The sequence below is a fragment of the Cobetia sp. ICG0124 genome, from assembly GCF_004006355.1.
Taxonomy (GTDB): Bacteria; Pseudomonadota; Gammaproteobacteria; order Pseudomonadales; family Halomonadaceae; genus Cobetia; species Cobetia marina.
Map to the genome: position 1 here is coordinate 1,089,700 of NZ_CP024893.1, position 114,318 is coordinate 1,204,017.

At 63.8% G+C, this 114,318-nt stretch carries 103 protein-coding genes, 4 tRNA genes and 11 pseudogenes (2 of these 118 cut by a window edge); 68 read left to right on the plus strand and 50 right to left on the minus strand.

Annotated features, from left to right (window positions below):
• Both pheT and ihfA read left to right on the plus strand, forming a co-directional pair.
• On the plus strand, positions 1–519 hold the end of the coding sequence (gene pheT, locus CU110_RS04995) for a phenylalanine--tRNA ligase subunit beta (protein ID WP_084208129.1). The gene continues 1,866 nt to the left of window position 1, outside the view; only the last 519 of its 2,385 coding nucleotides appear in the window; its start codon lies off the left edge, out of view; it ends in the stop codon at positions 517–519.
• 26 nt (positions 520–545) lie between these two features.
• Positions 546–830 (plus strand): annotated as a pseudogene (ihfA, locus tag CU110_RS05000) (integration host factor subunit alpha); the annotation flags it as partial.
• A gap of 150 nt (positions 831–980) precedes the next feature.
• On the opposite strand, the pseudogene CU110_RS05005 reads toward ihfA, so the two are convergent.
• Together CU110_RS05005 and CU110_RS05010 are read right to left on the minus strand one after the other, a co-directional pair.
• Positions 981–2,177 (minus strand): annotated as a pseudogene (locus CU110_RS05005) (TrkH family potassium uptake protein); the annotation flags it as partial.
• Between the two features lie 107 nt (positions 2,178–2,284).
• Positions 2,285–2,938 (minus strand): TrkA family potassium uptake protein, encoded by a 654-nt coding sequence (locus tag CU110_RS05010; protein WP_084208131.1) that lies wholly within the window; start codon positions 2,936–2,938, stop codon positions 2,285–2,287.
• 261 nt (positions 2,939–3,199) lie between these two features.
• Between CU110_RS05010 and CU110_RS05015 the strand changes: the two genes are divergently transcribed.
• A complete protein-coding gene (locus CU110_RS05015) occupies positions 3,200–4,675 on the plus strand; it encodes a sodium-dependent transporter (protein WP_127734737.1) in 1,476 nt (491 codons plus the stop codon).
• Here CU110_RS05015 and lapB read toward each other — a convergent pair.
• The 3 genes from lapB to CU110_RS05030 all read right to left on the minus strand — a co-directional run bounded on the left by lapB (position 4,653) and on the right by CU110_RS05030 (position 6,518).
• On the minus strand, positions 4,653–5,831 hold the full coding sequence (gene lapB, locus CU110_RS05020) for a lipopolysaccharide assembly protein LapB (RefSeq protein ID WP_084208132.1): 1,179 nt from the start codon (positions 5,829–5,831) through the stop codon (positions 4,653–4,655). The two genes, CU110_RS05015 and lapB, sit on opposite strands and share 23 nt — an antisense overlap.
• Positions 5,832–6,137, minus strand: a complete 306-nt coding sequence (locus CU110_RS05025; protein ID WP_077374623.1) for a LapA family protein — start codon at positions 6,135–6,137, stop codon at positions 5,832–5,834.
• Positions 6,138–6,221: 84 nt separating this feature from the next.
• Positions 6,222–6,518 (minus strand): integration host factor subunit beta, encoded by a 297-nt coding sequence (locus CU110_RS05030; protein ID WP_077374621.1) that lies wholly within the window; start codon positions 6,516–6,518, stop codon positions 6,222–6,224.
• 268 nt (positions 6,519–6,786) lie between these two features.
• Here CU110_RS05030 and CU110_RS05035 point away from each other — a divergent pair, with 268 nt between their 5' ends.
• A complete protein-coding gene (locus CU110_RS05035) occupies positions 6,787–7,062 on the plus strand; it encodes a succinate dehydrogenase assembly factor 2 (RefSeq protein ID WP_077374619.1) in 276 nt (91 codons plus the stop codon).
• On the opposite strand, the gene nadB is transcribed toward CU110_RS05035, so the two are convergent.
• Positions 7,044–8,408 carry an L-aspartate oxidase gene (nadB, locus tag CU110_RS05040; protein WP_127734740.1) on the minus strand — a complete coding sequence of 455 codons (1,365 nt, stop codon included), beginning with the start codon at positions 8,406–8,408 and terminating at the stop codon, positions 7,044–7,046. The two genes, CU110_RS05035 and nadB, sit on opposite strands and share 19 nt — an antisense overlap.
• Positions 8,392–9,579: an FUSC family protein gene (locus tag CU110_RS05045; protein ID WP_127734743.1), complete on the minus strand. Its 1,188-nt coding sequence runs from the start codon at positions 9,577–9,579 to the stop codon at positions 8,392–8,394. The genes nadB and CU110_RS05045 overlap by 17 nt, the downstream gene beginning before the upstream one ends.
• 3 nt (positions 9,580–9,582) lie before the next feature.
• Between CU110_RS05045 and CU110_RS05050 the strand changes: the two genes are divergently transcribed.
• Positions 9,583–10,980 (plus strand): class II fumarate hydratase, encoded by a 1,398-nt coding sequence (locus tag CU110_RS05050; RefSeq protein WP_077374611.1) that lies wholly within the window; start codon positions 9,583–9,585, stop codon positions 10,978–10,980.
• Positions 10,981–10,983: 3 nt separating this feature from the next.
• Here CU110_RS05050 and glpD read toward each other — a convergent pair whose 3' ends face one another.
• Positions 10,984–12,486, minus strand: coding sequence for a glycerol-3-phosphate dehydrogenase (glpD, locus tag CU110_RS05055; RefSeq protein ID WP_084208136.1), 1,503 nt, complete (start codon positions 12,484–12,486; stop codon positions 10,984–10,986).
• Positions 12,487–12,563: 77 nt separating this feature from the next.
• Positions 12,564–13,361 carry a DeoR/GlpR family transcriptional regulator gene (locus tag CU110_RS05060; protein WP_127734746.1) on the minus strand — a complete coding sequence of 266 codons (798 nt, stop codon included), beginning with the start codon at positions 13,359–13,361 and terminating at the stop codon, positions 12,564–12,566.
• Here CU110_RS05060 and glpK point away from each other — a divergent pair.
• From glpK to CU110_RS05090, 6 genes are all read left to right on the plus strand, one after another.
• Positions 13,348–14,865 (plus strand): glycerol kinase GlpK, encoded by a 1,518-nt coding sequence (glpK, locus tag CU110_RS05065; protein ID WP_240665478.1) that lies wholly within the window; start codon positions 13,348–13,350, stop codon positions 14,863–14,865. The two genes, CU110_RS05060 and glpK, sit on opposite strands and share 14 nt — an antisense overlap.
• A 1-nt stretch (position 14,866) precedes the next feature.
• Positions 14,867–15,589: an MIP/aquaporin family protein gene (locus CU110_RS05070; RefSeq protein WP_077374599.1), complete on the plus strand. Its 723-nt coding sequence runs from the start codon at positions 14,867–14,869 to the stop codon at positions 15,587–15,589.
• Between the two features lie 15 nt (positions 15,590–15,604).
• Positions 15,605–16,312, plus strand: a complete 708-nt coding sequence (locus CU110_RS05075) for an MIP/aquaporin family protein (protein ID WP_205694066.1) — start codon at positions 15,605–15,607, stop codon at positions 16,310–16,312.
• A 121-nt stretch (positions 16,313–16,433) separates the two neighbouring features.
• Positions 16,434–16,510 (plus strand) — tRNA-Val (locus CU110_RS05080).
• Between the two features lie 41 nt (positions 16,511–16,551).
• Positions 16,552–16,628, plus strand: a tRNA-Val gene (locus tag CU110_RS05085).
• 6 nt (positions 16,629–16,634) lie between these two features.
• A tRNA-Val gene (locus CU110_RS05090) sits at positions 16,635–16,711 on the plus strand.
• A 90-nt stretch (positions 16,712–16,801) separates the two neighbouring features.
• Here CU110_RS05090 and CU110_RS05095 read toward each other — a convergent pair.
• From CU110_RS05095 to CU110_RS05115, 5 genes are all read right to left on the minus strand, one after another.
• The gene (locus tag CU110_RS05095; protein WP_127734752.1) at positions 16,802–17,581 is read right to left on the minus strand and encodes an alpha/beta hydrolase; all 780 of its coding nucleotides are present in this window, start codon (positions 17,579–17,581) and stop codon (positions 16,802–16,804) included.
• A 224-nt stretch (positions 17,582–17,805) separates the two neighbouring features.
• The gene (locus CU110_RS05100; protein ID WP_077374593.1) at positions 17,806–18,294 is read right to left on the minus strand and encodes a GAF domain-containing protein; all 489 of its coding nucleotides are present in this window, start codon (positions 18,292–18,294) and stop codon (positions 17,806–17,808) included.
• A 101-nt stretch (positions 18,295–18,395) separates the two neighbouring features.
• The gene (locus CU110_RS05105; protein ID WP_077375588.1) at positions 18,396–19,214 is read right to left on the minus strand and encodes a MetQ/NlpA family ABC transporter substrate-binding protein; all 819 of its coding nucleotides are present in this window, start codon (positions 19,212–19,214) and stop codon (positions 18,396–18,398) included.
• A gap of 160 nt (positions 19,215–19,374) precedes the next feature.
• Entirely contained in the window at positions 19,375–20,028 is a 654-nt protein-coding gene (locus CU110_RS05110) for a methionine ABC transporter permease (RefSeq protein WP_077374591.1), read from the minus strand.
• Positions 20,009–21,052 (minus strand): methionine ABC transporter ATP-binding protein, encoded by a 1,044-nt coding sequence (locus CU110_RS05115; RefSeq protein ID WP_077374589.1) that lies wholly within the window; start codon positions 21,050–21,052, stop codon positions 20,009–20,011. The genes CU110_RS05110 and CU110_RS05115 overlap by 20 nt, the downstream gene beginning before the upstream one ends.
• Positions 21,053–21,384: 332 nt before the next feature.
• Here CU110_RS05115 and CU110_RS05120 point away from each other — a divergent pair, with 332 nt between their 5' ends.
• From CU110_RS05120 to CU110_RS16585, 8 genes are all read left to right on the plus strand, one after another.
• Positions 21,385–21,996, plus strand: a complete 612-nt coding sequence (locus CU110_RS05120; protein ID WP_084208141.1) for a riboflavin synthase subunit alpha — start codon at positions 21,385–21,387, stop codon at positions 21,994–21,996.
• Between the two features lie 300 nt (positions 21,997–22,296).
• The gene (locus CU110_RS05125) at positions 22,297–23,598 is read left to right on the plus strand and encodes an NCS2 family permease (RefSeq protein WP_084208142.1); all 1,302 of its coding nucleotides are present in this window, start codon (positions 22,297–22,299) and stop codon (positions 23,596–23,598) included.
• Positions 23,598–24,143, plus strand: coding sequence for an adenine phosphoribosyltransferase (locus CU110_RS05130; RefSeq protein WP_077374582.1), 546 nt, complete (start codon positions 23,598–23,600; stop codon positions 24,141–24,143). The genes CU110_RS05125 and CU110_RS05130 overlap by 1 nt, the downstream gene beginning before the upstream one ends.
• A gap of 121 nt (positions 24,144–24,264) precedes the next feature.
• Entirely contained in the window at positions 24,265–24,762 is a 498-nt protein-coding gene (gpt, locus tag CU110_RS05135; RefSeq protein ID WP_077374580.1) for a xanthine phosphoribosyltransferase, read from the plus strand.
• A gap of 1 nt (position 24,763) precedes the next feature.
• Entirely contained in the window at positions 24,764–25,489 is a 726-nt protein-coding gene (gene ung, locus CU110_RS05140; RefSeq protein ID WP_127734755.1) for a uracil-DNA glycosylase, read from the plus strand.
• Positions 25,486–26,115 (plus strand): uracil phosphoribosyltransferase, encoded by a 630-nt coding sequence (gene upp, locus CU110_RS05145; RefSeq protein WP_077374565.1) that lies wholly within the window; start codon positions 25,486–25,488, stop codon positions 26,113–26,115. Before ung ends, upp begins: the two co-directional genes overlap by 4 nt.
• Before the next feature lie 26 nt (positions 26,116–26,141).
• Positions 26,142–27,341 (plus strand): uracil-xanthine permease family protein, encoded by a 1,200-nt coding sequence (locus CU110_RS16580; RefSeq protein WP_276317908.1) that lies wholly within the window; start codon positions 26,142–26,144, stop codon positions 27,339–27,341.
• 158 nt (positions 27,342–27,499) lie between these two features.
• Positions 27,500–28,165: a hypothetical protein gene (locus tag CU110_RS16585; RefSeq protein WP_240665479.1), complete on the plus strand. Its 666-nt coding sequence runs from the start codon at positions 27,500–27,502 to the stop codon at positions 28,163–28,165.
• A 762-nt stretch (positions 28,166–28,927) separates the two neighbouring features.
• Here CU110_RS16585 and CU110_RS05160 read toward each other — a convergent pair.
• Positions 28,928–30,316, minus strand: a complete 1,389-nt coding sequence (locus CU110_RS05160) for a sigma-54 dependent transcriptional regulator (RefSeq protein ID WP_240665480.1) — start codon at positions 30,314–30,316, stop codon at positions 28,928–28,930.
• Between the two features lie 16 nt (positions 30,317–30,332).
• Here CU110_RS05160 and CU110_RS05165 point away from each other — a divergent pair, with 16 nt between their 5' ends.
• The 9 genes and pseudogenes from CU110_RS05165 to moaA all read left to right on the plus strand — a co-directional run bounded on the left by CU110_RS05165 (position 30,333) and on the right by moaA (position 36,115).
• The gene (locus CU110_RS05165; RefSeq protein WP_127734764.1) at positions 30,333–31,220 is read left to right on the plus strand and encodes a substrate-binding domain-containing protein; all 888 of its coding nucleotides are present in this window, start codon (positions 30,333–30,335) and stop codon (positions 31,218–31,220) included.
• Positions 31,221–31,246: 26 nt separating this feature from the next.
• Positions 31,247–31,921 (plus strand): ABC transporter permease, encoded by a 675-nt coding sequence (locus tag CU110_RS05170; protein WP_205632739.1) that lies wholly within the window; start codon positions 31,247–31,249, stop codon positions 31,919–31,921.
• Positions 31,922–32,506, plus strand: a complete 585-nt coding sequence (locus CU110_RS05175; RefSeq protein ID WP_127734767.1) for an ATP-binding cassette domain-containing protein — start codon at positions 31,922–31,924, stop codon at positions 32,504–32,506.
• Positions 32,507–32,519: 13 nt separating this feature from the next.
• Entirely contained in the window at positions 32,520–33,206 is a 687-nt protein-coding gene (gene mobA, locus CU110_RS05180; protein ID WP_240665481.1) for a molybdenum cofactor guanylyltransferase MobA, read from the plus strand.
• 7 nt (positions 33,207–33,213) lie between these two features.
• Positions 33,214–33,657: pseudogene (gene mobB, locus CU110_RS05185) on the plus strand (molybdopterin-guanine dinucleotide biosynthesis protein B); the annotation flags it as partial.
• A 92-nt stretch (positions 33,658–33,749) separates the two neighbouring features.
• Positions 33,750–33,851: a hypothetical protein gene (locus CU110_RS17510; RefSeq protein WP_276317909.1), complete on the plus strand. Its 102-nt coding sequence runs from the start codon at positions 33,750–33,752 to the stop codon at positions 33,849–33,851.
• 35 nt (positions 33,852–33,886) lie between these two features.
• Positions 33,887–34,288: pseudogene (locus CU110_RS16590) on the plus strand (molybdopterin-binding protein); the annotation flags it as partial.
• A gap of 90 nt (positions 34,289–34,378) precedes the next feature.
• Positions 34,379–35,093: pseudogene (gene moaC, locus CU110_RS16595) on the plus strand (cyclic pyranopterin monophosphate synthase MoaC).
• Between the two features lie 32 nt (positions 35,094–35,125).
• Positions 35,126–36,115, plus strand: coding sequence for a GTP 3',8-cyclase MoaA (gene moaA / locus CU110_RS05200; RefSeq protein WP_084208155.1), 990 nt, complete (start codon positions 35,126–35,128; stop codon positions 36,113–36,115).
• A gap of 83 nt (positions 36,116–36,198) precedes the next feature.
• Here the strand turns inward: moaA and CU110_RS05210 are convergent, their stop codons facing one another.
• On the minus strand, positions 36,199–38,223 hold the full coding sequence (locus CU110_RS05210) for a ribonuclease J (RefSeq protein WP_346427162.1): 2,025 nt from the start codon (positions 38,221–38,223) through the stop codon (positions 36,199–36,201).
• A gap of 96 nt (positions 38,224–38,319) precedes the next feature.
• On the opposite strand from CU110_RS05210, the gene purU reads away from it, so the two are divergent.
• Positions 38,320–39,174: a formyltetrahydrofolate deformylase gene (gene purU, locus CU110_RS05215; protein ID WP_077374535.1), complete on the plus strand. Its 855-nt coding sequence runs from the start codon at positions 38,320–38,322 to the stop codon at positions 39,172–39,174.
• 82 nt (positions 39,175–39,256) lie between these two features.
• On the opposite strand, the pseudogene CU110_RS05220 reads toward purU, so the two are convergent.
• Positions 39,257–40,141 (minus strand): annotated as a pseudogene (locus tag CU110_RS05220) (LysR family transcriptional regulator); the annotation flags it as partial.
• Between CU110_RS05220 and trpB the strand changes: the two are divergent.
• The 4 genes from trpB to CU110_RS05240 all read left to right on the plus strand — a co-directional run bounded on the left by trpB (position 40,025) and on the right by CU110_RS05240 (position 43,400).
• A complete protein-coding gene (gene trpB / locus CU110_RS05225; RefSeq protein WP_127736724.1) occupies positions 40,025–41,269 on the plus strand; it encodes a tryptophan synthase subunit beta in 1,245 nt (414 codons plus the stop codon). The pseudogene CU110_RS05220 and the gene trpB sit on opposite strands and share 117 nt — an antisense overlap.
• A gap of 125 nt (positions 41,270–41,394) precedes the next feature.
• The gene (gene trpA, locus CU110_RS05230; RefSeq protein ID WP_084208158.1) at positions 41,395–42,234 is read left to right on the plus strand and encodes a tryptophan synthase subunit alpha; all 840 of its coding nucleotides are present in this window, start codon (positions 41,395–41,397) and stop codon (positions 42,232–42,234) included.
• Between the two features lie 52 nt (positions 42,235–42,286).
• Complete coding sequence (locus tag CU110_RS05235; RefSeq protein ID WP_127734776.1) at positions 42,287–43,129, plus strand: GAF domain-containing protein; 843 nt, start codon at positions 42,287–42,289, stop codon at positions 43,127–43,129.
• A gap of 194 nt (positions 43,130–43,323) precedes the next feature.
• Positions 43,324–43,400, plus strand: a tRNA-Arg gene (locus CU110_RS05240).
• On the opposite strand, the gene CU110_RS05245 is transcribed toward CU110_RS05240, so the two are convergent.
• On the minus strand, positions 43,401–44,570 hold the full coding sequence (locus CU110_RS05245; RefSeq protein ID WP_164850279.1) for a glycosyltransferase: 1,170 nt from the start codon (positions 44,568–44,570) through the stop codon (positions 43,401–43,403).
• Between CU110_RS05245 and CU110_RS05250 the strand changes: the two genes are divergently transcribed.
• Positions 44,569–45,087 carry a methyltransferase domain-containing protein gene (locus CU110_RS05250; RefSeq protein ID WP_164850280.1) on the plus strand — a complete coding sequence of 173 codons (519 nt, stop codon included), beginning with the start codon at positions 44,569–44,571 and terminating at the stop codon, positions 45,085–45,087. The genes CU110_RS05245 and CU110_RS05250 overlap by 2 nt on opposite strands.
• 72 nt (positions 45,088–45,159) lie before the next feature.
• The gene (locus tag CU110_RS05255; protein WP_084208196.1) at positions 45,160–46,215 is read left to right on the plus strand and encodes a methyltransferase; all 1,056 of its coding nucleotides are present in this window, start codon (positions 45,160–45,162) and stop codon (positions 46,213–46,215) included.
• Positions 46,216–46,268: 53 nt separating this feature from the next.
• Here the strand turns inward: CU110_RS05255 and CU110_RS05260 are convergent, their stop codons facing one another.
• On the minus strand, positions 46,269–46,808 hold the full coding sequence (locus CU110_RS05260; protein WP_084208197.1) for a GreA/GreB family elongation factor: 540 nt from the start codon (positions 46,806–46,808) through the stop codon (positions 46,269–46,271).
• A 147-nt stretch (positions 46,809–46,955) separates the two neighbouring features.
• Between CU110_RS05260 and CU110_RS05265 the strand changes: the two genes are divergently transcribed.
• From CU110_RS05265 to cysN, 6 genes and pseudogenes are all read left to right on the plus strand, one after another.
• Entirely contained in the window at positions 46,956–47,744 is a 789-nt protein-coding gene (locus tag CU110_RS05265) for a hypothetical protein (RefSeq protein ID WP_127734782.1), read from the plus strand.
• Positions 47,695–48,333, plus strand: a complete 639-nt coding sequence (locus CU110_RS05270) for an NUDIX domain-containing protein (RefSeq protein WP_077374282.1) — start codon at positions 47,695–47,697, stop codon at positions 48,331–48,333. Before CU110_RS05265 ends, CU110_RS05270 begins: the two co-directional genes overlap by 50 nt.
• A 224-nt stretch (positions 48,334–48,557) precedes the next feature.
• Positions 48,558–49,004: a DUF1249 domain-containing protein gene (locus CU110_RS05275; RefSeq protein ID WP_077374279.1), complete on the plus strand. Its 447-nt coding sequence runs from the start codon at positions 48,558–48,560 to the stop codon at positions 49,002–49,004.
• A gap of 69 nt (positions 49,005–49,073) precedes the next feature.
• Entirely contained in the window at positions 49,074–49,637 is a 564-nt protein-coding gene (locus CU110_RS05280) for a metallophosphoesterase (protein WP_346427163.1), read from the plus strand.
• A 134-nt stretch (positions 49,638–49,771) separates the two neighbouring features.
• A complete protein-coding gene (cysD, locus tag CU110_RS05285) occupies positions 49,772–50,722 on the plus strand; it encodes a sulfate adenylyltransferase subunit CysD (RefSeq protein WP_127734785.1) in 951 nt (316 codons plus the stop codon).
• Positions 50,723–50,809: 87 nt separating this feature from the next.
• Positions 50,810–52,279: pseudogene (gene cysN / locus CU110_RS05290) on the plus strand (sulfate adenylyltransferase subunit CysN).
• Positions 52,280–52,404: 125 nt separating this feature from the next.
• On the opposite strand, the gene CU110_RS05295 reads toward cysN, so the two are convergent.
• Positions 52,405–53,622 (minus strand): globin domain-containing protein, encoded by a 1,218-nt coding sequence (locus CU110_RS05295; RefSeq protein ID WP_084208201.1) that lies wholly within the window; start codon positions 53,620–53,622, stop codon positions 52,405–52,407.
• 26 nt (positions 53,623–53,648) lie between these two features.
• On the opposite strand from CU110_RS05295, the gene CU110_RS05300 reads away from it, so the two are divergent.
• Positions 53,649–55,232, plus strand: a complete 1,584-nt coding sequence (locus tag CU110_RS05300) for a sigma 54-interacting transcriptional regulator (RefSeq protein ID WP_240665483.1) — start codon at positions 53,649–53,651, stop codon at positions 55,230–55,232.
• A 10-nt stretch (positions 55,233–55,242) separates the two neighbouring features.
• Here the strand turns inward: CU110_RS05300 and cmoB are convergent, their stop codons facing one another.
• Positions 55,243–56,271 (minus strand): tRNA 5-methoxyuridine(34)/uridine 5-oxyacetic acid(34) synthase CmoB, encoded by a 1,029-nt coding sequence (gene cmoB / locus CU110_RS05305; protein WP_084208203.1) that lies wholly within the window; start codon positions 56,269–56,271, stop codon positions 55,243–55,245.
• Between the two features lie 31 nt (positions 56,272–56,302).
• The gene (gene cmoA / locus CU110_RS05310) at positions 56,303–57,049 is read right to left on the minus strand and encodes a carboxy-S-adenosyl-L-methionine synthase CmoA (protein WP_084208204.1); all 747 of its coding nucleotides are present in this window, start codon (positions 57,047–57,049) and stop codon (positions 56,303–56,305) included.
• A gap of 204 nt (positions 57,050–57,253) precedes the next feature.
• Between cmoA and pgi the strand changes: the two genes are divergently transcribed.
• From pgi to CU110_RS05335, 6 genes and pseudogenes are all read left to right on the plus strand, one after another.
• Entirely contained in the window at positions 57,254–58,957 is a 1,704-nt protein-coding gene (gene pgi, locus CU110_RS05315) for a glucose-6-phosphate isomerase (protein WP_084208205.1), read from the plus strand.
• Between the two features lie 12 nt (positions 58,958–58,969).
• Positions 58,970–59,587: pseudogene (locus tag CU110_RS16600) on the plus strand (YqiA/YcfP family alpha/beta fold hydrolase); the annotation flags it as partial.
• Between the two features lie 66 nt (positions 59,588–59,653).
• The gene (parE, locus tag CU110_RS05320) at positions 59,654–61,534 is read left to right on the plus strand and encodes a DNA topoisomerase IV subunit B (protein ID WP_084208207.1); all 1,881 of its coding nucleotides are present in this window, start codon (positions 59,654–59,656) and stop codon (positions 61,532–61,534) included.
• A 126-nt stretch (positions 61,535–61,660) separates the two neighbouring features.
• Positions 61,661–63,937: a DNA topoisomerase IV subunit A gene (gene parC, locus CU110_RS05325; RefSeq protein ID WP_084208208.1), complete on the plus strand. Its 2,277-nt coding sequence runs from the start codon at positions 61,661–61,663 to the stop codon at positions 63,935–63,937.
• Positions 63,938–64,004: 67 nt separating this feature from the next.
• Positions 64,005–65,216, plus strand: coding sequence for a phosphoserine phosphatase SerB (gene serB / locus CU110_RS05330; RefSeq protein WP_084208209.1), 1,212 nt, complete (start codon positions 64,005–64,007; stop codon positions 65,214–65,216).
• A gap of 76 nt (positions 65,217–65,292) precedes the next feature.
• Positions 65,293–65,541, plus strand: a complete 249-nt coding sequence (locus tag CU110_RS05335) for a TIGR02647 family protein (protein WP_077374239.1) — start codon at positions 65,293–65,295, stop codon at positions 65,539–65,541.
• A gap of 9 nt (positions 65,542–65,550) precedes the next feature.
• On the opposite strand, the gene CU110_RS05340 is transcribed toward CU110_RS05335, so the two are convergent.
• Positions 65,551–65,910, minus strand: a complete 360-nt coding sequence (locus CU110_RS05340) for a 5-carboxymethyl-2-hydroxymuconate Delta-isomerase (RefSeq protein WP_077374236.1) — start codon at positions 65,908–65,910, stop codon at positions 65,551–65,553.
• A complete protein-coding gene (epmB, locus tag CU110_RS05345; RefSeq protein WP_127734791.1) occupies positions 65,891–66,973 on the minus strand; it encodes an EF-P beta-lysylation protein EpmB in 1,083 nt (360 codons plus the stop codon). Before epmB ends, CU110_RS05340 begins: the two co-directional genes overlap by 20 nt.
• A gap of 38 nt (positions 66,974–67,011) precedes the next feature.
• On the opposite strand from epmB, the gene efp reads away from it, so the two are divergent.
• Positions 67,012–67,578, plus strand: a complete 567-nt coding sequence (efp, locus tag CU110_RS05350; protein ID WP_077374233.1) for an elongation factor P — start codon at positions 67,012–67,014, stop codon at positions 67,576–67,578.
• Positions 67,502–68,059: pseudogene (locus CU110_RS17515) on the plus strand (amino acid--tRNA ligase-related protein); the annotation flags it as partial. The gene efp and the pseudogene CU110_RS17515, both read left to right, overlap by 77 nt.
• Before the next feature lie 139 nt (positions 68,060–68,198).
• On the opposite strand, the gene asd reads toward CU110_RS17515, so the two are convergent.
• The gene (gene asd, locus CU110_RS05360) at positions 68,199–69,155 is read right to left on the minus strand and encodes an archaetidylserine decarboxylase (protein ID WP_240665484.1); all 957 of its coding nucleotides are present in this window, start codon (positions 69,153–69,155) and stop codon (positions 68,199–68,201) included.
• Positions 69,156–69,171: 16 nt separating this feature from the next.
• Positions 69,172–70,044 (minus strand): annotated as a pseudogene (locus CU110_RS05365) (rhodanese-like domain-containing protein); the annotation flags it as partial.
• Between CU110_RS05365 and CU110_RS05370 the strand changes: the two are divergent.
• Positions 69,977–71,311: an NCS2 family permease gene (locus tag CU110_RS05370; RefSeq protein ID WP_084208211.1), complete on the plus strand. Its 1,335-nt coding sequence runs from the start codon at positions 69,977–69,979 to the stop codon at positions 71,309–71,311. The pseudogene CU110_RS05365 and the gene CU110_RS05370 sit on opposite strands and share 68 nt — an antisense overlap.
• A 1-nt stretch (position 71,312) precedes the next feature.
• On the opposite strand, the gene CU110_RS05375 is transcribed toward CU110_RS05370, so the two are convergent.
• From CU110_RS05375 to rsxA, 11 genes are all read right to left on the minus strand, one after another.
• The gene (locus CU110_RS05375; protein ID WP_077374218.1) at positions 71,313–71,600 is read right to left on the minus strand and encodes a hypothetical protein; all 288 of its coding nucleotides are present in this window, start codon (positions 71,598–71,600) and stop codon (positions 71,313–71,315) included.
• A 72-nt stretch (positions 71,601–71,672) separates the two neighbouring features.
• Positions 71,673–73,880: an EAL domain-containing protein gene (locus CU110_RS05380; RefSeq protein WP_084208212.1), complete on the minus strand. Its 2,208-nt coding sequence runs from the start codon at positions 73,878–73,880 to the stop codon at positions 71,673–71,675.
• Positions 73,881–73,943: 63 nt separating this feature from the next.
• On the minus strand, positions 73,944–74,579 hold the full coding sequence (gene nth, locus CU110_RS05385; protein ID WP_077374212.1) for an endonuclease III: 636 nt from the start codon (positions 74,577–74,579) through the stop codon (positions 73,944–73,946).
• Positions 74,580–74,589: 10 nt separating this feature from the next.
• A complete protein-coding gene (locus CU110_RS05390) occupies positions 74,590–75,300 on the minus strand; it encodes an electron transport complex subunit E (RefSeq protein ID WP_084208213.1) in 711 nt (236 codons plus the stop codon).
• Complete coding sequence (gene rsxG / locus CU110_RS05395) at positions 75,293–76,072, minus strand: electron transport complex subunit RsxG (protein WP_084208214.1); 780 nt, start codon at positions 76,070–76,072, stop codon at positions 75,293–75,295. Before rsxG ends, CU110_RS05390 begins: the two co-directional genes overlap by 8 nt.
• Positions 76,069–77,109: an electron transport complex subunit RsxD gene (gene rsxD / locus CU110_RS05400; protein ID WP_077374202.1), complete on the minus strand. Its 1,041-nt coding sequence runs from the start codon at positions 77,107–77,109 to the stop codon at positions 76,069–76,071. The genes rsxG and rsxD overlap by 4 nt, the downstream gene beginning before the upstream one ends.
• A gap of 91 nt (positions 77,110–77,200) precedes the next feature.
• Entirely contained in the window at positions 77,201–77,455 is a 255-nt protein-coding gene (locus CU110_RS05405; protein ID WP_127734796.1) for a hypothetical protein, read from the minus strand.
• Positions 77,456–77,562: 107 nt separating this feature from the next.
• The gene (locus CU110_RS05410) at positions 77,563–78,348 is read right to left on the minus strand and encodes a hypothetical protein (RefSeq protein WP_127734799.1); all 786 of its coding nucleotides are present in this window, start codon (positions 78,346–78,348) and stop codon (positions 77,563–77,565) included.
• On the minus strand, positions 78,345–80,150 hold the full coding sequence (gene rsxC / locus CU110_RS05415) for an electron transport complex subunit RsxC (protein WP_127734803.1): 1,806 nt from the start codon (positions 80,148–80,150) through the stop codon (positions 78,345–78,347). The genes CU110_RS05410 and rsxC overlap by 4 nt, the downstream gene beginning before the upstream one ends.
• Positions 80,140–80,787 carry an electron transport complex subunit RsxB gene (gene rsxB, locus CU110_RS05420; RefSeq protein ID WP_084208215.1) on the minus strand — a complete coding sequence of 216 codons (648 nt, stop codon included), beginning with the start codon at positions 80,785–80,787 and terminating at the stop codon, positions 80,140–80,142. The genes rsxC and rsxB overlap by 11 nt, the downstream gene beginning before the upstream one ends.
• A 1-nt stretch (position 80,788) precedes the next feature.
• Positions 80,789–81,370 carry an electron transport complex subunit RsxA gene (gene rsxA, locus CU110_RS05425; protein WP_077374196.1) on the minus strand — a complete coding sequence of 194 codons (582 nt, stop codon included), beginning with the start codon at positions 81,368–81,370 and terminating at the stop codon, positions 80,789–80,791.
• Between the two features lie 349 nt (positions 81,371–81,719).
• On the opposite strand from rsxA, the gene CU110_RS05430 reads away from it, so the two are divergent.
• Positions 81,720–82,133: a DUF3465 domain-containing protein gene (locus tag CU110_RS05430; protein WP_127734806.1), complete on the plus strand. Its 414-nt coding sequence runs from the start codon at positions 81,720–81,722 to the stop codon at positions 82,131–82,133.
• 103 nt (positions 82,134–82,236) lie between these two features.
• Here CU110_RS05430 and metG read toward each other — a convergent pair whose 3' ends face one another.
• From metG to CU110_RS05445, 3 genes are all read right to left on the minus strand, one after another.
• Positions 82,237–84,288, minus strand: coding sequence for a methionine--tRNA ligase (metG, locus tag CU110_RS05435; RefSeq protein WP_084208217.1), 2,052 nt, complete (start codon positions 84,286–84,288; stop codon positions 82,237–82,239).
• Positions 84,289–84,547: 259 nt separating this feature from the next.
• The gene (locus CU110_RS16610) at positions 84,548–84,964 is read right to left on the minus strand and encodes a hypothetical protein (RefSeq protein WP_240665485.1); all 417 of its coding nucleotides are present in this window, start codon (positions 84,962–84,964) and stop codon (positions 84,548–84,550) included.
• 40 nt (positions 84,965–85,004) lie between these two features.
• On the minus strand, positions 85,005–85,541 hold the full coding sequence (locus tag CU110_RS05445) for a cell wall hydrolase (RefSeq protein WP_127734813.1): 537 nt from the start codon (positions 85,539–85,541) through the stop codon (positions 85,005–85,007).
• Between CU110_RS05445 and CU110_RS05450 the strand changes: the two genes are divergently transcribed.
• From CU110_RS05450 to CU110_RS05465, 4 genes are all read left to right on the plus strand, one after another.
• Positions 85,540–86,253 carry an RNA pseudouridine synthase gene (locus CU110_RS05450; RefSeq protein ID WP_077374181.1) on the plus strand — a complete coding sequence of 238 codons (714 nt, stop codon included), beginning with the start codon at positions 85,540–85,542 and terminating at the stop codon, positions 86,251–86,253. The genes CU110_RS05445 and CU110_RS05450 overlap by 2 nt on opposite strands.
• 130 nt (positions 86,254–86,383) lie before the next feature.
• Complete coding sequence (gene apbC / locus CU110_RS05455) at positions 86,384–87,223, plus strand: iron-sulfur cluster carrier protein ApbC (RefSeq protein WP_255303307.1); 840 nt, start codon at positions 86,384–86,386, stop codon at positions 87,221–87,223.
• A 127-nt stretch (positions 87,224–87,350) separates the two neighbouring features.
• A complete protein-coding gene (dcd, locus tag CU110_RS05460) occupies positions 87,351–87,917 on the plus strand; it encodes a dCTP deaminase (protein ID WP_043334107.1) in 567 nt (188 codons plus the stop codon).
• Positions 87,918–88,046: 129 nt separating this feature from the next.
• Positions 88,047–90,038: an autotransporter domain-containing protein gene (locus CU110_RS05465; RefSeq protein WP_084208221.1), complete on the plus strand. Its 1,992-nt coding sequence runs from the start codon at positions 88,047–88,049 to the stop codon at positions 90,036–90,038.
• 151 nt (positions 90,039–90,189) lie between these two features.
• Here CU110_RS05465 and purN read toward each other — a convergent pair whose 3' ends face one another.
• Both purN and purM read right to left on the minus strand, forming a co-directional pair.
• Positions 90,190–90,966 carry a phosphoribosylglycinamide formyltransferase gene (purN, locus tag CU110_RS05470; protein ID WP_084208222.1) on the minus strand — a complete coding sequence of 259 codons (777 nt, stop codon included), beginning with the start codon at positions 90,964–90,966 and terminating at the stop codon, positions 90,190–90,192.
• Positions 90,963–92,045 (minus strand): phosphoribosylformylglycinamidine cyclo-ligase, encoded by a 1,083-nt coding sequence (gene purM / locus CU110_RS05475; RefSeq protein WP_077374169.1) that lies wholly within the window; start codon positions 92,043–92,045, stop codon positions 90,963–90,965. The genes purN and purM overlap by 4 nt, the downstream gene beginning before the upstream one ends.
• An 88-nt stretch (positions 92,046–92,133) precedes the next feature.
• Here purM and CU110_RS05480 point away from each other — a divergent pair, with 88 nt between their 5' ends.
• Genes CU110_RS05480 through CU110_RS05490 form a run of 3 tightly spaced genes read left to right on the plus strand, consistent with a single transcriptional unit; the run spans position 92,134 to position 94,507 of the window.
• Positions 92,134–93,243, plus strand: coding sequence for an AI-2E family transporter (locus tag CU110_RS05480; protein WP_127734819.1), 1,110 nt, complete (start codon positions 92,134–92,136; stop codon positions 93,241–93,243).
• Positions 93,244–93,280: 37 nt separating this feature from the next.
• Positions 93,281–93,979 (plus strand): DnaA regulatory inactivator Hda, encoded by a 699-nt coding sequence (hda, locus tag CU110_RS05485; RefSeq protein ID WP_084208224.1) that lies wholly within the window; start codon positions 93,281–93,283, stop codon positions 93,977–93,979.
• Positions 93,980–94,033: 54 nt separating this feature from the next.
• Positions 94,034–94,507, plus strand: a complete 474-nt coding sequence (locus CU110_RS05490; RefSeq protein ID WP_084208225.1) for a phosphate-starvation-inducible PsiE family protein — start codon at positions 94,034–94,036, stop codon at positions 94,505–94,507.
• A 58-nt stretch (positions 94,508–94,565) separates the two neighbouring features.
• On the opposite strand, the gene CU110_RS05495 is transcribed toward CU110_RS05490, so the two are convergent.
• Positions 94,566–94,997 (minus strand): secondary thiamine-phosphate synthase enzyme YjbQ, encoded by a 432-nt coding sequence (locus CU110_RS05495; protein WP_084208226.1) that lies wholly within the window; start codon positions 94,995–94,997, stop codon positions 94,566–94,568.
• A 252-nt stretch (positions 94,998–95,249) separates the two neighbouring features.
• Entirely contained in the window at positions 95,250–96,158 is a 909-nt protein-coding gene (locus tag CU110_RS05500) for a LysR family transcriptional regulator (RefSeq protein ID WP_077374153.1), read from the minus strand.
• A gap of 469 nt (positions 96,159–96,627) precedes the next feature.
• Here CU110_RS05500 and CU110_RS05505 point away from each other — a divergent pair, with 469 nt between their 5' ends.
• The 3 genes from CU110_RS05505 to CU110_RS05515 all read left to right on the plus strand — a co-directional run bounded on the left by CU110_RS05505 (position 96,628) and on the right by CU110_RS05515 (position 99,761).
• Positions 96,628–98,649, plus strand: a complete 2,022-nt coding sequence (locus tag CU110_RS05505) for a TonB-dependent receptor (RefSeq protein WP_127734822.1) — start codon at positions 96,628–96,630, stop codon at positions 98,647–98,649.
• 149 nt (positions 98,650–98,798) lie between these two features.
• On the plus strand, positions 98,799–99,260 hold the full coding sequence (locus CU110_RS05510; RefSeq protein ID WP_077374146.1) for a flavodoxin domain-containing protein: 462 nt from the start codon (positions 98,799–98,801) through the stop codon (positions 99,258–99,260).
• An 87-nt stretch (positions 99,261–99,347) separates the two neighbouring features.
• Positions 99,348–99,761 carry a hypothetical protein gene (locus tag CU110_RS05515; protein ID WP_127734825.1) on the plus strand — a complete coding sequence of 138 codons (414 nt, stop codon included), beginning with the start codon at positions 99,348–99,350 and terminating at the stop codon, positions 99,759–99,761.
• On the opposite strand, the gene ppnN is transcribed toward CU110_RS05515, so the two are convergent.
• On the minus strand, positions 99,743–101,155 hold the full coding sequence (gene ppnN / locus CU110_RS05520; RefSeq protein ID WP_077374140.1) for a nucleotide 5'-monophosphate nucleosidase PpnN: 1,413 nt from the start codon (positions 101,153–101,155) through the stop codon (positions 99,743–99,745). The two genes, CU110_RS05515 and ppnN, sit on opposite strands and share 19 nt — an antisense overlap.
• Positions 101,156–101,171: 16 nt before the next feature.
• Entirely contained in the window at positions 101,172–101,471 is a 300-nt protein-coding gene (locus tag CU110_RS05525) for a hypothetical protein (protein WP_077374137.1), read from the minus strand.
• 293 nt (positions 101,472–101,764) lie between these two features.
• Here CU110_RS05525 and CU110_RS05530 point away from each other — a divergent pair, with 293 nt between their 5' ends.
• A complete protein-coding gene (locus CU110_RS05530; protein ID WP_077374134.1) occupies positions 101,765–102,706 on the plus strand; it encodes a LysR family transcriptional regulator in 942 nt (313 codons plus the stop codon).
• 92 nt (positions 102,707–102,798) lie between these two features.
• Complete coding sequence (locus tag CU110_RS05535; protein ID WP_240665486.1) at positions 102,799–104,529, plus strand: acetyl-CoA hydrolase/transferase family protein; 1,731 nt, start codon at positions 102,799–102,801, stop codon at positions 104,527–104,529.
• Here CU110_RS05535 and CU110_RS05540 read toward each other — a convergent pair.
• From CU110_RS05540 to CU110_RS05550, 4 genes and pseudogenes are all read right to left on the minus strand, one after another.
• Positions 104,486–104,704: pseudogene (locus CU110_RS05540) on the minus strand (hypothetical protein); the annotation flags it as partial. The gene CU110_RS05535 and the pseudogene CU110_RS05540 overlap by 44 nt on opposite strands.
• 79 nt (positions 104,705–104,783) lie before the next feature.
• Complete coding sequence (locus CU110_RS17520) at positions 104,784–106,007, minus strand: YjbH domain-containing protein (RefSeq protein WP_205694094.1); 1,224 nt, start codon at positions 106,005–106,007, stop codon at positions 104,784–104,786.
• Positions 105,929–107,737 (minus strand): YjbH domain-containing protein, encoded by a 1,809-nt coding sequence (locus CU110_RS17525; RefSeq protein WP_205694067.1) that lies wholly within the window; start codon positions 107,735–107,737, stop codon positions 105,929–105,931. The genes CU110_RS17520 and CU110_RS17525 overlap by 79 nt, the downstream gene beginning before the upstream one ends.
• Before the next feature lie 124 nt (positions 107,738–107,861).
• Positions 107,862–108,680 (minus strand): YjbF family lipoprotein, encoded by an 819-nt coding sequence (locus tag CU110_RS05550; RefSeq protein WP_127734828.1) that lies wholly within the window; start codon positions 108,678–108,680, stop codon positions 107,862–107,864.
• 343 nt (positions 108,681–109,023) lie between these two features.
• On the opposite strand from CU110_RS05550, the gene CU110_RS05555 reads away from it, so the two are divergent.
• The 4 genes from CU110_RS05555 to CU110_RS05570 form a co-directional block, all read left to right on the plus strand.
• The gene (locus CU110_RS05555) at positions 109,024–110,223 is read left to right on the plus strand and encodes a polysaccharide export protein (RefSeq protein ID WP_127734830.1); all 1,200 of its coding nucleotides are present in this window, start codon (positions 109,024–109,026) and stop codon (positions 110,221–110,223) included.
• A gap of 72 nt (positions 110,224–110,295) precedes the next feature.
• Complete coding sequence (locus CU110_RS05560; protein WP_127734833.1) at positions 110,296–112,662, plus strand: polysaccharide biosynthesis tyrosine autokinase; 2,367 nt, start codon at positions 110,296–110,298, stop codon at positions 112,660–112,662.
• Positions 112,659–113,954, plus strand: a complete 1,296-nt coding sequence (locus tag CU110_RS16620) for a sugar transferase (protein WP_240499683.1) — start codon at positions 112,659–112,661, stop codon at positions 113,952–113,954. Before CU110_RS05560 ends, CU110_RS16620 begins: the two co-directional genes overlap by 4 nt.
• A 2-nt stretch (positions 113,955–113,956) precedes the next feature.
• Positions 113,957–114,318, plus strand: the 5' portion of a protein-coding gene (locus CU110_RS05570; protein WP_077374117.1) for an EpsG family protein. The gene runs 706 nt beyond the window's last position; 362 of the gene's 1,068 nt are visible here — the first part of the coding sequence; its start codon is at positions 113,957–113,959; its stop codon lies beyond the right edge, outside the window.

Below are 114,318 nucleotides of genomic sequence, written 5' to 3' on the forward strand. Positions count from 1 at the left end.
CTGCTGGCACTGGGCGGCAACCTGGATGCCTGGCGTTTCGAGGCTGCCGAGCATCCGGCGCTTCATCCGGGTCAGTCCGCTCAGCTGTTCTTCAACGGCGAGCCGGCAGGCTGGATGGGGGCTTTGCACCCGGCAGCGCGTGCCGAACTCGGCCTGAAGGTCGAGGTGTTCGTGTTCGAGATCACGCTGGCCGCTGCCTGTGCGGGCCGTCTGCCGCACTTTGCACCGCTCTCCAAGTATCCGGAAGTGCGTCGTGACCTGGCCTTCGTGGTCGAAGAGGGCGTGCACGTGCAGTCGCTGCTCGACGCCATCCGCTCGCAAGCCGGGGAATGGCTGACGGATCTGCGCCTGTTTGACGTCTATCAGGGCCAGGGGGTAGCCGATGGTCACAAGTCGCTCGCTCTGGGCTTGACCTGGCAGCATCCTTCGCGCACGCTGAATGATGAGGAAATCAATCAGTTAGTCGATGCGATCGTCGCCGATGGCCACACACGTTTCGGGGCGGCGCTGAGAGCATGAGTCGCCACTTGAACGAGGGAGCGGACATGGGAGCGTTGACCAAGGCGGAACTCGCCGAGCATCTCCATGCAGAGCTTGGCATGTCCAAGCGCGAAGCCAAGTCGATGGTCGAAGTCTTCTTCGATGAGATTCGTGGCTGCCTGCGTGAGAACGAACAGGTGAAGCTGTCCGGTTTCGGCAACTTCGATCTGCGTGACAAACGCGAGCGTCCGGGGCGCAATCCCAAGACAGGCGAGGAGATTCCGATCTCCGCGCGTCGCGTGGTGACCTTCCGTCCTGGCCAGAAACTCAAGGCTCGGGTGGATGAGTACGATGGCGAAGGCCATACCCATCAGCGCCTTGAGGAGCATGACGACCACGATGATCATCATGATGAAGCCGATGGAGAGTTCGGTGCGTGCATAGCTGACGCCGGGACGGCTGCGGGTCGCCAGCAGGTAACCCAGTGCCAGCGGGCCGGTGCGTCCCAGCAACATGGTGATGATGATCAACCACTGTCCGGGAGCGGAAAGCTCCGGCGTCACCCCCAGGCTCAGTCCCACGGTGCCGAACGCCGAGACCGTCTCGAAGGCCAACGACCGGAAGTCGTGGTCGGGGTCGGTGATGGTCAGCCCGAACAGCATGCTGAAGATCAACAGCATGCCGGCCAAGGCCACGGCGATGGCCTTGAAGACAGTCTCGTCTCCGATACGGCGGCCATGCAGGGTCGGTGAGTGTCTCTGGCGCAGGAAGGCGCGAGTGGTCAGCAGCAGCACCACGAAGGTGGTGATCTTGATGCCACTGGCCGTCGAGCCACTCCCGCCACCGATGAACATCATCGCCATGGTCCAGAGGGTCGAGGCCTGTGTCATCGCGGAGGTATCGAACATGCTGAAGCCGGCGGTACGGGGCGTCACTGCCATGAAGGCTGCTGAGATGAAGCGTTCGCCATGATCACGCATGCCTGCCAGGGTATCGGGGTTGCCCCATTCAAGCGCCAGTATCACCACCAGGCTCAACAGGTTGAGTGCGATGGTGGCTTCCAGCACCAGGCGTGTCTGTACGGAGAAGCGTGAGGGGTGCAGCAGCACGCGCCACCCATGCTCACGCCTGCGCTCGCGCAGTTCGCCGATCACGGCAAAGCCGATGCCACCCGTCATGAAGAGCAGGCTGATGACGCTTGCGACCAGCGGGTTGCGGGATTCGCGCAACAGGCTGTCCGGCCACAGGGTGAAGCCGGCATTGTTGAAGGCCGAGACCGAGTGGAAGAGGCTCAGCCACATGCCGCGTCCCCAACCATGGCGTGGCATCCATTCGAGCGCCAGCAGCAGAGCGCCGCCCAGTTCAAGTGTCACCGCAAAGGCGGTGATGACCCTGAGCAGTCGGCCGATCTCGCGTGAGCTGCTGCGGTTGAGCGCTTCACGCAGCAGGCTGGTCTGATGCATCGGCAGTCGTTGCCCCAGCATCACCAGTGACAGGGCGGCGATGGTCATGAAACCGAGGCCGCCCAGCTGGATCAATACTAGCACGACGGCCTGCCCGGCGAAGGTGAACTCGCTGAGCGGGGTGACGGAAAGCCCGGTGACGGTCACCGCCGAGGTGGCGGTAAACAGTGCCGACAGCCAGCTGAGGCCCTCCTGATGCATGCCTGGCAGTTTCAGCAGGCAGGCCCCCAGCATGCTGAGTCCCAGAAAGCCGCCCAGCAGGATCTCCGGAGGCGACAGGTGGATGATGGGGCCACGTGGGCCACGGGTCAGGGGGCGAAGATAGCGTCGGTAGCGCTGCCTCACAGATGGGCCCCCAGCTTGCGCAGTGCGCTCAGTTCGCCGATCAGTACCAGATGATCGCCAGCGGACAGCCGCGTACTGCCGGAAGGCTTGCGATCGAGTGTCGCGCCCTTGCGCAAGGCGATCACGCTGATGTCCTCATCGATGGGGAGCTGATCGAGCTGTTGGCAGTCATCGCACAGACGCTCGCTGACCTCCAGCTCGACCACGAACTGGTGATCGCCCAGGTGGATGAAGTCGACCATGGCGTGATAGGCGAGGCTTTCCGCCACCCGCACGCCCAGGTCGTACTCCGGGTGCACGATGTGGTCCACGCCCAGACGGCTGAGCAGCTTGTGATGCGCATCCGAGGTCGCCTTGACCCACAGTTCCCTGGCACCGAGTTCCTTGGCCAGCAGCGCGCAGATCAGGCTCTGCTCCATCGAGTCGGCCAGATCGATCAACACGGCGTCGAACTGTTCGAGGCCAAGCTCACGCAGGGCATGCTCATCGGTCGGGTCGGCAATGACGGCCTGATTGAGCAGGTCCGCCATGGCATTGAGACGTTTCTCATCGAGATCCACGCCGAGCACTTCATGGTCGTGGCGCCTGAGCTCCCGCGCGACGGTACTGCCGAAATACCCCAGTCCGATCACCGCGAATTGACGATGCATGACGACTCCTTGTCTGCGCTGCTTGAGAGGGCGAGATACTCGTTTCAAATGTTACCAATTAGCAGTGGCTGATGTAGAGTGAATGGCGTCGCTTGGTAATGGCGCTATCGCAGACGTTTTGCGAGGTGCGTGTGGGGATTTTCCACAGGAATCGCGGACGAACATCCTTCTTATCAGTAAAATGGTCTGCGTGAGCACCCGAGACGGCAAGGCGTTGCGTCGATCACCACTGGCTCACAACAATAACTCGTAAGGTATTCCATGACGGCAAGACAGCAACCCAAGAATCTCTGGATCAGTCGCTGGGGGTTCATCCTTGCAGCTACCGGTTCCGCGGTAGGGCTGGGCAATATCTGGAAGTTTCCCTATATCACCGGTGAATATGGCGGAGGCGCCTTCGTGCTGGTGTATCTGGCCTGCATTCTCGCCGTGGGCGTGCCCGTGATGATGGCGGAGATCGCCTTCGGGCGTCGTGGTCGCGGCAGCCCCATCGAGGCGATCGCCAACCTGGCCCGGGAAGCGGGGGCCAGCCCGCTGTGGAAGGTCTTCGGTTGGATGGCGATGCTGGCCGGCTTCATGATCCTGTCGTTCTATGTCGTGGTCGCGGGGTGGTCCTTCAGCTACCTGTGGAAGATGGCCAGCGGGTCGCTGTCCGGACATGGCGTCGCTGAGCTGGGCGGTATCTTCGAGGCTGGCAACGCCAATCCCTGGGCACTGGGTGGCTGGGCGACGCTGGTGACGGTAGTGACCATGCTGATCGTCGGGCGTGGCGTGCAGGAGGGGGTCGAGAAGAGCGTGCGCTGGATGATGCCGGGCATGGTGATCATGCTGTTGATCATGATCGGCTACGCCCTGACCTCCGGCAACTTCTCGGCAGGCTTCCACTTCCTGTTCGACTTCGATGTCTCCCGATTGAGCAGTGAGGGCGTGCTGGCCGCGCTGGGGCATGCCTTCTTCACCCTGTCGCTGGCCTCCGGCGCCATCCTGACCTACGGCTCCTATCTGCCGTCAGGCACCTCCATCGCTCGCACCACCTTCACGGTCGCGATCGCCGATACGCTGGTGGCGCTGATGGCGGGACTCGCGATCTTCCCGATCATCTTCGCCAATGGCATGGACCCGTCCTCCGGTCCGGGGCTGATCTTCATGAGCCTGCCGGTGGCCTTCAACCAGATGCCCTTCGGTCAGCTGTTCGGGGTACTGTTCTTCGCGATGCTCTCCATTGCCGCCTTGACGTCCGCGATCTCGATGATCGAGGCCACCGTCGCCTGGCTGAGCGAGAACCGCAACATGAGTCGCACCAAGGCATCGTGGCTTGCCGGAAGCGTGTTGTGGCTGGTCGCGATGTTCGCGATGCTGTCCTTCAATCTGGGCGCGGACTGGACCCTGGCCGGCAAGCACTTCTTCGACTGGCTGGATTACCTGACCTCGCGCTGGATGATGCCGATCGGTGGCATCGCCATGGCGCTGCTGGCCGGTTTCGTCTTCAAGAGCAGCATGTTGCGCGATGAGCTGGATCTGAGTGAGGGAGGCTACCGTATCTGGCTGTTCATGATTCGCTATGTCAGCCCGATCTGCATCGTGGCGATCTTCATTGATGCGCTTGGCGTGGCGGCCCTGAGTCTAGAGGACTGGCCGTATTTCCTGGGGGCCATCGTGCTGGCCTGCGGGGCAGGAGAGACGCTGTCACCGCGTCTGCGTGGGCCTCGCGTCGTCATTCGCCTTCCAGTCCGGTGATCGGCTTGACGGTACCCCAGTGGCGACATTTCGGGCATTGCCACAGCAGCATCGAGGCCTCGAATCCGCAGCGGTGGCAGCGATGGCGAGGGCGTGCCTCGATCAGCTGCTGGGTATGGCGCTTGAGCAGGCTGAAGCGCTGGGTCTCGCGCTCATCGGCATCCAGCAGGTACAGGTCGAGCAGATAGTCGACGCCCCGCAGGCTGGGGTGGCGATGCAATTGCTCGCTGGCGAAGCTGACAGCGGCCTCGACTCCTTCCCGGCGCTCGATCAACTGGGCGAGACTGACCACCGTGGTGGTATAGGGGCCGCGCTCGACTTCCTGCTGCAGATAGCGCACCAGTCCGCTTTCGTCGTCCAGCATGTGGAATGCCTTGCCGAGCGGTTCGAGAATGATGGGAGTGAAACCGGTGTCCTGACGCGGAATGCGCTGCAGCAGGCGAATGCTCTGCTTGTAGTTGGCATGCTCGTATTCGATCTCGGCCAGCATCCAGTTGGCGCGCACACATTTCTCATCCGTGGAGAGTGCCTGCTTGAGGCGCTTGCGCGCCACCGCCTGACTGCCTTCGAGGATATCGAGGGCCGCCAGTTCGCAGTGCCAGTGGGCGGCGGCGCGTCGGATGCCACCTTCCTGACGCAGGATGGGGTGCGCGACCTCGAGGGCAGCCTCCCATTCTCGCTCACGCTCGAGCAGGTCGATCAGGAGGCGTCGGCCAGCGCGACGATGGTCATCGTGCTGGGCCTGCTTGAGGAGGGTTTCCAGCAGCTTCTCGGCGCGGTCGTAGACACCGCTGCGCATGAAGTCGCGGGCCAGTTCCAGCTGTACGCGTTCGCCCTGCTCGCTGTCGAGGGCCGGGCGTGCCAGCAGATTCTGGTGGATCTTGACGGCGCGGTCGACCTCCCCGCGACTGCGGTACAGGTTACCCAGCGCGATGTGGGTATCGACCGTGTCGCTGTTGACTTCCAAGGCCTGTACGAAGGTTTCGATGGCGCGATCAGGCTGCTCGTTGAGCAGATGATTGAGGCCAACGAAATAGTCGCGGGACAAGGTGGCAGGGGCGGGAGTTTGCGTAGTGGGGCGACGATCACGTCGCCCCAGCCAGAACCCGATGGCAATGGCGGCCATCAGCAGTCCCAGCAGTATCAGGTCAGGCATTTATGCCACTTCCTTGATCTCCTGGATGCGCAGCTGGTCCAGTTCCTTGCGTTGCTGCTGGTTGCGGCGCTGCGCGCGGGTCAACAGCGTGCGCAGGCGCAGATACATGCCGGTCATGGCGATCATGCCGAGCACGACGCCGATGGCCAGTGAAAACAGCAGCCACATGGAAAGTGAGGCAGCCGGCAGCTCGAGCCAGATGAGGTCGAGAGGCACGGTTTGCTGGTTGTGAACGGCAAACAGGATGCCGACCAGCAGAACGATCAGCAGGATCACGGCCAGAACGAGACCTTTTAGCCAGCGCATAACGGTTTCCTTGTCATGAAATGCAGTCGTGAATCATCGCCTGGCGAGTGTATCACCGGGCAAGCCGTGAGTCTCGACGTCAGCTCAGTAGCCGAGCGCGCGGCTGGCATCGACCTGTTCGCGCAGTTCCTTGCCCGGTTTGAAGTGCGGGACGAACTTGCCGTCCAGCTGGACGGGCTCTCCGGTCTTCGGGTTGCGTCCCAGACGCGGCTCACGGTAGTGCAGCGAGAAGCTGCCGAACCCGCGAATCTCCACGCGCCCCCCGTGGGCCAGCGCATCAGTGACATCATCGAGGATGATGCGAACGGCGGCTTCTACATCCTTGAGCGACAACTCAGGCTGTCGCATGGCTATCTGTTCGATCAGCTCGGACTTGGTCATCGGATCTCTCCATGCCTGCACCCTAGCGGGAAGGGTGATCGTGATGCGGCTGTCAGATGACCTCTTGTCGTCTGACGGACCCCCGCATCCTTGTGATTGTTATCTCCTCAGCATAATGGGCAAATCCTGAGAAAACAACGCACTACGAACATCATTGCCCATCACGACATGGATTGCCAATTCCTGTCGTGGCAAAGGGTCAACGGATGCTGCCAGACTCCCCCTCGGGTATACTGCGGGCATTGATGTGACGACTGAGGTTCGGGCAATGGATGAGATGATTCGCAAGCGCCTTCACTGGCACTCCCGCCGCGGCATGTGGGAACTCGATCTGCTGCTGTTGCCTTTTCTCGAGCAGCGCTTCGATGCGTTGAGTGAGCAGGACAAGGCCCTCTACGTGGAACTGCTCGCGGAAGAGGATCAGGATCTCTTCGTGTGGCTGATGAAGCGGGATCCGTGTGGCAATGAGGACTATCAGCGCCTGATCGACATGGTGATCGCCAATGCAGAACATGGCGAACGCGATCAGTTCAAGGGCCTCTGAGCAGGCCCTGCATGCTCAGGCGATTCTGCGCCTGATACTGCTGGCGTGCAGCCTCGTGCTGATGACGTGGCTGTTCGCTCGCCTGGCAGGACCTTCCGGCCTGGATGCCTGGTGGGCCTGCCGAGCGCCTCGCCGCAGGCGCGCGCCTGCACCAGGCATTCCAGCAATGAGTTGCTGGCCATGCGGTTGGCCCCGTGAAGCCCTGTACAGGCCACTTCGCCGATGGCCCACAGTCCTGCCAGATCACTCGCGCCATTCAATTCGGTGGCGATTCCGCCGCAGCTGTAATGTGCTGCCGGTACCACGGGAATCGGGGCTCGGGTGATGTCGATGCCACGCTCCCGGCAATGCGCCAGGATGGTCGGGAAGTGATGATGGATGGCCGCGGAACCCAGCGCACTGATATCGAGATGGACGTGATCCAGCCCGTGAGCGCGCATCTCGGCGAGGATGGCGCGCGCCACCACGTCGCGTGGTGCCAGCTCCAGGCGAGGGTCGTGATCCAGCATGAAGCGATGGCCATCGGGGCGCTTCAACAGGCCACCTTCGCCGCGCACGGCTTCCGAGATCAGGAACGGCGTTCCGGCCGGGTCGTACAGACAGGTGGGGTGAAACTGCTGGAACTCCAGATTCATCAGGCTGGCACCGGCACGCACGGCCATCGCCATGCCATCCCCGACGCTGGCGCTGGGGCTGGTGGCATGCGCAAACAGGCCGCTGGCACCGCCCGTGGCCAATACCAGGTCGCGTACCGTCAGCAAGCGTTGCTGGCCGGTGCCATCGATGACCCGCAGTCCCGCGACCTGGGCCCCCTTCACCTCGATGTCCACGGCGAGCAGGTCATCGAGCACCTCGATGGCAGGATGTGACTCGACATGCTGACTGAGCGTATCCAGCAGCGCCCGCCCCGTGGCGTCGGCCGCATGGATGATGCGTCGCCGGCCGTGGCCGCCTTCCCGGGTGAGGTGATAGGGATAGCTGGCATCGGCTTCGGCTGGCGTGAAGGGGACGCCAAGCCCGATCAACCACTCGATGGCCTCGCGGGAATGTCCGACGGTAAAGCGCACCGCTCGCTCGTTGCACAGGCCGTCCCCCGCGATCAGCGTATCGGCGACATGCGATTCCACGTCATCCTCCGGGGCCAGTACCGCCGCGATGCCGCCCTGAGCCCAGCGGCTGGCGCCCTGGGCCTCCCGCGCCGGACGCAGCAGCGTCACGCGGCGCGAGCGCGACGCGGATGACGGCTGATTGGCCAGGCTGAGCGCAAGGGTCAGGCCGGCCGCACCGCCGCCCACGATCAGGACATCGTGGTCACTGGTGGCAGTGATGTCATGCGCTGTGCTCATGCGTCTTTCCTTGGCGTGTCACCGTGGGGACGGCTGTCTCGCCCGGGGTCGGGTCCTCCGGCAGGAATATCCGGCGGGCATCACTGATCAGGCCATGGCCCGGCAGGCGCCGTTGCAGGCGCTCGCTGGGCAGACGTTCCAGCAGGGACAGCCGCTCCCCGAGGGCTTCCGTCAGGCGCGCGAGTTCACGATTCAGCCACAGATAACCTGCCGGACTGAACAGGGCACGTCCTTTGCGGCTCTCGACATTGCGTACCTCGGCATAGCGCTGCAGGTCGAACGGGGTGACCGTCAGCTCGATGTGCTGGCCGGTACGCACCTGGAAGGCCAGCGTGCCGAGGGCACGAGCCAGTCGGTGCTGGGCATCGCGCAGGCCCTCGAGTCCTTCGATGAACTCATGACCTTCTCGCGTGTTCCAGTGGGTTTCCTGCAGCAGCTCGATGGTCGAGATCATGCGCCGCTCGAACGACAGGATCTCCTCGATATCACCGCGCTGGATCCGGCCCTCACGCACCACGGCATCCACCAGTCCACGCTGCTTGACCAGCTGGGCGGAGGTGGCGCGCACCAGATTGAGCGTTTCCTCGATGCTGGAACGCTCTGCATTGGTGTGGTTGTGGTAGAGCCGCGCCAGCTTGTCGAGGTTGTCGGCCAGCAGGAAGCGGAAGACATCCGTCGCCTTCTGGGGCAGCAGGACCAGGCTGACCACGATACTGATCAAGGTGCCCAGTACCACGTTGAAGACGCGCCACAGGGCGATCCCGAGATCATGATTGCCATCGCCCACCACCATCAGCAGGGTGACGCAGAACAGCAGCGAGCTGTAGCCATAGCGGTTGCTGAAGGTGGCATTGAGCGCCAGCGCGATGCCGACCATGCTCCAGATGGGCACCACGCCGGGCAGCGGGTCCGCGACCAGTATCAGGATCAGGCCCCAGAGTCCCCCCAGCAGCGTGCCGAGCAGGCGCTGCGAGCCCTTGTCGAGCACGCCGCCGACGTGGGGCAGATTGCCCATCACCATCACGGTGCTGACCAGTGCCCAGGAGCTGTGCGGCAGATCGAACAGCTCGATGATGCTGAAACAGAGCGTCAGGGCGACGGTGACCCGCAGGATATGCAGGCGTTGGCGGTGCAGGTAGGTGAAGTAGGGATTGTGCGATAGCCAGTTCATTGCATGAGCAGCCAGACCCGTCGCGAACAGGACAGCATGGGCGAACTCGAGGTGCCGGTCAGTGCACTCTACGGGGCGCAGACCCAGCGTGCGGTGGACAACTTCCCGGTCAGCGGCCAGCCCTTGCCGGCACCGTTCATCCAGGCGGTGGCGCGCATCAAGCTTGCCGCGGCAGAGGTCAATCTCGACCTCGAGTTGCTGGATGAGGCGCGTGCCGGCGCCATCGTCAAGGCGGCGCGCCAGATCATCGATGGCGAGCATGCGGATCAGTTCCCGGTCGATGTCTTCCAGACCGGTTCCGGTACCTCGACCAACATGAACGTCAATGAAGTACTGACGCATCTGGCCAATGCCCAGCTGGAAAGCGAGAACAGCGACCTCAAGGTCGGCGCCAATGACCACGTCAACATGGGGCAGTCCAGCAACGATGTCATCCCGACGGCGATTCACCTGTCGGCGGTCATTGCCGTCACCGATACCTTGCTGCCTGCGCTGCGTCATCTGCACGACGTGATCGCGAGCAAGGCGGCGGAGGTCGATGATGTCGTCAAGACCGGCCGCACCCACCTGATGGACGCGATGCCGATTCGTCTGAGCCAGGAGCTGGGGGCATGGCAATCCCAGGTGGCACAGGCCATCGAGCGCATCGAGGAGTCGCTGCCGCGTCTCGAGCGTCTCGCCCAGGGCGGCACGGCCGTCGGCAGTGGCATCAACGCGCATCCCGAGTTTGCCGAACGCATGGCCAAGCGCCTATCGCTTCAGACCGGGCACGCCTTCCGTCCGGCCGACAGCTTCTTCGCGGCGCTGTCTTGTCAGGATTCCGCGGTCGAGCTTTCCGGCCACCTGCGGACCTACGCCGTGGCGATGATGAAGATCAGCAATGACCTGCGCTGGATGAACTCCGGGCCGTTGGCCGGGCTGGGCGAGATCGAGCTTGAGGCCTTGCAGCCGGGCAGCTCCATCATGCCGGGCAAGGTCAATCCGGTGATTCCGGAAGCTGCCGCCCAGGTGGCTGCCCAGGTGATGGGCAACGATGCCACCATCGGCATCGCCGGTCAGAGCGGCAACTTCCAGCTCAATGTCATGCTGCCGTTGATCGCCAACAATCTGCTGTCCTCGATCACGCTGAGTGCCAATGTCAGCCGCCTGCTGGCGGACAAGGCCATTGCCACCTTCACGGTGCGGCGGGACAACATCGAAGCGCCGCTGGCCAGGAACCCGATTCTGGTCACGGCACTCAATCCGGTGATCGGTTACAACGAGGCCGCACGTATCGCCAAGGTGGCCTATCAGGCCGGCCGGCCGATCCTCGAGGTGGCCGAGGAGGAGACGGATCTCGACCGTGAGACGCTGGAGCGCCTGCTGGACCCGGCCAAGCTGACCGAGGGCGGCATCCAGTAAGCGTCAGGCGGCGTGCGCCATCAGGCGTTCCTTGAGGTACTCACCGATGCGGGCCTTCTGCTCATCGCTCAGGCGCAGGGTCAGCTTGGTACGCCGCCACACCACATCCTGTACCTCATGTGCCCACTCACGCTCGACCAGGTAATCGATCTCGGCGGCGCTCAGGCCGGCACCGAAGTCTTCGCCAAGCTCGGCTTCGCTCTTCTTGCCGTCGAGGAAGTGCAGGCACAGGCTGCCGTAGCTGGAAGCCAGGCGTCTGGCGCGAGCCTCTCCCAGGAACGGGAAGTCGCGGACCAGCTGGCGAGTGAAGGCCGCGCGGCTCTCGATGTCTCCCCCCGGCAAGGCCTTCTCGTGGGTCCACGGCTCACCCATGTTGGGCAGCAGCGGCTTCAGATCTTCCAGCGCGGATTCGGCCAGCTTGCGATAGGTAGTGATCTTGCCACCGAAGATGGACAGCATCGGCGCGCCGCTGTCATCCAGGTGCAAGGTGTAGTCGCGGGTCATCGCTGACGGGTCGGCTGACTCGTCATCACACAGCGGGCGTACGCCGGAGAAGGAGGAGATGACGTCATCGCGGCTCAGCTTGCGCTTGAAGTGATGGTTGACCACCTCGAGCATGTAGTCGGTTTCATCGCTGGAGCAGGCTACCTCGGAGGGGTCGCCCTTGTAGCGCACGTCCGTGGTGCCGACCAGGCTGAAGTCCTCCTGATAGGGCAGCACGAAGACGATGCGCTTGTCCTTGTTCTGCAGGATGAAGGCGCGATCATCGGTATTGAGGCGCGGCACGATCAGGTGGCTGCCCTGGATCATGCGGATGCCGTAGCGCGGCGTGCGCTCGGTGGCACCCTTGATGAAGGACTCCACCCACGGCCCGGCGGCATTCACCAATGTGCGGGCGTGACGGGTGAAGGTCTCACCGCTGTCGATGTTCTCCAGCGTCAGCTCCCAATGCCCGTTCACGTCGCGTGCCCCGACGCAGCGAGTGCGCGTCATGATCTCCGCGCCTTGCTCCTGAGCCTGAAGCGCGTTGGTGATGACCAGACGCGCATCATCCACCCAGCAGTCGGAATATTCGAAGCCCTGGGTGATCTCGCTGACCAAGGGGCTCTGCTCACCGAACTTGAGCCCCTTGGAGGCTGGCAGGGTCTCGCGCTTGCCGATGTGGTCATACAGGAACAGGCCGGCGCGGATCATCCAGGCCGGACGAAGATGTGGCTGGTGCGGCAGGATGAAGCGCAGGGGCCAGATGATGTGCGGTGCCTTCTTGAGCAGCACTTCACGCTCCTGCAGGGCTTCACGTACCAGCCGGAACTCGTAGTGTTCCAGGTAGCGCAGGCCGCCATGGATCAGCTTGCTGCTGGCGGAAGAGGTGGCGCTGGCCAGATCATTCTGCTCGCACAGTGCCACGCTCAGGCCGCGCCCGCTGGCGTCATTGGCGATACCGGCACCATTGATGCCACCGCCGATGATGAAGAGGTCGATAAGTGCGTCGTTGTCGCGGGACATGGGCTGCTCCTGCACGTGCCCGGCGCTACCGGGGAGATCGATTTCGAAAGTGAACATAGCTTAGTGAAAGTCGAACATCAAGGTGATTCTTGTGGCACCTCGATTTTCGAAAGTGCGCATGCAACATGCAAGGCCACTTCATGCTGGTGCATCAGTCTCAGAATGTTTTCCGGAGGCTGGATATCCGTGAACAGCGCATCCAGCTGGCTCAGGTTGCCCTGACGCACCACGGCATTGCGCTGGAACTTGGAGTGATCCGCGATCAGGAATACCTGGCGCGAGTTGTGGATGATCGCCTGGGCGACACGCACTTCCTGATAGTCGAACTCCAGCAGCGAGCCATCTTCATCGATGCCGCTGATGCCGATGATGCCGTAATCCACCTTGAACTGATTGATGAAGTCGATGGTGGCCTCGCCGATGATGCCGCCATCGCGGGAGCGCACCATGCCACCGGCGACGATGACATTGAAATCCTCCTTGTGCTGGAGAATGGCTGCCACGTTGAGGTTGTTGGTGATGACTTCCAGTCCGTGATGATCACACAGCGCCTCGGCGACCATCTCATTGCTGGTGCCGATGTTGATGAACAGCGAGGCGTGATCCGGTATCTCGTTGGCGAGGGTGCGAGCGATGCGCCGCTTGGCTTCCAGGTTCAGGGTCTTGCGCGTGCTGTAGGCAGTGTTCACCGTGCTGGATTCAAGTCCCGCCCCCCCATGGACACGCTTTAGGGCACCGGCTTCCGAGAGCTGGTTGAGATCACGGCGAATGGTCTGCGGCGTGACCTTGAAGTGACTCGCCAGCTGCTCGATGGAGGCATAGCCCTGACGCGTGATCAGTTCGACGATGGCGCGGTGGCGCTTGGACTGCATCATCCTGTCCTCTTGCTCCAACCACATTCTGTCCATTGACCAGGGAACCACCAGCTCGCGCGCCATCCTCTTCGATCGTGAAGGCGCGGTGACCGGACTGGCACAAGAAGAATTTGCGCAACACTTTCCGAACAGCGGCTGGGTCGAGCATCACGTCGATGATATCTGGGGATCGGTGAAGCGCACCGTGCATCAGGCGCTGATCAATACCAATATCGGCGCTGAGCAGGTCGCGGCCATCGGGATCACCAACCAGCGTGAGACCACGATCGTCTGGGACCGCAAGACCGGCGTGCCGGTCTACAACGCCATCGTCTGGCAGGACCGCCGGACCCACGAGTACTGCCGTGAGCTTTCCGATGCCGGCCATGGCGAGATGATTCAGCGCAAGACCGGCCTGCTGATTGACCCGTACTTCTCCGCGACCAAGCTGCGCTGGATTCTCGAGAACGTAGAAGGCGTGCGTGCGCGCGCCGAGAAGGGCGAACTGGCCTTCGGAACCGTCGACAGCTATCTGATCTGGAAGCTGACCGGTGGGGCCCGTCACGTGACCGATGCCACCAATGCCTCGCGCACCTGCCTGTTCAACATCGTTGATCAGTGCTGGGACAGCGAGCTGCTGGCGCTGTTCGGCATCCCGGAATGCCTGCTGCCGGAAGTGCTGGATTCCAGTGATGATTTCGGCACCACCGATCCGCAGCTGTTCGGGGCGGCAATGCCGATCCGTGGCGTGGCGGGCGATCAGCAGGCGGCGCTGGTCGGGCAGGCCTGTTTCACGCCGGGCATGAGCAAGAGCACCTATGGCACGGGCTGCTTCATGATCATGAACACCGGCGAGAAGATGGAGCTGTCCAGGAACCGTCTGCTCACCACCGTCGGTTATCGCCTCAACGGCAAGCCGACCTTCGCCATGGAAGGCAGCATCTTCGTGGCCGGCGCCACCGTGCAGTGGCTGCGTGATGGCCTGAAGCTGTTCTCCGACGCCTCCGAGACCGAGCCGCTGGCACGTGCGGCCAGCGCAGATCACGGCGTCTACATGGTGCCGGCCTTCACCGGCCTGGGAGCGCCACACTGGGACCCGCAGGCTCGCGGCGCGATCCTGGGGCTGACCCGAGGTACCGGCATCACCGACATCGTCGCGGCCGGCCTGCAATCGGTGTGCTATCAGACCCGAGATCTGCAGGAGTGCATGCTGGATGACGTCACCATCAATTGCGCGAATCTGCGCGTGGATGGCGGCATGGTCAGCAACAACTGGGTGATGCAGTTCCTCTCCGACATGCTGGGCGTGAAGGTGGATCGCCCACGCGTGCTGGAAACTACGGCGCTGGGTGTGGCGTATCTGGCCGGCCTGCATATCGGTTGGTATGAAAGCCTGGAGGAGATCAGCGAGCTGTGGCACTGCGAGCGCACCTTCGCGCCGGAGATGGCGGAAGAGCAGCGTGAGCGCCTCTATGCCGGTTGGCTGGAAGCCGTCGAACGGGTGAAGAGCGACGGAGGTCACTGACATGTGGACTGACGTCATGACGGGCGAGTTTCTCGGTTGCCTGTTCCTGATCCTCTTCGGCGGCGGTGTGGTCGCCAACGTGGTACTCGCGGATACCAAGGGCAACGGCTCCGGGTGGATCGTGATCACCACCGGCTGGGGATTTGCGGTGATGATCGGCGTGTTCGTGGCCGTTTCCACCGGCTCGCCCCAGGCGGACCTCAATCCGGCGGTGACCCTCGCCAAGTACCTGCTCGGGGTGCATGCCACCCTCATCGATGTGGCGCGTCATGTCATCGCCCAGATGCTGGGCTGCTTCGCCGGTGCGGTGATGGTGTGGCTGGCCTATCTGCCGCATTGGAAGCGTACCGGCGACGCTGGCCTCAAGCGTGCGGTGTTCTGTACTGACCCCGCGGTCGAGTGCCGGTTGGGCAACATGCTCAGTGAGGTGATCGGCACCGTGGTGCTGATCTTCGGCATCGGCGCCATCGTCGGCTCCGGCAAGATCAGTGCCGGCCTGCTGCCGTATCTGGTCGGCATGCTGGTGTGGGCCATCGGGCTGTCGCTGGGTGGCGCCACGGGCTATGCCATCAATCCGGCGCGTGATCTTGGTCCTCGCATCGCGCACTCGCTGCTGCCGATCCATGGCAAGGGTGCCTCCGGGTGGGGATATGCCTGGGTGCCCATCGCCGGGCCGCTGGCGGGGGCATTGATCGCGGCCAGCATGTGGAATCTGCTGCTGTAAATGTGGACTGACGTCATGACGGGCGAATTTCTGGGTACCACGCTCATGATCCTGCTGGGCGGCGGAGTCGTCGCCAATGCGATGCTGCGCAAGACCAAGGGAGCCGGTTCCAGCTGGTTGATGATCAATGCCGGCTGGGGCTTTGCGGTGATGGTCGGGGTGCTGGTGTCGACCTCGACAGGCTCTCCCTACGGAGATCTCAATCCAGCGGTCACCCTCGCCAAGTATCTGCTGGGCGTGCATGCAAGCGTGCTCGAGGTGGCCAGGATGATGCTGGCGGAGATGCTGGGATGCTTCACCGGGGCCGTGCTGGTGTGGGCGGCGTATTACCCCCATTGGAAGGTGACCCGTGACCCGCTGCGCAAGCGTGCGGTCTTCTGTACCGATCCGGCAGTCGATTCCCGATTGGCAAATGTTGTCAGTGAGGCGATCGCGACGGTGGTTCTCGTCTTCGCGATCGGCAGCATGGTCAACAGCGAGCTGATCACTGACCGGGTATTGCCGTATCTCATCGGGGCGCTGGTGTGGGCCATCGGTCTGTCACTGGGTGGCCCGACCGGCAATGCGATGAACCCGGCGCGCGATCTTGCGCCACGTGTCGCGCATTGGCTTCTGCCGATTCCGGGCAAGGGCAGTTCTGACTGGGGGTATGCCTGGGTGCCGATCGCCGGCCCCTTGCTGGGGGCGGCTGTGGCCGCGGGACTGCGATGGGTATTGTTTTGACGGCGAGAAATTTTTTTATCATCAGGGGGTTGCATCAAAACGGAAGATAAGTAGAATACGTCCTCGCTGACAGGGCAAAGCGCTTCGCACCACAAACGCTTCCTCATTCAGCTGCTGACACAGGACCATAGCTCAGTTGGTTAGAGCGCCACGTTGACATCGTGGAGGTCGGCGGTTCAAATCCGCCTGGTCCTACCAAGCATCGGCATCGAGTGGCAACGATCGCGCCAGCTTGATACAGGACCATAGCTCAGTTGGTTAGAGCGCCACGTTGACATCGTGGAGGTCGGCGGTTCAAATCCGCCTGGTCCTACCAAGCTCCAGGACCATAGCTCAGTTGGTTAGAGCGCCACGTTGACATCGTGGAGGTCGGCGGTTCAAATCCGCCTGGTCCTACCAGATTCCAGAAAACGCCCGACTCATCGAGTCGGGCGTTTTCGTGTGCGCGTCAGACACGCCTGTCGAGAAGCGCTGGCGCTGGCCGTGCTGTCAGGCAAGCGTGGTGTCGAGGAAGTCACCGGCTTCCTTGAGGGCGGCGTTGGCAGCGCTGAGCAGTGGTGCGAAGCCGACGAACACATGCGGCATGTCCGGCCACAGGCTGAGCGTGACAGGTGAGCCGCAATCCTGTGCCTGCGCGGCGTAGCGACGACTGTCATCGAGCAGGATTTCCGCCTCGCCGCATTGGATCAGCGTCGGTGGCAGGTCAAACAGATTCCCCTCCAGCGGCGAGATACGTGGATCGCTCATGTCGGTACCGTCCTGCACATAGGCCATGCTCACGAAGGGCAGCAGATTGGGATCGAGGATCGGGTCCACCTCGGCCTTGCGCGACAGCGAGGCGCTGCCCCAGCTGAGGTCAGTGGCGGGCGAGAAGGCGATCACCGCGTCCGGCAGCCGCTCGCCTGCGCTCTTGAGCGCGTTGAGGGCCGAGAGCGTGAGGTTGCCGCCCGCGCTGTCTCCGGCCAGCAGCAGGTGGTCATCCGGAAACTCGCGGCACAGCCAGTGCCATGCGGCCAGTACGTCTTCCAGGCCTGCCGGGAAGGGCGCCTCAGGGGCGAGGCGATAATCCAGCGTGTAGGTCTCGGCGCGCGCCGTGCGGCCCAGACGGCTGGCCAGCGGGCGATGGCCGGCGGGGGAGCCGGCGATCCAGCTACCCCCATGCACGTACAGCAGGCGACGTGCAGGTGTCGGTGCGCCGTCTGGTGCGGGCAATACCTCACAGAGGCGCTCGCCGTTTCCTCCCGGCAGCATCTCGAGGCGTGGCGTCACGCCGGTGTCGAGAATGCTGGCATCGGCGGCGAAGTAGCCTTCCAGCAGGGTGCGCTTGGCGCCCAGGTCATTGCCGGTACGTGCCGTGAAGGTCTTGAGGCGCTCGAGATGCGCGATGACCTGCTCGAGCCCTGCGTGGGCGTCATCGTGATTCTGGAGAGAGCCTTGCGCATGCGGGGCAGGATGAGCGGTCGATGAAGATGAGGAAGGCGCTGAGGAAGATATCAGGCGGGCACGCTGTCGAAATCGCTGGAGGCGATGAAGATCTCGACCAGGCGTTCGATGCCGGCTTGATCCTCTTCATCGAAGCGCTCGGGGCTGGGGCTATCCAGGTCCAGCACGCCCCACAGCACTTGCTGGCCGTTCTGCTCGATGAGAACGGGGATGACCAGCTCGCTGCGCGACGCGGCGTCACAGGCGATATGGCCCGGGAAGGCATGCACATCCGCGATACGCTGAGTGGTGCGCTGGGTCGCGGCAGCGCCACACACGCCCTTGGTGAAGGGGATCGGGTGGCAGGCCGGCTGACCCTGGAACGGTCCCAGGTGCAGGATCTGCGGCTGACGTTGCACATAGAAGCCTGCCCAGTTGAGGTCCGCCACCGTCATGTTGATGAAGGCAGCCGTCTGGGAGGCGTTGGTCAGCCAGTCGCGAGTGTCGAGCGTGGCGTCCAGCTGGCGGGCCAGCAGTGAGTAGTCGGGACGAGTGGCCATGTTGGCTCCTGAGTGGATGGCGGGTTGATGCCGGTGACGCAGGGATGCGGTCGCGGGTCGCCTGTTTCAAGCACGCCCTACGCGCGCGCTCTTGCGCAGGCTTATTTCCAGCCCGGTACCGCAGCGCCCTTGAACAGCTCTTCGGCCTTGGCTTCGACTTCCGGTGTCTGGTAGGCCTTGACCAGCTTCTGCACCTTCTCGCTGTCTTCATCGCCCTGGCGCACGACGATCAGGTTGACGTACGGGGACTCGGCGCCTTCACGGATCAGCGCGTCTTCCGGTTTCAGGCCAGCCGGCTGAGCGAAGGTGTTGTTGATGAAGGCCAGGTCGACGTCCGGCAGGATGCGCGGCAGCTGGGCAGCCTCGATTTCCTTGAACTGGTAGTCATGCGGGTTCTTGGCGACGTCGATCGGGGTCGCTTCGAGGTTGTCCTTGTCGGTCAGCTCGATCATGCCCAGGTCGTGCATCAGGATCAGGGAGCGGCCTTCGTTGGACGGGTCGTTCGGCAGTGCGATGGTCGCGCCGTCCGGCAGTTCGCTGATGTCTTCGTACTTCTCGGAATAGGCACCGATCGGGTACACGAAGGTCTTGCCGGCGCTGGCGAACTTGTAGCCGCGCTCACGCACCATGGATTCCATGTACGGCTGGTGCTGGTAGGCGTTGGCATCCAGCGAGCCATCGGCCAGAGCGGCGTTGGGAGATACGTAGTCGGTGAACTCGGTGATCTCGACGTTCAGGTCGTACTTTTCCTTGGCGATCTCGGCCGCGACCTTCATCACCTCGGTTTCCGGACCTGCGACGGTACCCATCTTGAGGGTGTTCTCGTCGGACGCGTCGTTGCCGCAGCCTGCCAGCAGGGTGGCGCCGAGCAGGGTGGCAGCACCGGCAAGGCGCAGCGGGGAAGAAAGCGTGGTCAGCATGTTGCGCATCGATGTTCTCCTTGTGATCCGACGTGACCGGCGGGGTCCGCGGGATGTTATGAGTGACGGCTCATTGTGATGAGCCGTCACGATACCGAAAGCCATGTGATTTGTAGATCGATCGCCACTGGTGGATCACTCACCGCTCATGGAGCGAGGCTTACTTGTGGTTCGACTTGCGCACCAGATGGTCGCCCAGGCTCTGGAAGCCTTGCACCATGACGACGAGGATGACCACGGTCACCAGCATCACCATCGGGTCGAAGCGGTTGTAGCCGTAGCGGATGCCGAGATCCCCCAGGCCGCCGCCACCGACGGTACCGGCCATGGCGGAATAGCTGATCAAGGTGACCACGGTGATGGTCAGACCATTGATGATGCCGCCGCGTGCTTCCGGCAGCAGGACCTTGGTGATGATCTGCATCGGCGTGGCACCCATGGCCTGAGCGGCCTCGACCAGCCCCGGGCCGACTTCATTCAAGGCGCCTTCGATCAGACGGGCGACGAAGGGAATCGAGGCGATGGTCAGCGGCACGATGGCGGCATTGGTGCCGATCGAGCTGCCGGCGATCAGGCGTGTCAGCGGGATGATCGCCACCATCAGGATGATGAAGGGCACCGAGCGGCCGATGTTGGTGATGATGCTCAGCACGCTGTTGAGCACCGGGCGCGCGAGAATCTGGCCCGGGCGCGAGGTGTAGAGTGCCACGCCCAGCGGAATGCCGAGTGCCGCGGAGATCAGGCCTGCCACCGCGACCATGTAGAGGGTCTCGAGGGTGGAGGACAGGACGAGTTCAAGCAGTGCGGGTGACATGGCCGAGCACCTCCACTTTCAGGTCGTGGGATTCGAGATAGTCCAGCGCCTGCTGGGTCTGGGCGCTGTCGCCCATCAGTTCGGCGATCATCAGGCCCAGGGTGCGGTCCTGAATGGATTCCACCTTGGCCTGCAGGATGCTGACGTCCACCTGACACTCACGCGCAAGGCGCGAGATCAGCGGCGTGGAGACGGCGTCGCCACTGAAGGCCAGACGGACCACCGGATGGGTGTGCGGGCCGGGAGTCGCCTCCAGGCGCTCGACCAGTGCGCGCGGTGGTTCGAGTTCCAGGAATTCATTGAGGAATTCGCGGCCCAGGCGGGTCTGCGGGGCGGTGAAGAAATCGCCGACCGCCGCCACTTCCACCAGCTCGCCGCCGCTGATCAATGCGACCTGATCACAGATGCTCTTGACCACTTCCATTTCATGGGTGATCAGCAGGATGGTCAGGCCCAGCTTGGCATTGATGTCCTTGAGCAGCTCGAGAATGGAGGCAGTGGTCTGGGGGTCGAGCGCCGAGGTGGCTTCATCGCACAGCAGCACCTTGGGGCGGCTGGCGAGTGCGCGAGCGATGGCGACGCGCTGCTTCTGTCCGCCGGACAGCTGGGCAGGATACTGGCTTGCCTTGTCGCTCAGGCCGGTCAGTTCCAGCAGTGGCTCGACGCGCTGGCTGATCTCGGCCTTGGAGATTCCGGCCAGTTCCAGCGGCAAGGCCACGTTGGCGAAGACGGTGCGCGAGGACAGCAGGTTGAAGTGCTGGAAGATCATGCCGATCTGGTGGCGAGCACGACGCAGGGCGCTGTCGTCGAGTGCGGTCAGCTCCTGACCATCGACCACGACACTGCCCTCGGTGGGGCGTTCGAGCAGATTGACGCAGCGAATCAGGGTCGATTTTCCGGCACCGGACAGGCCGATGACACCGGTAATGGCGCCCTGGGGAACCGTGAGACTGGCATCCTTGAGCGCGACCACGGCCTTGTCACCACTGCCGTAAGTCTTGGAGACGTTCTTGAGTGTGATCATGGGGGTCCGAATGGTTAAGGCACCAACCGGAATGCGGGCGAAGGTCTGCGGCAAGCCGCCTGTTCTGCGTGTGTCGAGGAAAAAAAGACCACCCAAGATGGGTGGCCATCAACGCTGGACACACCCTTTTAGCAGAACTTGCACCCCGGGAGACAGACTCTCGAAGTGGGCGCCCGCAATCCGGGTACAAATCGGCGCCAAACAGATTTGAGGCGCATTCTATCAGTCACCCTCGGGGTGTCAACGACTTTGGTCTGGCGTTGACGGTTTATTCGAACTGTCGTTCGATATGGCAATTTGCCGATACTCGCTGTCAGAGATGTCTTACACGCATGTTCACCGGTATCGTGCAAGGCATGGCGGAAGTGGTCGCCATTGAAGAGCGTCCGGAGTTTCGTATCCATCAGGTCCGGTTGCCGCAGGGGTTGGAGCAGGGGCTGGAAACCGGGGCGTCAGTGGCGCACAACGGTTGCTGCCTGACCGTGACGGCACTCGAGGGTCAGCTGGCCAGTTTCGATCTGATGCGTGAGACACTGCGACTGACCAACCTCGGCGAGCTCAAGGTGGGCAGTCGGGTCAACATCGAGCGGGCAGCGCGCTTCGGGGATGAAATCGGTGGCCACTCCATGTCCGGTCACGTCATGGCGATGGTCACCCTCGATGCCATTGAAGCCACGGCCGACAATCGCCGGATCTGGTTCCAGGCTCCCGCTGAGCTGATGCGTTTCCTGTTCGACAAGGGCTATGTGGGACTTGACGGTGTCAGTCTGACCATCGGGGAGGTCCAGGGCACGCGTTTCTGCGTCAATCTGATACCGGAAACTCTGGAGCGCACCCTGATGGGTGAGCGCGCGGTGGGGGATCGGGTCAATCTCGAGGTGGACCCCCAGACCCAGGCCATCGTCGAGACGGTGGAGCGAGTCATGGCCTCACGGCTGGCATGAGGCTTGCAGGCTTCCTGCGGGGTCAATTCGCTGGCAGGACGCCAGAACCCGTCTGACCGGTCAGGAAATATGCCTGCAATGCTCGATTCGCTGCAGACCTTTGGGTACCATGTTGCGCCTTTCGATGCCCTGCCACCGGCAGGGCATCGTGGTTCAGGCAGGCTGAACGAGGGGGAAGCCATGGTTGCCCCCTGTGCAGCATACCTGTCCGAGTGAGTTCGTGTTGATCCGCTGTTCCCGAACGTCATCGACCACTGCGGCTTGCCGGACAGGCACTGCTCAAGGATAAGGGTTTCCCTCATGCTGGAACGTCTCTTCAAGCTCTCGGAGCACGGTACCAATGTGCGTACCGAAGTCATCGCCGGATTCACTTCCTTCCTGGCGATGGCCTATATCATCTTCGTTGCCCCCTCGATGCTGGCCTCCACCGGCATGGATCACGGCGCCGTCTTCGTGGCGACCTGTCTGGCAGCTGCCCTTGGCTGCCTGATCATGGGGCTCTACGCCAACTACCCGATCGCGCTGGCACCCGGCATGGGCCTGACGGCCTTCTTCACCTATACGGTGGCGGGGCAGATGGGCGTTCCCTGGCAGATCGCGCTGGGCGCGGTCTTCCTGTCCGGGGTGAGTTTCTTCCTGCTCTCCGCCTTCAAGATCCGGGAGTGGATCATCAACGCCATTCCGGCCTCACTGAAGACGGGCATCGCCGCGGGCATCGGCCTGTTCATGGCGATCATCGCGCTGCAGGGCAGCGGCATCGTCGTTGATGCACCGGGCACCCTGGTCACGTTGGGTGATCTGTCCTCGCCGGCAGCCCTGTATGCGCTGCTGTCATTCTTCCTGATCGTCGCGCTGTCCTACCGCAAGGTGATCGGCGCCGTGATGATCGGCATCCTGGTGGTGACGCTGCTGGCGACCCTGACCGGCAACAATGACTTCCATGGTCTTGCCTCGATGCCGCCGAGCATGCTGCCGACATTCGCACAGCTCGACATCGCCGGCGCCTTCAACCTGGGCATGGTGTCGATCATCTTCGCGTTCCTGTTCGTCGATCTGTTCGATACCTCGGGCACGTTGATCGCCGTCTCCCAGCAGGCGGGACTCACCAACGAGCGTGGCCACCTGCCGCGTCTCGGCCGTGCCCTGATGGCAGACTCCAGCGCGACCATGGCCGGTTCGGTGATGGGGACCTCGAATGTCACCAGCTATATCGAATCTGCCACCGGTGTGGCGGCAGGCGGACGCACAGGACTGACCGCGGTGGTCGTGGCGGGACTGTTTCTCGTCAGCCTGTTCCTGTCACCGCTGGCCACCTCCATCCCCGCCTTTGCCACCGCGGGTGCGCTGCTCTATGTTGCCTGCCTGATGACAGGTGGCCTGGCACGCATCGACTGGAATGACATTACCGAAGCCGCGCCAGTGGTGATCGCCACCCTGGTGATGCCACTGACCTACTCGATTGCCAACGGGATCGCACTGGGCTTCATCAGCTACGCCGTGATCAAGCTGTTCTCTGGCCGCTATCGTGATCTGAGCCCGGGGCTGGTGATTCTCGCCGTCCTGTTTGCCTGCAAATACCTGTTCCTCGACGGAGCCCTTTAATGAGCATCTACAGCGACTACATCAAGTCTGTCATCCGCACCGTGCCGGATTGGCCCCAGCCGGGTGTCAACTTCCGCGACATCACGCCGGTGCTGCAGAATTCCGCCGCGTTCCGCAAGCTGATCGACTCCTTCGTGCACCGCTATCAGGAGATGGAGATCGACGCCATCGCCGCCATCGATGCACGCGGCTTCATCATCGGTGCACCGCTGGCCTATGAGCTGGGCTGCAGCTTCGTGCCGGTGCGCAAGAAGGGCAAGCTGCCGTTCAAGACCATCAGCGAGACCTACACGCTGGAATACGGTGAGTCCACCGTCGAACTGCATTCCGATGCCTTCCGTGAAGGCGATCGCATCCTGGTGATGGATGACCTGATCGCCACCGGTGGCACCATGCTGGCGGCCTGCAAGTTGATCGAGCGCACCGGCGGTATCGTGGTGGAGACCGCCGCGATCATCGACCTGCCGGAGCTGGGCGGTTCCGCCAAGATCCGCGAAGAAGGCCACAGCGTCTTCGCCGCCTGCAGCTTTACCGAAGCCGAGTAAGCCTGCGCAACGACGATGGCCCTGTCTTCTGGCAGGGCCATCGTCGTTGCGATCTGTCCCTTGTAGGGTGGCACGCCAGCCACCATGCTTTGTTCCTGTTCCGTCATTGCGAGTGACCCACATGTCTTCCGAACGCTATCACGACCATTTCATCGTCTCCTGGGACCAGCTGCACCGCGACGTGCGCGCGCTCTGTCATGACCTGATCGGTCGTGACTACAAGGGCATCATCGCCATCACCCGTGGTGGGTTGATCCCGGCTGGCCTGATCGCCCGTGAGCTGGGCATCCGCCATATCGACACCGTGTGCATCAAGAGCTACCACGACCACATGGAGCAGGGTGGTCTGGAAGTGGTCAAGGGCGTCGATCATGACGGTGACGGCTGGCTGCTGGTCGATGACCTCGTCGACACCGGCAACACCGCACGTGCCGTGCGCGACATGTTGCCCAAGGCCCATTTCGTGACCGTCTACGCCAAGCCGGAAGGCCGTCCGCTGGTCGATGATTTCATCACCGAAGTGCCGCAGAACTGCTGGATCCAGTTCCCGTGGGACATGGGAATCGCCTACGTCGAACCGATCTCCGAGCAGCTCAAGAAGCAAGAGAGCGACAGCTGACATGCCGTTGGAGACTGCCACCTCCGGTAGCTCCCAGGTGCTGCCTGCCGACTGGCAGGCGCATCTCGGGCAGGAATTCCATGCCGAGTACATGCAGCGGCTCAAGGCCTTCCTGCGCGTCGAGAAAGATGCCGGCAAGGTGATCTACCCGCACTCGCAGGACTGGTTTCGCGCCTTCTGGCTGACCCCGCTGAGCAACGTCAAGGTCGTGATCCTGGGGCAGGACCCCTATCACGGGCCGGACCAGGCACATGGTCTGTGCTTCTCGGTACGCCCCGGCGTGCGCCCGCCGCCCTCACTGAAGAACATCTACAAGGAACTGGCTGTCGATGTCGGGGTCGAACCCGTGGATCACGGCTTCCTCGAAAGCTGGGCGGAGCAAGGGGTGTTGCTGCTCAATAGCGTGCTGACGGTCGAGCAGGGCAAGGCCGCCTCGCATCAGAAGCAAGGTTGGGAGCAGTTCACCGACCGCGCCATCGACGTGATCAACCAGCACTGCGAGGGTGTCGTCTTCCTGCTCTGGGGCAGTCATGCCCAGAAGAAGGCGGGGGCCGTGGATCGCCAGAAGCATCTGGTACTCCACGCTCCGCATCCGTCGCCTCTCGCAGCGCACCGCGGATTCTTCGGTTCTCGTCACTTCTCACAGGCCAATGCCTGGCTGGAGGCACGTGGCGATGTGCCGATAGATTGGCAGCTGCCTCTTCTGTCCCAAGAGGTATTTCCATGAGCGTCCATGCCATCAATCATCCACTGGTCCAGCACAAGCTCGGCCTGATGCGTGCAGCAGGCATCAGCACCAAGAGCTTCCGTGAGCTGGCCAGTGAGGTCGCCAAGCTGTTGACCTATGAGGCAACCCAGGACCTTGAGCTGGAAACTACCACCATTGACGCCTGGAGCGGCAACGAGCTGGACGTCCAGAGCATCAAGGGCAAGAAAGTGACCATCGTGCCGATCCTGCGTGCCGGTCTCGGCATGCTGGAAGGGGTGACGGACCTGATTCCCAGCGCGCGCATCAGCGTGGTGGGGCTGTACCGTGATGAGGAAACCCTCGAGCCGGTACCGTACTTCGAGAAGTTCGTCTCGGATCTCGATGAGCGTCTGGCGATCGTCATCGACCCGATGCTGGCGACAGGCGGTTCCATGATCGCCACGCTGGACATGCTGAAGGCCAAGGGCTGCCAGCAGATCAAGGTGATCGTGCTGGTTGCGGCACCAGAAGGCATCGCCAAGGTGCAGGAGTCCTATCCTGACATCGAGATCTTCACGGCTTCCGTCGATGATCGTCTTGATGAGAATGGCTACATCGTCCCGGGTCTTGGTGACGCCGGTGACAAGATCTTCGGCACGCGCTAAGCGCCCCTGAGAAGGAGCCTTTCACGCTGGCGACGCTGATCACGGGAGCACAGATGCTCTTCGTGGCCTTCGGTGCGCTGGTGCTGGTGCCGTTGCTGACTGGCCTTGATCCCAACGTCGCGCTGTTCACGGCAGGGGTCGGGACGCTGGTCTTCCAGAGCGTCACCAAGGCGAGCGTGCCGGTCTTTCTCGCCTCGTCATTCGCCTTCATCGCCCCCATCCAGAGCTCGGTCGCCAACTTCGGCATTCCCGCCACCATGGGGGGATTGTTCGTTGCCGGACTGGTCTATGTGTTGCTGGCGCAGTGCATTCGTCTCAAGGGCGTCGGTATCGTGCATCGCCTGTTGCCTGCCGTGGTGGTGGGGCCTGTCATCATGGTGATCGGACTGGCGCTGGCACCGACCGCCGTCCAGATGGCCACGGGGGAATTCAGTGACACCATTTCTCATGGACAGGCACTGACCCTCTCGCTGGTGAGTCTTGCCGTCACCTTGGTACTGTCGATCTTCGGTCGCGGACTGTGGCGCCTCATCCCGATTCTCGGCGGGATCATCACCGGCTATCTGCTGGGACTGGCCATGGGGGTGATCGACCTGTCGCCTGTGGCGGAGGCGGCGTGGCTGGCCTTGCCAAGCTTCACCGCTCCTACCTTCGAGTTCTCCGCCATCCTGTTCATGATTCCGGTCGCCATCGCGCCGGCCGTGGAGCATATCGGTGACATGGTGGCCATCGGCTCCGTGACGCGTCAGAACTATCTGAAGAAGCCGGGACTGCATCGGACACTGCTGGGAGATGGCCTGGCCACCAGCGCGGCCTCATTGTTCGGTGGACCGCCCAACACGACATACTCGGAAGTGACGGGCGCCGTCATGCTGACGCGCAATTTCAATCCGCGTGTCATGACCGTCGCGGCCTGCGTGGCCATCTCGCTTGCCTTCATCGGCAAGGTGGGGGCGGTACTGCAGACGATTCCCACCCCTGTCATGGGTGGCATCATGTGCTTGCTGTTCGGGTCGATCGCCGTGGTGGGGATGAACACCCTGGTGCGTGCCGGTGATTCGCTTACCGCGCCGCGCAATCTCGTGATCGCATCCTTGATTCTGGTCTTCGGGATTGGCGGCATGCAGGTTGGTGGTGGCCAGTTCACGCTGCAGGGCGTCAGCCTGGCGGCCATTCTGGGGATCGTGCTCAATCTGGTGCTGCCCCCGGCGAAAGAGGGGGAGTAATCCTCCTCCACACCGGCGAGCGTCGCGTCCCGATCGGCGCTGGTGATGCATAGCGTGTCCGGTCCGGGTGCCATCTCGATGGCATTGATGAGCAGATTGACCAGCACCTGTGTCAGCTGGGCGCGGTCGGCCTCGATCTGACGTGTCGCCGAGAGCTCATGCGTCAATCTGTGTCCGTGATGATCCAGCGCATGGCGTACCAGTACTTCGACGCTATGGATGGCCTCATCTGGATGAATCTGGCTGAGGTGTGGGTCACGTGCATATTGGCGCAGGTTGTCGACCAGCGCGCGAATCCGTTCCACCTGATGGATGATGGTCGCGATTTCCTCGCGTACGGGGTCTGCCTGGTCGCCGAGAATGACTTCGATCAACTCGACATGCCCGAGGATGACGGCGGCGGGATTGTTGATCTCATGCCCGATGCCTGCCGTGAGTTCCCCGAGTGCTGCCAGCTTCTCGCGGGTCAACAGCTTCGCGCGTGCTTCGCGCAACAGGCGGACATGCTCCTCCAGTGCCTGGCTGCGCTCGCGCAGCGTGTTCGTCTGTGCGCTCAAGTCACGCGTGCGGTCCTCGACCTGGGCTTCCAGGGTATTGGCGGCCGCCTGAATCTCGCTGCGGTGCGCCTCCAGCCGCGCCAGCATGGTATCGAATTCCTGCGCCAGCTCATCCAGCTCATCACCACGACGCTGTTCTGGCCCAAGCGAGGCAAGCGGCCCGATGCGCAGCCCATCACTGGAGGGTGCATCGCGAACGGCATGCACCACATGGCGTATCTGGCGAATGGGGCGCATCAGGCGCTCGACCCCGCCCCAGACCAGTAGAACTCCCAACAGGCTGACCGCCAGCAGTACCAGGCTGATGTGGACCAATGTCTCCCGGTAGAGTCGCACGTAGGGTGCCTGGGGGTAGCCCGCGTAGATCATGCCGATCCGCTGGCCGTCCAGAGAATCCAGAGGCGCATAGGCGGCAACGAACCAGTCGCGTACCACGAAGGCGCGATTGACGTAGCGCTGCCCCTCACCGATGACCTGACGGGTCACTTCGAGCGAGGCCTGCGTGCCGAGTGCGCGTTCACCGGTGCTGTCAGTCACGTTGGTGGCAATTCGGACATCGTCCAGAAACAGGGTGATGGTGCCTGTGCCATCCAGCGGCAGCGTCCCCGGGCCGTAGAGGAGATCGCGGATCTCATCCACCAGGTTCGGGTCACGATTGAGCAGCCGCCCGGCATCAAGCACGCCCACGAGCGTCCCGCGTGAATCCATGATCGGCACCAGCGCACGCAGCAGCATGCCGCGCGTTTCCTCACGCCGCGCGCTGGGTTGTGCATGGGGGGTCCGGCGCAGGGCCAGGCGGGCCCGCTCTGCCAGCAAGGGGTCGAGGGATGCCAGCGAATCGCCGCTGAGCATGTCGAGGCCATCCAGACTCTCGCCCTGGCGCAGACGCGGAACCAGGGCGGCGACACCGGGCGTCTGTCCGAGCTGCTCCGCTGGCAGCCAGCGGAGCCAATCGGCGTTGAGGGTCTCACGCAACGCCTTCAGACGAGGCGCCAGTGGCGCAGGTTGCGGCGCAGGGTTTCCAGGCCGTCACGAAGCCGCTGGTGCTGACGTTGCAGCGTGCGGCTTGCCACATCGAGGTCGCTGCGCACGTTCATGTACAGCTGGCGGTCGGTGTAGGCGGTGGTCCAATAGGCGGTCAGGCCGACCAGCGCCAGCAGCAGCAGCAGCAGCGGGGCCAGCGTCAGCACCAGCAAGCGACGGCGCAGCGAGCCGGCAAGGTAATGGCGCAGGCGCTGGATCATGCAGGGTCATCAGCCGAGCGGTGAGGGCCGGGAGGGCATCGCCGGGCAGGCGGCCCAGCAGCAGCGCGCGCTCGATGACATTCTTCAATTCACGCACGTTGCCGGGCCAGGCATAGCGACACAGGCGTGCAAGGTCGGTGTGATCCCAGGGGACCTCGGGCAGTCCCAGTTCGCGCGACAGCTGTCGAGAGAAATGCAGGGCCAGGGCAGGAATGTCCGCGGGGCGATCCCGCAGTGCCGGCAGCCGCAAGCTGAGCACGTTCAAGCGGTAGTAGAGGTCTTCTCGAAAGCGACCCGCCGCGACCTCCGTCTCGAGCGTGCGATGGGTGGCGGCCACGATGCGCACATCGACGGCCTGCTCTTGCTCACCGCCCACTGGGCGCACGCGTCGGGTTTCCAGTACCCGCAACAGCCTGGACTGCATGGTCAGCGGCATCTCGCCGATTTCATCCAGAAACAGGGTGCCGCCATCGGCGAAGCTGAACAGCCCATCACGTCCGCGGTGGGCGCCGGTGAAGGCCCCCTTGAGGTGACCGAAAAGCTCGCTCTCGAGAAGTTCCGGACTGATGGCGCCACAGTTGACCGGTACGAAGGCACCGCGCCGTCCGGAGAGACGGTGCAGGTCGCGTGCCGCCAGTTCCTTGCCGGTGCCGGATTCCCCGAGTATCAGCACGGGAGAGGGGGCCGGCGCGACGCGCGCGATGATCTGCGCGAGTTCCTGCATGCCGGGGGTCTCGCCCTGCAGGCTGGCCTCCTCACCCTGGTGGCGTGCATTGTCGCGACGCAGCAGGAAGTTCTCGCGTGCCAGTTGGCGGCGTTCGAGGCAGCGGTCTATCGCGGCGTGCAGCTGTTCGAGGCGGAACGGCTTGATGATGAAATCACTGGCACCTGCGCGCAGGGCACGTACGGCGGTATCGAGATCGGCATAGGCCGTCATGAAGATGACGTCGCTGACCGATGACGGTGACAGGGCCTCCTCCCACTCAAGGCCATCACGTCCCGGCAGGCGGATGTCGAGCAGGATGAGATCAAAATGCAGGCGCGAGCGCAGCGATTCGGCCTGCTCGACGCTTTCGACGGCTTCGATCATCGCGAAGCGGGATGCCAGCGCCTTTTCCAGGTAACGCCGCATGCCCGGCTCGTCATCGACGATCAGGACCGATGCGGTCGGCAAAGCAGGGAGCTACCTCATGCCGCATCGTCACATCCTCTCCGCCCGCCATCTGCTGGGTGCCATCGCCGGTCTGTCTCTCGGCGCGCTGAGCCTGCAGCCCGCTCAGGCCGCGGATGACATCATCCGCCTCGCGACCACCACCAGTACCTACAATTCCGGCCTGCTGGACAATCTGTTGCCGGCATACGAACAGGCCAACGATGTCACTATCCAGGTGATCGCCGTGGGGACCGGCAAGGCATTGCGCATGGGGCAGGATGGCGATGTGGATCTGGTGATGACGCATGCGCCGGGCGCGGAGCGCAAGTTCGTCGATGCCGGGTATGGCATCGAGCCACATGGCGTGATGTACAACGACTTCGTGCTGCTGGGGCCCAAGGCGGATCCGGCCAATGTCGAGGGCATGTCCGACGTGGACGCGGCCCTGGCCAGAATTGCCGAGAGCAATGCCGGCTTCGTGTCACGCGGTGATGACTCCGGGACTCACAAGAAGGAGCTGTCGCTGTGGGCGAGCGCCGATGTCGTCCCCGATTTCTCGGCATACAAGGCCGTGGGGCAGGGGATGGGCAAGGTGCTGAGCATGGCCAGCGAGCTGCAGGATTACACCCTGAGTGACCGCGGCACCTGGCTTGCCATGCAGGACAAGCTCGACCTTTCCGTGCTGGTGGAGGGAGATGCGCGCCTGTTCAATCCCTACCAGGTGATTCTGGTCAACCCGGCCAATCATGAAGGTCTGAACACCGAAGGCGCCCGTGCGCTGGCTCAGTGGCTGATTTCCCGTGAGGGTCAGCAGGCGATCGATGACTTCCGTCTCAAGGGGCAGGCGCTGTTCCATGCCAGCCACGGTGAAACCGGTTTCGATGCCCAGAAGACTGCGGATGGCCAGGCGGCGCCGCGTTCGTGACGCTCTGGCATACCACGCAGGAGGCCATGGGCCTCCTGCTGAGCATGGACGCCGCACTCTGGGAAATCATCGGCGTCTCTTTCCGGGTCTCGCTGATGGCCATGCTGGTGGCTGTACCGCCGGCTCTGCTGATCGCCTTCGTGCTGGTGCGTTGCGCCTTCCCGGGGCGCTGGCTGTTGATCTCGCTGGTGAATACCCTGATGGCCGTGCCCACCGTGGTGGTGGGGCTGCTGCTGTTCATTCTGCTGTCACGGGCAGGCCCTCTGGGGGATTGGCATCTGCTGTTCACCCAGCCAGCGATGATTCTGGGCCAGATTCTGCTGGCGCTGCCGATATTGGTGGTGATGCTGCATGCAGCACTGGCTGGCGTGGACAGGCGTGCCTGGGAAACCGCATTGCAACTGGGGGCATCCCGGCCTGCGGCGTTGTGGCGGTTGGTGATGGAGGCGCGCTTCGGGGTGATGGCCGCGTTGGTGGCGGCGTTTGGTAGAATCATCGCGGAAGTGGGTTGCGCTATGATGGTGGGTGGTAACATTGCCGGCTTTACCCGCAACATCACGACCGCGATCGCCCTGGAGACCCTCAAGGGAGAATACGCTCAGGGGGTCGCCCTGGGCATGGTGCTGCTGGTATTGGCCCTGGTGCTCAATCTGCTGCTGGGGCTGCTGCGTGGCCGTGGTCAGCTGGCCGTACAGGTCTGAGTGGCGCTGCAGTGGACGCCAGACCCGAGGCGCGGCTGGGTGCACCTGAGCGGAGACAATGGCAGTGGCAAGACCACCTTGCTCAGGGTGCTGGCCGGCATGCAGCCTGCCAGTGGTGGAGAGCTTCGCTGGCAGAAGGGGGCCGCCGGCCAGATACGCTATCTGCACCAGCAGCCCTATCTCTTTGATACCAGCGTGGCCGGCAACCTGGTGCTGGCGGCGCGCTGGCAGCCGCAACGGCGCTCTGCCGGCGAGCAGCGCGATCAGGTCGAGGCCATGCTGGAGTGGAGCGGTCTGAGCGAGCATGCCCGTCAGCCGGCACGCTCGCTGTCCGGTGGCGAGCGTGCACGTCTGGCACTGGCGCGCGCTTGGCTGTCGCGTCCTCCCGTCCTGCTGCTGGATGAGCCAGCGGCCAATCTCGACCAGGCCGCCGTGGAGCAGCTGGCCATCCGTCTCGAGCAGATGTCCCAGGCGGGTTGCGCGGTGATTCTGTCCTCGCATCAGGACAACGCGCTGAGTCATGGCTGTACGGCACGCTGGACGTTGGCGGAAGCTAGCCTGCACACTGAGCGCATGCCTGGTTGAGCCCAATCCCGGCGTGACACCTCTGCCGGCCAGTGGTGAACAGCTGGCGGCCTCGCTGACGCCGGCCAACATCACCGGTGTTATCCTGGCGGGCGGCCAGGCCCGGCGCATGGGCGGTGTCGACAAGGGACTGGTCATGCTCAATGAGGTGCCCTTGATCGCGCATGTGCTGGCACGCCTCACGCCCCAGGTCGGTGAGCTGCTGATCAATGCCAATCGCTCGCATCAGGAATATGCCGCCTATGGTCATCCGCTGGTGGAAGACCGTGAGGCGGGCTATTACGGCCCTCTGATGGGCATGGCCAGTGCGCTGGCCGCCGCGCATACCGAGTGGGTGATGGTGGTGGCCTGCGACGTGCCGCACCTGCCCAATGACCTCGTGGATACCCTGAGCGTGGCGCTGATAGATCACGCCAACGGTGACAGGCTTGCCGGCTACCGTGTGCAGGGAGATGACGCCTCGGCTGAGCCGGCGCTGCTGGCGGTGGCCGCCGATGACGAGCGCTATCACCCCGTCATCTGCCTCCTGCACCGTGGCCTTTTGCCATCACTGGAAGCCGCTCTGGCGGCAGGTGAGCGCAAGATCGACCGCTGGTTCGCGCAACATGTCTGGCTGACGGTGCAAGCGGGCAAGGCCGAAGACTTCGCCAATCTCAATACGCTGGATGAGTGCAGAGCGATGGAATCCGGCCCCCGCTGAGACTGCGATGTCACCCGGTTGGGCGGCGAGACTTGCCGCCTCGGCCTGTCCGCTGCTGGGCATCGCCGCCTGGAGCGGCACGGGCAAGACCACCTTGCTGGAACAGTTGCTGCCGGCCTTGCGTGAGCGTGGTCTGCGAGTCGCCGTCATCAAGCACGCTCATCATGCCTTTGATGTGGATACGCCGGGCAAGGACAGTCATCGCCTGCGCTCGGCGGGGGCAACTCCCATGTTGGTTGCCTCTGCCCAGCGCTTTGCGCTGATGATGGAGACGCCCGATCAACAGGAGGCGGATCTGGAGCAGCTTGTCGCGCAGCTCGATGGGCTGGCGGTGGATCTGATTCTCGTCGAGGGGTTCAAGCAGTGGCCATTGCCCAAGCTTGAGCTGCATCGCGCGGCCGTCGGCAAGCCGCTGCGGGCCTTGCATGATCCCTGGATACGGGCACTTGCCGTGCCAGGAGGGATCGATGCCAGCTCCGAGTCATCGGCAGCTCGCTGGCAGGGCACCCCTGGACGGGGCGCGCCCTGGCTCCGGGGGAGGCATTGCGCATCACGACCGGTGCGGCCTTGCCGGCGGGGGCTGACAGTGTGGTCATGCAGGAGCAGCTCGACTATTGCACGCCGAGACTGCCGAGCAGGTCGTGATTGACGGCGTCAGCAGCGTTCGCGCAGGGCAGAATGTGCGTCAGGCAGGTGAGGATATCGCCCGTGGCAGTGACGTGATCTCGGCGGGGCAATGGCTATCGCCGGCGGCCATCGGGGTACTTGCATCGCTGGGACTGGCCGAACTCACCGTTCATCGTCCGCTGCGTGTGGCGATCTTCTCGACCGGTGATGAAGTGACGGCTCCGGGAGAGCCCTTGCCGGCCGGCGGCATCTATGATGCCAACCGTTTCAGCCTCACGGCTGCCTTGCATGCCGAGGGAGTCGAGGTGCTGGATCTCGGCATTCTGCGTGACCAGCGCGAGGCGTTGAGCATTGCCCTGCGAGATGCCGCGGCGCGGGCGGATCTGGTGATCACTTCCGGCGGCGTGTCGGTCGGCGAGGCAGATCATGTGCGCAGCGCGCTGGAGGCCTGTGGCCAGCTGGCGCTGTGGCGGATTGCCATGCGTCCCGGGCGCCCTCTGGCCTTTGGCGCATTGGGCGGACCTGATACGGATACGAGACAGCTAATGAGCCTTACCCATCTCAACGCCCGCGGCGAAGCCCATATGGTCGATGTCGCGGACAAGCAGGAAACCCGGCGCGAGGCCCGTGCCAGTGCGCGGGTCAGCATGCTGCCTGCCACGCTGGCCTTGTTGGCGGAGGGCGGCCTGCCCAAGGGAGATGTGCTGGCCACGGCGCGTATCGCCGGCATCCAGGCAGCCAAGCGCACCCATGAGCTGATCCCGCTCTGCCATGCCTTGATGCTCTCCAAGGTCACGGTCGATTTCACGCTGGATGAAGTGAACAGCTGTGTCGAGATACAGGTGTTCTGTCGCCTCAACGGCCGCACAGGTGTCGAGATGGAAGCGCTGACGGCTGCCTCCGTGGCAGCACTGACCCTGTATGACATGTGCAAGGCGGTGGATAAGGGCATCGTGATCGGCGACATCCAGCTGGAAACCAAGACAGGTGGCAAGAGCGGTGACTGGCAGCGTGCGCATCCTGTTTCTGGCCGAGCTGCGTGAGCGTCTCGACCTTGAGTCACTCTCGCTCAACCCTGCCACCCTGGCCGATGCCACGGTCGGTGGGCTCAAGCGCACCCTGGCACTGCGTGATCCGCAGCTGGAAGCGCTCAATGACTCGCGCGTGCTGTGCGCCGTGAACCAGGACATGGTGCGTGATGATCATCCTCTGAAGGCCGGTGATGAAGTCGCTTTCTTCCCGCCCGTCACGGGAGGCTGAGATGACGTGACACCTCAGACCCTGGGAGATGGTTGATGGAAACCCTGGTCGATGATTTCGGGCGTCGCATTCGCTATGTGCGTCTCTCCGTGACGGATCGCTGTGACTTTCGCTGTGTCTATTGCATGAGCGAGGAGATGACATTTCTACCGCGGGACGAGGTATTGAGTCTCGAGGAAATCGCCCTGCTGGCACGCGCCTTCGTGGAGCTTGGGGTCGAAAAGATTCGCCTGACCGGTGGTGAGCCATTGGTCAGACGCGATATCGGTACTCTGGTGGAAGATATCGGCGCGCTTGACGGGCTGAAGGATTTCTCCATGACCACCAATGGGGCGGGCCTGGTCAAGCATGCCGCTCGTCTCAAGGCCGCCGGCATGCAGCGCCTCAACATCAGTCTTGATTCTCTGGATTCTGAGCGCTTCAAGGCCCTGACGCGTACGGGGGATCTCGACAAGGTGATCGCCGGTATCCGGGCCGCGCGGGCAGAAGGCTTTCGCATCAAGCTCAATGCTGTCGTGCTCAAGGGGCGCAATGATCATGAGGTCGTTTCTCTGGTCGACTTCGCGCGCCAGGAAGGGTTGGATATCAGCTTCATCGAGGAAATGCCGCTTGGGCAGGTGTCCGATCACGGGCGTGAGGAGACGTTCTGTTCCAGCGATGAAGTGCAGGCGCGGATAGAGGAGCATCACGCGCTCATACCGACGCTGGAAGACAGTCTGGGACCGGCCCGGTATTTCCGCATGGCAGACAGTGAAACGCGCGTAGGCTTCATCTCGCCGCACAGTCACAACTTCTGCTCGACCTGCAATCGTGTTCGAGTGACGGTAGAAGGGCGTCTACTGCTATGTCTGGGCAATGAGCACTCGCTGGATCTGCGTGCCATCATGCGCCGTGACCCCGGCAATATCGAACCTCTCAAGGCGGCCATCATCGAGGCGATGCATCTCAAGCCGGAGCGTCACCACTTCACGACCGATGGTGATGTCCAGATCGTCCGCTTCATGAACATGACCGGTGGCTGAACAAGAACCCTGCCTTCGAGCAGGGTTCTTGTTGGGCGGTGCTGTGGCAACACTGCCTTGCTTTTGACAAGGCTTGTCAGCTTTCAATTAAGGCTTATACTTTGCTGCAACATCCAATCAACTATCGTGTCCCTCATTGGATTCCAGTTTCGCCCGCATGGTGGAGGTAGCAAGATGACCGCAGAATCCCTGGAAAAGATCGCTCGCAACAAGAATGTCGCACGTGCAGCGGCACGCCAGTTGTCCATGGAACAACTGCACAAGCTTTCTGAAGTCATCAATGAAGTCATTGAGCAGAAAGCCGAGGAAGATGAACAGCGTCGCGAAGAAGAAATCGCCAAGGAGCGCAAGCTTGCCGAGATTCGTGATGCGATGATCGAAGCGGGTCTTTCCGTCGATGACCTGGTCAGTGACCAGCCGAAGCGTCGCGGTCGTCCGCCGAAGAACAAGTCACCCATGGTCATCACATGCAGAAAGAGCACCGGCTCGTGACGCAGATGATTGCGTAGCCAGCGATTGATTCTGCTGTTCAATTGCTGTTTCACGGTGTCGATGTCGGTGGTCTCGAGTCCGGCCAGGGTGTCATCGAGCCACTCGGCGAAGCTGTCTTCATCCAGTCTGGCTGTACCACTGACGTCCAGCATCAGGCGGCCGATACGCACCCAACCGGCTTCCTGCAGCGTCAGGGGCAAGGCGAGCGATACGCTGCCATGGCGTCCGAGACGCGCTCGTGCACGACGGTCCATCGAGTCAAGTGGCCGCACCTTGTCGTGCTCGATGATCCGCTCCTGCAACGTCAGACGCTTTTCCACGGACAGCCCCTGAGCATCGAGACGAATCACGTCACCATTGACGGGAATCAGCGGTGCCTCGATGCCCAGGGACTGTGCTACCTGGGTGTGCGCCAGCTGGTGACGGTATTCGCCGTGCACCGGCAGCAACCGCGTGGGTTTCAGCCAGCCGTAGAAGGTGCGCAGCTCCTCTTGGGCGGGATGGCCTGAAGCATGCAGATCCGGGAACTGCTTCTCTTCCATGATGCCGACGCCCAGGCGAGTCAGGGCATTGTGCAGCTTGCCGATCGCCAGTTCATTGCCGGGAATGGCCTTGGAGGAGAAGATGACCGTGTCGCCCGCCGCCAGCTCGAAATCAGGGTGGCGCGAGTTGGCCAGGCGTGAGAGTGCCGCGCGTGGCTCGCCCTGGCTGCCGGTCGCGATCACCATCACCTCTTCCGGCGGCAGATAGCCCAAGTCCTTTACCGGCACCAGCGGCGGGAAATCTTCCAGATAGCCCAGTCCGCGTGCCACCCGCACCATGCGTTCCATCGAGCGGCCCAGCAGCGTGACCCGACGGCCATTGCGAGCCGCCGCACGACCCAGTGCCAGGATGCGCGCCAGGTTGCTCGCGAAGCAGGTCACCACGACCCGCCCACGGCAGCCGGCCAGCGTCTTCTCCAGTGCACGCGCCACCTCGCCTTCACTGCGTGAGTGGCCGGGCAGAGGGGCATTGGTGGAGTCGCCGACCACGAGATCGACCGGCGCCAGCGCCTGATAGCGCTCCGGGTCAGTGGGCTCACCGATCAGCGGCTCCGGGTCCAGCTTCCAGTCACCGGTGTGCATCACGCGATATTCCGGTGTGACGATCAGCAGCGAGCAGCTCTCGGGAATTGAGTGGGTCAACGGCAGCAGGCGCAAGGCGAAGGGCCCGGACTCGAAGCCTTCATCGACCTCGATGATCTGCAGGCTGGACGTCTCGAGTTCGCGTTCCGCGAACTTGGCCCGCAGCAGGCCCGCGGCCAGTGGTGTGGCGATGATCGGACAGCGCCATTTCGGCCACAGCCAGGCAACGGCACCGATATGGTCTTCGTGACCATGGGTAATCACCAGCATCTCCGGGCAGATGCCCAGGCTTGCCAGCGATTCGGTGTCGGGTACCTGCAAGGGGCCTTCAGGAAGATCCTGGCGAATCATCATGCCGCAATCCACGGCGATCCAGTGATCCTGGTAACCATATAGCGTCAGATTCATGCCGATCTCGCCACAGCCGCCCAGCGGCAGAAGATGCAGCGGTGGACGTTGTCTCTGACGGACTTGAACGCGGGGTTTCAACATGGATGTCATGCCATCAGTAAAATGTCACTCAACTATACGGGAATCCCGCAAAGCGCCACAAATGACGTCCCCGCTTTCACAATGGTTGAACATACGATGTCACACGCCTATCGCCTGGTGGTGTCCTGCCCTGATCAGGTGGGAATTGTTGCCCGAGTCTCTACCTTCATCGCCGAGCAAGGCGGTTGGATCACCGAAGCCAATCAGCATTCCGATCTGGGTGCGGGTCGATTCTTCATGCGCTATGAGATCAACCCCGAGTCCATCGGCCTCAGCGCCGCTGAACTCAGCAAGCGCTTCGCGCCGATCGGGGAAGAGTTCGGAATGGAGTGGCGGGTGCATGACACGGCCGCTCGCAAGCGTGTCGTGCTGATGGTGTCCAAGGATTCCCATTGCCTGGTGGACCTGTTGCACCGCTGGCAGTCGGGGGATCTGGAATGCGATATCCCTTGTGTCATCTCCAATCACGAAGACATGCGCTCACTGGTCGAATGGCACGGCATTCCGTTCCACCATGTGCCGGTGGACAAGAATGACAAGGCGCCGGCATTTGCCGAGGTCGAACGACTGGTGGAAGAGGCCGAGGCCGACAGCATCGTGCTGGCGCGTTACATGCAGATCATCCCGCCGAGCCTCTGCGAGCGCTATGCCGGCCGCCTGATCAACATCCACCACAGCTTCCTGCCGTCCTTCATCGGTGCCAAGCCGTACCATCAGGCCTTCGGCCGCGGCGTGAAGCTGATCGGCGCTACCTGTCACTACGTGACCGAGGAGCTGGATGCCGGCCCGATCATCGAGCAGGACATCCATCGAGTCACCCATTGCCACACCGCGGAAGACCTGGTGCGCATCGGGCGTGACGTGGAGCAGAAGGTACTGTCGCGTGGCCTGCGCTGGCACCTGGAAGACCGCGTGCTGATCCACGGCAACAAGACCATCGTCTTTGCCTGATCCGCGCTGCTTTTGCATGAGGGTGTCGTGCCCGTGTGCGACCGCTCTCGGGCAGCGTCAGCGTCAGGCAGGCGCGTGTCTCGACAAAGCCCCACGGCGCGATCAGGCGTCTGCTGCGCAGGTCCTCCTCGACCAGATAATCCGGCGTGATGCCCACGCCCAATCCCACCAGCGTCGCTTCCAGCAGATAGTTGAGGTGCTCGAAGCCTTGCGCGTAGTGCAGTTGTTCGCTGGACAGGCCCTGGCGTGAGCACCAGTCCGGCCAGGCCTGCGGGCGCGAGCGGGTGTGCAGCAGCGGCAAGGTCAGCAGAGTCTGTGGTGCGGGAGTCGCGGTGGTCTCGCCCAGCCAGTCAGTGTCCGGACGCAGCACCGGGCCGATGCGCTCCGTGCCGAGAATTCGCGTTTCCTGATGCTCAGCCTGGGTGAAGGGGGGAGTCTGAAAGCGCAGCACGCCATCCACGCCAGAGCGCAGGCCTTCGTTGTCGTCACTGGCAGTCAGATGCAGTTCAAGCTCCGGAAGGGCTGCCTTGAGGGCACCCAGCCGCGGAATGAACCAGCGGGCGAGGAAGGAGCCCGGGCAGCTGAGCACGAAGGGCGCGCGGGCATCACTGCGGGAAAGGTCCGCACAGACCCGTGCCAGGCCGCTCAAGTGATGGCGTGTGGCAGCCGCCAGCTCATGACCCGCCGGCGTCAGCTTCAGCCCGCGGCCAGCACGGTCGAACAGCTGTGTCCCCAGCGTTTCCTCAAGCTGGCGAATCTGACGACTGACGGCGCCGTGGGTCACGTGCAGCGCCTCGGCGGCACGCGACGCGCTCTCGAAGCGAGCCGCCACATCGAAGGCGCGCAAGGCATTCAGCGAGGGCAATGCCTCACTGCTACCCTGCGTCAAGGCCCGGATGCCAAGGGCTTCTTTGGTGACTTCGGCGGCCGATTCGTCGCCGAGACGCTGATGCCGCTGATTCTGCACCTGCAGCGCGAGTATGAAGCCGCCAAGCAGGATCCGGCCTTCGCCGAGGAACTGGCCGGTCTCTCCGCGGATTATGTCGGGCGTCAGAGCCCGCTGTATTACGCCGAGCGCCTGACCGAGCATCTCGGAGGTGCCAAGGTCTATCTCAAGCGGGAAGATCTGATGCACACCGGCGCTCACAAGATCAACAATGCGCTGGGCCAGGTGCTGCTGGCACGCCGCATGGGCAAGCAGCGCATCATCGCCGAGACCGGTGCCGGCATGCACGGCGTGGCGACGGCCACCGTGGCGGCGCGTTTCGGTCTGGACTGCGTGATCTACATGGGCTCCACCGACATTCACCGTCAGCAGCCTAACGTTCAGCGCATGCAGTTGCTGGGCGCCAAGGTGATCCCGGTCACCGCCGGTGATGGCACGTTGAAGGATGCCATGAACGAGGCGCTGCGTGACTGGGTCACCAACGTCGACGATACCTTCTACATCATCGGCACTGTCGCGGGCCCACATCCGTATCCGCAGCTGGTGCGTGACTTCCAGTCCATCATCGGTCAGGAAACCCGCGTCCAGCTGCAGGAGAAGGAAGGCCGTCTGCCGGACTCGCTGGTCGCCTGCATCGGCGGGGGGTCCAACGCCATGGGGTTGTTCCATCCGTTCCTGGACGAGCAAAGCGTCGAGATCATCGGGGTCGAGGCTGCCGGTGAAGGTCTGGACACGTCGCGCCACGCTGCCAGTCTCAAGGGTGGCCTGCCGGGCGTGCTGCACGGTAACCGCACCTTCCTGCTGCAGGATGACGAGGGGCAGATCGGTGATGCGCACTCCATCTCCGCAGGGCTCGACTATCCGGGTATCGGCCCGGAACACGCCTGGTTGCACGACATCAAGCGTGCCGAGTATGTCGCCGCGACCGACCAGGAAGCACTGGACGCCTTCAAGATGCTGTGTCGCCTGGAAGGCATCATCCCGGCGCTGGAGTCTTCCCACGCGCTGGCGGAAGTCATCAAGCGTGCACCGGGCCTGCCGAAGGACCATCTGATGGTGGTCAATCTGAGCGGCCGCGGTGACAAGGACATGGCCACCGTCACCCATCATCTGGCGGACGAGCTGGGCCTGAATCCTGACGGCGAGTAACGCCGCGCCTGTCGCGCAATGCCCGGCGATGGAGGGGTCAGACGCTGACCGGGTCCATCCGCCCCATGTCTTCTTCGCCTGCAGGTGAATCGCTGCCTGCAGGTCAGCAAATTCGGAGTCTATTGATGAGCACTTCCGCTACCGACACCACTTCCAGCAGCCGTCTTGACCGCCGTTTCGCTGCCGTACGCAGCGAGAATCGCGCAGCGCTGGTGACCTACATCACCGCGGGTGACCCCGGCTATGATGCCAGCCTCGCGACCTTCCTCGGCATGGCCGAGGCCGGTGCCGATGTCATCGAGCTGGGCATGCCGTTCACCGACCCGATGGCCGATGGTCTGGCGATCCAGCATGCCACCCAGCGTGCCCTGAAGGCCGGCCAGACGATGGACCGTACCCTGGCGATGGTCACGGAATTCCGCAAGCAGGATCAGGACACGCCCATCGTGCTGATGGGTTACTACAACCCGATCTATCGTCGCGGTGTGGCCACCTTCCTCGAGCAGGCAAGCCAGGCCGGTGTCGATGGCCTGATCGTGGTCGACCTGCCGCCGGAGCACGACGATGAGCTGTGTGAGCCGGCCAATGCCGCCGGTATCAGCTTCATTCGCCTCGCGACACCGACGACTGACAGCGCGCGCCTGCCGGGCGTGTTGGCCAATACCTCAGGCTTCCTCTACTACGTCTCCAGCAATGGCGTGACCGGTGGCGCGGCACCGACTGCCGAGAAGGTCGAGGCCGAAGTGGGCCGTATCCGTGAGCACACCGAGATTCCCGTCGCGGTCGGTTTCGGTATCCGTACCGCAGAGCAGGCGGCGCGTATCGGTCGTTTCGCCGACGGAGTCGTGGTCGGCTCGGCCCTGATCGATCTGCAGGCCAATGCCGAGACACCGGAGCAGGGCACCCAAGCGGTACATGCCTTGACCCGTGAACTGGCGGATGCGCTGAAGACGGCGCGCCACTGAGGGTTCGCTCAGGGGTAGCCAGCTCGCCTCTTGCGAGGATTCCGACAGGACGGTGATCGCCAGAATGCATCAGCAGTGCGAGCTGGGTGAGCCCAGTGACGAGGAGCTGCTCCATCATGATGCGAATGGACGACCGCTGCGCCTTCGTCTGCGCTGCATACCGCTCATGGCCGCCGACGGCACCCTGACCGGTTATCTCGGCGTGCATACCGATGTGACCCAGGCGCATCTGGCGCTGGAGCTCAGCCATTCCCAGCTCAGATTGCTTGAGTCCGTCACGGCTGGCCAGCCGCTGGACAAGACCCTGCTGGACCTGTGTCAGGCCATCGAGGCCGTCGCGACTCGCGTGCGTTCCTCGCTGCTGCTTCTGGATGAGGCAGGTACACGAATCATCGGGGGGAAGGCGCCGAGCCTGCCTCCCAGCTTCATGCAGTTCACCTCCGGCCTGCGTATCGGGGAGGGGGTGGGCACCTGTGGTACGGCGATGTGGCGGCGTGAGCAGGTGCTGACCCCCGCCATCGGCGAGGACCCCGCCTGGGAGGGCTTCCGTCATCATCCCCACGCGCTGGGACTGGATGCCTGTCTCTCCATGCCCATCCTCGATGATGCAGGCAATCCGCTGGGAAGTTTCGCCTTCTATGCCACGTCCGGCGATGTCTTCAACGATAGCCACCTCGGCTTGCTGAAGGTCGCCGTCAACGTGGCTCGATTGGCGATCGAACGCCATCGGCGTGATGAGCAGCTCACCTATCAGGCGCTGCATGATGCATTGACGGGCCTGCCCAATCGTCGGCTGTTGCGTCGCAAGCTCGGAGCCTTCGCGGACCGGGACGGCAGAAGACGAGGGAGACGATTGGGGTCATCTGCTGCACGAGGCGGACATCGCGCTCTATGAGAGCAAGGGGGCCGGGCGTGCACGCATGTGCTTCTTCTCACCTGACATGCGCAATCGCATCATCGCCGCCACCCAGATGGAGCAATCCCTGCGCAGTGCGCTTTCCCGTCAGCATCTGGAAGTCCATCTCCAACCGCAATTCTCCCTGCCGGGTTTATCTTGCCACTTCAATGGCTTATACTGCGCAGCGCTACGCCCCCTTAGCTCAGCTGGATAGAGCGGCCCCCTCCTAAGGGGCAGGTCGCAGGTTCGACTCCTGCAGGGGGCGCCATCAGTCGCGATGTGCTGCCTCGGCATCCGTTGGCAGGGCCAGAAATTCCTGCATGATACGGGTGTCGCGGAAACGTTCGATCAACTCCGGATCCTCGGCGAGTGACGGCGGGTTCTCGAGCCCTTCGCGGATCTTGGCTGCCAGGCCTTCAATGCTGTTCTCGGAGATCAGCCGCGCCTGATCATGGATCAGCACATTGCGGACCCCACCGGGGACATCCGGCGCGACACATGGCGTGCCGCAGCACATGCTTTCCACCAGCACGATTCCGAAGGCTTCACTGCGCGAGCTGAGAATGAACAGACGGGCATGCTTCATCCACGGGTAGGGATTGACCCGGCTGCCGATGAGATGGACCCGGTCGCCCACCCCGAGCTCGCGAATCAGGTTCTCCACACTCTCGCGCTTTGGCCCATCGCCGACGATGACCAGGTCTTCCTCGATATCCGCGGCGAGATAGGCCTTGATCAGGACATCCTGACGCTTCACGTCCGACAGGCGACATACCTGCACGACATAGGGACGTGATGGCAGCTCCACGGGCTCATCCGCCATCTGCGCGATGGCATCGAGATCGCAGACGTTGCCGATGGTGGCGAGGCGTCGAGGCGTGACAGCGTGTTGCGAGAGCAGTCGCTCGAGTTGCTCGCGGACATTGTCGGTATTGCAGATGATCTGCTTGTCGGCGTATAGGCGCTTGAGCAGGAATTTCTGACGCCAGCCCTGGCGGATGTCACCGGGCCAGGACACGGTGACCTGCCACAGGCGCGGGTCCTTGAGTGACCAGACCGTCTCGAAGGCGCCCTGGCCGCGCATGATCACCCGATCGACGGGGCCATGGCGTGTTTCCAGGGTACGGATGAATCGCCGCAGGTAGGCGCCACCGTAATAGCCGCGCCAGACGAATCCAGAGCCCTTGATCAGAGGGTTGAGCACTGCGCGGGTGAAGAGGTCATACACCAGGCCAATGCCGGTCTTGCGGAATGCCTTGTCGAAGTCGATCTGGTGGACATGTACGCCCGGGTCCGGGATGAGTTCGAGTTCACCCTTGAGCACGAGCACATGCACCTCGTGACCTTCGCGGCACAGGACATTGGCCAGATTGACGGTGTTTCGCTGGATCCCGCCGATGTTGAGCTTGCGTACCACAAGCAGGACGCGTTGTTTCATGGTGGCCATCTGTGAGCGCCTGACCTGGGATGGACGTGATCTTCAGGGGTTCGCCGCCGCCACCCACCGACAATGGCCGGTGGTGGTCTGCCATGCCGTTCTTGAGTGGCTGGTCTCTCCGCGTGAAGGGTTTCTGCTGCTGGCACAGCTGCTGGCACCGGGTGGCGTGATGTCATTGAGCGTCTTCAATCGCGACGCGCTGGCATTCTCCAACGTCACCAAGGGCAACTTCGACAAGGTGCTGGACGGGCGGTTGGCCGGTTGGGGGACGGGCAAGCGTCTGACGCCCATCTCGCCGCTACGTGATGTCGAGATTCGCCAGTGGGCCGAGGAGGCCGGGCTTGAGGTGCGCGAGCTGACAGGGCTGCGAGTCTTCCATGATTATCTGCGCTCGCGCGACCCGCTGAGTGAGGGGGACATGCAGAAACTGCTGGTCCTCGAGTGCCAGCACTGGCGCACGCCCCCCTTCGTCCATCTCGGACGCTACCTGCACTATGAGCTGGTGCGCCCTGCCTGAGGTGTCACGGCGCAGGCTTCTGCGCCGTCTTGCTGTTCATCATCTGCCGTTTCCTATCTTTTCGGAGTCTTCATGTCTGCTCAAACCCCCGCCTGCCAGTTGCTTGAACGCCAGGACAGTGATTTCCGTGATTGGCTGTGGGTCGCTGCACCGCGTGATGACTGGTGGCTGTCATCAGACCGCCAGCGGCGTGTCTGGGGGCATGACACCGGCATCGTGAATGCCGCGCGGGAGGCCGGGCACCAGGTCAGCCATGCGGTGGCCTTTGCCGAAGCCCGCGCGGATACCACGATTGGCGAGGCGGTGGGTGCCTTGCTGTTCTGGCCCAAGGCGCATGCGCTGGGCGAGTGGTGGCTGGTGGCGCTGTGCCATGTATTGCCGGCAGGTACGCCGATCAAGGTGGTGGGCGAGGTCAACGGTGGCATCAAGCGCGCTGAGCGCATCCTCAAGGCACTGGGAATGACGGCCCGCAAGGACGATACCGCGCGTCGTTGCCAGCTGTGGTCATCCGCCACGCGTGAGTTGACGGCCGAACAGGCCGCCAGCAGTGAATCGCCACTGGCAGTGGCTGGAGAATGGACAGAAGGCTGGGGCGAATTCGAGGCGCTGGAGCTGCGCCTGACCAGCCATCCGGGCCTTTACGGCAATGCCAAGCTGGACCCGGGTACCGCGCTGCTGCTGGAGAACCTGCCGACCCGTGGCTACAAGCGGGCGCTGGATATCGGGGCGGGTGACGGCATCATCAGCTGCTGGCTGGCGCGTCACGGTGCGCGCGTGATGGCAGGCGATGTCAGTGCCTTCGCGGTGGAGGCGACCCGTCGCAGTCTGGCGCTCAACGGGCTTGAGGCGGACGTACGCCTGAGCGATGTCTTCGCGGCGTTCGAGGGCGAGCGGTTCGAGGCCATCGTGGCCAATCCGCCGTTCCATCATGAGCGCGATATCGATTACGGACCGGCGGCGCGTCTGATCAGCCAGGCGCCGGATCACCTGGTGCCGGGCGGTACCCTGACGCTGGTGGCCAATGCCTTCCTGCCCTATCCGGATCTGTTGCAGGCGGCCTTCGGCGAATTCGAGGTGCTGGCCGAAACGCGCCAGTTCAAGGTCTATCGCGCACGCAAGGCGCGCTGATCCTCTGGCTGATCCTGGCCTGATTCCCTGCGACCTGATGCCAAGCCCGCCGCTTACGCCTCCGGCGACTGATAGCGGATGGCCGTGATGATGTAGGTGGTCTCGCCGCCCGGCGCTGCCACGCTCACGTCATCATCCAGCCCCTTGCCCAGCAGTGCCCGGGCGAGGGGGGCATCGACGCTGATCCAGCGGCGCGCGTTGTCGGTCTCATCAGGGCCGACGATGCGTATCTCCATCTCCTCTCCCTGTTCATCCTCCAGCGTCACGAAGGCCGCGAAATACACGCGCTCCAGATCCGCGGGCAGGCGGTCGACGATGGTCAGTTCATCCAGACGCTTTTCCAGATAGGCGATCTTGGCGATGGTCTGATTCAGTGCCTTCTTGTTGTAGGTGTAATCCGCATTCTCGCTGCGATCCCCCATGGCGGCGGCCTCGCCCGTCTTGCGCGATAGCTCCGGTCGCCTGACGCGCCTCAGGTGGTCGGCCAGCGCCTTCATCTTCGAGTGGCCCTGCGGGGTGATCACGTTGCTCTTCTTTTCCTGACGCGGATCGGTCTTGGGATCGCGCCAGCGCGTCATGTTACGACCTTGCATGTCTTTCTCCACAGCCTGCGAAAATGAAGGGCAAGCGCCCGCAAAGGGCGCTGTCTTGCGTTGAGGCCTGCGACCAAGGGGGGTTGGCGGCAGATTCAAACGTTCGTTACAGTCCCGCCAACAATAATGAATTTCAGGGAGCTGTCCATGCCAATCCCGTCATCGCTACGCCGTACTCGTCGCGCCACGCATCGTGTCTACCAGCTGATGCTCTCAGGAGGCATGGCGCTGGGCATCACGCTGGCCGGCATGACCGGCGTCCAGGCCGCCGAAGGAGATGATGCCGTCTTCGGACTCATGAAACGCTGGGCCCAGGTCAACTATCAATCCTCCGGGGACGCTCAGGAAACCGGCATGGAGGCCTTGGGCAAGGAAGTGCGCGCGCTGGCGGACCAATACCCGGACAACGCCCATGTGCTGACCTGGGAGGGTATCATCCTGGCGTCGTGGGCCAAGGCGCGAGGGGGACTGGGGGCGCTGGATCTGGCCAAGGAAGCCAAGGCCACCCTTGAGCAGGCCATCAAGCTTGACCCCCGGGGCGACAATGCCTCTGCCTACGTGACGCTCGGGGCGCTGTATGACAAGGCGCCGGGGTGGCCGGTCGGCTTTGGCGATGATGACAAGGCGGGGGAGGTGCTGCGTCAGGGGCTGGCCGTCAATCCTCAGGGCATGGATACCAATTTCTACTATGCCGACTATCTGGCCTCCGAGGGCAGGAAGGCCGAGGCACTCAAGCATGCACGGCTCGCGCTCAAGGGCCCGGCTCGGCCCAATCGTGAGCTGGCCGATCAGGAGCTGAAGCGCGAGATCAAGGCACTGATCCAGTGGGCGGGCTGGCCAGCGCAGGGCGAGGTCGGGATAATACGACTTCAGCCAAGGAGGATGCATGAGCGATACACCAGAGCACGTGGCAGGGCAGCAGGTCTTTGCGCATGACGATGTCGAACGGGTCGAGACCAGGGTGCTGCAGGACGGTTTCTTTCGCCTGGAGCAGCGCGAGCTTCGCCATCGGCGTTTCAACGGTGGCTGGAGTGATGTGATCCAGCGCGAGGTGCATGTTCGCCATGATGCCGTCGGTGTGCTGCCCTATGACCCGGTGACGGATCGTGTGGTCTTCGTCGAGCAGATCCGGGCCGGCATGCTCGAGGACGAGCGCACCCCCTGGAGTCTGGAGCCCATCGCCGGCCTGGTGGACAAGCAGGAAAGCGCGGCGGAGGTCGCGCGGCGTGAGGCGGTCGAGGAGGCCGGTTGCGAGTTGAAGGAGCTGATCGAGCTCTACCGCTATTACCCCAGCCCCGGCGCCTGCACCGAAGAGGTCACCCTGTTCATCGGGCTATGCGACAGCAGCGGACTGGGCGGGGTGCATGGGCTGGCGGAAGAGAACGAGGATATTCGCGTGCATGTGCTCGATTTCCAGGCGGCTCTGTCGCTTCTGGAGCAGGGCAGGCTTGGCAATGCCATGGCGATCATGGCCATGCAGTGGCTGTTGCGGGAGCGTGCTGCACTGCGGGTGATGCACGCCTGAGACAGCGAAGGCGTTGCTTGGCAATCCCCCGTGGCTCACGCAGGGTTCCTCAACCTGCCCACCAGAACTGCTATTCTAGAGGCTTGCTGCCACCGGCAGGCCGGCACCGGGCGCTCTCACGGCGCTTGATCTGTCGCGCTTTGCCCGCATCATGCCATGCACGATACAGGGTGTGCCCTGCTAGACAGCACGCCAATGTTCTGAGATTCGCAAGGAGTTTGCCCATGCAGGTCAAGAAAGCCTATGTGGCCGACCTAAAAGCACTCCATGCCGAGTGCGGGTCCAATTATCTGCGCCTCACGCGCATCCTCGGCAAGGCCGAGGCGGGGGACAGCTTCGCCTTTCCCCTGGCGGGCAATCAGGGCCACTTCGGTACCCTGTTGCTCGAGGTGGTCGAGTGCGCGCCCTATACCACCATGGTCACGGTTGCCCAGACTGGCGTGCTGGATCACATCATCGATTCCCCGCGGATGAGCGTGCATCTCTATCACGATGTACGCATGGCCGAAGTCACCGACTTCCAGCGTCAACGGCATTTCTCGGGGCGCAACCGCTATCCGAACCCTCGCATGCACCAGCCGGATGAAAAGCTTCAGCTCAATCGTTTCCTCGGCGAGTGGTTGAGCCATGCTCAGGCTTTCGGGCAAGCCGATGTGCCCGAGTTGCCATGACGTGCCTGAAAGAACCGCGATGGCCCGGCCATCGCGGTTCTGTTCTTTTTTCCGCTGTTCGAGAGACCCATGCGACTGATCCAGATAAGTGACTGTCATCTGCGTGCCGACCCTGACGCGCGCTCACGACTGGGCTTCCCCTTGCGCCAGCTGGAGGCCGTGATGGCGCATGCCTCAAGCCTGCGTCCCGATATCCTGCTGGTGACCGGGGATGTCAGCCAGGATGAGAGCCCTGCTTCCTACCGTCTGGCGGGGGAGCTGTTCGATGCCCTGGGGTGTCCGTGGTTCTGGTTGGCCGGCAATCATGACCACCCGGATTTCATGCAGGAGCTGCGTCCTTTCCATCAAGAGCTTGATCTTGGTGACTGGCGTCTGCTGTGTCTGGACTCGCGCATCTCTGGACAGGCGGGGGGCGAGCTTGGCCGCGAGCAGCTGGCGGCGCTGTCGCTGTCGCTCCGAGCGGGCAGGGCAGTGTCGCCGTCTATGGCGTGCCCTCCACGTCAGACCAGTTCGCGCCGCTCAGCCATGATTTCGCCGTCGATGAGGCGGCGCGGCCAGGCTTCAGGGTCGTGGATCTCGACGGAGAGTGCCTCGAGACCTGGGTGGAGCGTGTCATCATGTATTCATTTTTGATCTTAAAAGATATTTTCTGATTCTTTGACGTTATCAAGGCGGCGCGGGTACCGTATCGGTATCCAGCATGCTCCGTGGGGGTCACGGGCCGCCTTCCAGGGCGACTCCCAGCGCTCACGAGGTTGCCGCACGCGATGCTTACCCCCGAACGTCAGACCCACCTCAAGCAGCTCGAGGCCGAGTCCATCCACATCATTCGTGAAGTGGCGGCCGAGTTCTCCAATCCTGTCATGCTCTACTCCATCGGCAAGGACTCCGCCGTGATGCTGCATCTGGCGCGAAAGGCCTTCGCGCCGGGCGTGCCGCCGTTCCCCCTGATGCACGTCAACACCACCTGGAAATTCCAGGAGATGATCAAGTTCCGCGATGAGATGGCCGCGGAAGTCGGCATGGAACTGATCGAGCACATCAATCAGGAAGGCGTCGAGGCGAACATCAACCCGTTCGAGCACGGCAGCGCCAAGTACACTGACATCATGAAGACCCAGTCGCTGAAGCAGGCGCTGGACAAGCATGGTTTCGATGCGGCCTTCGGCGGTGCGCGTCGTGACGAGGAAGCTTCACGCGCGAAAGAGCGTGTCTACTCCTTCCGTGACCAGTACCACCGCTGGGACCCCAAGAATCAGCGTCCGGAGCTGTGGAACATCTACAACTCCAAGATCAACAAGGGCGAGTCCATCCGCGTCTTCCCGCTCTCCAACTGGACCGAGCTGGACATCTGGCAGTACATCTACCTCGAGTCCATCAAGATCGTGCCGCTCTACTACTCCGCCGTGCGTCCGGTGGTGAAGCGTGATGGCCTCGACATCATGGTCGATGACGACCGTCTGCCGCTCAAGGACGGCGAAGTGCCGGAGATGAAGTCCGTGCGCTTCCGCACCCTGGGCTGCTATCCGCTGACCGGCGCCGTGGAATCCACCGCCGCGACCCTGCCGGAAATCATCCAGGAAATGCTGCTGACCCGTACCAGCGAGCGCTCCGGTCGTGCCATCGATCACGATCAGGCAGGCTCCATGGAGAAGAAGAAGCGCGAAGGGTATTTCTACCGCCTCGTGCTTGATGACCTGAACGAACAATTCGCCTGATGAATCGGCTCGCAGCCTCACGAGACACTGGCTCGTGATACTGGCTCGCCAGCTCATCAGGCCCATGACAGCGGCAAGGAGAAGAGTGTGTCCCACGCGTCAGACAAGATTTCCGCGGATATCGAAGCCTACCTGCAAGGAACACGAGCGCAAGGACCTGCTGCGCTTCATCACCTGCGGTAGCGTCGATGACGGCAAGTCGACCCTGATCGGTCGTCTGCTGTTCGATTCCAAGCTGATCTATGAAGATCAGCTGGCCTCCATCACCCAGGCCTCCAAGACCAGCGGCACCACCGGTGATGAAGTCGATCTGGCCCTGCTGGTCGATGGCCTGCAGTCCGAGCGTGAGCAGGGCATCACCATCGATGTCGCCTATCGCTTCTTCTCGACCGACAAGCGCAAGTTCATCATCGCCGACACCCCGGGACATGAGCAGTACACCCGCAACATGGCCACCGGTGCCTCGTCCGCGAGCCTGGCGATCATCCTGATCGATGCGCGCTACGGCGTGCAGACCCAGACCCGTCGTCACAGCTTCATCTGCTCGACCTGCTGGGTATCCAGCACCTGGTGATCGCGGTCAACAAGATGGATCTGGTCGACTACTCCGAGGCGCGCTTCAACGAGATCGTCGCCGAGTATCAGGAATTCGCCGACAAGTTGGAATGCACCGGATATCCGCTTCGTGCCGATGTCTGCGCTCAAGGGCGACAACGTCGTCAATCGCAGCGCCGTCACTCGACTGGTACACCGTCGATGGTCAGGCTACGGAGCGCGTCCGCTGCTGGAGGTGCTGGAAACCGTCGAACTGACTCGCGATCAGCAACCTCAGCGATCTGCGCTTCCCGGTGCAGTACGTCAATCGTCCCAACCTCGATTTCCGTGGCTATTGCGGCACGCTGGCGGCCGGCACTGTCGTGCGTCCGGGTGACAGCAGATCAAGGTGCTGCCGTCCGGCAAGATCTCGACCATCGAGCGCATCGTCACCTTCGATGGCGACCTCGAGATCGCCTATCCGGGCCAGGCCATCACGCTGACGCTTGACCGACGAGATCGACATCTCGCGCGGTGACTGGCTGGTGGCGGCAGACGCCGAACTGCCGCTCTCCAATGCGCTGGAACGCGGATGTCGTCTGGATGCACGAGAAGCCGCTGCAACCGGGCCGTCAGTACGATATCAAGCTGGCGACCCGTGATCTGACCGGGCAGGTCAGTGCCATCGATTACCTCTACGACGTCAACACGCTGGAACATCACGAGGGCGACAGCCTGGCACTGAACGCCATCGGCCGCGTCCAGCTCGAGCTGACCCAGTCGGTGCCGGTGGACGACTACCGTTCAAGCCCGGGCACCGGCAGCTTCATCGTCATCGATCGTCTGAGCAACGTGACCGTCGGCGCGGGCATGATTCGTGGCGTGGGCCGCTCCGGCACTCAGGCAACCACGCAGCAGACCGATTGGGCCGCGTTTGAAGCCGATCTCAACGCGCTGGTACGCAAGCACTTCCCGCACTGGGAAGCCCGCGACGTGCGTGAGCTGCTGGGCCGTGGCAACTGAGTCAACAACAACGCTGGACACGCGATAACAACACGGCCTGCTGGATATGAAGCCGGAGAACGCAGAAGCCCCCATGGCCGCAAGGCGATGGGGGCTTTTTGCATGGTGCGGGCCACGTCAGCGCATCAGGCGGCAGCGGCGTCGATGGCAAGCGGTGCGGAGGGGCCGAAGTGCTCGTGATGGCACTGGGTGAGCGGTACGCCGATGCGATTGAGGTGCTGGATCATGCTCTGCATGAAGCCATGCGGACCGATCACGAAGGCCTGCAGGGACTCGGCACTGGCACCTGTCGCGGCAATCTGACGTGCCAGCCAGTCGCGCTCGATGATGCCCAGGTGCGCATGCGTCGGCAGAGTGTCAGCCTTCTCGTAGCAGACCTGATAATGCAGCTGCTCGGGATACTGCGCGACCAGTGATTGCAGCGTGGTGTCGAAGGCATGTACCTCGGGATTGCGGGCCGCATGCAGATAGATCACCTGACGGCCCGCCGCGAGCGCTGCCTCCAGCAGCGAGAGCATCGGTGTCTGGCCGACGCCGGCAGACAGCAGCAGTACCGGGGCCTCGGGGCTCTGGGGCGCGGCATGCTCGAAGGTCAGCTCGCCGGCCGGCGGCAGCAGATCGATCTCGTCACCCACGTTCAGCGCATGCAGATACTGGCTGGACTGGCCGTGGTCTTCACGCTTGACCGAGATACGGCAGAAGCGCTCGTCCGGCGCGTGTGACAGGCTGTAATGACGGTGGATCACGCCCTGCGGCGTCGTCAGGCGCATGCCGATGTACTGGCCCGGCAGGAAGGAGAACATCGGACCTTCCACTGGCGCCAGGTACAGCGAGCGAATCTCGCGGCTCTCGTCCTCCGTGCGCACGATGCGAAAGCGGCGCAGCCCCTGCCAGCCGCCGCGGGTGGCAGCGAAGCTGTCGTAGCGGCCCTGCTCGGCGGCGATCAGCACGGCGGCCAGCTCTCCGTAGAGGGCGCCCCAGGCGTCGGCGATCTCCGGCGTGACGGCGTCTCCCAGCACCTCACCGATGGCGGCCATCAGGCACTCGCCGACGATGGGGTAGTGCTCGGGCAGGATATTGAGCGAGACGTGCTTGCTGACCACGGGCGCGAGCAGGCGGTCCACCGCCTCACGCGAGTGGCGTGCGCCGACATAGGCGAGCACGGCGCCGGCCAGCGCACGGGCCTGACCACCACTGGCCTGGTGCGTCTGATTGAACAGCGGCTTCACTTCGGGATAGCGCTCGAACATCAGCGGATAGAAGCGCGCGGTAATGGCGTTGAGGTGCTCGGCGACGACGGGAGCGGTGGCGGCGATCAGGTCTTCCTGGGCGTTGGTCAGCATGACGGTACCTCCGTCAGGAATCCCGCATGCCCGAGACTCCCTTGCCACGCAATGATACGCCCCTTGCCGCCCTGAACGCCTGGCTTGCTGCCTGGTTGATGGAAGAGGAGGGCGGCAAGCGGCGTGCCTTGCCATGGACCCGTCTGCTGGCCGCGATCATGCAGCGTCTGCCCGGTGAGGCCGCGACGCTGATGCGCTATCTGCCGGAGCGTGACGAGTTGCTGCCGCTGGCCACGCATGGGCTACCTGCCGAGGTGCGCGGTCGGCGCTTTGCGTTGTCAGAGCATCCGCGGCTCAAGGCGATTGCCGAGCACACCGGTGTCTATCGCTTCGCGGTGGACAGTGACCTGCCGGACCCCTTCGATGGCCTGCTGGGGGAAGTGCATGGGCCGGATCTGCTGGTGCACGACTGTGCGGGTATCGCGCTGCGCGAAGGGGACAGGTTGCTGGGCGTGATGACCTTCGATGCGCTGACACCTGGTGTGCTGGCCCCGCTGGAAGCGCTTGCGCCGGGCATGACACCGCAGGCCCAGAGGACCTGTCCGCAGCGCGGGCCAGCGATGGCGAGACTGGAGGCACAGTTGGAAGCGGTAGCCGATACCGACATGACGGTGCTGGTGACGGGCGAGACCGGGGTGGGCAAGGAGGGCGTGGTCCAGCGGTTGCACGATGCGTCGCGTCGCGCCAGTCGGCCTCTGGTGCGCATCAACTGTGCCGCGCTGGCACCGGAACTGGTCGAGAGTGCGCTGTTCGGGCATCGGCGAGGGGCCTTCTCCGGCGCGTCCCATGATCATCGTGGCCATTTCGTGATGGCCGATGGCGGCACCCTGCTGCTGGATGAGATCGGTGAGCTGCCGCTGGCGTTGCAGCCCAAGCTGCTGCGGGTGCTGCAGGAAGGTGAATTGCAGCCGCTGGGCAGCGATCGCGTGGTCAGGGTCGATGTGCGCGTCATCGCGGCGACCAATCGTGACCTCGAGGCCGAAGTCGCCGCCGGGCATTTCCGCGAAGATCTCTACCACCGGCTGAGCGTCTATCCGCTCAGGGTGCCGCCGCTGCGTGAGCGCGGACGAGCGGATCTGCTGGCGCTGGCGGGAACCTTTCTCGAGCACAACCGCACGCGCCTCGGGCTTGGCAATCTGCGCCTGACGCCGGCGGCGGAGCGTCTGCTGTGTGACTACCCGTGGCCCGGCAACGTGCGTGAGCTGGAGCACTGTCTGAGTCGCGCCGCCCTGCATGCGCGGCTGGCGCAGGGGGCTCATCCGACGCGCCTGCGCGCCGATGGGCGTCAGCTGGTGGTGATCACGCCGGAGCTGCTGGGGCTGGAGACGAGTGCCGAGGTGGCGCACGAGCAGGCCGGTGGCATTGCCCTCCACGCCGCACAGGAGGGGCATGGCACGATTCAGGCGGGGAGAGCGAACCCGGCGCAGCGTCATGTCCTGCAGGACATCGATGAAGCGCTGGGGCTGCGTGATGCCACCGAGGCGTTTCAGCGCGAGCACATCTCGCGGGTCTGGCTGGCGAGTGATCGCAACTGGGCAGAGGCCGCGCGCAGGCTCAAGGTCGATCGCGGCAATCTGTATCGACAGGCCCGGCGGTTGGGCATCGTATGACACGAGCAGATCAGGCGCGCGTGGCGATCAGCACCGCACGCTGTGGTGCCGGATGGCCTTCACGGGTCAGGCGTGGGTCGTCAGGGTCGAGGAAGTCACTCAGCGAGTGATAGGTCATCCAGTCGGTCGAGCGTTGCTCATCCAGCGTGGTCACCGCTTCATCGACGATGCGCACGTCCTTGAAACCGGCGCGCTCACACCAGTGGGCCAGCGCCCGGGAGGACGGCAGGAAGTAGACGTTGGGCATCGCGGCGTAGCGCTCGCCGGGCATCAGTACCGTCGTCACGTCACCTTCCACCACCAGGGTTTCCAGCACCAGTTCGCCGCCGGGGCGCAGGGCATCGCGCAGCTGGAAGAGGTGGTCCATCGGCGAGGGGCGATGATAGAGCACCCCCATCGAGAACACGGTGTCGAAGGCGGCCATCTTCGCGGGGACGTCCTCGATGCCCACCGGCAGGAAGTGCAGGTTGCGCCCCTGGGGGTGATCCGCGCCGATGAAGTGACGCACGGCATGGAACTGGCAGTAGAAGCGCGGGGAAGGGTCGATCACCAGCGTGAAGGCGGCACCAGCGCCGACCATGCGCCAGCCGTGGTAACCATTGCCGCCCCCGACATCCAGCACGCGACGGTGAGTGAGATCCGACAGATGCGGCGCGAGGCGCTGCCACTTCCAGTCGGAGCGCCATTCGGTATCGATATAGATCTCGTCGAGCTGATAGGGGCCCTTGCGCCACGGCATCATGGCGCGCAGCAGATTCTCGCTCTGGCGTTGCTGCCCAGTGCTCAGGCCAGTCGGAAAGCATGCACCGACACGGTCGGCATCCAGCTGCACCTCGCGCTCGTCAGGTAGCGTCGGCAGCTTCTCCAGTGCCCCATGCCAGGCCTTGAGGTCAGCATGGCGCTTGCGGTCCAGACCCTTGGCCAGTTGCTCGGGCAGGGCGCCCAGCCAGCGGGCGAAGCCGTCACCGACGGCGCCTGGCTCACAGGCAAGCTCGGTGAAGGCGCGGTAAAGATCACGATCGTAGGGGGAGATGCTCATGCGCTGGGTCGGGTCCGTGCAGGCGTAGCGGTCATTCGGCGGCTTTGAAAGCGACCATCGAGGCAAAGTTCAGGTATTGCAGCCAGGTGTGGCTGCGCGCGAAGCCGGCGCGTGCCAGGCGCGTATGGTGAGTGGCGAGACTGTCGGGCTTCATCACGTCCTCCAGCGCTTCGCGTTTCTGCGAGATCTCGAGGTCGGAGTAGCCGTTGGCGCGCTTGAAGTCATGATAGCGCTCGATCAACCAGGCGTTCTCGACCGGGTCGTCGCTGATGATCTTCTCGGACAGGATCAACACGCCGCCGGGCTCCAGCGCCGCAAACAGCTTGTCGATCACGGCGTCGCGGTCCTGCGGCGGCAGAAACTGCAGGGTGAAGTTGACCACGATCATGCCGGCAGGCTGGTACTCCAGGGTGCGGATATCGGCTTCACTGACGTTGATGCGATGGTCCGGGAAGGCGTCGGCGAGCTCGCGGCTGGCGCGCTCGACCATCGGCCGGGACAGATCGACGGCTTCGATCTCGATGTCCTGGGCCGCCATCTCACGTGCCAGTGCCATGCTGGCAGCCCCCAGCGAGCAGCCCAGATCATAGACGCGTGCGCCAGGGCGCAGGTGAGCGCGGGCCATCAGCCCCAGCATGGCGATGATCTGACCGTACCCCGGCACCGAACGGCGCAGCATGTCCGGGAAGCAGCTGACGACCTGTTCGTCGAAGGAGAAGCTGGCAACACGGTCAAGGGGTGTCGTAAATATCGCGTCACGGTAAGATGCATCACTCATGGATCAAGGCTTCATCGGGCAGAGGGCCTGGGCGACATGCCATTGGCCGGGGAGCGGCTGGGCTGAGTGCCCTGCTGGGCCCGCCATTCTACGCATTCGAGGTGCCTGACGCACCCGCCGCGGCTTGCCGATGATGCTTCCATCAACCGATTTCTGACCGGGCCACGCAGGGCCGGTCGCGACACTTCAAGGAGAGAGGTGGCCATGTCCACTCCATCGTCTGCACGTTCTGCCCGCCGTAACAGTCAGGCCTGGCAGGCCCTCGCGCGTCATCATCAGGAGCAGATGGCCGATGTGCACCTGAAGGACCTGTTCGCCGAGGATGCGGCGCAAGGGCGCGATCGAGTGACGACCTTCACCCGTTCTGCCGCGGGCCTGCGCCTGGATCTCTCCAAGCAGCGTCTCAAGCAGGAGACCCTGGAGCTGCTGCTGGAGCTGGCGCGGGAAACCGGTGTCGAGCAGGGCATCAAGCGTCTGCTGGCCGGTGAGCACGTCAATCGCTCGGAAGATCGCCCGGCCCTGCACGCGGCCCTGCGTCTGCCACGCTCGGCAAGTCTCGAGGTGGATGGCGAGGATGTGGTACCTGCCATCCACGAGAGCCTCGAGCGGCTCGCCGAGATGGTCGAGACCTTCCATAGCGGGCAGTGGCGTGGTGCCACCGGCAAGCCGATCACCGATGTGGTCAATCTGGGGGTCGGTGGCTCGGACCTGGGGCCGCTGATGGTCTCGAGCGCGCTGAGCGATTGCCGTCCCAAGGGCGTCCATGAGGTCGGCGTGCACTTCGCCTCGACCATGGATGGCTCACAGCTGGCGGACTACCTGCAGTCCTTCAGTCCGGAAACCACCTTGTTCATCCTGTCGTCCAAGTCATTCTCCACCATCGACACGCTCTCCAATGCGCGCACCGCGCGTGACTGGCTGAAGTCGCGCCTTGACCCGCAAGGCCGTCTGGAAGGACTGATCAATCGTCAGCACTTCATCGGCGCATCCGCCAAGCCGGAGAAGATGAGCGAGTGGGGTATCGCACCGGAACATCAGCTGCTGTTCTGGGACTGGGTCGGCGGGCGCTACTCGCTGTGGGGCACCATCGGACTGCCCATCGCGCTCAATGTCGGCATGGACAACTTCCGTCGCCTGCTGGCGGGGGCGCATGAGCTGGATGAGCATTTCCGCACCGCACCGCTGGAAGACAATCTGCCGGTATTGCTGGCGCTGGCGGGTATCTGGAACAACAACTTCCTCGATATTCGCGCCCACTCCATCCTGCCCTACGACGGCCGCCTGGAATACTTCGCCAGCTACCTCGAGCAGCTGGAAATGGAATCCAACGGCAAGTCGGTCACCAACGATGGCGAGATGGTCGATTACTCCACCTGCCCGGTGCTGTGGGGCCAGCTGGGCCCGAACGCCCAGCATGCCTTCTATCAGCTGCTGCATCAGGGTACCCAGGCAGTGGAATGTGACTTCATCGCGCCGATGCGTCGCTATGACCATGTCGAGGACGCCGAGACCCGTGCCCACCTCAAGGCGCAGCACCGTCTGACACTGGCCAACTGCTTTGCCCAGTCGCGCGTGCTGATGCTGGGCGATGACGCGATACCGGGTGACGAGGCCCAGCCGAATCACAAGCGTTATCGTGGCAATCAGCCCTCGACCACCCTGCTGCTGGAAGCGCTGACGCCGGAAACCCTGGGGGCCCTGATCGCGCTTTACGAGCAGAAGGTCTTCGTCCAGGCCACCATCTGGGACATCAATCCGTTCGATCAGTGGGGCGTGGAGCTGGGCAAGCAGATCGCCACCGCGACGGAAGCGACCATGACCACGGGAGAAGGCTTCGAGCAGCTGGACGCTTCCAGTCGTGCCTTGATCGAGTCCGTGTGGGCCGCCCAGGGGCAGGACCCGCGCTGACCGGTCAGGGGCGTGTTGTACCTGCATGGTTTCAACTCGGCCAGTTGCTCGCCCAAGGCGCAGTTGATGAAGCGTGCGGCCGCCGAATTCGGTCTGCCCTGCGTCGCGCCTGACATCCCACCGCAGCCCGCTGCCGGGCAGGCGGTGGTGGAGGAGGCCTACCAGGCGCTCTGCGCGCAGTTGGATCTCGACCCGGCTGACCCTGCCTGTGACGACGCCATCGTGGTGATCGGCAGCTCCATGGGTGGCTTTCTGAGCACCTGGCTTGCCGCGCGTGAGGCTGCGCGACTCGATGGACCCCAGGGCTGCGAGCAGAGCGTATGGCGTCAGGGGCCGCGCACGGTATTGATCAACCCAGCCGTGCGCCCGGTCAGGCTCGTCACGGCATGGCTGGGGTCGACCCACGCCAACCCCTATACCGGCGAGTCCTTCACCGTCACCGAAGCATTCGGTCCGGCGCTGGCCGCACTGGAAGCGATCCCCGTCACGCCGCAGCGCACCCTCGTGCTGCTTGCCACGGCGGACGAGACATTGGACGTCAACGATGCCGCAAGCCTCTATCAGGATTGCCGGCTGATCCTCACGCCGGGAGGGGATCATGGATTTGCCAGACTGGCGGAGTACCTGCCTGCCATCATGGCGCATGCCGGCCATCGTCTGGCCCCCGGACGTCAACACCAAGGACACAAGGCTGCGATGAGTCAGTACAGCGCCAGTTCCATCGAGGTTCTCTCCGGCCTCGAACCGGTCCGCAAGCGGCCCGGCATGTATACCGATACCACTCGGCCTAACCACCTGGTCCAGGAAGTCATCGACAACTCCGTCGATGAGGCGCTGGCGGGTCACGCGAAGGAAGTGCGCGTGAAGCTGCTGGAAGACGGCGGTATCGAGGTGGCGGATGATGGTCGTGGCATGCCCACTGACATCCACCCCGAGCATGGTGTGACCGGGATCGAGCTGATCCTCACCAAGCTGCACGCGGGGGGCAAGTTCTCCCAGGACAGCTATCGCTTCTCGGGCGGCCTGCATGGCGTGGGTGTCTCGGTGGTCAACGCCCTGTCGACGCGCCTTGAGGTGGAGGTCTGCCGTGAGGGTCTGCGTCAGCGCATTGCCTTCGAGAATGGCGAGAAGGTCGAGGAGCTGAGTCAGATCGGTACCGTCGGCAAGCGCAATACCGGCACTCTGGTGCGTTTCTGGCCGGACGAGAGCTACTTCGACAGTCCGCGTCTGGCGATGGCACGCCTGCGTCACCTGCTGCGCGCCAAGGCGGTATTGTGCCCGGGGCTCAAGGTCGTGCTGACCGAGACGGACGGCAGCGAGACGGCCTGGCATTACGAGGATGGCCTGCGCGACTATCTGCTCGGCGCCACCGATGGTTTCGAGCGACTGCCGGAATCGCCGTTCGTCGGTCATCTCGAGGATGAGGAGCATGGCGTCGACTGGGCCATCCAGTGGCTGCCGGAAGGCGGCGAGCTGGTGCAGGAGCCCTACGTCAATCTGATCCCCACGCCGCTGGGCGGCACCCACGTCAATGGCCTGCGTTCCGGCCTGCTCGAGGCGCTCAAGGAATTCTGCGACTACCGCAGTCTGCTGCCGCGTGGCGTCAAGCTGAGTGCGGATGACCTGTGGGAGCGCGCCGCCTTCGTGCTGTCGGTGAAGATGCTCGATCCACAGTTCGCCGGTCAGACCAAGGAGCGGCTGTCCTCGCGCAGCGTCGCGGCCTTCGTCTCCGGGGTGGTCAAGGACGCCTTCTCGCTGTGGCTCAATCATCATGTCGACCAGGCCGAAGCGCTGGCGGAACTGGTGATCTCGGCGGCCCAGCGCCGTCTGAAGAGCGCCAAGAAGGTCGCGCGCAAGAAGGTGACTTCCGGGCCTGCGCTACCGGGCAAGCTCTCGGATTGTTCAAGCTCCGACCCTGCCGACAGTGAGCTGTTTCTGGTCGAGGGTGACTCGGCTGGCGGCAGCGCCAAGCAGGGTCGCAACCGCGAGACCCAGGCGATCCTGCCGCTGCGCGGCAAGATCCTCAATACCTGGGAAGTCGAGTCGCATGACATCTACTCCTCCCAGGAAGTCCACGACATCGCGGTCGCCATCGGGCTGGACCCGGGCTCGGATGATCTCACCAAGCTGCGCTACCACAAGGTCTGCATCCTGGCGGATGCCGACTCCGATGGCCTGCACATCGCCACGCTGCTGTGCGCGCTGTTCGTGCGGCACTTCCCGGCGCTGGTGGATGCCGGGCGCGTCTTCGTCGCCATGCCGCCGCTGTATCGCATCGACCTGGGCAAGGAAGTCCATTACGCCCTGGACGAGAGCGAGAAGGCGCACATCCTCAAGCAGCTCGAGAGCAAGCGTGGCACGCCCAACGTGCAGCGCTTCAAGGGGCTGGGTGAGATGAACCCGCTGCAGCTGCGCGAGACCACCATGGCACCGGACACTCGCCGCCTGGTGCAGCTGACACGCAGCGCGGATGACGGCACCCACGAGATGCTCGACATGCTGCTGGCCAAGAAGCGCGCCAGTGATCGCAAGAGCTGGCTCGAGGACTACGGCAACATGGCTGACATCGAGGTCTGATCATCGGTGGAGCTTCGAGAGCCAGCTGAACTTCGAAAGCCAGACAAGCTGCGCGACAGCATTCTTTCGGGAGCGCCACAGTCAGGCGCTCCCCGGTTTTACGCTCGTAATCAAGGTCAAGTGCCCATGAGCATGGATATCCAGGTCGCGGAGGGTGACGTCGAACGTCTGGCCCTGCGTGACTACACCGAAAAGGCGTACCTCGACTACTCGATGTACGTGATTCTCGACCGCGCCCTGCCGCATGTCGGTGATGGCATGAAGCCGGTACAGCGCCGCATCGTCTACGCCATGCGCGAGCTGTCCCTGACGGCCAACGCCAAGTACAAGAAGTCGGCGCGTACCGTCGGCGATGTGCTGGGCAAGTTCCACCCGCATGGTGACAGCGCCTGTTACGAGGCCATGGTGCTGATGGCGCAGCCGTTCAGCTATCGCTATCCGCTGGTGGATGGACAGGGCAACTGGGGTAGCCAGGATGACCCCAAGTCCTTCGCGGCCATGCGTTACACCGAATCGCGTCTGTCGAAATATTCCGAGGTGCTGCTGTCCGAGCTCTCCCAGGGCACCGTCGACTGGGTGCCCAACTTCGATGGCACCATGAACGAGCCCAAGGTGCTGCCGGCGCGTCTGCCCAATGTGCTGCTCAACGGCACCACCGGCATCGCGGTGGGCATGGCGACCGACATTCCGCCACACAACGTGCATGAAGTCGTGGCCGCCACACGCCACCTGCTGCGCAACCCGGACTCCGACAGCGATCAGCTGATGGACTTCCTGCCGGCACCGGATTTCCCCACCGAGGCGGAGATCATCACGCCGCGCACCGACCTCGCCAAGCTCTATCGCACCGGTCGTGGCAGCGTGAAGATGCGCGCCCGCTATGTGCTGGAAGAAGGCGATATCGTGATCACGGCGCTGCCGTATCAGGTCTCCGGCGCCAAGGTGATCGAGCAGATCGCCGCCCAGATGCAGGCCAAGAAGCTGCCGATGGTCGCGGACCTGCGCGATGAGTCCGACCACGAGAACCCGACGCGCCTGCTGATTCAGCCGCGCTCCAATCGGGTCGATATCGAAGGCCTGATGGCGCACCTGTTCGCCACCACGGATCTCGAGAAGAACGCGCGCGTCAACATGAACGTCATCGATCTCAAGGGTCGCCCGCGCGTGATGGCACTGCACGAGATGCTCGCCGAGTGGCTGCGCTATCGTCGCGCCACCGTGCGTCGTCGCCTCGAGCATCGTCTGGCCAAGGTCGAGGACCGTCTGCATATCCTCGAGGGTCTGCTGACGGCTTATCTGAATCTCGACGAGGTGATTCGCATCATCCGCGAGGAGGAAGATCCCAAGGCCAGCCTGATCGAGACCTTCCAGCTCTCCGAGCGTCAGGCCGAGGCGATCCTCGAGCTGCGTCTGCGTCACCTGGCACGCCTCGAAGAGATGAAGCTGCGGGGCGAGCAGGACGAGCTCAAGCGCGAGCGCAAGCACCTCAAGCATCTGCTGGGCAATGACGAGGCCCTGACCGATCTGATCGACAGTGAGCTTGAGCAGGCTGCCACTGACTTCGGCGATGCACGTCGCTCGCCGCTGGTTGAACGCGGCGAGGCCAAGGCGCTGTCGGAAGTCGAGCTGATGGGCGCCGACCCGATCACCGTCGCGCTGTCCGAGAAGGGCTGGATCCGCGCCGCCAAGGGACATGATATCGACCCCGAAGGCCTGTCCTACAAGGCCGGCGACCGCTTCCATCTGGCGGCGCGCGGCAAGACCAATCAGCCGCTGGTGCTGCTGGATGACACCGGGCGCGCCTACACCCTGGCCGCGCACAATCTGCCCAGTGCGCGCGGGCAGGGCGAGCCGATCACCGGGCGCATGAATCCGGCGGCGGGGGCTTCGATGGTCGGGCTGCTGCTCGACGCGCCCTCGGCGCGCTATCTGCTGGCCTCCGATGGTGGCTATGGCTTCGTGACCACGCTCGAGCAGCTGACCGGCAAGAACAAGTCCGGCAAGGCCGCGCTGACCTTGCCGCGCGGCTGTGCGGTACTGCCGCCGGTGGCGATCCCCGAGGTGCCTGAGACGGCGCAGGGGGATGCCGCGCCGCTGGAAGTGGCGGTGGTGTCCAACGAAGGGCGTCTGCTGGTCTTCCCGCTCGTCGAGTTGCCGGAAATGTCCAAGGGCAAGGGCAACAAGATGCTGTCGATTCCGGGCGAACGCGCCGCCAATCGTGAGGAATTCGTGCGCTCGCTGGTGGTCGTGCCTGCCGGGGCCACGCTGGTGGTGCACGCCGGCAAGCGCAAGACGCTGCTCAAGGGGGCGGATCTTGACTACTATCGTGGCGAGCGTGGCCGACGCGGCAGCAAGTTGCCCAAGGGCTTCCAGAAGGTCGATCGTCTGGCCGTAGACAGTTGATGATGCCAGTGGCGAGCTGCCCTGGAGGTAACCTCTTGATGATTCATTGCTCAGGAACGATTTTCCGATGACACAACGTATCTTGATCCGCGCCACCGGTGCGGCTCGTCCGGGACAGCTGGCAGGGCTCGGTCAGGCGCTGGCCCGCAGTGGCGCACGTCTGCTGGATATCAATCAGAGCGTGACCTTCGGGCTTGTGTCGCTGGAAGCGCTGGTGGCACTGGAGGCGCAGTCCGAACTGGAAGCGGCGCTGAGTGCTGCCGGGGAACAGCTGGGACTGGATGTGCAGGCCGTGCAGGTCGGCGCCGAGGAATATGCACGCTGGAGCCATCAGCTGGAGCGCCCGCGCTGGATTCTGACGCTGCTGGCACCGCGACTGCCGGCGGGCATTCTCGCCGAGGTCGGCGGCCTGACGGCGGAATTCGGTATCACCGTCGAGCTGATGCATCGCCTGTCGGGGCGTGAACCGCTGGATGGCGAGTCACCGGCCGAAGGCGCCTGTGTCGAGTGCTGGCTGCGCCTGCCGGAGCACGAGACCGACATCAATGCGCTGCGCGAGAAGGCGCTGGCGCTGGGCGCGCTGCATGGTGTCGATATCGCGATCCAGGAAGACGATATCTGGCGTCGTCATCGCCGCCTGATCTGCTTCGACATGGATTCGACCCTGATCAAGACCGAGGTGATCGATGAGCTGGCGCGTCGTCATGGGGTCGGCGAGGAAGTCTCGCAAGTCACCGAGCGTGCCATGCGCGGTGAGCTGGACTTCCAGGAAAGCTTCCGTGAGCGCATGAGCAAGCTCAAGGGGCTGGACGAGTCGGTGCTGGCGGAGATCGCCGCCAACCTGCCGCTGATGGATGGGGTCGAGCGTCTGATGGCCAATCTCAAGGCGCTGGGCTATCGCACCGCGATTCTCTCCGGTGGCTTCACCTACTTCGCGCGTCACCTCCAGCAGCTGCTGGGCTTCGATGAGATCCACGCCAACGAGCTGGTGATCGTCGATGGCAAGGTGACCGGTGAGGTGCGTGAACCGATCGTCGATGCCGAGCGCAAGGCGCTGCTGCTGCGCGAGATCGCCGAGCGTTACGGCCTGCGCATGGAGCAGACCATCGCCGTCGGGGATGGTGCCAACGACCTCAAGATGCTTGCTGAAGCAGGGCTGGGCATCGCCTTCCGCGCCAAGCCGCTGGTACGTGAACAGGCGCGTCAGTCGATCTCGACGCTGGGGCTTGATGCCGTGCTCTATCTGATGGGCTACCGCCAGCAGGACCTCAAGCACTGACAGACGCCGACGACTCGGAGTCTGTCTGTTGTCGCCCTACCAAAACGCCATTCGCCACGCCGTCAGGAGTTTGCCCATGCCGTCACCCTATGACGATGAACTGCACCTGCTGTGTCTGTTCCCGCATGACGCCGCCCTCAAGGGCTTGAAGATTCGCCACGATGCCAGTCCTGACATGGTCGCTGCGGCAGAACGTCTGCACGCCAAGGGCCTGACCACGCTGCCCGATGGTGGCTATCTGACCTCCGTGGGTCGTGAGGCTGCCGAGCATGCCCATCGTCTGAACGATCTGCTGCACGTTCCCCAGGCCATGACAGGGACCTGACCTGAGGGGTCAGGCCTTGTGCTTGCGGTAGGTCGCGCGCGTGATCTCGACGATCTCCACGCTGACCTCGCGAGCGGCCTCGCAGTGCGGCTTGAGGGCTTCCATCAGGATGTCCGCCAGACGCGACTTGTCGTCATCGCTTCGGCCTTCCAGCTGATGGCAGTGAAGGTTGACGAAGCCATGCTTGTGCGCCAGTGGTGCCTGATTGCCCGCCAGGCGCCAGTGACGCCAGCTTTCCGCGCGCACCTTGATGTCGCTTTCCTTGAACAGGCCGCTTTGCATGGCGGCGGCATGCAGGTCATCCATGATCGCGTCCATGTCGAGGCTGGGGGCCAGACTGTCGGCATAATCAATGACGAGATGAGGCATGTGATGGGCTCCTTGAGCGTGGCCACGCCTCTTGGGGCGTGTGCCGATGGTGATGATGGCCAGCGATTCTAGCGAACAGGGGCGTCTTGGAGCGGCGCCCGGGGATCTCGCGCACCAGACGTGGCATCAGGAAGCCGGGCAGATGCTCCAGCAGTGCCTCCATCAGGGCGCAGGCGTCTTCATCGCTGACCGCGAAGTGGGCGGCGCCCTGGACGGGGTCGAAGGCATGCAGGTAGTAGGGCAGCACCCCGCACTCGAACAGTCGCTCGGCGAGGGCCGTCTGCGTTTCCACCGAGTCATTGACGCCGCGCAGGATGACGCTCTGGTTGAGCAGGGTGACCCCGGCTGCCTTGAGGCGTGTCATGGCCGCGGCGACCTCCGCGTCCAGCTCGTTGGCGTGGTTGCTGTGGATGACCAGCACCTTCTGCAGTCGCGTCGCCTTCAGCCAGTCCAGCAGCTCGGCATTGACGCGATCCGGTATCACCACCGGCAGGCGGGTGTGGATGCGCAAACGCTTGAGATGCGGTATCTCGCCCAATGATTCCACCAGCCAGGCCAGTCGCCTGTCGGGAGACACGAGCGGGTCGCCACCCGAGAGGATGACCTCGTGGATGCGCTCATCGGCGCGCAGGTAGTCGAGAATGTCCTGCCATTGCGCGCGGCTGGGCTGGTGGTCTTCATAGGGAAAATGGCGCCGGAAACAATAGCGGCAATTGATCGCGCAGCCACCGCTGGCCATCAGCAGCACTCGGTTGGTGTACTTGTGGATCAGTCCCGGGAGCGGGGTGTGCTCCGCTTCTTCCAGCGGGTCGGTGACATAGCCGTCGAGCACGTCCGTCTCGCTGTCCAGTGGCAGCACCTGACGCAGCAGCGGGTCATTCGGGTCTTCGGGGCGGATGCGGCTGGCATAGGCCTCGGGAACGCGGATCGAGAACAGGGCATGGCCGTCGCTGGCGCCGGGAAGCCATTCGTGATCCAGTCCCAGGCGGTCCAGCAGCGCCTCGGGAGAGCGAATGACGTCGCGCAGCTGTGCACGCCAGTCAGGCGGCAATCTGGAATTCATGGCGGGCAAGACCCGTTAACGAGTCGAGAGCGAGCAAGATGGCCAATTATTCTACCAACGAATTCAAGTCCGGTCTGAAAGTGATGCTGGACAATGACCCCTGTGCCATCGTTGACAATGAGCTGGTCAAGCCGGGCAAGGGGCAGGCCTTCAATCGCGTCAAGCTGCGCAACCTGAAGACCGGTCGTGTGTGGGAGCGGACGTTCAAGTCCGGTGAGAGCATCGAAGCTGCCGACGTCATGGAAGTCGACATGGAATACCTCTACACCGACGGGGAAATGTGGCACTTCATGCGTACCGATGGCTCCTTCGAACAGTATGCCGTCGATGGCAAGGCGCTGGGCGACAACATCAAGTGGCTGAAAGAGCAGGTCGTCTACACCATCACGCTGTGGAATGACAACGCGATCGCGGTGACTCCGCCGAACTTCATCGAGCTGGAAGTCGTCGAGACGGATCCGGGCCTCAAGGGTGACACCGCCAACGGTGGCTCCAAGCCGGCGACGCTGTCTTCCGGTGCCGTGGTGCGTGTCCCGCTGTTCATCAACCAGGGCGAAGTGCTCAAGGTCGATACGCGCAGCGCCGAGTACGTCTCGCGCGCCTGAGCCTTTTCGCTCACGTCGTGATCCCTCTGATGCCTCGCCTCGTGCGGGGCATCATCGTTTGTGCCGGTCAATCCTGCCCTTGCCGCAAGACTGGGCGCCCACTGCGACGCGAGAGCGACTCGTGCAGCGCGCACGACTGATCAATGAGGTGCGGGCCTTCTTCGCCGAGCGTGAGGTGCTGGAGGTGGAGACGCCGGTGCTGGGGCAGGCCGGCTCGACCGACGTGGGGCTGGCCTCGTTGTCATCGTCGTTGCAATTGCCCGGTGAGCGTGAACGGGTGCCGATGTGGCTGCAGACCTCGCCGGAATTCCACATGAAGCGTCTGCTGGCGGCCGGCAGCGGGCCGATCTTCCAGATCGCGCGTGCCTTCCGCGATGGTGAGGTCAGTCGTCGCCACAATCCCGAGTTCTGCATGCTGGAATGGTATCGCCCCGGCATGAGTCTCGAGGGCCTGAGAGAGGAAACCTGTGAGCTGATCCAGCGCGTGATGGCGCTCGGGGCGCGGCTGACCGGCAAGTCGTCGCTGCTGGACACCTCTGATGCATCAGACGCCTCAGGGGCTGGTCCTGCCGTCACGGCCTACCGTGATCTCTTCCGGCGAGTGCTGTCACTGGACCCGTTCAGTGCCTCTCTGGACGAGGTACGCGCGGCATGCGGGCGTGAGTGCGCTGTCGATGCCAGTGACTGGTCCCATGAGACCTGCCTGGATGCGCTGATGAGTCTGGTGATCGAGCCGACATTGGGGGCCGCATGCCGAGTGACTGCCCCATGCTGACCTTCTGGCCCGGCATCAGGGTGTCATCGAACTCGACGCTGTCCGGGAAGCACATCACCACGGTGGAGCCGAGCTGGAAGCGACCCATCTCGGCGCCCCGTGCCAGCTCGATGAGTTGATCGAAGCGGGTCGTCTCGACATCGCCGGACAGTGGCGTGACCTGGCCGCTCCACACGGTCTTGATCGCCGCGACGATCATCGCGCCGACCAGCACCATGGCCATCGGGCCGTGTTCGGTCTCGAAGATGCAGACCAGGCGCTCATTGCGGGCGAAGAGGCCCGGCACATGCGTGGCGGTGGCTTCATTGACCGAGAACAGGCGTCCCGGCACGTAGGCCATCTCCACCAGGCGGCCCGCCAGGGGCATGTGGACGCGGTGATAGTCCTTCGGTGACAGATAGACGGTAGCGAAGCGGCCGTTGCGGAAGGGGGCGGCACGCTCCTCGCTGCCACCCAGCAGCTGGGTCAGCGAGAAGGCCTGACCCTTGGCCTGCACCAGGGTGCCGTGGCTGATGGCTCCGAACTGCGACAGCACACCATCGGCAGGCGAGACGAGTCCTTCCTCGATGGGGCGGGCCTCTTGCTTGAGGGCACGGGTGAAGAAGTCGTTGAAGCAGGCGTAGGCGCGCGGATTCTCCTCGAGCGCCTCGTTCATGTTGACGTCGTAGGCCTTGATGAAACGTTCGATGAAGGTGTTCTTGACCCACGGGTTCTCGCAGGCGGCGATGCGCCCGATGAGGCGTGAGATCAGGTGCTGGGGTAACGGGTATTGGCTCAGAGAGAACAGCTTGGCACGATCCACGATGTTGATCCTTGCAGCGATTGCCCCATTCCTTCCAGGAACCGGGATAGGCGCGAATGTCCTCGAACCCCAGTGCACGCCCCACCAGCCAGGTCAGGCCTGAGCGGTGGTGGCTCTGGCAGTGCGTCACCACATGCTGCTCGGGACTGATGCCCCGCGCGCCCAGCTCGGTGATCAGCTCGGCATAGTCACGAATGCGCAGGTCGCGCTCGCGGTCCATGGCCTCGGTCCACTCGAAGTGCACGGCGCCGGGGATATGGCCAAGACGCGCGTTCTGGCCTTTTTCTCCGCGATACTCCTCCAGTGAACGGGCATCCCACACCACGACCTTCTCCTCGGGGGCCTCGGCGGACAGGCGCTCGAGAATGTCCTCGCGGGTCGCCATCACGCTGGTATCGACATAGGCGGCGTGATATTCGCTGGCCTGCCATTCGCTGGCAGCCTCACTCAGGGCAAGTCCTTCACCCTGCCAGGCATGCAGACCGCCGTTGAGATAACTGAAGCGCGTGTGGCCCAGCAGCGCGAGGGTCCACAGCAGACGACCTGCCCAGCCACCGCCTTCGTCGTCATAGGCGACGACATGGCTGTCCCGCGTGATGCCCAGCTCGGACATGATGTCGGACAGCGCCTGTGGGCTCGGCACGCCGGGGATCTCGTCCTCGTTGCTGCCGACCAGGCGCTTGAAGTCGAGCAGGCGTGCGCCGGGCACATGACTGGCATGACTCTCGGCCTTGAGCGGAACATCGACGATCACGATGTCCGGGTGGTCAAGCAGCGGCAGCAGCTGCGCAGGCTCGACGATCAAGGGCAGCAGGTTCACCTTGTTCGAGCGCCTCTTTTCACTTCGCGCCGAAGGCACCACGACGCGCACGGAAGTGCTGGCAGGCATTGCCACCTTCCTGGCTTCGATGTACATCATCGTGGTCAATCCCGGCATCCTGTCCGCTACGGGTATGCCGTTCAGTGCCGCACTGACCGCCACCGTGCTGGTCAGCTTCTTCGGCAGCCTGATGATGGGACTGTACGCCCGCAATCCGATCCTGGTGGCACCGGGCATGGGCATCAATGCCCTGTTCGCCTACACCATGGTGCTGGGGACCGGCATGCGCTGGGAGGTCGCGCTGGGGTGCGTCTTCTGGGCGGGTGTCATCTTCGCCATCCTGGCGCTGTTCAACGTGCGACGTCTGGTCATCGATGCGATTCCCGCTCAGCTGCGCTATGCGATTGCCTGCGGTATCGGCCTGTTCATCACCCTGATCGGGCTGGTGAATGCCAAGCTGATCGTGTCCAACCCCGTCACCGTGGTCAGTGTCGCCCCCATGACGCCCTCGCTGGTGATCTTCATGATCGGGCTGGCGCTGACGGCGGTTCTGGTCGCCAGACGTATCCATGGCGCCTTGATCATCGGCATCGTGGCGACCACCCTGATGGCGGCCACCATCGGCCGTCTGTGGGGGGACGGGACTGCCTACTTCCCGCCCGAGATCGCGCAGCCGACGCTGGTCAACTTCACCGGCATCTTCGCGGCACCTGATTTCAGCGGCCTGCTGGCACTGGATTTCATGGGCTCACTGAAGATCGCCTACGTGCCCTTCATCTTCGTCATCCTGTTCACGGTGTTCTTCGATGCCCTGTCCACCTTCATGGCGGTCGCTGAGGCGGGCAATCTGAAGGATGAGAATGGTGACCCGCGCAACATCCGTCGCTCGATGATGGTCGATGCCTTCTCGGCGCTGGTCTCCGCACCGCTGGGCACCAGCCCTGCCAACGCCTATATCGAATCGGCGGCCGGTATCAGCCAGGGTGGGCGCACCGGTCTCGTCGCCGTGGTCGTGGCACTGTGCTTCCTGCCGTTCCTGTTCCTGGCGCCGTTGCTGTCGCTGGTGCCTGCCATCGCCACCGCGCCGGCGCTGATTCTGGTCGGCGTGTTCATGATGGAGCCGATTCGCAAGATTCACTGGCACCAGTTCGATGATGCGATTCCGGCCTTCATCGCCATGGTGATGATCCCGCTGACCTACTCCATCACCCACGGGATCGTGTTCGGCTTCCTGAGCTTCGTGATCATCAAGCTGGGGGTCGGCAAGGCGCGGGAGATTCGCCCGACCATGTGGGTGCTGTTCGCGCTGTCGATCCTGCTGTTGCTGGAAGGCTGAGTCAGGCGATCATCCAGCCCAGGAAGGTCAGTCCGAGGAACACCAGCAGGATGCCGCCGATGATCGAACCTCTGAGCAGTGACGTGACGCCCTTGAACAGCAGATACAGCCCGAACACCAGGCCCAGCAGACTGAACAGGGAGGTGCTCATGCCCAGCTCACCGGCCAGACCACTGAAGAAGCCCTTGAGGGCGTCGTCGAAATTGGCGAAGAAGCCGCTCAGGCCCTCCACGATGAAGCGGATGGCGGCGCCAAGCTGAGTGCCGATCCAGTTGAAGAAGTCTTCCATTGCGCACGGTATCCGGACAGAAAAGAGGCCACAGTGTGCCATGAATGCGGCGTGGACGCTGTCGTTGCACCATCAGGTGTCCAGGTACCTGGCGGTGAAATCGTCGATCCCCATGGGCTTGTCCATCAGGTAGCCCTGCAGGGCGTCGCAGCCCATCTCCAGCAGCAGCTCTCGCTGTCTGGAGGTCTCAACGCCTTCCGCCACCACGCACATGCCCAGTTCATGCCCCAGCTGCACCATGAAGTTCACCATCCGGCGGTTCATCTCGTCGTTCTCGAGATCATTGACGAAGCTGCGATCCACCTTGAGCTCATCGAAGGGCAGGTGCTTGATGTAGGTCAGCGAGGAGAAGCCGGTGCCGAAATCATCCAGTGACAGCCGCAGCCCCAGCGAGCGCAATTCATGCATGCGTGCCACCGTGGCTGGCATGTCGGTCGCGAAGACATTCTCGGTCAGTTCCAGTTGCAGGTATTCAGGGGAGAGGGTGTGCTGGCCGAGCGTTCTGGCGACATTGCTGACGTAGTGCGGTGATTCCAGCTGTTTGACGCTGACATTGACAGATAGATAGAGCTCGGCGAAACCGGTGCCGTTCTGCCAGCCCGCCAGCAGCCTGCAGGCCTGTTCCAGTACCCAGTCGCCGAGGCTGTCGATCAGCTGGCTCTTCTCGGCCAGCGGGATGAATTCATAGGGGGAGATGTTGCCGAACCGAGGATGTCGCCAGCGCAACAGGCATTCAGCGCCGACCAGCTTGAGCCCTCTGTCGAATTGCGGCTGAAGCTCCATGTAAAGCTCTTCGTGCTCGATGGCGCGACGCAGGTCATTTTCCAGCTGCACGGCCCGCTCAAGCTCCACGCGCATGCTGGGGTCAAAGCGAACGGTCTGGTTGCGTCCGGCTTCCTTGGCGCGATACATCGCGATATCGGCGCGGCGGATGAGCTCCTCCGCACTCAGGGCGCGATCATGGAACATGATGCTGCCCAGACTGGCCGAGCTGTGATGATCCAGTGGCTGCGACTGCGGGTCGGAGAGCGTATAGGGCTGGTTGAGCGCCTGCTGCAGACGCTCCATCAGCTCATCCAGTTCACGACAGGCTGCCTGCGGGTCATGGCTCAAGGGCTGTACCAGGATGACGAACTCGTCCCCGCCAAAGCGCGCGACAAGATCCGTCTCCCGCACCTGGCCGGTCAGGCGGTGGGCCACTTCGATCAACAGATGGTCGCCGGTGGTATGCCCCAGCAGGTCATTGATCTTCTTGAAGTGATCCAGGTCGATGAAGATGAGCGCCCCGTGAGTGTCTCTGGCGTCCATGATGATGATCGCCTGCTGCAGCGCATCAATCAGCGTGGCGCGATTGGCCAGCTTGGTGAGAGGGTCGAAGCGACTGTGCTGATGCAGCAGGGCTTCTGATTCGACGATGCGCGTGATGTCGGTGATGGAACCGATCATGCGCAGGGGAGTGCCGTCGTGATCACGTTCGATCACGTCCCCCTTGTCGATGACCCAGACGACATTCCCGTCCCGTGTCAGCATGCGATGGCGATGGTAGTAGGGTGTCCCGCCTTCCAGGCAGTCCTGGATGGCGACCATGACTTCCGGCGTGTCCTCGGGATGCAGCAGGCTGGCGAATTCCTCGAGGCTGTTGTGCAGCTCGTCGTGGGGGACGTTCAGGATCTCGGACCAGCGCCGATTGTGCGTCACGGAGCTGTTGGTGATGTTCCAGTCCCAGAAGCCTTCCAGCGAGGTGTCATAGATATGATCGATATGACGGCTCTTGCGCTCATGCTCACGGACTTCCGCGGTGATGTTGTGCGCCAGCACGGCGACCAGCGGCTTGCCATGAATGTCATGGAAGGGCTGCTTGATGGAGCGGAAATGATTGATCTCGCCGGTGGTGCCGTCGGTGGCATCCTCGAAGACCTGCTCACGCTCGAACTTGCTGAGCACCTGCTCCACGCTGCGGCGGAAGAAGCGGCTCTGCTCGGTATTGCCGGTGTAATGACTGTCGTCGCGTCCGATGATGTCTTCGAGCGTGGTGCCGTAGAAGTCGGTCAGGGTGCGATTGGCGAAGCGAAACAGCCCCTTGGCATCCTTGATGAACAGGATGTCGGGATGGGTATCGACCAGCGTGCGCAGCAGATGGTTCTCGGCTTGCAGTGCCTCGAGACGTGACGACATGGCCTGCAGTCGTGCATGCAGGCTGTCGTCGTCAGACGCTAGGGTCTCGGTGGAGACTTCTGAATGCGAAGGGTGGCGTCCCTCGGCATCGGAAGGTGCGGCCATGGCGGGTTCCCGGGGCGATGGAGACAGCCTCCAGTCTACGTTGCCGCCTGATGTTCTGATGTGTTAGAGGTCTACCTTGTCCTTGTACTCGCAGAGATCCTCGATCACGCAGCTGCCGCAGCGTGGTTTGCGTGCCACGCAGGTGTAGCGGCCATGCAGGATCAGCCAGTGATGGGCGTCGACCAGAAACTCCTTCGGTACATGGCGCATCAGCTTGTGCTCGACCTCCAGCACGTTCTTGCCCGGCGCGATTCGCGTGCGATTGGAGACGCGGAAGATGTGCGTGTCCACCGCCATGGTCGGCTGACCGAAGGCGGTGTTGAGCACCACGTTGGCGGTCTTGCGGCCCACGCCGGGCAACGCTTCCAGTGCCTCGCGGGTCTGCGGCACCTCACTTCCATGCTGCTCGATCAGCATGCGGCAGGTCTTGATGACGTTCTCGGCCTTGGTATTGAAAAGCCCGATCGTCTTGATGTACTCCTTCAGTCCCTCGACGCCCAGCGCCAGAATGCTCTCCGGGGTATTGGCGACCGGATACAGCCTGGCGGTGGCCTTGTTGACGCCCACATCCGTGGCCTGGGCCGAGAGCAGGACCGCGATCAACAGCTCGAAGGGCGTCGACCACTCAAGCTCCGTGCGTGGCTCTGGATTCTCGTTGCGCAGGCGGGTGAAGATCTCGAGACGTTTCTGGGCGTTCATGGCAGCTCGGTCAGGAAATCGTGCCGGTGACGCGCACGCGACGCGAGGCCTTGGGCGCATCCACGGCTGCTGCCTTGCGGCGCTGCTCGAGGCGCTCATCGATGGTCTTCTTGCCCGCGATGATCAGCCCCATGCAGAAGAAGGCGCCGGGCGGCAGCACCAGGAACAGGAAGGAGTAGTCCGGGAACAGCGTCAGCTTCCAGTCTGCGGCCACCGGCCCGAGCAGCAGCTCCATGCCCGCAAACAGCGTGCCTTGACCGAACAGCTCGCGCATGCCGCCCAGCAGTACCAGCACGGCCATGAAGCCCAGCCCCATCATCAGCCCATCGGTGGCCGCCGGCAGCACCGGGTGCTTGGCGGCGAAGGCATCGGCACGCCCGAGAATCGCGCAGTTGGTGACGATCAGCGGAATGAAGATGCCCAGAATCTGGTAGAGCTCATAGGTATACGCCTTCATCAACAGCTCAGCGCAGGTCACGAAGGAGGCGATGATCATCACGAAGGCCGGCAGGCGTACCGCCGACGGCACCAGATTGCGGATCAGTGACACCGCCACGTTGGAGCCGACCAACACCAGCAGGGTGGCAAGTCCCAGGCCGATGGCATTGACGACGCTGGCGGTGACGGCCAGCAGCGGACACAGGCCCAGCAGCTGTACCAGCGCTGGGTTGTTGTCCCACAGGCCGTCGCGGCTGATCTTGCCAAGTGAGATATCACTCATGAGGTTCATCTCCGCCGTGTTCAGAAGTCGCTGATGGCGCAAGCGTGCCGTCAGCGGAGGGAGCGTGTGCGGTGTCCTGTGCCTTGGCGGCGCGGCGTGTCGCGGTCAGCGTCTCGCTGTCGCCGGCCAGCAGCGCCGTGCGATGCGCCATGAAGTAGATCAGTGCCTGACGCACGGCCCCCACGACCGCACGCGGGGTGATGGTCGCGCCGGTGAACTGGTCGAAGTCTCCGCCATCCTTCTGCACCTTCCATTCCACCGAGCTGAGCGTCTGGTCGTCGAACTCATGGATCCATCCGGACTTGCGGGCTTCGATCTTGTCGCCCAGTCCCGGGGTCTCGGCGTGCTTGACGGCGCGCACGCCGGCCACGCTGCCATCTGCCCGGATACCGACCAGCAGGCGGATATCGCCGCTGTAGCCCTTGCCGGTGACCACCGGCAGCAGTACCGCGACGGTCTTGCCATCCCGAGTGGCGCGCCAGCCGGTGTCGGCGCTTTCCAGTCCCAGCACCTGGGAGGGCGGCAGGACGAAGGCATCGTCGAGCAGGTCATTGTCGTGCAGTGACGGCGGGATGATCTCGGCAAGCGCGGCGCTCTGGGCGGCACGCTCGTTGTCCGCGATGGTGTCGGCGGTGGTCATCTGGGTGACGGCCACCACGCCGGCGGTGACGATGGCGAACACCGCCAGGCCCGAGGCGGCCCGCGCGATGTTGTGCTTCAGGCCTCGCGCGGCCTGGGTTTGCTGTTCGGGCTGATCCGGCGTCAGGCTCATGCCTTGTCCTCCAGCTTGATGCCGCGACGGGCCTTCTTGTGGCCATAGCTGCGGGGCTGCGTGTAGTAATCGATGAACGGTACGCTGAAGTTCATCAGCAGCACCGCAAAGGCGATGGCATCCGGATAGGCACCGAAGGTGCGAATCAGATAGATCAGCACGCCGATACCCGCGCCGTAGTAGAGCTTGCCCTTGTTGGAGGTCGCCGCCGTGACGGGGTCGGTGGCGATGAAGAAGGCACCGAAGATCGCCGCGCCGCATAGCAGGTGGAACAGCGGGCTGGCATGCTGATCGCCCTCCATCAAGAAGAAGATACCCGAGATCACGCTCAGGCTGCCCAGCATCGCCACCGGGATATGCCAGGTGATCAGGCGACGTGCCAGCAGCACCAGGCCGCCGAGGCCCCAGGCGATGGCGGTCTGCTGCCAGGCCAGCAGGTTGGCGGCGGGCAGCAGGCTCGGGTCGGCCCAGAACTCGCTGCTGGAAAGCTCGCCCTTGTTGCGGAAGGCGTCCAGCGGTGTGGCGCCGGTCAGGGCATCCGGCGTGGCGATCATGCCGAAGAACTGCCTGAGGCTGTCGGCGAAGCCGAGCGTGAAGCCATCGGGGGCCGACCAGCGCGACATCTCGACCGGGAAGGAGATCAGCAGCAGCGCATAGGCGACCATCGCCGGATTGAACGGATTCTGGCCCAGGCCGCCGTAGAGCTGCTTGGCGACCACGATGGCCGCGACCACGCCGGTCAGTACCAGCCACCAGGGGGCCAGCGGCGGCAGCGAGACGGCCAGCAGCACGCAGGTGACGAGCGCCGAGTTGTCCTTGAGGAAGAAGCTGACCGGCCGTCCGCGCAGCTTGAGCAACAGCGCCTCGAGCGCGATGCCGGTCAGGCAGGCGAAGACGAGATTGAACAGCACGCCCCAGCCATAGTGCCAGCAGAGTACGGCGATGCCCGGCAGCGTGGCAGCCAGCACCCAGGCCATCACGCGCGAGGTGGCGGTGGGCCCATGGGCATGGGGAGAGCTTGCGTGCATCAGGCTCATGAGGCGTTCAGATCCTTGCGGTAAATGGACAATGACGTGTGGCGTGCGGTGCAGCGGCCTGCCAAGGGGGCGGTGAAGGAACGCGCGTCACTCATTGCGCGTCCACCAGTGCCTGTACCTCGGCCAGCGACTCGCGGGCGTGTTCCAGATTGCGGCGCGTACGGTCGACCTTGGTGGCCAGTCGCTGGCGGCTTTCGTCATCTGCCTCGCTCAGTGCCGCCTCTGCCTTGCGATGGGCCGCCTCGGCCGCCTTGACCGCGATGCTGACCTGCTTGTGACGCTTGGCGAGGTTCTCGGCGCGCGATGCCTCGATCTCGGCCTGGGAGAGCGTCACGTTGCTGGCCATGCTGCCACGTCCCACCGATCCTGCGGCAGCCTTGGGGGCCTCGGGAATCAATTCACCCGCGCCCTTGGCGGCAGGCGGCGCGTCAGTGCCGTCAGCTTGCGCGCTGGTCAGGCGAACCTCGGCGGCGCGCAGGTTTTCCTGTGCGGTGGCCAGCAGGGTCTGCAGGTCCTCGATATCGCCTTCACCGCTTTCGCTGGCGCGGGCCAGCGCCTTCTCGGCCTTCTTGACCGCGATATTGGCGGCTGCACGCGCCGTCTTGAGCGCCTTGAGATCGGCAGCCGGGGCAGCTGCGCCTGTCGTGCAGGTGCTTGCCGCAGCAGGCGCAGCTGACTCGAGGAGGCGTCGCTGGCGGCCTTGAGGTCGGCTTCGGCCTTGGCAAGTCGCGCCCTGGCATCTGTCACGCTGGCCTCCAGCGCCGCGATGTCACCCTCACCGCTATCCTGTGCCGTCTTGAGGGCCTTCTCGGCCTTCTTGACGGCGATGTTGGCGGCGGCACGCGCCGTCTTGAGGGCCTTGAGATCGGCTGCCGGGCCGCAGCGGCTGGCAGCTGTCGCTGCGCAGCGGTGCTTGCCGACGCGCAGTGTTGGCCGGAGCTGAGGCTGGGGCCGCTGCGTCGGACTCGCTGGCCGTCGCTGGCGGCCTTGAGGTCGGCTCTCGGCCTTGGCCAGTCGGGCCCTGGCATCCGTGACGCTGGCCTCCAGCGCCGCGATGTCACTGGCGCTGCACTCGCCACTGTCCTGTGCCGTCTTGAGGGCCTTCTCGGCCTTCTTGACGGCGATGTTGGCGGCGGCACGCGCCGTCTTGAGCGCCTTGAGGTCGGCTGCGGGCGCAGCGGCGGCGGGTCGTGGAGGTGCGGGGCGCCGCAGCAGGGGCAGCTGACTCGCTTGCCTCACTGGCGGCCTTGAGGGCGGCTCTCGGCGCTGGCAAGCTTGGCCTTGGCCGCGGTCACGTTGGCCTCAAGCGCCGCAAGATCACTGGCGCTGCTCTCGCCACTGTCCTGAGCCGCCTTGAGCGCCTTCTCGGCCTTCTTGAGGGCAATGTTGGCCGCGGCGCGCGCCGTCTTGAAGGCCTTGAGGTCCGTCGCCGCTGCCGGCGCCGACGGAGCGGCGGCACTCGCTGTGGACGTCGTATCGGCGGCAGTCGCGGTCTCGGCGCGCGCTGAGGCGGCCTTCTGGGCGGCCTGGGCACGCTGCTGGCGCTTGGCTTCCTTCTCGGCTTCCTCGCGTGCCATGCGCGCCTGCTTGAACTCGAAGCGGTGACGGGCGCGCTCTGACTTGCGCGCGTCGTGCTGGGCGGTACGAATCTCGCCCTTGGCGAAGCGGTAATACTGCACCAGCGGAATCTGGCTGGGGCAGACATAGGAGCAGGCACCGCACTCGATGCAGTCCGCGAGGTTGTAGAGCTCGGCCTTGTCGAACTCGCGAGACTTGGAGAACCAGTAGAGCTGCTGCGGGAGCAGCTCCGCCGGACATGCCTGCTCGCACATGCCACAGCGGATGCAGGGTTGCTCGACAGCGGGGGCCGGCACCGCCTCAGGCGAGGAGGCCAGCAGACAATTGGTGGTCTTGATGATCGGCAGGGCGTCACTCTCGAGGGTGAAGCCCATCATCGGCCCACCCATCACCAGACGGGCGATGCCGCTCGCAGAAGGAGCAGCCAGGCGCAGCAGGTCACCGATGGCGGTGCCCAGGCGAGCCTCGACGTTGTGCGGGTGCTGCAGGGCCTCGCCGGTCAGGGTGACGACCCGCGAGATCATCGGCTCGCCGAAGCACACCGCACGCTGCACCGCGCGCACGGTGCCCGGATTGTGCACCACCACGCCGACATCCGCGGGCAGGCCGCGACTGGGCACTTCGCGATCAGTCAGCAGCTTGATCAGCTGCTTCTCACCGCCGGAGGGGTACTTGGTCGGCACCACTACGACTTCCAGACGTGAATCCAGCGGCGGCAGGCGCTTGTCGGCACGCCGGGCGCGAATCGCCTGCTCCAGCGCGATGACGGCCTCGGGCTTGTTGTCCTCGATACCGATCAGGATGCACTCGGGGCCGATCAGGCTGGCGAGAATCTCGAGCCCTTCGATCAGCGCTTCCGGATGCGTGCGCATGGTCAGGTCATCGGCGGTGATGTAAGGCTCACACTCCGCCGCGTTCAGAATCAGGGTGTCGATGGCGTGGCGCTCACGCACGCGCGCCTTCACCGCCGAGGGGAAGCCCGCACCGCCCTGGCCGACCACGCCGGCATCCTGCAGGCGCTGGATCAGGTCCTGGGCTTCCTGCTGGCGCCAGTCGCGCCAGGCCTCAAGGCGCGCCCATTCATCGATCTCGCTGTCACGCTCGATCACGATGCACAGATCTTCCAGGCCCGAGACGTGAGGGATCTGACGCGGCTCGATGGCGGTGACCACGCCGGTGATGCTGGCATGCACCGGCGCGGAGATCATGCCCTGGGCGCGAGCGATCAGCTCACCGGTCTTCACGCGCTGGCCGATCTCCACCAGCGGCTGGGCGGGCGCGCCGATATGCTGACTGAGCGGCAGTACCACCTCATGGGGCAACGGGGCAGCCACCAGCGGGGCGCGATTGGAGAGTGCCTTGTGTTCCGGCGGGTGAATGCCGCCGTGGAAGTCGAATACGCGGGGAGCGCTGTCACGGACGTCACCATGGACTTGAGCAACGACAGAACCATCAGGCGACATTCCTTGCAGAGGTGGCGGTAGCGCGCTCTTGCGGGGCAGCGTCAGTGACGATCAGGCTGCCGCTGAAGCGGGTATTGTCTCGGGTCGGGCCGGCCGGCTGTGGCCAGTGCCAGCTGCGCACGTCGGTGGCGACCGGCACCATGTCGATGCAGTCCACCGGGCAGGGCTCGACGCACAGGTCGCAGCCGGTGCATTCGTCGGCGATCACGGTATGCATGTGCTTGGCGGCGCCCAGGATGGCGTCCACCGGACAGGCCTGGATGCACTTGGTGCAGCCGATGCATTCGTCTTCGCGAATCACCGCCACCTTGGGGGCGTTGTCGGCATCGCCATCCAGCGGCGTGGCCTCGCGCCCCAGCAGGTCGGCCAGCGAGGCGATGGTGCTCTCGCCACCCGGTGGGCACTTGTTGATCTCGTCCCCCTCGGCGATGGCCTGGGCATAGGGCTTGCAGCCCGGATAGCCGCACTGGCCGCACTGGGTCTGCGGCAGCAGCTGGTCGATCTGCTCGACGATGGGGTCGCCCTCGACCTTGAAGGCCACCGAGGCGAAGCCGAGCAGGCCACCGAAGACGATCGCCATGGCCACCAGCGCGATGATGGCGGAGATCAGCGTATGGTCGTTGAGGAAATCGAGCATGTCAGATCTGCACCAGTCCGGAGAAGCCGAGGAAGGCCAGCGACATCAGGCTGGCGGTGATCATCGCGATGGCCGGGCCCTGGAAGGGGCGTGGCACATCGGCGAAGGCCAGGCGCTCACGCATGGCGGCGAACAGCACCAGCACCAGCGAGAAGCCCACGGCCGCACCGAAACCGTAGAGCGTGGCTTCCATGAAGCTTGAATTGCGGTTCAGGGTCAGCAGCGCCACGCCGAGCACCGCACAGTTGGTGGTGATCAGCGGCAGGAAGATGCCCAGCACCTGGTAGAGCAGCGGACTGGTCTTCTTGACCACCATCTCGGTGAACTGCACCACCACGGCAATCACCATGATAAACGCGATGGTGCGCAGGTACTCAAGCCCCAGCGGCGCGAGGATGAAGTGGTAGGTCAGGTAGGCGCACATCGAGGACAGAGTGAGCACGAAGGTGGTGGCCAGCGACATGCCCATCGCCGACTCCAGCTTGTTGGAGACCCCCATGAACGGGCACAGGCCGAGGAACTGAACCAGCACGAAATTGTTGACCAGGATGGTGCTGATCAGGATAAGAAGGTATTCACTCATCAGGGGCGTCGCTCGGTCAGGGTGTTTCGAAGGCGCTCTGGTGTACGGGAGCGTCGAGCGCGGCAGCATTATACGCAAGATACTGCCTGCCGACAGCCTGTAGCGTGGCAATCAAGGCGCAGTGTTGCCAGTGTGAGACGGCCATTGTTTCGTGTTTTGCTTGGTTCTTGAAGTAATAAAGAAGAATTCCTTTATTACTTTTTATGATTTTGGCGTTGCCAGTGTCTCTTCATCCTCAAGGGATTGCACAAGGAGTGGGATATGCGTCGATCGGGTTCGCGCGGCAGGCGGCCGTTGTGGGTCATTGTCATCGTGGTCATCCTGGCGGGAATTTCCCAGCTGACGGGCAATGGCAACCTTTCGCTCACACAGTGGTGGAGCGACTTCCGCTCTCCGCAGGCCGGGGCAGGAGCAGGGCACCGGCTCCGCGGATGAGCAGCGCCTGCGCGATGCCATCCGCGCGCAGCAGAGTGATGTGCAGGTGCGCGGCACGGGGGAGGTGATACGCCTGCTCCGGGATGATCTCAAGGGCAGTCGTCATCAGAAATTCCTGATTCGAGTGGCAGGCGGGACCACCATTCTGGTGGCGCATAACATCGATCTCGCGCCGCGTATCGACAGTCTTCAGGTCGGGGATCGCATCGGCTTCTACGGGGAATACGAGTGGACCGACAAGGGCGGCGTGATCCACTGGACGCATCATGATCCCGGTGGCCGCCATGTGGGCGGCTGGCTGGAGCATGCCGGCCGTCGTTACGAGTGATCGTGATACTGCCGAGTCCTTAGCCAGATGCCTGAACGACAACGCCCCGCCAGAGACTCTCTGGCGGGGCGTTGTGCTGAAGAGCCCTCAGCATGTCAGTGCATCAAGTGACGCGCTGACCCGGCTTGGCACCGGTGTGCGGCTCCAGCAGGTAGATGCCTTCGTCATCACCGGCGGCCAGCACCATGCCTTCGGAGACACCGAAGCGCATCTTGCGCGGTGCCAGGTTGGCGACCATCACGGTCAGGCGGCCTTCCAGGGCTTCCGGCGCGTAGGCGGACTTGATGCCGGAGAATACGGTGCGCGTCTCGCCACCGATATCCAATGTCAGCTTGAGCAGCTTGGCCGCCTTCTCGACGTGCTCCGCCTTGACGATCTTCGCCACGCGCAGGTCGGTCTTCATGAAGGTGTCGAAGTCGATCTCCTCGGCGATCGGATCGGCGTCGAGCGGGCTCGGCGCGGCGGCAGCTTCCGCCTTGGCGGTGCCGTCCTTGATCTTCTGCTCCTCGACCAGCACTTCGCGCGAGGCTTCGAGCATCTTGTCGATGCGCTCCGGCTCGACGCGGGTCAGCAGCGGCTTGAACTTGTTGATGGCATGATCGGTCAGCACGCTTTCACGGCTGGCCCAGTCCAGGCTCTCGAGGTTCAGGAAGTCGCGCGCCTTGTCGGCCAGCTCCGGAATCACCGGCGCCAGATAGACCATCAGCTGACGGAACAGGTTGATGCCCACGGAGCAGACCTCGAGCACTTCCTGCTCGCGACCGTCTTCCTTGGCCATCGCCCACGGCGCCTTGTCGGCGATGTAGGTGTTGGCTTCATCGGCCAGCTCCATCACCTTGCGCATGGCGCGGGCGAATTCACGGGCTTCGAAGTCCGCCGCGATGCCTTCGCCAGCGGCGATGAAGCGCTCGACCAGCTCCGGCTCGGCGCAGGTGGCGGACAGCTTGCCGTCGCCCAGCTTCTTGACGAAGCCGGCACAGCGGCTGGCGATGTTGACCACCTTGCCGACCAGGTCGGAATTCACGCGGGCGGTGAAGTCCTCAAGGTTGAGGTCGAGGTCATCGACGCCGGAGGTCAGCTTGGCGGCGAAGTAGTAGCGCAGGTATTCCGGGTTGAGGAACTGCGCGTAGGTATCGGCCTTGATGAAGGTGCCGCGCGACTTGGACATCTTGGCGCCGTTCACGGTCACGAAACCATGGCAGTTGACGCCGGTCGGGGTGCGCATGCCGGCACCTTCCAGCATCGCCGGCCAGAACAGGGCGTGGAAGTAGACGATGTCCTTGCCGATGAAGTGATAGACCTCGGCGTCGGAATCGGCCTTCCAGTAGCTGTCGAAGTCGATGCCCTGCTTCTCGCACAGGTTCTGGAAGCTGGCGAGATAGCCGATCGGCGCGTCCAGCCACACGTAGAAGTACTTGCCCGGCGCGTCCGGAATCTCGAAGCCGAAGTACGGTGCATCGCGGGAGATGTCCCACTCGGCCAGACCCGCCTCGAACCATTCCTGCAGCTTGTTGGAGATCTGGCTCTGCACGCGGCCGCTCTTGGTCCACTCCTTGAGGAACTCGGCGAAGTTCGGCAGCTTGAAGAAGTAGTGCGTGGAGGTGCGCATTTCCGGGGTAGCACCGGAGATGGCCGAGACCGGATCGATCAGCTCGGCCGGCGTGTAGGCCGCGCCACAGGCTTCACAGTTGTCGCCATACTGGTCCTCGGTCTTGCACTTCGGGCAGGTGCCCTTGATGAAGCGGTCGGCGAGGAACAGGCCCTTGACCGGATCGAACATCTGCTCGATATCGCGGGTGGCAATATGGCCGGCATCACGCAGCGCCAGATAGATGCGCTCGCTGTGGGCGCGGTTCTCCGGCGAGTGGGTGGAGTGGTAGTTGTCAAAGTCGACACCGAACTTGGCGAAATCGGCCTGGTGCTCGTCACTCACGCGCTGGATCAGCTGCTCGGCGGTGACGCCTTCCTGCTCGGCCCGCAGCATGATGGCGGTACCGTGGGCGTCATCGGCGCACACGTAATGGCATTCGTGGCCACGACTTTTCTGGAAGCGTACCCAGATGTCGGTCTGGATGTACTCAAGCAGGTGACCCAGGTGGATCGACCCATTGGCATAGGGCAGGGCACTGGTGACCAGAATCTTGCGCGCTGACATGAGGCCTCGTCTTGACGGTAAAGGGCGCCTGCTGCGTGAAGGGCAGCGGCTCGCCGGAATGACACGTGATAGGGGCGAACGCATCGCCCCGTCGGGATGAGCGCTACTATATCGCGAAGGTGCGGGCGGCGCGAAGGGCGCGTCGCGTCACCAGCAACGCCGCCATGCGCAACTGTGCGGTTGCATCCCTTCCCGGCGCCCTCATGAAGGATGCTATACGCCACTTTTCCCGTTTCTGGAGGTCAGCATGGCAGCTCAACTATCCGTCGCCGGTCAGATCAATCGTCTCATCCGTCAGGTGATGATGCCCGGCAGCAACGCGCGCCCCAACGATGAACCCGGCCCCGAGCTTGCGATGGCCGTGCTGATGTTCGAGGTGGTGCGCGCCGATGACCACCTCGACGTGCGCGAGCGAGAAGCGCTTGCACGCCAGCTGGCCGAGCGTTTCTCGCTGGAGAAGGATGAGCTTGCCAGCCTGTTGTCCCAGGCCGAACAGGATGCCGAACAGGCCACGGATCACTACCGCTTCGTCAAGCAGCTCAACGAGCACATGAGCCTTGAGGAGCGCACCGAGCTGATCGGCATGCTCTGGGAGCTGGCGTACGCCGATGGCGAGCTGGATGCTCATGAGGAGCATCGCATCCGCCGGCTTGCCGGACTGCTGCACGTCAGTCACAGCGAATTCATCCGTACCAAGCTGGCGGCCCAGCCGAACATCAGTTGCGATAGAACAGGTGCTGACCGATGCGCGCGGTGCGCACGAAGCGCTTGGCCCAGTAGGGCGTGGCGTAGCGGGCGTGGAAGTAGAGCGCGCCGTCGGTGACGTCTTCCAGCTGATGGTTGAGCGCCTGACGGGCCACGTCGCGTGCCTCGGCGTAGGCTTCCGGCTCGCGAATCCTGTCGGAACGCCCGTCACACCACCAGGAGAACTGGCAGCTGCCGCTCTCGCCGCCCTGCTTGACCACGCCACAGAGGCTGTCGGGGAAGCGCGGGTCGGCGGCGCGGTTGATCACCACGTTGACGATGCCCTGCATGCCGCTTCGGCCTTCGCCCTTGGCTTCCCAGTAGGCGGCGCGCGCCAGACAGGTCAGCGGGTCGTCCACCGGTCGCTGGCCATTGGGGTCGATGGCGCGGGCGCCGGCCTTGGTCAGCAACAGCTCATCGGGGATATCGTCCTGGCCTCGCACCAGCAGGCTCTCGAGGCGCTCGGCCTTGGCGGCGGCGCTGACGGCATTGGCCTTGAGAGTTTCCATGACTGAACCCGTCCGTCTATCCAAGTTCCTGGCCCATCAGCAGGGCATTTCACGTCGTGAAGCCGAGCATCTCATCGCCCAGGGCGTGGTGCGAGTCGCGGGCGAAGTCGTCGAGGCGCCGTTCTTCAAGGTCACGGATGAGGAAGTCACGGTCGATGAGGGCGCCAGCATGGAGCCCATCGCGCCGATGACTCTGGTGTGGTATCGCCCGCCGGGCGCTCCGCTGCCGGACCCGCTCACCCTGCGTGACGGCGCGCCGCGCAGTGCGCTGGACAACAGTGGTGCCGACTGGCTCAAGGTGCATTTCCTGTCCCAGCAGCCGCTGGCGGAGCTGGCCGAGCAGGAGTCCGGCCTGGTGGTGTGGTCACAGAATCGCGGCGTGATCCGCAAGCTCGGTGATGACCTGGACCAGCTGGAGCAGGAATACGTCGTCGAAGTGGAAGGGACGCTTGATGACGACGGCCTCAAGCGTATCGGCTTCGCGCTGTGCGCCGACATCCGTGGCCGCAAGCCCAAGGTCAGCATCAGCTGGCAGAGCGATACCCGTCTGCGCATCGCCATGAAGCGCGTGCCGGTGGGCGGTATCCGTGGCGCGGTTGAGGAGCAGGGCCTCAAGGTCATCGAGGTCCGTCGTCTGCGCCTGGGCGCGATCCTGCTGGGCCGCATGGCACCGGGCGAGTGGCGTTTCCTGCCGGTCGACGTGCGTTTCTGATTGCCCCCGGGGGCATGGTTTCCTTGGACATGGTGCATCGGCTTGGCCCGTATCGCGGTGGCAGGCATACTGTGCCCATCGTGTTCCACGGCTTTTTTCGCTGACAGTTCAGACGTCTGCGCCTGCTGCGTTGACCGCGCGGCGCAGGCCGTCACAGGAGTTTCAAGATATGGAAGGTATCAAGCACATCGTGGCCGTCGCCTCCGGCAAGGGTGGCGTCGGCAAGTCCACCGTGACGGCCAATCTGGCACTGGCGCTGGCTCAGGAAGGTCTCAAGGTCGGCCTGCTGGACGCCGACATCTACGGGCCGAGTCAGGCGCAGATGTTCGGCGTGCCGACCGGTCAGCGTCCGGAGATGGCCGGTGAGCAGGTCTTCAGCCCCATCGAGGCCCACGGCATCAAGACCATGTCGATGGCTTACCTGGTCGACGTGAAGGACCCGATGGTCTGGCGTGGCCCGATGGTCGCGGGTGCCTTCCAGCAGCTGCTCAACCAGACTGCCTGGGGAGAGCTGGACGTGCTGTTGATCGACATGCCGCCGGGCACCGGTGACATCCAGCTGACCCTGTCACAGAAGGTGCCGGTCTCCGGGGCTGTCATCGTCACCACGCCGCAGGATATCGCGCTGCTGGATGCCCAGAAGGGCATCGAGATGTTCCGCAAGGTCAAGGTGCCGGTGCTGGGCGTGGTCGAGAACATGAGCACGCATACCTGCAGCCAGTGTGGCCACAGTGAAGCGGTCTTCGGTGCCGGTGGCGGTGAGCGCATCGCCGAGGAATACCAGACTCGCCTGCTGGGCCAGCTGCCGCTGACCCTGAGCATCCGCGAGAATGCCGATGGTGGTCGTCCCAGCGTGATCGCGGAGCCGCAAGGCGAGGTGGCCAAGTGCTTCCTCTCCATCGCGCGTCAGGTCATCGAGACCCTGGACACTGCCGAGGCGGACGAAGGCCCGAGCATCAGCTTCAGCTGAGCCTGAGCCGACACGCCGTCGTCGCCTCGTCGCGAGGTTTCCAGCGGCGCAGCGGGCCGGTATCATGCTGGCCCGCGTTTCATGGCGCTCACGCGTCTCTCCCCCATCAGTCAGTCAGGTACGCTCGATGAGCATCAAATCCGACAAGTGGATCCGTCGCATGGCCGAAAGCCACGACATGATCGAACCCTTTGAGCCCGATCAGGTGCGCTTTCACGATGAGCGCCGTGTGATTTCCTACGGCACCTCCAGCTACGGCTACGACGTGCGCTGCTCGGATGAGTTCAAGGTCTTCACCAACATCCATTCGGCGACGGTGGACCCCAAGCACTTCGACGAGAAGAGCTTCGTGGACGTGAAAGGCGATTCCTGCGTGATTCCGCCCAACTCCTTCGCGCTGGCCCGTACCATCGAGTACTTCCGCATTCCGCGTAACGTGCTGACCATCTGCCTGGGCAAGTCCACCTATGCGCGCTGTGGCATCATCGTCAACGTGACGCCGCTGGAGCCGGAGTGGGAAGGGCACGTCACCCTCGAGTTCTCCAACACCACCAACCTGCCGGCGCGCATCTACGCCAACGAAGGCGTGGCGCAGATGCTGTTCCTCGAGTCCGACGAAGTCTGCGAGACCAGCTACAAGGATCGCGGTGGCAAGTACCAGGGCCAGCGTGGCGTGACACTGCCGCGTACCTGAGGCACCAGCATTAGTCGGAAGTTGAACGAAACAATCGATTCAATCACTTGTTTTATTGCCTATGCTTGTCTGCAGGCCACCCCCAGAGTGGCTGCAGGACGGATACCTCCCACAAGCAAGGGGCACGCCATGCCATCGCGTTCACATCGCGCTGTATTCCCTCCGACCAGCGCCAGCGGTCTGGTCCGACGTTTCACTCTGAGCAGTCTCGCGCTCGCCATCAGCACCACGCTGCTGGCGACTCCCGCGCAGGCCTATTCCGACATCTATCTCTTCGGCGACAGCCTGAGCGATTCCGGGCAGTTCCCCGATACCACCCTGGGCGGCCTCAACAGCCTGCGATTCACCAACCGCAGCGGGCCGGATTACGAGAACTCGCCCTATGGCAGCGTCTCGACCCAGTTGCTGGCCACGGAGCTTGGGCTTGCCGCTGAGCCTTCCACCTCGGTGATCTATCAATTGGCCGGCTTCAGTGACGGCACCAACTACGCCGTGGGCGGCTATACCACGGCGCAGATTCTGGCCTCGGTGACAGATGAAGATGGCTCCGAGGTGGTCATCCCCGCGGGCAGCCCGGGCGGTGGTACGGTGCTCAGGGTCGAGGATGGCTATCTGGTCAGCACCGGCGGCAGTGCCGACCCGGACGCGCTCTATTACGTCAATGGCGGTGGCAATGACTTCCTGCAGGGCGTGATCACCTCACCGGCCACGGCGGTCGCCTCCGCCGGCAATCTGGCCGCGGCGGTGGAGGCACTGGCGGCGGCGGGGGCGACTACCATCATGGTCTCCAACCTGCCGGATGTCGGCAGCACGCCGGCCGGTCAGTCGGCGGGTGCCGCGCAGGCGGCGGGGACCTCCGCGCTGGTGGGCGTCTTCAATGACGCGCTGGGTGAGCGCTTGGCGGCGCTGGATGGTCAGGTCAACATCATCCGGCTCGACACCGTCGGCATTCTCGAGGAGGTACTGGCATCGCCGGCCGAGTTCGGCTTTGCCAGCGACGTGCCGCTGACCCAGGTGTGCTTCTCGGACAGCTGCAACGTCACGCCCTATGGGCTGGGCGGAGCTGCAGAAGACCCGGACTCCCTGCTGTTCAATGACGGGGTGCACCCGACCACCGCCGGCCAGGAGATTCTCGCCGACTACGCCTATGCGATGCTCGCCGCGCCCTCGGTACTGGGGTTGGCGCCGCAGCTGGGCACGGGGGCGCTCAATGCCAGTCAGCGCAGCCTCGCCGATGAATTGCGCCCCGGGGCGCAGCATCCGCAGGCGGGAGGGGAGACGGGCGTGCGTGTGTTCGCCATCGGCTCGGCCACTGGCGGCACCGGCGATGGCGAGAGCTCCACCGGCCAGCAAGGCGTTGACAGCGAACAGCGCGGCGCGGGTGTCGGCGTGATGCTGCCGCTGGACAACGCGCTCGGCCGCGCCTGGGGCGGGGTGGCGGTCAGTCAGCGCCATGCGGACTTCGATGTCGACGACGGCAGTGAGCTTGAATTGGAAGGTCAGGTATTCAGTCTGTTCGCCCGTCAGCAGCTGGGCAGAGTTGGCATGCAGGCAGTGGCCAGCTACGGTGACTTCGAGTACGACCTCGACCGCCATGTCGCGCTGGGCCAGTCATCGCGCACCCTGTCCGGTGAGACGGATGGCGATGGCTTCAGCGCCGAGGCGCGTCTCGATTATCGCCTCACCGCCGCCGATTCGCTGTGGTACAACGCGCCCTTCGTGGCCTATCGCCACACCGAGTCCGACCTCGATGGCTACACCGAATCCGGCTCCGCCGCCAATGCCCTGAGCGTCTCGGATCAGACGCTGCGCGATCGGCGTGTCGAGCTGGGCTTCATGGTCGATCGCGCCGTCGCGGATGGCTTCGGCCTCTACGGGGAGCTGGCCTACGGCAAGCGTCTCGATGACGACGCCGAGAGCGCCGAGGTGCGTCTGGCGAGCCTGCCGACCAACGCCTACAGCGCCGAGGATCTCGATCGCGGCAGTGACAACTACCTGCGTGTCGATGGCGGCTGGCGCATGCAACTGGGCCGCAATGCCATGCTGCATCTGGGGGCAGGGTTCGAGACATGGGATGAGGTGACGGCGCGCGGCGAGGTGGGCGTGAGTTATACCTTCTAGAAGCGCAAGCCGCCGAGAGAGAAGGGAAGCGTGAGAGACAAGAAGACCCCGTGACATTGGCATGTCGCGGGGTCTTCTGTTTTCAGCTCGCTGTCTGTCGTCAGTTCGCTGTCAGTTCAGCCTGCCTTGTCAGCAAGGCAGGCAGTGCGGATCAGTCTTCTTCGCCTTCCGGCAGCTCATCGCTGAGCTCTTCTTCCACATCGGCGTGGGAGAGGCGCAGACCGCCCACCGGCAGGTCATGGCCGTCGAGCTTGGCCACTTCGCCGTCGAGCTTCAGGCGGCCTTCGAGGAACCAGCGCACCGCGATCGGGTAGATCAGATGCTCACGCGTGTGCACGCGTTCCTTGAGGCTGGCTTCGTCATCACCTTCCAGCACGTTGGCGACGGCCTGGATCGCCACCGGGCCACCGTCGAGCTCTTCGGTGACGAAGTGCACGCTGGCGCCGTGTTCCTTCTCGCCAGCTTCCAGAACCTTGCGATGGGTATCAAGGCCCGGCCAGGCCGGCAGCAGTGACGGATGGATGTTCATCAGTCGGCCGAAGAAGCGCTGCACGAAGATCGGCGACAGGATGCGCATGAAGCCGGCCAGCACGATGAGGTCCGGCTCGTGGCGTTCGATCACCTTGATCAGGGCGCCATCGTAGTGCTCGCGATTCTCGTACTCGTCATGCGGCAGCACCACGGCATCCACGCCCGCTTCGCGCGCACGCACCAGGCCGTAGGCATCGGCCTTGTTGGAAATCACCGCGACCACGTCGCCGCCCAGCTCATCGTGCTCCTGAGCCTCCAGCAGCGCCTGCAGGTTGCTGCCGCTGCCGGAGATCAGTACCACGACGCGTGGGCGTACCGGCGTGTCATCCGCCTCGAAACCGTTGCCGAAGCCGCCGAGAGTGTCACCGTTGGAGGCGTTGGTAGTCGGTTCGATCATGCGGACAGATTCTCAAGCTGGACCTGTTCTTCTTCGCCCTTGCGTGCACGGATGGCGCCGAGGGTGAAGACCGTCTCGCCCTGGGCTTCCAGGTGAGCGCGCGCGGCATCGGCATCCGCCGCGGCCACGACGACGACCATGCCGACGCCACAGTTGAGCACGCGGTGCATCTCGTGCTCCTCGACATTGCCCTGCTGCTGCAGCCAGTCGAACACGGCCGGACGCTTCCAGCTGGCGACGTCGATCTCGGCGGTGCAATCATGCGGCAGCACGCGCGGGATGTTCTCGAGCAGGCCACCACCGGTGATGTGGGACATGGCATGCACGCTGACATCGCTTTCCTTGAGCAGGGACAGCAGCGGCTTGACGTAGATGCGTGTCGGCGCCATCAGGGCGTCAGCCAGCGGCTGGCCGTCGATCTGCTGCTCCAGCAGCGAGGCATCGGCGACTTCGAGAATCTTGCGGATCAGCGAGTAGCCGTTGGAGTGCGGGCCGGAGGAAGCCAGACCCAGAATCACGTCGCCTTCGCCGACCTTCTTGCCGTCGAGGATTTCGGACTTCTCGACCACACCGACGCAGAAGCCGGCCAGATCGTAGTCACTGCCTTCGTACATGCCCGGCATCTCGGCCGTCTCGCCGCCGACCAGTGCACAGCCGGACTGCAGGCAGCCTTCGCCGATCCCGGTGACGACGTCAGCGGCGATGTCGACGTCCAGCTTGCCGGTGGCATAGTAGTCGAGGAACTGCAGCGGCTCGGCGCCGGCGACCACCAGATCATTGACGCACATGGCGACCAGATCGATGCCGATGGTGTCGTGACGGTTGAGGTCCATGGCCAGGCGCAGCTTGGTGCCCACGCCATCGGTACCGGTGACCAGCACGGGCTGGCGATAGCCTTGCGGCAGTTCGCACAGGGCGCCGAAGCCACCCAGACCACCCATCACTTCCGGGCGGTGAGTGCGCTTGGCGACACCCTTGATGCGTTCCACGAGGGCGTTGCCTGCATCGATATCGACACCTGCATCCTTGTAGCTCAAGGAAGTCTTGCTGGGCGAGGAGTCCTGGGGGCGTTGCGTCATGTGAGGTTCCTGTCGGTGCGGCCTGAGCGGTGAGACACGATCGATCGGGGGAAAGAAAGGGCCACACAGCTTGTCTCAAGGAGTGATGATGCAGCGTAAATGGTGGTTGCTGGCCGCAGGCGTGGCCCTGCTCGGGTTGCTGGTTCTGCTGGAGCCGATTCTGATGCCGTTCTTCATCGGCATGATTCTCGCCTATCTGGGCGACCCGCTGGCCGACTGGCTGGAAGAGAAGGGCCTGTCGCGCCGACTGGCCGTCAGCCTGGTGTTCAGCGTGCTCTCGGTGGTGCTGCTGATCGCGCTGCTCATTCTGGTGCCGCTGCTCGGGCGTCAGCTGGCGCAGTTGATCAGCTTCATGCCGATGGTCTTCAACTGGATACGCGAGACGATCCTGCCGGAAGTGCAGGCCTTCACCGGCATGGATTTCAGCGCCGATTTCGATCAGGTGCGCTCGCTGCTGCTGGGCAACTGGAAGGAAACCGGTACCTTCGCCGCCGCCTTCCTGGGCACCGTCTCCAAATCCGGGCTCGCCATGGCCATCTGGCTGGGCAACCTGGCGCTGATTCCCGTCGTCACCTTCTATCTGCTGCTCGACTGGGACCGCATGAAGGAGAAGCTGCAGGGGCTCCTGCCGCGCCACATGGAGCCGACCGCCACGCGGCTGGCCCATGACTGCGACGAGGTACTGGGGGCCTTCCTGCGCGGGCAGCTGCTGGTGATGCTGAGTCTGGGCATCGTCTATGCCATCGGCCTTGCCATCATCGGCCTCAAGTTCGCGCTGCTCATCGGGCTGGTGGCGGGGCTTGCGAGTATCGTGCCGTATCTGGGGGTCATCGTCGGGGTGTTGATCGCGGCGACGGTGGCCTTCTTCCAGTTCGGCGAGTGGTGGGCGCTGCTGGCGGTGGGCGGTGTCTTCGCGCTGGGACAGCTGCTGGAAGGCGTGGTGTTGCAACCCCTGCTGCTGGGCGACAAGATTGGCCTGCACCCCGTGGCGGTCATCTTTGCCGTCATGGCCGGCGGGCAGCTGTTCGGGTTCACGGGCATTCTGCTGGCGCTGCCGGTAGCCGCCGTGATCATGGTGCTCTTGCGTTATCTGCATGATCGCTATAAAAACAGTACTTTATATGATCAACAGCGTGATTCTCGCCCCGTGGCCGCCAGTGAGCCACCCGCGTCTTCGGCGGCAGAGGATACCCAGTGATCGAGAGAGATCACGGCAACAACAACCAGCATGACGGATGGCAATGACACAGGGACAGATGGCACTCGGCGTCGGGGTACGCGACGCCGCGACCTTCGACAACTACCACTTCACCTCCACCTCGCTGGCAGAGGCCCTCAAGGGGCAGCTTGCTGACGGCGGGGAGCCCTTCGTCTATCTATGGGGCGGTGAGCAGAGTGGGCGTAGCCATCTGTTGCAGGCGGCATGCCATCTGGCGGGAGAGCAGGGCAAGCGTGCCTTCTACCTGCCGCTCAAGGAGATTGGCCACTTCCCGCCGCACATGCTGGAGGGGTTGGACGAGATGGATCTGGTCGCCATCGACGACCTCGAGAGCGTGATCGGCCGCAAGCGCTGGGAAGAGGCGCTGTTCCACCTCTACAACCGCCTGCGTGACAGTGGCCGCCACCTGCTGGTCAGCGCCAGCTGTGCGCCGCGCCTGCTTCCCGTCACCCTGCCGGATCTGGCCTCACGCCTCTCCTGGGGCGTCACCTTCCACCTCTCCGGGCTGGATGACGCCCAGCGCCTCGAGGCGCTCAAGCTGCGCGCCAAGGACCACGGCCTCGCGCTGCCCGATGAAGTCGCCCGCTACATCCTGCATCGCGGGCCGCGCAGCCTGCCGGGCCTGTTCGCCGCGATGATCGAGCTCGACAACGCCTCGCTCTCCGCCCAGCGCAAGCTCACCATTCCCTTCGTCAAGCAGACCCTCGGCTGGTAGGTGGCACCGTTCTTGCTGCCTCTTTCTCATCATCCCTCTTCGAGGACACAAGGCATGAAGCGGCTAGACAAGCACCGGGAACGCATGCACGAACAAGCCAACTCGATCGGCAACTTCCTGGTCGAGGGCTTTCATTATCTGGGGCTGTTCGCCATCGGCGGAGCCATCGCCATTGCCTCGGTGTCGGCCTTCTTCGAGATGTTCGCCAAGGGCTCGGCGAGCGTCGATGATATCCTGCTGCTGTTCATCTATCTCGAACTCGGCGCGATGGTCGGCATCTACTTCAAGACCAACCACCTGCCGATCCGCTTTCTGCTCTACATCGCCATCACCGCGCTGACGCGCTACCTCATCGGTGATGTCTCCCACCACAAGGCCCCCGATATCGGCCTGCTCTACCTCTGCGGCGGCATCTTCTTCCTCGCCCTCTCGGTACTCGCCGTACGCTTCGCCTCCTACAAATACCCCTCCAGCAAAGCCATCGACCCGATGGGCGGCACGGTAGGGGACGAGGACTCGACGCGATAAGCCCGTATTTTAGTAGCTCCTGACAACAAAAAAGGCCGCGATCACTCGCGGCCTTTTTTCATTCCCCACTCAACGTCAAATACAGCCTGCGGCTGCCACCGTGGTCGCGGTGTTCGCCGAGCCAGATGCCTTGCCAGGTGCCGAGGGTGAGGCGATTGACGCCGCGGCGGGCTTCGACGGGTAGCGTGAGCTGGGTGCCGAGCAGGCTGGCGAGTACGTGGGCGGGCATGTCGTCATCGCCTTCCAGCGTGTGGCGGAAGTAGGGCAGGTTGCCGGGCACCAGGCGGCGCAGGAAGGCGTCCATGTCCTGACGCACGTCGGGGTCGGCATTCTCGTTGAGGGTCAGCGAGGCGGAGGTGTGCAACAGCTGCACATGCAGCAGGCCGATACTGACCGGCGGCATTTTGGCCAACGCCTGCTCCACCTCGTCACTGATGAGGTGAAAACCGCGCTTGCGGGCGGAGAGGATGAGAGTGTCGCGTTGCCACATAAAAGTACCTGCGGCATTTCGGCCAATGCCTGCTCCACCTCGTCACTGATGAGGTGAAAACCGCGCTTGCGGGCGGAGAGGGTGAGAGTGTCGCGTTGCCACATGAGAAGCCCTGCCTGTCATTGATTCAGTCCATGCTAAACATGACAAGCCAGAACGCAAAAGGCCAGCCCCGGAGGGCTGGCCTTTTTGCTGCGTGCTGCGCTGGTTCATCTCAAGCGAGAGGAGGGCGACAGCATGGCACCGCTGCCATCACCCGGCAGTGGTGGCGGCTTCGCTGACGGTGCGACGGGCGGCCTTGGCGGTGACGCGCTCCGGTTCTGTCTTGCCGATCTCGCGGGCGAGCCAGTCGGCGAGCATGCGCACGCGGGTCGGGATCGGGCCGCGCGGCAGCAGCATGCCGATCTCGACCGGCGGGATCTCGTCGCATTCCAGACGCTTGAAGGACTGGCCGTTGCGCTCGCTGAGCGAGTTGACCCAGTCGATGGGCAGCACGGCGCGAATCAGGCCATCGGCGACGTAGTCGGTAAGGACTTCGAGGTCATCGGACTGGATGTGATTCGGGCGCGGGTCTTCCGGGTGACGCGAGAGAGAGGTGCCGGAGACCAGCGGTTCCAGCTCTCCCCACGGCAGCTCTTCGGGATGCTCGACATGCGAGGCCGCGTAGGCGGCTTGCTGCCACTGGGTCAGCGGGCGGAAGACGTGAGTGCTGCCGGCGAGGTGCGGGAAGCCGATGACCAGATGCGGCTGGTTCTCGAGAATCTCGCGACCGTTGTGCCACAGCTTCAGCTTGATATCGACTCCGTCATGCTCTGACAGGAAGCTGGTGAGAGCGTGGCCCAGGAAGTGACGACCCAGCGCTGGGGTGGCGTGGATACGAATGGTGCCGGTGAGGTCCGACTGACGATCCTCGATGGCGCGGTGCGCTTCATCATCGAGGTTGGCCATCGATCGTGCGTAGCGGTAGAGAGTCTCACCCGCTTCCGACAGGCGGATACCGCGATGGCCGCGTTCCACCAGGCGAGTGCCGAAGCGGCCCTCGAGGGCGTCGAGGCGACGGCTGACGGTGGATTTGGGCAGGCGCAGGCGTTCGGCAGCACGGGACAGGCTGCCGAGATCCGCGACCATCAGAAAGGTGTTATAGGCGTCGATATCGCTCATCGAATAGGTCCGGTTGTTCAGGGGGTCGGGGTGTGTCGTCAGGGAAACACCCACCTTGTACGGGCCATGTCGGGCCCGTCGCAGCGCAGGGGCTGCACAACGGATTGCCTGTCGATGACCGTGCCCCTCGTACCGCGGGGGGATGCCCCGGGCAAAGACGCGCTCATCGATCAACAACCGCTCCTGTCAGTCGTGCACCGCAGCGCACGTCGACAGGTCTTGCACTTGTCTGAGCAGGCTAACAATATCACCATCCCGTCATTGTTGCATCCAAAGTCGCACGCATTGCGCAATTCCGATCTCCGTGAAACGTGACACCTCGGCAGAATGCGCAACGGCGGGGGACTGGCGTCATTGGCGGCATGACGGCTCAGACGTCAGTGACCGGAGATGGTTCCGTATCTGATGACAGACAGGTGAGAAAAAAAGAAGAATCATTATTATTATTAATCTTGGGAACGCTCCGCTCATGACAGTCTGCCTCTCTTCGCGCCACACCGTCAGCGCTTCACGCGCGACGGCCTTCACTCCTCGTCCGCTGGTCGCGGCCATCGCCTTGCTGTGTGCCGGGACGGTCAATGCCGAGCCGCTGCAGATGCAGACACTGCAGGTCGAGGAGGATCGTCTCGAGGCCACGGCGGTGGTGGACAGCGAAGAGCTTGCCCTGCATCAGGCGCGTGATCTCAAGGACATCTTCCGCGATACGCCTTCCGTCACCGTTGGCGGCACCACGGCCTCCTCCGAGAAGCTCTACGTGCGCGGGCTGGAAGATACCAACCTCAACATCAGCATCGATGGCGCCAGCCAGAACGGCTACCTGTTCCACCACAGCTCCAACTTCAACATCGAGCCGGAGCTGCTCAAGCGCGCCGAGGTCCAGGCCGGGCCGGGGGCGGCGGACAACGGGCCGAACGCGCTGGGTGGCAGCATCAAGTTCGTGACCAAGGATGCCCAGGACCTGCTCAAGCCGGGTCAGAGCTTCGGTGGCATGGTGAAGGGCAGCACGGAATCCGCGGCAGATGCCGTCAAGGGCACGCTGTCGGTGTATGGGGAGGTGGCGCCCAACGCGGGGCTGCTGTTCACCACCAGCGCACGCAACAGCGATGACTACCGCACCGGCGGCGGTGATGAGGAAGAGGGCACCGGCGGTCATCAGCGCAGCTATTTCGGCAAGTTCAGCCTGCTGGATCAGGGCGCGCACAGCCTGCGACTCAGCGCGGAGCACAATGAGGACACCGGCATCTACTGCGTGCGTCCCAACATGGAGTGTCAGCCGTTCAACAACGCCAAGGTCGATACCGAGCTGAGCCGTGACACCTATACCGCCAACTACGATTTCGCACCGGGCTCGCGGCTGGTGGATGTGCACGCCAATGTCTTCCACTCCAGTACGGAAGTGGACCGCACGTCCCTCGCTACCGGCGCCAGCTCGAATGCCAAGGTCGAGAGTGTCGGGGGGGATCTCAACAACACCTTCCGCTTCGGCCCCGAGGCGATGAACAACCGTCTGACCCTGGGCAGTGATTACGTCGAGGATGAATCCAGCACCGCTGGCTTCGACGAGACGGCGCGCAACATCGCGCTCTACGCCCAGCACCGCATGACGCTCGGCGCGGTGGATCTGTCCTTCGGTGCCCGGGTCGATGACTACCGGACCGAATACGCAAATGGCGAGACGCTGGATGACACCGATGTCAGCCCCAACGCGAGCCTCAACTGGCGTGTCGGCGGGGGTGTCGAGCTGTTCACCGGCTATGCCACGGCCGTGCGTGGCAACAAGGGCCGCGAAGCCCTGTTGATCGACGGGGGCGTCGGCCCGGGCGAGACGCTGGTGGTCGAGCCGGGTCTCGAGGCCGAGACCTCGCGCAGCACCGAGGTCGGTGCCCGCTGGAAAGGCGAGGGCATCCTCACCCAGCGTGACCGTGCCGGACTGGAAGTCACCTACTTCGATACCCACTTCGACAACTACATCACCGAAGGGTCGGCGGGTGACGTGACCACCATCACCAACATGGAAGGTATCGTCACCAGCAAGGGTGTCGAGGCGCGAGCCACCTACGGACTGGGCGGCTGGGACATGACGCTGGGCTACCTGACCATGGACCTGGAAGACAACCAGGGCGAGACCGTGGTGGATGACATGGGGCTGGGCAACCAGACCGGAGACCGCTGGAGCCTGGACAACCGTTACACCTTCGCCGACCCGCAGCTGACTCTCGGCTGGACCGTGACCGCCTACGAGCGCCTTACCGACCTGCCGGATGACCAGAGCGAGCGTGCCGGTTACGCCACGCATGACCTCTACGCCAGCTGGGTGCCGGGTGACATGCCGGACCTGACTCTGACGGCCGGTATCTACAACCTGTTCGACAAGGAATACTCCGACCAGAACACCTTCTATCTGGAAACCAACAGCCCACGTGGCATCACGCCGGGCGCCATCACCAGTCCGGGGCGTGACGTGCGTCTGTCGGCGGCGTATCGCTTCTGATCAAAAGGTGCTGGGCCCCGGCCGGCCTGCGTCCCGCGGGCAGGCTGTGCTACCATCGCGACCAAATGTCGGAGAGCCGCTGCACGACTCTTCGCACCGCACTCACGTTCCCGCCCGTGGCGGGTGATCGTACGAATAAGGAAGGATGCATGGCGCTTCTGAAGATTTTTGTCGGCACGATGTATGGCGGCTCACTGGATGTGGCCGAGCAGGTGCAACCGCTGTTCGAGCAGGCAGGCTATACGGTGGAAGTGCTTGACCAGCCGACACTGGAAGACTTGACGGAGACACGCCCGGATCTGGCGCTGTTCGTCACCTCCACCACCGGCAGTGGCGATGTGCCGGGCAACCTGAGCGGCTTCCTCAATGCGCTCTCGGCCCAGTCACCGGCGCTGGACTGGCTGCGTTATGGTCTGATCGCTCTCGGCGACAGCTCCTACGGCGAGACCTACTGCGGTGCCGGGCGTCAGCTGGACGAGCGCCTGGCGGATCTGGGCGCCACGCGCCACGGCGAGCGCCTCGAGATCGATGCCATGGAGACCTTCATGGCGGATGACGCGGCCCTGCCGTGGGTCGAGAGCTGGATTCCGACGCTGCCGGCGACCGCCTGATCCCGTCACGCCGGGCGTGCCCGGCGTCCGACTTCTTCATCGTGTTCGATTTCCACGTTGCCCGACCTTTCCTCGAGACTGCTGCACATGCCGAAACTCAATCCTGATCATCCGCGCGCCCGCAACCTGACACCGCAACGTGTCTCCGTGCTGGCGGGCCTCGCCATCGTGATGGTCGCCAACATTCCGCGTTTTCTGCTCAGCGGTGATACCACGCGCCTGATGCTGATCAGTGGCTTTGCCGTGGCCGTCGCGGCGCTGGGGGTCTACATCTATCGCCAGCTTTCCGATGTCGCCCAGGGCGAAGTGCCGAGGCTGATGCGTCGCGTGTTCGTGTGGCTGGTGGTGGGCCTGGCGGCGATGGCAGCCTTCAACTTCGCCGCGCCGATGCTTGACCGCCCCAGGGAAGGGGCGCTGGAAGTGCTGGTCGATGGCCTGACACTGGGGCTGGTGGCGCATGTCATCAGTCTGTGGATGCATCGTCACTTGCACAGCGTGTAGCAGGGCTCGTAGTCGCTGCCCGGCAGCTTCATGCGGCCCTGGGCCACGAAGGAGGTGAGCAGGGCGTCGAGACGCTCCATCAGCTCGGCTTCGGCGGTCAGGCGGAAGGGCCCATCGCGCTCGATCTCCTCGATGCCTTCCTTCTTGACGTTGCCGGCGACGATGCCCGAGAAGGCACGACGCAGGTTGGCGGCCAGCTCATGCACCGGCTGGTTGCGATGCAGCGCCAGGCTCGACATGTTGGCGTGGGTCGGCGCGAAGGGCTGTTGGAAGTGCGGGGCGATATGCAGACGCCAGTTGTAGTAGAAGGCGTCGTGATGCTGACGACGGAACTCCGCGACGTCATCGATGCCGCCTCGCATGGTGCGCGCCACCTCGACCGGATTGTCGATGATGATGGTATAGCGCGAGCGCGCTTCCTCACCCAGCGTATAGGTGATGAACTCGTCGATCTGCTGGAAGTAGTCGGCGCTGGAGGCCGGGCCGGTGAAGATGACCGGGAACGGCAGGCCTTCGTTTTCCGGATGCAGCAGGATACCCAGCAGGTAGAGAATCTCTTCCGCGGTGCCCACGCCGCCCGGGAAGACGATGATGCCATGCGCGGTCCGCACGAAGGCCTCAAGGCGCTTCTCGATGTCCGGCATGATGATCAGTTCATTGACGATCGGGTTGGGTGACTCGGCGGCGATGATGCCCGGCTCCGAGATGCCCAGATAACGGCCCTGCTTGCGACGCTGCTTGGCATGCGCGACGTTGGCCCCCTTCATCGGGCCCTTCATCGCGCCGGGACCACAGCCGGTGCAGATGTCGAGTTCGCGCAGGCCGAGGTGATAGCCCACGTCCTTGGTGTACTCGTATTCCTCGCGATTGATCGAGTGGCCACCCCAGCAGGTGACGAGGCTCGGTTCACGCGAGGACTTCAGGGCACCGGCGTTGCGCAGGATATGGAACACCGCGTTGGTGGTGCCTTCGGTGGTGGAGAGATCGAAGCGGGGCGTGTTCTGGATCTCGTTGGCCACGTAGACGATATCGCGCAGCACGCTCGAGAGGTGCTCACGAATGCCGCGGATCATCTTGCCATCCACGAAGGCATCGCCCGGCGCATTGTCGAGCTTCAGACGGATGCCACGATCCTGCTGCAGCACCTCGATCTCGAAGTCCTTGTAGGCATTGAGCACCGAGACGCTGTCATCGGTCTGGCTGCCGCAGTTGAGCACCGCCAGCGCGCAGCGGCGCAGGATGTCATGCAGGCCATTGGAGGAGGTGTCGCGCAGGCGATTGACCTCATCCTGGGAGAGAACTTCCAGGCTGCCTTCCGGTGAGATGATGGTGGAGACCAGCGTCGAGCTGGCATCGCGGGAGTAGGTGGTAGCTTCACTGGTGACAGAGTTCATGACCGTCTTCCTTGTGTCAGGCGCCCACGGCTGACTGGGCGCGGTTCCGGGCTTCTGCCCAGAGTTCGGCGATGCGCTCGCGGTCGTCCACGCTCATGCCGTCCTGGGCAAAGGCGTGCTGCATCCACTCTTCGAAGGTGGCGTCAAAATCTTCCGCGACCACATCGGCGGCATCGTAATCGGCGTTCTCGAGAACCAGTTCCACCTGGGGAATCATGTATCCCAGCGGGAAGAGGTCGACTTCGGCGCATTCGCTTTCCATGGCGAGCAGTGCCTTGTGGATGGCTTCGCCGCGCGCGGCCAGTGGATCAAGCATCTGGAGCATCTCGTGATTCGGGCCAGTCGCGAGGACTGGTCGGGGCAGAGGAAAGGCGCCGAGCCCTGCCGCGTCATTCGGGCATCGCCCACGAAAGACGCAGCCAGAGCGGCACCTGGCAATGAGGATGATGCTAACACGCGAGGGCGCCACGGCGCAGCGCTGCGCATGGCGGCTGGCTCTGGTAGAATCATGGGCTTTGCGGGTCGGTGGCCCTGTGCAGACATTCAGGCAGCTATCGGCAACACGACGCGCCGAGTCGCGTCCCCCGTTCGTGAGTGGTCAGTGCCTCCATGTTCAACGCCCAGTATTTTCGTACCTTCATCACCCTGGTGGAGACCGGCAGCTTTACCCATACCGCGCGCAAGCTGGAAATGACCCAGCCCGGCGTCAGCCAGCATATCCGCAAGCTGGAGCAGTACCTGGGGCGCTCGCTGCTCAACCGTCAGGGACGCAAGTTCTCGCTCACCGCAGCGGGGCGTCGCTGTTACGACTACTCCGTCAAGCTGTTTGCCGAGCACACCCAGTTCATGCACTCGCTGGATGATGACTCGCCTGACAGCGGGGAATGCCGTGTGGCCAGCCCCTCAAGCGTCGGGCTGATGTTCTATCCGTTCACGCTCGGCTATCAGCAGCAGCATCCGGGGCTGACGGTCAGCTACAGCTTCGCCTTCAATTCCGAGATCGTGCAGGACGTGCTGGCGGGGCGCTTCGATCTTGGCATCGTCACCGAGCCAGTCAAGCATCCGGATCTCAACTTCGAGCTGTGGCATCAGGAGCCGCTGTGCCTGGTGGTGCCCGCCGACTTCGCCGGCAACAGTCTCAATGAGCTGATGGCGCTGGGCTTCATGAATTACGCCGACGGCGTCAACAACGCCAGCGCCTTGCTGCGTGAGAACTTCGCTGGTGAATTCCGCTCGATGAGCCACTTCCCGCAGCAGGGTTTCACCAACGACATCGGCATGGTGCTGGATGCCGTGGCACGTGGCCTGGGCTTCACCGTCGTCTCGCGCACGGTGCTGGAGACCTCCCCGTGGCAGCGCCAGGTGCGCGAGATGCCGCTCACCGAGGCCGTCTACGAGAACCTGTACATCGTCACGCGTGACAATGCCGAGGTGCCGCGTCGCTATGAGCAGCTGCTGGGCGAATTCCGCCTGCAGCGCCGCAACACGCTCTACGGCTACGCCGATGCCCCGGAAAGCTTCGACAACATGGACCTCGACGGCATGGTGTAACGCCTGGCGTCGCTTGGAGCGCACCGTCCTGTTTCAGTGCGCGACCCCGGCTTGCGACCAAGGCCTGATGCGACGCCGCCACGGCGCGTGGGATGCTGGATGACAGCTTCTCGCTGCTGTCGCGCATGGAGGTGACGGAGCTTGACGAGGCGCTGCGTGGCGAGCTCGCCCGGCGCTGTCGCTGGCAGGGATGGGAGTCACGCCACATGAGCGCGAGCCAGGCCGCCGAGCTGATTCGCGATGGCATGACGGTGGGCATGAGCGGCTTCACGCGGGCGGGGGAGGCCAAGGCCCTGCCGCTGGCGCTGGTGGAGAAGGCGCGCCGCGAGCCGTTCGCCATCACGCTGATGACCGGCGCCTCGCTGGGCAATGACCTGGACGGTCAGATGGCGGACGCCCACATGCTGGCGCGGCGCATGCCGTTCCAGGTCGATCCGGTGCTGCGCCGTGCCATCAATGCCGGCGAAGTGATGTTCATGGATCAGCATCTCTCGGAGACGGTGGAGCTGCTGCGCAACCATCAGCTGAGTGACATGGACGTCGCGGTGGTCGAGGCCAGTGCCATCACCACCGACGGCGGCATCGTGCCGACCACCTCGGTGGGCAATTCGGCCAGCTACGCGATTCTGGCCGACAAGGTGATCATCGAGCTCAATCTCGAGTCCCCGGCGGCACTCGAGGGACTGCACGATATCTACATTCCGCAGATGCGCCCCAGCCGTCAGCCGATCCCGGTGGTGGCGCCGGATTCGCGTATCGGCACGCCGTACATCCCCATCGATCCTGCCAGGATCGCCGCCATCGTGTTGACGCGTGGCAAGGACAGCCCCTCGACCTGTACCCCGCCGGATGAGGATACCCGGCGGATGGCGGACCATCTGGTCGAACTGCTCAAGCAGGAGGTCACGCTGGGGCGTCTGACGCCTGCGTTGCTGCCGCTGCAGGCCGGGATCGGCAGCATGGCCAACGCGGTGATGAGCGGACTGAAGGAGGGGCCCTTCGAGCACCTCACCATGTACTCGGAGGTATTGCAGGACTCCACCTTCGATCTGCTGGATGCCGGCAAGCTCGACTTCGCCTCCGGCTCCTCCATCACCGTCACCGAGGAGCGCGGGCGCACCCTGTGGAAGGACCTCGAGCGTTACCGTGACCGTCTGATCCTGCGTCCGCAGGAGCTGTCCAATCATCCGGGCATCGTGCGGCGTCTCGGCGTCATCGCCGTGAATACCGCGCTGGAATTCGACATCTACGGCAACGTCAACTCCACCCACGTGTGCGGCACGCGGATGATGAACGGTATCGGCGGCTCCGGGGACTTCGCGCGCAATGCCCAGCTCTCGGTGTTCATCACCAAGTCACTGGCCAAGGGCGGGGATATCTCGAGCGTGGTGCCCTTCGTCAGTCACGTGGATCACACCGAGCATGACGTGGACATTCTGGTGACCGAACACGGCCTGGCGGATCTGCGGGGGCTGGCACCGCGAGAACGTGCGGTACTGGTGATCGAGAACTGCGCCGACCCGCGCTATCGTCCCGCGCTGCGGGCCTACTTCGAGGAGGCCTGCCGGCGGGGCGGCCATACCCCGCATTGCCTGGAGCAGGCGCTCAGCTGGCATCGCGAGGTGGAAGTGCACGGCAACATGCGCGCCCTGTGCACGGGAGGACGGATCACTGATCCAGACCGTTTTCCTTGCGCTCGTCTTCGCATTCCGGGCTGCCCATCTCATAGTCACGGCATAGCTGGGGGCGGCGATCATAGATGGTGCACATCAGCGTCTCGCGATCGACGGCGGCACACCAGCCATCATCGAGGCGGCGCATGACTTCGCCCCCCCACTCATCCTCGTCGATCAGATAGTCCGGCACGCCGGTATCGGTGAGCAGGATGACCTCAAGCCTGCAGCAGCAGGCCTGGCAGTTGCTGCAGGTGATCTCGGGATTCACAGGTGTCGTATCGCCGGTAGCGAACGGCGATACGTCGGTAATCGGAATATTCATCGGGTCAGGGTCAGCCACAGTGAGTCAGGTGCCATCATCGGCACGCTTCAGCCGGCAGTGAAACATACTCACGCACGGATTACTTGTAGACCTTGTCGATCCCTTCCCAGTAGCCCTCGGGGTCCCGGTCATCGGTCATGTAATAGAGCTGGTAGCGACGATTGAGGCGTGCACCACCATCACGGGTCAGCGGTGCCCAGGCAAAGCCGGTACTGCCCTTGCTGGAGGTGGTGAAGAAGGCGTCCAGCGGAATGCTGACGTAGAGCCCCTTGTCGAAGCTGCCCTCGCCATAGTCATCGCCGGCATCGGTCATGGTCGCCCAGGCCCCGACGCTGACCCCGTTGGAGAAGCGGCGGGACAGATCCAGCGTCGCGCCGATATCGCCGGCCAGATAGCGCCCCACCGAGCCCTTGACCAGCACATCGTGCCAGCCGGACTGCCAGTAGGCGGTGGCATGGCCGGTGGTGACGGAATAGTCGCGCAGGCCGAACTGCTGATCGAATTCCCGCTGGCGGACGCGGTTGATATCCAGCCCCAGTGCCAGCGAGCTGTTCATCGGGCGATAGAGCACCTCGGCACCGACACCGGCATACATCATCTCGAGAATGCCGCCGTAGGCCTGGGCATACCAGTCACGCCCGAACTGATGAGTGCGGGTGTACTGCAGATTGGTGATGCCCAGATCGGTCTCCTTGACGTAATCCCCGACGTAGGTGCGCACGCGTGGCAGGTCGGAGTCGGCGATGTACTCGTAGTTCTCGTAGTTGTCGGCCAGCTGATAGGTGGCCACGCCGGAGAACCAGCCATTGCGATCGGTGCGCCACAGGGCATCCAGCTGCAGGTTGAGCTGGTAGAGATAGCCGTCCGGTCCGCCGAAGTTCTGTTTCAGGTTGGGCGAGAATCCCCAGTTGAAACCGGCGGGTTCCCTGTCCAGCAGCGTGGCGGCCTCCGCGCTGGCGTCGTCGTCAGGCGCGGGAGAGGCGGCGCGAGCGGTGATGGAATGCTCGTACTCGGCACCGAAACGTCTGTCGTTGGCGGCCGCGACGAAGGCCTCTCGCGGATGCTCATCCTCGCGCAGCGCCAGGCCGTTGCTGCTCAGGCGGTAGCGGAAGTGGGTGATCTCGGCGGGCAGGCGGTTGTGCAGTACGCGATTGGCGCGGCCTTCGGCCTGCAGGTCCTTGCGAAAGCGCGTGGCCTCCGCCTCGATGACCAAGGTCTCGCCCTCTACCCGCAGGCGGGAGACTTCAAGCCCCGTCTGGGCACGCAGCGTCGCGGCCAGTGCCTGCCAGTCGACGTCCTCCAGCCGGCATCCAGCGAGCGCACCCGGAAGGCTTCCGGGGTCTGGTCATGGCGGTAGCGCGAATGGTGACTGGGGGCGACATCTTCCGGGGTGCCGTCATCCTTGGCCTGAGCCAGCCCCGCCAGATTGGTGGACAGCGACAGGCCCAGCATGGCGGTGTTGCCGCGCTCCCAGCCGCCATGCAGCGACAGGTTGTCATTGACCTTGAACGTCGCGCCCAGATTGAACGGTGAATCCTGGTCTATCTCCACCGTCAGGGGCTCGTCGGAGTAGTCGTTGCCCTCGTATTCCAGCATCAGGGTCAGCGGGTCCCAGGGCGTCTGATATTCGATGCCACCGAAGACGGCCGGGCTGCCACTGAACATGCTGCCCAGCTGGAAGTCGCCCCCGTTGTCGCTGGTGGTATCGCTGCGCGTCTCGAGGCTGCTTCTCACCAGCGCCAGAGGGTTGCTGAAGTCGCCCCGCGTGCCCAGATAGCCCCAGCCGAGCCCCAGACTGACATCAAGATCACCGTAGCGCTTGCTGGCCACCAGATATTCAGAGCTGAACAGCCCCGTACCACCGAGATCTCGCAGGCCCACCGCGAGTGCCGGGCGATAACGGTCCTCTTCCCAGAGCCGGAACTTGGTGTCGAAGGATTTATCCAGGTAGTCGCGGTCCGGGGCGGCCTCACCGTAGCTGACCGTTTCCACCGAGACATAGCGAAAGCCCAGCTCCATCCACTCGAAGGGGGCGGCGTTGACGCTGAAGCGCTTGTAGGGCTGGGTACGGCTGTAGGTGAAGCTCAGCTCGCCCTGTGGGGCGAAGCGTGCCGTGGGAGTCTGCATCAGCCCCACGCCGCCGAAATCACTCTGGGATTCCCCAGTGGCGGCGTGGGCGATCTGGGCGCCGAGCAGGCCTCCTGCCATGCCGAGCGCCAGCCAGCCGGTGCGTGCCGGAGCAGGGCGCTGCTCGTCTCGGGGGCGCGTGGAGGGATGGGCTGGGCGAAAAGGACTCGACATGGGCGTCTCGCATGCTCCCGCGCGACAGGCGCGTGAGCGTGAATGAGGGTATGGCGGCAGCGAGGCGGCGTCCAGCTGCCAGCTGTGACAGTTCTCACCGGGCAGGCGGCTGGCCAGCCATTGCGGCAGCGCCTCGTTGACCCATTGCTGCGCGGTATCGATACCGGGGGTATGGATCACCAGACTGGCTCCCGGCGCGACCGGCAGGTCGGCTGCGCCACGCGTGAGGCGATTCCAGCTGGCGATGGGCCGCGTGAGCACCTGCCCCTGGGGGGTGACGAGGCTGGCTCGTGCCGCCTGGCCCAGCGAGTCGGCGGCGCGGCGCTCATCGATCAAGGCGTCCAGTGTCAGGCCGGGGCTCCACTGGCGCTGGTGCACGCCACTGGCGTCCAGAATCACCACGTCGCGGGGGGCCTGACAGGCGCCGATCACCATGCCGGGGGCGATGCGTATCGCCCCCGGGCCATCGCGCATGTCAGTGAGCGGATTCAGCTGGCCGGGCAGGCGTGCCAGCACGCTGCGTGGCTCACCCTGTTGACGGCCCTGATCGAGATAGCGCTGCCAGGCGTGCAACCCCTCGACATAGGCGGCCCGAGAGCTGCCCTCAGGTGCTCCCACCGCGTAGCGAGCCGCGATCAGTTCAATCTCGGCGCTCAGGCGGTTGGCGGTCGCGGCCATCTGCCGGCGAATCAGCGGCGTGCTGACGAAGCTGTAGCGCCAGTCCAGCGCCATGCGGGTCTGATGGGAGGACCATTGCTGTTCCAGTACCTGACTGGCCAGTGGCGTGCTGGCGGCGCTGAAGGGCAGCGGCGTCTCGTTCGCCCGGGCGAGGGTCGGGGTCAGCAGGGCGGCCAGATTACCATGCCTTGGCGATCTCCCAGCCGAAGCGTGGCCCGTCCGGCCAGGCCGTCATGTCGGCGGCCCACACCCGAGTGGCATCGCGCCATATCTCGTTGGTGGTGGTGTGGCCATCGTCCCATGCCAGGGTCTCGGTGCAGTGTTGCAGCGACAGCTCGGCCAGTGGCAGCGCGTGTGGCGCGGCGGCCTCACAGCGCAGATGTGCATCGGCTTCATGCACCTGCATCACCGGCACGTCATCTTGATGCTGACTGCCGGAGGAAGCGGCATCTGCCCGCTCCAGCCGGCGAGGATAGGGGCTCAGGGCGCTGACACTGACGCGATAGCGGCTGTCGTCAGCCATCAGCCAGGCCGGACGCGCCAAGGCGCGCCCGGTAGTGCTTTGCTCATGCCTGTCCGCGATGTCTCGCGTGAAGCCGGATGTCGCGGACAGTACGCCGTCGCGCAGTTCGATGATGCCGCGGTCCTGGCTCTCGAAACGCGCGATGCGTCCCTCATCCTCGAGCGTGGCCAACACGACCAGTGCCGTGTTGTTGCCATGCAGGAACTTGAGGGAGGCGTAGGGCAGTTCACTGGCGCGCGCCGCCTCGAAGTCATCCTTGCCGAAGGCATCGCCCACCGAACTGGCCACTATCTGGGCACAGCCGCTCACTGACACGGCACAGGCAGTGATGCCCAGCAGCGTCAGCGATGCCAGCGGCGCTGCCGGTGGGAACGCTACCGGTCGTGCCAGTGGTACCGGTGGTGCCAGTCGTGCCGGTGGTGCCAGTCGTGCCGGTAGTACCAGTAGTTCCGGTGGTACCAAAGCGAGGCCCATGTTAACCAGAAAATGTCGGCTGTCTAGCGAGAGAGGTCGCGTCGATGTGGCGTTGATGGAAAGCGAAATATTTATGTAAAAAAGAGTAATCGTGGTGTGGATAAAAGCAGACATGCCTGTCGATCTTTCAGACACCGCGGGCGCTGGACTTGATCCGCATGGCTGCTGAAATTCTTGTGAAGGATGTGTCGATTTGCAGACGAACCCAGCGTTTCACTGTCTGTAATCGGCTACGTCGCCATGTGGCGGTTAGCGACACACGTCGTGCTGATGATGATACAAAGCAATGTTTTTATTGGATTTTTGTAACAGCGCTCGGGTCTGTCGACTCAACGGACTTCAGATGAAAAATGCACTGATCGCACGACTTCTGGGCGCCAGCTTGAGCCTCGGCGCCCTCACCGGACTGGCGGGCTGCGTCTTCGCGCCCGGTGGCGACATCGACTATGACACCTCGGCCGCGCCGGTGGATGACATCGTCGATGTGGAGCCCATCACCTTCGGCTTGATCAAGGCCCAGGCGCGGGCGGATGCCCAGGCACGCCAGGCGGCTCGGGGTGACGGCACCCAGCGCGAGCTGGAGCAGGCGCTGACCCAGGAGCTCAACAGCAGCACCCGTGCGCAACTGGCGCCGGATTATCAGTACCACGTGGGGCCGGGCGACATTCTCAATATCGTCGTCTATGACCACCCGGAGCTGTCGTTGCCCACGGGCTCCGAGCGCAGCGCCCAGGAAGCCGGCAACGTGGTGCATGCCGACGGCACGCTCTTCTATCCCTACATCGGCCGTGTCCAGGTCAGCGGCAAGACCCTGGACGAGATCCGTCGGGTGCTGGGCGAGCGCCTCCAGCCCTACCTCAACGAGCCGCAGATCGACGTCAAGGTGGCGGCCTTCCGCAGTCAGAAGGTGCGGATCAGCGGTGAGGTGGAGCAGCCTGGCGTGCAGCCCATCAATGATGTGCCGTTGAGTCTGCTCGATGCCATCGCCGCTGCCGGCGGCATGACCGGAGACGCGGACTGGCACAACGTGGTGCTCAAGCGCAATGGCGAGGAGACCGTCATATCCCTCTATGAGCTGCTGGCACAGCGCAATGCGGCGACCGGCGAGGCACGTGATGATCGGCTGCTCAAGGACGGTGATGTCCTGTATGTGCCGGATGTCGGGACCCGCAAGGTGTTCGTGATGGGTGAGGTCGACAAGTCGGTCAGCCTGCCGCTGGGCAGAAGCCCCATCTCGCTGACCGATGCCATCGCCCAGGCGGGCGGCATCAAGGAAGACTCCGCGGATGCCTCCGGCATCTTCGTGGTACGGCGGGACCGGGAAGACCCCGAGAAGCTGGCCACCGTCTATCAGCTGGATGCTCGCAACACTACGGCCCTGATTCTGGGCGCCGACTTCGCGCTCAAGCCGCAGGATGTCGTCTATGTCACGGCCGCGCCGGTGTCGCGCTGGAACCGCGTGATCAGTCAGTTGCTGCCCACCGTGAGCTCCATCTACTACAGCACCGAAATCCAGGACAACCTCGATACCCTCGGCCAGTAAGGCGAGGGGTCGTCAAGGCGTCCCTGCCCGTCGCGCGATGCACGGGCAGGACACCAGGAGAGTGACTCAACGATGTCGATTCGCAATGCCCATTCCTCCCGTCAGACGGGGGCCACCGAACCCGCAGCGGTACCGGCGCGCACCAGTCTCGATCTGGGCCGCATGCTGGGTCAGCTGTATGACAGCCGCCTGACGCTGGCGCTGATCACCGGCACCTTCACCGTGCTGGCGGTGCTCTATGCGCTGCTGGCGACGCCGATCTACAAGGCCGATGCGCTGGTGCAGGTCGAGGATGGTGGCAGCAACATGAATCCGCTGCGGGATGTCTCCAGCATGCTGCGGGGGGAGGCGCCGCCGTCGGAATCCGAGATCCAGATCATCACCTCGCGCCTGGTGCTGGGCGAGACCGTCAAGAAGGAGCAGCTGGATCTGGTGGTCAAGCCTTACCAGTACCCGGTGATCGGGACCTTCCTGCGCAGCCACGAGGTGGAGCGCCCGAGCTGGCTGTCCGGTTCCAGCATGGTGTGGGCCGGCGAGTCACTGGAAGTGGCCAGCCTGGCCGTGCCCAAGGCCTGGGACAACGTCCCGCTGACGCTGGTGACGCTCGGCTCGGGTGAGCAGGGCCGCTATGAACTGCGCTACGACGGCAAGGTGCTCGGCACAGGCTCGGTGGGCAAGCGTGAGCGTTTCGAGGGGCCGCTGGGCGAGGTGAGTCTCGAGGTGACCTCGCTCACCGCGGGCGAGGGGGCCGAGTTCACCCTGATGCACCAGTCCACTCTGGAAGCCACCAATGCGCTGCGCGCGCGCTTCGCGGTGGCCGAGATGGGCAAGGAGACCGGCGTGCTGGGGCTGGCACTGGTGGGGGAAGACCCGCTGCGCACCCAGCAGGTGCTTGAACGCATCACCGAGACCTATCAGCAGCAGAACATCGACCGTCAATCGGCGGAAGCGGAGAAGTCGCTCGAATTCCTCAAGGAACAGGTGCCGACCGTCCGCAAGAAGCTGACCGAGGCCGAAGAGCGTCTCAATGCCTATCGCGGCAAGAGCGACAGCGTGAATCTGGATCTCGAGACCAAGTCGGTGCTCGAGCAGCTGGTGAACATCGACAACCAGCTCAACCAGACCCAGCTCGAGGAAGCGGAGCTCTCCGGCAAGTTCAACCCGAGTCACCCAAGCTACGTGGCACTGCGCAAGAAGCGCGCGGATCTTGAGCGCACGCGCAGTGAGCTCGAGAAGCAGGTGGGGGATCTTCCGGACACCCAGCAGGAGATCCTGCGTCTGGAGCGTGAAGTCGAGGTCAATCAGCAGATCTACGTGCAGCTGCTCAACAAGACCCAGGAAATGAACATCGCCCAGGCCAGCACCATCGGCAACATCCGCATCCTGGATGAGGCCGTGGCGCAGCCGCACCCGGTCAGCCCGCGCAAGGCGATGATCGTGGTGATCGCGACCCTGCTGGGCGCCATGTTGGGTGTGGTCTTCGTGCTGCTGCGCTCGCTGCTGCATCGTGGCATCGAGACACCGTCGGAGCTTTCCGATCTCGGCCTCAACGTGCATGCGACCCTGCCGCTCTCCGAGGAGCAGGCGCGCCTCAATCGTCGCCTGGCGCGAGGCATCAAGCGCTTCTCCTCCTTCAAGCTCGGCAAGGGCGCCACGGCGGCGGCCGGCAATGCCGCGCCTGGCCTGCTGGCGGTGCGCAATCCGGCGGACCTCTCCATCGAGGGTCTGCGGGGTCTGCGTACCAGCCTGCACTTCGCGATGATGGAAGCGCCCGACAACCGCCTGATGATCTGCGGCCCCAGCCCGGGCATCGGCAAGAGCTTCGTGTCCGCCAACCTGGCCGCCGTCTGTGCCCAGGCAGGCAACCGCGTGCTGGTGATCGATGCCGACATGCGCCGTGGTCACGTGCATCAGAGCATGGCGGGCCAACAGGTGGGCGCCGTGGCACCGGGGCTGAGCGACTACCTGCTCGGCAAGGTGGAGCGCAGCGCCATCATCCGCAGCATCGCCGACGAGAGCCTGGCGGTGGTCGGCGAAGACGGTGAGACACCGGACACCCTCTGCTACGTGGCTCGCGGCACCTCACCGAGCAATCCCTCCGAGTTGCTGCTGCAGGCGCGCTTCTCCGAGCTGCTCGAGTGGGCCAGCGAGAACTTCGACATGGTCATCGTGGATACGCCGCCGATCCTGGCGGTCACCGATGCAGCCATCGTCGGCAAGCTGTGCGGCGTCAGCGTGATGGTGACGCGCTTCATGCACAACTCGCCCAAGGAAATCGAAGCGGCATTGGAGCGCTTCGCTTCCAGTGGCGTGAGCGTGGATGGCGCCATCCTCAACGCCGTCGAGCGCAAGGCGACCACGGCCTACAGCTACGGCTACAGCTATCACGACTACCAGTATCAGGGCGGCGCAAAAACCAAGGGGGAGACAGGCACATGAACACGACGACAAATCCAGCGACGACCGGACTCGAGGGGCGTCAGCGACATTCGCGCATGTACGAACGTCTGATGTTCAACTCGCTGTGTCAGGCGCTGGTGGGTCTGATTCTGGCGGTGGGTGTCCCGCTGTTGCTGATCAATGGCCTGCGCCCCTGGGTCAGCGAGATGCGCATGCACAGCGTCATCGCGGCCAGCGGTGGCTTCCTGCTCGCGCTGCAGGCGATCCGTCACATGTCGCGCTACCCCGGTGCCAAGGCATTCGCCTACGTGCTGCCGGCCATCACCATCAGCTATCTGCTGGCGATGAGCGTGCTGATCGCGCTGGATCTGCGCTTCAGCCGTATCGTGCTGGGCAGCTCCTGGCTCGCGGCGATGCTGATCTGCTCCATCGGCTTCTGGGCCGAGCAGCGCACCCGCATCCGCAAGCTGGCCGTGGTGCCGTTCGGTGACTATCGCAACCTGTTCACCACTCGTGGGGCGCGCTGGAACCTGATGCGCGCACCGGACCTGGGCCAGGAGCGCTACAACGGCGTGGTCGCGGATCTGGAAGCCGAGATGCCGGCCGAGTGGCAGCGTTTCCTGGCCAACTGCGTGCTCAACCGCATTCCGGTCTACGACGCCAGTGAAGTGCGCGAGTCGCTCACCGGTCGCGTGGAGCTGAACCAGGTGCGCGAGAACAGCTTCGGTCAGCTGGCACCCAACAGTGAATATGAGCTGTTCAAGCGTCTGTTCGACGTGCTGGCCGTGCTGGCGGTGGCCCCGTTCGTGCTGCCGATCTGCCTGGTGACTGCCGTGCTGATCCGTCTGGATTCGCCGGGTGGCGTGTTCTTCGTGCAGGAGCGTGTCGGTCAGGGCGGACGTCCGTATCGCATGTTCAAGTTCCGCAGCATGTGCCATGACAGCGAGAAGTCCGGTGCCCAGTTCGCCCAGGCCAACGACATGCGCGTGACCCGTATCGGCCGCGTGATCCGCAAGACCCGCATCGATGAGCTGCCGCAGTTCATCAACGTGCTCAAGGGCGAGATGAGCCTCATCGGTCCGCGTCCGGAGCAGGTCAAGTTCGTGAATGAATTCGCCGAACAGATTCCGTTCTACAACTACCGTCACGTGGTTCGTCCGGGCATCACCGGCTGGGCGCAGGTGACCCAGGGGTACGCCTCCGACGCTGACGAGACGCGCGAGAAGCTCGAACACGACTTCTACTACATCAAGCGCTTCTCCGTGTGGCTGGATCTGTTGATCGTCGGTCGTACCATCAAGACCATGCTGACCGGTTTCGGGGCACGCTGAGCATGCTGACCGTCAGTGGCTATTACGTCGGCTTCATGGCCCTGCTGGTGGCAGTTCTGCCACTGGCGGCCAGCGAGCGCACCCGCATGGTGGGTGCCTGGCTGGGTGGCGGGCTGTGTCTGGCGTTCATGGCATTGCGTTACGACGCAGGATACGACTACTTCTCGTATCGCCAGATGGCCACCTGGCAGGTCGACCTGAGCTTCCTCGAACCCGCGCCGGCGGCACTGGCGCGCATGGCTCGGGCCTGGGGGGAACCGCAGCTGTTCTTCTTCATCACTGCCTTCCTCTATGTATCTTGCTTCGTCACCGCACTGGTGATGAGCCGCCGCAACCTGGCCTGGTGCCTGCTGTTCTTCGTCTG

Coding starts and splice junctions, on each gene's coding strand:
- CU110_RS05515 (WP_127734825.1), top strand. CDS start 99,348: ATGCCGAAACTCAATCCTGATCATCCGCGCGCCCGCAACCTGACACCG.
- CU110_RS05075 (WP_205694066.1), top strand. CDS start 15,605: ATGACGGGCGAATTTCTGGGTACCACGCTCATGATCCTGCTGGGCGGC.
- CU110_RS05390 (WP_084208213.1), bottom strand. CDS start 75,300: ATGAGTGATATCTCACTTGGCAAGATCAGCCGCGACGGCCTGTGGGAC.
- CU110_RS05060 (WP_127734746.1), bottom strand. CDS start 13,361: ATGATGCAGTCCAAGCGCCACCGCGCCATCGTCGAACTGATCACGCGT.
- purN (WP_084208222.1), bottom strand. CDS start 90,966: ATGATCGAACCGACTACCAACGCCTCCAACGGTGACACTCTCGGCGGC.
- CU110_RS05375 (WP_077374218.1), bottom strand. CDS start 71,600: ATGGAAGACTTCTTCAACTGGATCGGCACTCAGCTTGGCGCCGCCATC.
- ung (WP_127734755.1), top strand. CDS start 24,764: ATGCCGTTGGAGACTGCCACCTCCGGTAGCTCCCAGGTGCTGCCTGCC.
- CU110_RS05525 (WP_077374137.1), bottom strand. CDS start 101,471: ATGCTTGATCCACTGGCCGCGCGCGGCGAAGCCATCCACAAGGCACTG.
- parC (WP_084208208.1), top strand. CDS start 61,661: ATGAGCATGGATATCCAGGTCGCGGAGGGTGACGTCGAACGTCTGGCC.
- rsxB (WP_084208215.1), bottom strand. CDS start 80,787: ATGCTCGATTTCCTCAACGACCATACGCTGATCTCCGCCATCATCGCG.
- CU110_RS05465 (WP_084208221.1), top strand. CDS start 88,047: ATGCCATCGCGTTCACATCGCGCTGTATTCCCTCCGACCAGCGCCAGC.
- upp (WP_077374565.1), top strand. CDS start 25,486: ATGAGCGTCCATGCCATCAATCATCCACTGGTCCAGCACAAGCTCGGC.
- gpt (WP_077374580.1), top strand. CDS start 24,265: ATGTCTTCCGAACGCTATCACGACCATTTCATCGTCTCCTGGGACCAG.
- pgi (WP_084208205.1), top strand. CDS start 57,254: ATGTCCACTCCATCGTCTGCACGTTCTGCCCGCCGTAACAGTCAGGCC.
- CU110_RS17525 (WP_205694067.1), bottom strand. CDS start 107,737: ATGGCGCTGGACTGGCGCTACAGCTTCGTCAGCACGCCGCTGATTCGC.
- CU110_RS05295 (WP_084208201.1), bottom strand. CDS start 53,622: ATGCTGACCAACGCCCAGGAAGACCTGATCGCCGCCACCGCTCCCGTC.
- purU (WP_077374535.1), top strand. CDS start 38,320: ATGTCACACGCCTATCGCCTGGTGGTGTCCTGCCCTGATCAGGTGGGA.
- rsxA (WP_077374196.1), bottom strand. CDS start 81,370: ATGAGTGAATACCTTCTTATCCTGATCAGCACCATCCTGGTCAACAAT.
- CU110_RS05130 (WP_077374582.1), top strand. CDS start 23,598: ATGAGCATCTACAGCGACTACATCAAGTCTGTCATCCGCACCGTGCCG.
- hda (WP_084208224.1), top strand. CDS start 93,281: ATGGCAATGACACAGGGACAGATGGCACTCGGCGTCGGGGTACGCGAC.
- CU110_RS05480 (WP_127734819.1), top strand. CDS start 92,134: ATGCAGCGTAAATGGTGGTTGCTGGCCGCAGGCGTGGCCCTGCTCGGG.
- CU110_RS05025 (WP_077374623.1), bottom strand. CDS start 6,137: ATGCGCTGGCTAAAAGGTCTCGTTCTGGCCGTGATCCTGCTGATCGTT.
- CU110_RS05045 (WP_127734743.1), bottom strand. CDS start 9,579: ATGAACTGGCTATCGCACAATCCCTACTTCACCTACCTGCACCGCCAA.
- nth (WP_077374212.1), bottom strand. CDS start 74,579: ATGAACGCCCAGAAACGTCTCGAGATCTTCACCCGCCTGCGCAACGAG.
- CU110_RS05070 (WP_077374599.1), top strand. CDS start 14,867: ATGTGGACTGACGTCATGACGGGCGAGTTTCTCGGTTGCCTGTTCCTG.
- CU110_RS05245 (WP_164850279.1), bottom strand. CDS start 44,570: ATGAAACAACGCGTCCTGCTTGTGGTACGCAAGCTCAACATCGGCGGG.
- CU110_RS05405 (WP_127734796.1), bottom strand. CDS start 77,455: ATGGCCAGCAACGTGACGCTCTCCCAGGCCGAGATCGAGGCATCGCGC.
- metG (WP_084208217.1), bottom strand. CDS start 84,288: ATGTCAGCGCGCAAGATTCTGGTCACCAGTGCCCTGCCCTATGCCAAT.
- CU110_RS05050 (WP_077374611.1), top strand. CDS start 9,583: ATGAGCAGCCAGACCCGTCGCGAACAGGACAGCATGGGCGAACTCGAG.
- CU110_RS05560 (WP_127734833.1), top strand. CDS start 110,296: ATGTCGATTCGCAATGCCCATTCCTCCCGTCAGACGGGGGCCACCGAA.
- rsxC (WP_127734803.1), bottom strand. CDS start 80,150: ATGTCGCCTGATGGTTCTGTCGTTGCTCAAGTCCATGGTGACGTCCGT.
- lapB (WP_084208132.1), bottom strand. CDS start 5,831: ATGCCTGACCTGATACTGCTGGGACTGCTGATGGCCGCCATTGCCATC.
- CU110_RS05490 (WP_084208225.1), top strand. CDS start 94,034: ATGAAGCGGCTAGACAAGCACCGGGAACGCATGCACGAACAAGCCAAC.
- CU110_RS16585 (WP_240665479.1), top strand. CDS start 27,500: ATGCGTCAATCTGTGTCCGTGATGATCCAGCGCATGGCGTACCAGTAC.
- CU110_RS05105 (WP_077375588.1), bottom strand. CDS start 19,214: ATGCTGACCACGCTTTCTTCCCCGCTGCGCCTTGCCGGTGCTGCCACC.
- CU110_RS05275 (WP_077374279.1), top strand. CDS start 48,558: ATGCAGGTCAAGAAAGCCTATGTGGCCGACCTAAAAGCACTCCATGCC.
- trpA (WP_084208158.1), top strand. CDS start 41,395: ATGAGCACTTCCGCTACCGACACCACTTCCAGCAGCCGTCTTGACCGC.
- CU110_RS05300 (WP_240665483.1), top strand. CDS start 53,649: ATGCCCGAGACTCCCTTGCCACGCAATGATACGCCCCTTGCCGCCCTG.
- CU110_RS16620 (WP_240499683.1), top strand. CDS start 112,659: ATGAACACGACGACAAATCCAGCGACGACCGGACTCGAGGGGCGTCAG.
- CU110_RS05030 (WP_077374621.1), bottom strand. CDS start 6,518: ATGACCAAGTCCGAGCTGATCGAACAGATAGCCATGCGACAGCCTGAG.
- CU110_RS05255 (WP_084208196.1), top strand. CDS start 45,160: ATGTCTGCTCAAACCCCCGCCTGCCAGTTGCTTGAACGCCAGGACAGT.
- CU110_RS05280 (WP_346427163.1), top strand. CDS start 49,074: ATGCGACTGATCCAGATAAGTGACTGTCATCTGCGTGCCGACCCTGAC.
- CU110_RS05165 (WP_127734764.1), top strand. CDS start 30,333: ATGCCGCATCGTCACATCCTCTCCGCCCGCCATCTGCTGGGTGCCATC.
- serB (WP_084208209.1), top strand. CDS start 64,005: ATGACACAACGTATCTTGATCCGCGCCACCGGTGCGGCTCGTCCGGGA.
- cysD (WP_127734785.1), top strand. CDS start 49,772: ATGCTTACCCCCGAACGTCAGACCCACCTCAAGCAGCTCGAGGCCGAG.
- ppnN (WP_077374140.1), bottom strand. CDS start 101,155: ATGAACTCTGTCACCAGTGAAGCTACCACCTACTCCCGCGATGCCAGC.
- rsxD (WP_077374202.1), bottom strand. CDS start 77,109: ATGAGCCTGATGCACGCAAGCTCTCCCCATGCCCATGGGCCCACCGCC.
- CU110_RS05250 (WP_164850280.1), top strand. CDS start 44,569: ATGGTGGCCATCTGTGAGCGCCTGACCTGGGATGGACGTGATCTTCAG.
- CU110_RS05265 (WP_127734782.1), top strand. CDS start 46,956: ATGCCAATCCCGTCATCGCTACGCCGTACTCGTCGCGCCACGCATCGT.
- CU110_RS05115 (WP_077374589.1), bottom strand. CDS start 21,052: ATGATCACACTCAAGAACGTCTCCAAGACTTACGGCAGTGGTGACAAG.
- dcd (WP_043334107.1), top strand. CDS start 87,351: ATGAGCATCAAATCCGACAAGTGGATCCGTCGCATGGCCGAAAGCCAC.
- parE (WP_084208207.1), top strand. CDS start 59,654: ATGAGTCAGTACAGCGCCAGTTCCATCGAGGTTCTCTCCGGCCTCGAA.
- CU110_RS05445 (WP_127734813.1), bottom strand. CDS start 85,541: ATGGAAACTCTCAAGGCCAATGCCGTCAGCGCCGCCGCCAAGGCCGAG.
- CU110_RS05270 (WP_077374282.1), top strand. CDS start 47,695: ATGAGCGATACACCAGAGCACGTGGCAGGGCAGCAGGTCTTTGCGCAT.
- CU110_RS05210 (WP_346427162.1), bottom strand. CDS start 38,223: ATGTTGAAACCCCGCGTTCAAGTCCGTCAGAGACAACGTCCACCGCTG.
- CU110_RS05120 (WP_084208141.1), top strand. CDS start 21,385: ATGTTCACCGGTATCGTGCAAGGCATGGCGGAAGTGGTCGCCATTGAA.
- CU110_RS05450 (WP_077374181.1), top strand. CDS start 85,540: ATGACTGAACCCGTCCGTCTATCCAAGTTCCTGGCCCATCAGCAGGGC.
- cmoA (WP_084208204.1), bottom strand. CDS start 57,049: ATGAGTGATGCATCTTACCGTGACGCGATATTTACGACACCCCTTGAC.
- cmoB (WP_084208203.1), bottom strand. CDS start 56,271: ATGAGCATCTCCCCCTACGATCGTGATCTTTACCGCGCCTTCACCGAG.
- CU110_RS05530 (WP_077374134.1), top strand. CDS start 101,765: ATGTTCAACGCCCAGTATTTTCGTACCTTCATCACCCTGGTGGAGACC.
- epmB (WP_127734791.1), bottom strand. CDS start 66,973: ATGAATTCCAGATTGCCGCCTGACTGGCGTGCACAGCTGCGCGACGTC.
- CU110_RS05550 (WP_127734828.1), bottom strand. CDS start 108,680: ATGGGCCTCGCTTTGGTACCACCGGAACTACTGGTACTACCGGCACGA.
- CU110_RS05430 (WP_127734806.1), top strand. CDS start 81,720: ATGGCAACCTTTCGCTCACACAGTGGTGGAGCGACTTCCGCTCTCCGC.
- CU110_RS05500 (WP_077374153.1), bottom strand. CDS start 96,158: ATGAGCGATATCGACGCCTATAACACCTTTCTGATGGTCGCGGATCTC.
- glpD (WP_084208136.1), bottom strand. CDS start 12,486: ATGTCCCGCGACAACGACGCACTTATCGACCTCTTCATCATCGGCGGT.
- CU110_RS05125 (WP_084208142.1), top strand. CDS start 22,297: ATGCTGGAACGTCTCTTCAAGCTCTCGGAGCACGGTACCAATGTGCGT.
- CU110_RS05170 (WP_205632739.1), top strand. CDS start 31,247: ATGGGCCTCCTGCTGAGCATGGACGCCGCACTCTGGGAAATCATCGGC.
- efp (WP_077374233.1), top strand. CDS start 67,012: ATGGCCAATTATTCTACCAACGAATTCAAGTCCGGTCTGAAAGTGATG.
- CU110_RS05100 (WP_077374593.1), bottom strand. CDS start 18,294: ATGGCCACTCGTCCCGACTACTCACTGCTGGCCCGCCAGCTGGACGCC.
- CU110_RS05340 (WP_077374236.1), bottom strand. CDS start 65,910: ATGCCTCATCTCGTCATTGATTATGCCGACAGTCTGGCCCCCAGCCTC.
- CU110_RS05110 (WP_077374591.1), bottom strand. CDS start 20,028: ATGTCACCCGCACTGCTTGAACTCGTCCTGTCCTCCACCCTCGAGACC.
- CU110_RS05505 (WP_127734822.1), top strand. CDS start 96,628: ATGACAGTCTGCCTCTCTTCGCGCCACACCGTCAGCGCTTCACGCGCG.
- nadB (WP_127734740.1), bottom strand. CDS start 8,408: ATGAGCACAGCGCATGACATCACTGCCACCAGTGACCACGATGTCCTG.
- CU110_RS05380 (WP_084208212.1), bottom strand. CDS start 73,880: ATGGCCGCACCTTCCGATGCCGAGGGACGCCACCCTTCGCATTCAGAA.
- CU110_RS05555 (WP_127734830.1), top strand. CDS start 109,024: ATGAAAAATGCACTGATCGCACGACTTCTGGGCGCCAGCTTGAGCCTC.
- purM (WP_077374169.1), bottom strand. CDS start 92,045: ATGACGCAACGCCCCCAGGACTCCTCGCCCAGCAAGACTTCCTTGAGC.
- CU110_RS05335 (WP_077374239.1), top strand. CDS start 65,293: ATGCCGTCACCCTATGACGATGAACTGCACCTGCTGTGTCTGTTCCCG.
- CU110_RS05510 (WP_077374146.1), top strand. CDS start 98,799: ATGGCGCTTCTGAAGATTTTTGTCGGCACGATGTATGGCGGCTCACTG.
- CU110_RS05010 (WP_084208131.1), bottom strand. CDS start 2,938: ATGCATCGTCAATTCGCGGTGATCGGACTGGGGTATTTCGGCAGTACC.
- rsxG (WP_084208214.1), bottom strand. CDS start 76,072: ATGAGCCTGACGCCGGATCAGCCCGAACAGCAAACCCAGGCCGCGCGA.
- CU110_RS05260 (WP_084208197.1), bottom strand. CDS start 46,808: ATGCAAGGTCGTAACATGACGCGCTGGCGCGATCCCAAGACCGATCCG.
- CU110_RS05015 (WP_127734737.1), top strand. CDS start 3,200: ATGACGGCAAGACAGCAACCCAAGAATCTCTGGATCAGTCGCTGGGGG.
- CU110_RS05535 (WP_240665486.1), top strand. CDS start 102,799: ATGCTGGATGACAGCTTCTCGCTGCTGTCGCGCATGGAGGTGACGGAG.
- CU110_RS05495 (WP_084208226.1), bottom strand. CDS start 94,997: ATGTGGCAACGCGACACTCTCATCCTCTCCGCCCGCAAGCGCGGTTTT.
- CU110_RS05035 (WP_077374619.1), top strand. CDS start 6,787: ATGGATGAGATGATTCGCAAGCGCCTTCACTGGCACTCCCGCCGCGGC.